This is a genomic window from Nocardioides mangrovicus, from assembly GCF_003674065.1.
Classification (GTDB): Bacteria; Actinomycetota; Actinomycetes; order Propionibacteriales; family Nocardioidaceae; genus Marmoricola; species Marmoricola mangrovicus.
The window spans coordinates 263,213-368,878 of the sequence record NZ_RDBE01000001.1; the positions used below are offsets into that span (position 1 = coordinate 263,213).

Sequence of the window (105,666 nt, forward strand, 5' to 3'; positions counted from 1 at the left end):
AAGATCGTGGACACCGTGACCCGGACCGGCGCGAAGGTCGCCGGGCCCGTGCCGCTGCCCACGGAGAAGAACGTCTACTGCGTGATCCGTTCGCCCCACAAGTACAAGGACAGCCGCGAGCACTTCGAGATGCGCACGCACAAGCGGCTGATCGACATCATCGACCCCACGCCGAAGACCGTCGACTCGCTCATGCGGCTCGACCTGCCGGCCGGTGTCGACATCGAGATCAAGCTCTGATCGCAGGAGTCCGAAGCTGATGAGCACCACATTCGAGCGCCCCGTCAAGGGCCTGCTGGGCACCAAGCTCGGCATGACCCAGGTCTGGGACGACAACGCCCGCATCGTGCCGGTCACGGTCGTCGCCGCGAGCACCAACGTCGTCACCCAGGTCCGCACGCCCGAGACCGACGGCTACAACGCCATCCAGGTCGGCTACGGCGAGATCGCCGGCTCCAAGGTGACGCGGCCGGAGTCCGGCCACTTCACCAAGGCCGGTGTCACCCCCCGCCGCCACCTGGCCGAGATCCGCACCGCCGACGCCGGCTCCTACAGCGTCGGCCAGGAGATCGCCCCGGACGTCTTCGCCGCGGGCGAGGAGGTCGACGTCACCGGCACCAGCAAGGGCAAGGGCTTCGCGGGCACGATGAAGCGCCACGGCTTCGCCGGCGTCAGCGCCTCCCACGGTGCGCACCGCAACCACCGCAAGCCCGGCTCCATCGGCGCCTGCGCCACGCCGGGCCGCGTCTTCAAGGGCATGCGGATGTCGGGCCGGATGGGCACCGACACCATCACCACCCAGAACGTCACCGTGCACGCGGTCGACCTCGAGAAGGGCGTGATCCTGCTCAAGGGCGCCGTCCCCGGCCCCAAGGGCGGTCTCGTCGTCATCCGCACCGCTGCGAAGAGCCAGGAGGTGTCCGCCTGATGGCGACCAACGTCAACGTCGATCTCCCCGCCGAGATCTTCGACGTCGAGACCAACCTCGCGCTGATCCACCAGGTCGTGGTGGCCCAGCAGGCCGCTGCTCGTCAGGGCACGCACGCCACCAAGACCCGCGGCGAGGTCCGCGGCGGTGGCAAGAAGCCCTACAAGCAGAAGGGCACCGGTCGCGCCCGCCAGGGCTCGACCCGCGCGCCGCAGTTCGCCGGCGGTGGCACCGTCCACGGTCCGCAGCCGCGCAGCTACGACCAGCGCACCCCGAAGAAGATGAAGGCCGCCGCCCTGCGCGGTGCCCTCTCCGACCGGGCCCGCGCCGGCCGCGTCCACGTCGTCGACGGTCTGGTCGAGGGCGACAAGCCGTCGACCCGCGGTGCCGTGCAGGCGCTCGCCACGATCTCCGGCAACCGTCGCCAGCTGGTCGTGCTCGAGCGTGAGGACGCGCTGACCTGGCTCTCGCTGCGCAACGTCGACGCGGTGCACATCCTGGCCGTCGACCAGCTCAACACCTACGACGTGCTGCTGGCCGACGACGTGGTCTTCACCCGCGGCGCCTACGACGCGTTCGTCGGTGGCACCGCCTCCTCGAGCGCACGGCCGGCGACGGTCGTCGAGGAGCCCGCCGCCGACGCCGTCAACGAGGCCAGCCCGGCCGTCGAGGACGACAAGCCGGCAGCGAAGAAGGCCCCCGCGAAGAAGGCAGCGGCCACGAAGGCGCCGGCCAAGAAGGCAGCGGCCAAGAAGACGGCTGCGAAGGCTGAGAAGGAGTCCGAGTGAGCACCCTGCACAAGGACCACCGCGACATCTTGATCGCGCCGGTCGTCTCCGAGAAGAGCTACGGCCTGCTCGACAACAACAAGTACACGTTCCTGGTGCGCCCGGACGCCAACAAGACCGAGATCAAGATCGCGGTCGAGAAGGTCTTCGACGTCAAGGTCACCGCGGTCAACACCGTCAACCGCCAGGGCAAGACCCGTCGCACCCGCAACGGCCTGGGTCGCCGCGCCAACACCAAGCGCGCGATCGTCAGCCTGGCCGAGGGCGACCGCATCGACATCTTCGGAGGCCCGGTCTCCTGACCGGGGTCTGAGAGGACATCATGGCTATCCGCAAGTACAAGCCGACCACGCCGGGCCGCCGCGGCTCGTCGGTGGCCGACTTCGCCGAGATCACCCGCACCACGCCGGAGAAGTCGCTGGTCCGCCCGCTGCCCAAGAAGGGCGGCCGCAACAACCAGGGTCGGATCACCACCCGCCACCAGGGTGGTGGCCACAAGCGTGCCTACCGCGTCGTCGACTTCCGTCGCTACGACAAGGACGGCGTGCCGGCCACGGTCAAGCACATCGAGTACGACCCGAACCGCACCGCGCGCATCGCGCTGCTGCACTACGCCGACGGCGAGAAGCGCTACATCATCGCTCCCGACGGCGTGCGGCAGGGGACGGCCATCGAGGCCGGCGCCAACGCCGACATCAAGCCCGGCAACAACCTGCCGCTGCGCAACATCCCGGTGGGCACCACGGTGCACTGCATCGAGCTGCGGCCCGGCGGCGGCGCCAAGATCGCCCGCTCGGCCGGCATCTCGGCCCAGCTGGTCGCCAAGGAGGGCTCGCGCGCACAGCTGCGGATGCCCTCGGGCGAGATGCGCTACGTCGACGTCCGCTGCCGCGCCACCATCGGCGAGGTCGGCAACGCCGAGCAGTCGAACATCAACTGGGGCAAGGCCGGCCGGATGCGCTGGAAGGGCAAGCGTCCGACCGTCCGCGGTGTCGTCATGAACCCGGTCGACCACCCGCACGGCGGTGGTGAGGGCAAGACCTCCGGTGGTCGCCACCCGGTGTCCCCGTGGGGCAAGCCCGAGGGCCGTACCCGCAAGCGCAAGAGCAGCGACGCGCTCATCGTGCGTCGTCGTCGTACCGGCAAGAAGCGTTAGGAAGCACTGACATGCCTCGCAGCCTGAAGAAGGGCCCGTTCGTCGACGACCACCTGGTCAAGAAGGTCGACGCGCAGAACGCGGCCGGCACGCACAACGTCATCAAGACCTGGTCGCGTCGGTCGATGATCGTGCCCGACATGATCGGCCACACCCTCGCGGTGCACGACGGCCGCAAGCACGTGCCGGTGTTCGTCACCGACTCGATGGTCGGTCACAAGCTGGGCGAGTTCGCGCCCACGCGCACCTACCGCGGCCACGTCAAGGACGACCGGAAGAGCCGCCGCCGCTGAGGCGGGGGCAAGAGGAGAACCACCACTCATGAGCGTTACCGAGCGTCAGCGCGTCAGCGCCCGTCGCGAGTCGCTGCTCGGCGAGGAGCCGGGTGCGTTCGCGTCCGCGCGCTTCGTGCGGATCACCCCGATGAAGGCACGCCGGGTCGTCGACCTGGTGCGCGGCCTCCCGGTCGACGACGCCCTCGCGCTGCTGCAGTTCGCACCGCAGTCCGCGTCGGAGACCGTGTACAAGGTCTTGGAGTCGGCGGTGGCCAACGCCACCACCACCGAGGACCTGGACCGCGGCACCCTGGTCGTGTCCAAGGCACTGGTCGACGAGGGCCCGACGATGAAGCGCTGGCGCCCCCGGGCCCAGGGCCGGGCCAGCCGGATCAACAAGCGCACCAGCCACATCACGCTGGTCGTGCAGCCGGCCGAGGCCAAGCCCGAGCCGAAGGCGGAGAAGGCACCGGCCAAGAAGACCGCCGCCAAGAAGGCGCCCGCCAAGAAGGCCGCCGCCAAGAAGACCACCCCCGCGAAGACGGAAGAGGACGCCTGATGGGTCAGAAGATCAACCCCAACGGCTTCCGGCTCGGCGTCTCCACCGACCACAAGAGCCGCTGGTACGCCGACAAGCTCTACAAGTCCTACGTGGGCGAGGACGTCGCCATCCGGCGGCTGCTGTCCAAGGGCATGGAGCGGGCCGGCATCGCCAAGGTCGAGATCGAGCGCACCCGCGACCGGGTCCGCGTCGACATCCACACCGCCCGCCCGGGCATCGTCATCGGCCGCCGCGGCGCCGAGGCCGACCGGATCCGCGGCGAGCTGGAGAAGCTCACCGGCAAGCAGGTGCAGCTGAACATCCTCGAGGTCAAGCAGCCCGAGGTCGACGCGCAGCTGGTCGCCCAAGGCGTCGCCGAGCAGCTCGCCGGCCGCGTGCAGTTCCGCCGCGCGATGAAGAAGGCCATGCAGACCTCGATGCGCTCGGGTGCCAAGGGCATCCGGATCCAGTGCTCGGGCCGTCTCAACGGTGCGGAGATGTCGCGCTCGGAGTTCTACCGCGAGGGCCGCGTCCCGCTGCACACGCTGCGCGCCGACATCGACTACGGCTTCTACGAGGCCAAGACCACCTTCGGCCGGATCGGCGTGAAGGTCTGGATCTACAAGGGCGAGGTCGCCGGCACGCGCGCGGAGCGCGAGGCCCAGGCCGCCGCCCGCGCCGGTGCGCCGGGTCGTCGTGGCCCGCGCGACGGCGCCCGTGAGGGTGGCCGTGGCGGCGAGCGTCCCAGCCGCGGCACCCGTCCCTCGCGCGCCGACCGCGGCGCCGAGGCCCCGGCGGCGACCTCTGGTGAGGCTCCCGCCGAGGCCAGCAGCACCGGATCGGAGGCCTGAGCCATGTTGATGCCCCGTCGTGTCAAGCACCGCAAGCAGCACCACCCCAAGCGGACCGGTGCGGCCAAGGGCGGCACCAAGCTCTCCTTTGGTGAGTACGGGATCCAGGCCGTCGAGGCGCACTACGTGACCAACCGGCAGATCGAGTCGGCGCGTATCGCGATGACCCGCCACATCAAGCGCGGCGGCAAGGTGTGGATCAACATCTACCCCGACCGCCCGCTGACCAAGAAGCCCGCCGAGACCCGCATGGGTTCGGGCAAGGGCTCCCCGGAGTGGTGGATCGCCAACGTCAAGCCCGGGCGCGTCATGTTCGAGCTGTCCGGCGTCACCGAGGACGTCGCCCGTGAGGCGATGCGCCGCGCGATCCACAAGCTGCCCATGAAGTGCCGCTTCATCTCCCGAGAGGACGGCGAGTTCTGATGCCGACCACCACCCAGGCCAACGAGCTCGACGAGCTCACCGCGGCCGACCTGGAGACCAAGCTGCGCGAGGCCAAGGAAGAGCTGTTCAACCTGCGCTTCCAGGCCGCCACCGGTCAGCTGGAGAGCCACGGCCGGCTGCGCACGGTCAAGAAGGACATCGCCCGGATCTACACCGTGGTGCGCGAGCGCGAGCTCGGCATCCGTACCGACCCGGGCGCGAGTGACGAGAAGGATGAGGCATGAGCGACGCCGCAGTTGAGCGCACTGCCCGCAAGGTCCGCGAGGGCCTCGTGGTCAGCGACAAGATGGACAAGACCGTGGTCGTCACCGTCGAGGACCGGGTCAAGCACGCGCTGTACGGCAAGGTCCTGCGGCGCAGCTCGAAGCTGAAGGCGCACGACGAGCAGAACCAGTGCGGCGTCGGCGACCGGGTGCTGCTGATGGAGACCCGCCCGCTCAGCGCGACCAAGCGCTGGCGCGTGGTGGAGATTCTGGAGAAGGCGAAGTGATCCAGCAGGAGTCGCGACTCAAGGTCGCCGACAACACCGGTGCCAAGGAGATCTTGTGCATCCGGGTGCTCGGCGGCTCCGGCCGGCGCTACGCCGGCATCGGCGACGTCATCGTCGCCACCGTCAAGGACGCCATCCCCGGCGGTGGCGTGAAGAAGGGCGACGTCGTCAAGGCCGTCGTCGTGCGCACCGTCAAGGAGCGCCGGCGTCCCGACGGTTCCTACATCCGCTTCGACGAGAACGCCGCGGTGATCCTCAAGAACGACGGCGAGCCGCGCGGCACCCGCATCTTCGGCCCCGTGGGGCGCGAGCTGCGCGAGCGTCGCTTCATGCGGATCATCTCGCTGGCCCCGGAGGTGCTCTGAGATGAGCGTGAACATCAAGAAGGGCGACACCGTCACGGTGATCGCCGGCAAGGACAAGGGCGCCGAGGGCAAGGTCATCGCGGTGCTGCGCGAGCAGCAGCGGGTGATCGTCGAGGGCGTCAACCGCGTCAAGAAGCACACCAAGTCCGTCGACCAGGGCGGTCGCGCCGGCAAGACCGGCGGCATCGTGACCACCGAGGCCCCGATCCACATCTCCAACGTGATGCTGACCTCGGGCAAGGGCACGACGCGGATCGGCTTCCGCCGTGACGAGGTCACCAAGACCCGCGCCGACGGCTCGACGTACACCGCGCACCGCAGCGTGCGGATCGCGCGCAAGACGGGTGACGAGATCTGATGACTGAGACCACTGTTGAGGAGACCACCGCGGCCCCGGCCGAGGAGAAGGTCACTCCGCGCCTGAAGACGCGCTACCGCGAGGAGATCGTCCCCGCGCTGCGCGAGCAGTTCGGCCACGCCAACGTGATGCAGGTCCCCGGCCTGGTCAAGATCGTGGTCAACATGGGGGTGGGCGAGGCCGCTCGCGACTCCAAGCTGATCGAGGGCGCGGTCAACGACCTCGCCGCGATCACCGGCCAGAAGCCGCAGGTCACCAAGGCCCGCAAGTCCATCGCCCAGTTCAAGCTGCGCGAGGGCATGCCCATCGGCGCCCACGTGACGCTGCGCGGCGACCGGATGTGGGAGTTCCTGGACCGCCTGCTCGCGCTCGCGCTGCCCCGGATCCGCGACTTCCGCGGTCTCTCCGACCGGCAGTTCGACGGTCGCGGGAACTACACCTTCGGTCTGACCGAGCAGGTCATGTTCCACGAGATCAACCAGGACCGGATCGACCGCTCGCGCGGCATGGACATCACGGTCGTCACCACGGCCACGAACGACGACGAGGGGCGGGCGCTGCTGCGGCAGCTCGGCTTCCCGTTCCAGAGCAACGAGAAGTAGGGCAGGAGCAGACATGGCGAAGACCGGACTGAAGGTCAAGGCCGCGCGCAAGCCGAAGTTCGCGGTGCGCGCGTACACCCGCTGCCAGCGCTGCGGCCGCCCCAAGGCGGTCTACCGCAAGTTCGGCCTGTGCCGGATCTGCCTGCGCGAGATGGCCCACCGCGGCGAGCTGCCCGGCGTCACCAAGAGCTCCTGGTAAGTCCAGGCGCCGATCCCACCCGTTGAAGGTCCCGCGACCGCGGGAAACCACTGCGAGAAAGAAGCAACCCACACCATGACGATGACCGACCCGATCGCAGACATGCTCACGCGTCTGCGCAACGCCAACCAGGCGTACCACGACGAGGTCGCGATGCCCTACAGCAAGCTGAAGAGCGGCGTCGCGGAGATCCTCCAGCAGGAGGGCTACATCACCTCCTGGAAGGTCGATGACAACACCGACGAGAAGGGTCAGCCGGCCGTCGGCAAGACCCTGACCGTGACGCTGAAGTACGGCCGCAACCGGGAGCGCTCGATCGCCGGCGTCCGCCGCATCAGCAAGCCCGGTCTGCGCGTGTACGCCAAGCACACCGGGCTCCCCAAGGTGCTCGGCGGCCTGGGCGTCGCGATCATCTCGACCAGCCAGGGCCTGCTGACGGACCGTCAGGCCAACTCCAAGGGCGTTGGCGGGGAAGTCCTCGCCTACGTCTGGTGACGAGAGCGAGAGGAGAACACCCATGTCCCGCATCGGCAAGCTTCCCGTCGCGGTGCCCTCGGGCGTCGACGTCGCGCTCGACGCCGCCACGGTGACCGTCAAGGGGCCCAAGGGCACCCTGTCGCACACCGTGGCCGAGCCGATCACCGTCGCCAAGGGCGACGACGGCGTGCTCGAGGTCAAGCGCCCCAACGACGAGCGGCTCTCCAAGTCGCTCCACGGCCTGACCCGCACCCTGATCAACAACATGGTCATCGGTGTCACCGACGGCTACACCAAGAAGCTGGAGATCCACGGCGTCGGCTACCGCGTCCTCGCGAAGGGCCCGACGCAGCTGGAGTTCCAGCTCGGCTACTCCCACCCGATCACCTTCAACGCCCCCGACGGCATCACCTTCGCGGTGGAGAACCCCACCCGGCTCTCCGTCTCGGGCATCGACAAGCAGCTGGTCGGCGAGGTGGCCGCCAACATCCGCAAGCTCCGTAAGCCCGAGCCCTACAAGGGCAAGGGCGTGCGTTACGAGGGCGAGCACGTCCGCCGCAAGGTCGGAAAGGCTGGTAAGTGACGATGGCGATCGCACTGCGTACCCCCAAGCACGCCAGCAGCCGGGCCTCGTCCCGGCTGCGCCGCCAGATCCGCGGCCGCAAGAAGGTCAGCGGCACCGCCGAGCGTCCGCGCCTGGTGGTCACCCGCTCGGCCAAGCACATCACCGTGCAGGTCGTCGACGACCTGGTCGGGCGCACGCTGGCCTCGGCCTCCTCGATGGAGGCCGACCTGCGCGGCGCGGACGGCGACAAGAGCGCCAAGGCGCGCAAGGTCGGCGAGCTGGTGGCCGAGCGGGCCAAGGCCGCCGGGGTCGAGGGCGTGGTCTTCGACCGCGCCGGCAACAAGTACCACGGTCGCGTCGCGGCCCTTGCCGAGGGCGCCCGCGAGGGCGGCCTGAGCTTCTGATGGACAACGTGAGCAGGGAAGAGGACATCTCATGAGCGGACCCCAGCGCGGGCGTGCCGGCGGCGATCGCCGCGGCGGACGTGACGGTGGTCGCGGCCAGCAGGGCGAGCGCAGCAACTACCTCGAGCGCGTCGTGGCGATCAACCGCGTCGCGAAGGTCGTCAAGGGCGGTCGTCGGTTCAGCTTCACCGCCCTGGTGATCGTCGGCGACGGCGACGGGATGGTCGGCGTCGGCTACGGCAAGGCCAAGGAGGTGCCGGCCGCCATCGCCAAGGGCGTGGAGGAGGCCAAGAAGCACTTCTTCAAGGTGCCGCGGGTGCAGGGCACGATCCCTCACCCCGTGCAGGGCGAGAAGGCCGCGGGCGTGGTGCTGCTGCGTCCGGCCTCTCCCGGTACCGGCGTCATCGCCGGCGGCCCGGTGCGTGCGGTGCTGGAGTGCGCGGGCATCCACGACGTGCTGAGCAAGTCGCTGGGGTCCTCGAACCAGATCAACATCGTCCACGCCACCGTCGAGGCGCTGCGCTCCCTGGAGGAGCCGGAGGCCGTGGCGGTCCGCCGTGGTCTGTCGGTCGAGGACGTCGCTCCGGCCGCGCTGCTGCGCGCTCGGGCGGAGAAGCCCGACGAGGCGCCTGCCGCCGCGGAGGTGTCCGCCTGATGGCCACTACCACCAAGCTGCGCGTGCAGCAGAAGCGGTCCTCGATCGGCTGCCTCGCCAACCAGCGCGCGACGCTGCGCTCGCTCGGCCTCAAGCGGATCGGCCACGTCGTCGAGAGGGACGACAGCCCTGAGGTCCGCGGCATGATCCACACGGTGCGCCACCTGGTGCACGTCACCGAGGTCGGCTGACCCCTACTTTCCATACTGAGGAACTCCACATGACGCTCAAGCTGCACCACCTGCGCCCGGCCCCCGGGTCGCGGACCGCGCGTACCCGCGTGGGCCGCGGTGAGGGCTCCAAGGGCAAGACGGCCGGCCGGGGCACCAAGGGCACCAAGGCCCGCTACCAGGTCTCCGCCGCCTTCGAGGGCGGGCAGATGCCGCTGCACATGCGGCTGCCCAAGCTCAAGGGCTTCAAGAACCCGTTCAAGGTCGACTACCAGGTCGTGAACCTGGACCGCATCGCCGTGCTCTTCCCCGAGGGCGGCACCATCGGCGTCGACGAGCTCGTGGCCCAGGGTGCGGTCCGCGAGGGCCGCCCGGTCAAGGTCCTCGGCCAGGGCGACCTGGGCGTGGCCGTGCAGGTCACCGCTCACCGGTTCTCGGAGTCGGCGAAGACCAAGATCGCTGCCGCGGGGGGCTCGACCACCGAGCTGTGAGGGCAACGTCAGGGCAACCTGTGCCCCTGTTAGCCTTCCCTTGAGCTCGAGATAGGAACCCCACGTTGCTGCGCGCCTTCGCGAACGCCTTCCGGACGCCGGACCTGCGCAAGAAGCTGCTGTTCGTGCTGCTCATCGTGGCGGTCTTCCGGCTCGGCGCGCAGGTGCCGGCCCCCGGCGTCAACGTCGCGAACGTGCAGGACTGCTTCCAGCAGAGCAAGGACTCGGGCATCTACAGCCTGATCAACCTGTTCTCCGGCGGCGCGCTGCTCCAGCTCACCATCTTCGCGCTCGGGATCATGCCGTACATCACGGCGAGCATTATCTTGCAGCTGCTGGTGGTGGTGATCCCGCGGCTGGAGGCGCTGAAGAAGGAAGGCCAGGCCGGCCAGACCAAGATCACCCAATACACCCGCTACGTGACGCTGGGGCTGGCGATCCTGCAGGCCACCGGCATCGTGGCGCTGGCGCGCTCCGGCAGCCTGCTCCAGGGCTGCAGCAAGCAGTTGGTCTACGACCAGGACATCTCCACCGCCGTGGTCATGGTCATCACGATGGTGGCCGGCACCGCGATCATCATGTGGCTGGGCGAGCTCATCACCGAGCGCGGCATCGGCAACGGCATGTCGATCCTGATCTTCACCCAGGTCGTCGCCACGTTCCCGGCCACGCTGTGGCAGCTGAAGATCGCCAAGGGGTGGTGGGTCTTCGGCGCGACCATCATCGTCGGCTTCGCGATCATCGCCGCGGTCATCTTCATCGAGCAGGCGCAACGCCGGATACCGGTGCAGTACGCCCGCCGGATGGTGGGCCGCAAGATGTTCGGCGGCTCCTCGACCTACATCCCGCTCAAGGTGAACCAGGCCGGCGTCATCCCGGTCATCTTCGCCTCCAGCCTGCTCTACCTGCCGGCCATGGCGGTGCAGTTCAACCAGAACTCCAGCGCCGGCTGGGTCGCCTGGCTCTCCTCGCACTTCGTGCGCGGCGACCACCCGATCTACATGGCCACCTACTTCCTGCTGATCATCTTCTTCACCTACTTCTACGTGGCGATCACCTTCAACCCCGAGGAGGTCGCCGACAACATGAAGCAGTACGGCGGCTTCATCCCGGGCATCCGGGCCGGTCGCCCCACGGAGGAGTACCTGAAGTACGTCCTCGAGCGCATCACGCTCCCCGGTGCGCTCTACCTGGGCCTGATCGCGCTGATCCCGCTCGTGGCGCTCTCGCTGGTCAACGCCAACTCCAACTTCCCCTTCGGCGGCACCTCGCTGCTCATCATGGTCGGCGTCGCGCTCGACACGGTGAAGCAGATCGAGAGCCAGCTTCAGCAGCGCAACTACGAGGGTTTCCTCAGATAGGTCCGGGTGAGCTCAGATGCGATTGATCTTCATGGGTCCCCCCGGTGCCGGCAAGGGCACGCAGGCCAAGCTGGTGGCTGACCGGTTCTCGATCCCCGCGATCTCGACCGGTGACATCTTCCGGGCCAACGTCTCCGAGGGCACCGAGCTGGGCCGCGAGGCCCAGCGCTACATGGACGCCGGGGAGTACGTGCCCGACGAGGTGACGAACCGGATGGTGCGTAACCGCATCGACGAGGAGGACGCCGTCAAGGGCTTCCTGCTCGATGGCTACCCGCGCACGCTGGCCCAGGTCGAGGAGCTCGACGGGATGATCGGCTTCACCGGTCACCAGCTCGACGCGGTGGTGGTGCTCACCGTGGAGAGCGAGGAGCTGGTCCAGCGGCTGCTCAAGCGCGCCCAGACCGACGGTCGCACCGACGACACCGAGGACGTCATCCGGCGTCGCCAGGAGCTCTACGTCGAGCAGACCGAGCCGCTGATCGAGGTCTACCGCGAGCGCGGCATCCTGCGGGAGGTCGACGGCGTGGGCGAGGTCGACGACGTCACCCAGCGGATCTCCGACGCGCTGGCGAGCGTCACCGAGAGCTAAGCCCGCCGTGCTGGGTCGCGGCGTCGAGGTCAAGACGCCCGAGCAGATCGAGGCGATGCGGGTCGCCGGCCTGCTGACCTGCCGCACGTTGGAGCTGCTGCGCGCCGCCGTCCGCCCCGGCGTGACGACGGCGGAGCTCGACGCGCTGGCCGAGGCCCACATCCGCGACCACGGCGGCGTGCCGTCGTTCCTGGGCTACGGCACTCCGCCCTTCCCGGGTTCCATCTGCGCCAGCGTCGACGACGTCGTCGTGCATGGCGTGCCGGGACCGCTGGCGCTGGCCGAGGGCGACGTCGTCTCCATCGACTGCGGCGCCATCGTCGACGGCTGGCACGGCGACGCCGCGATCACGGTGCCCGTCGGTGCGGTACCGGAGAAGGTGACCCGGATGATCGCCGTGGCCGAGGACGCGATGTGGGCCGGCATCGCCGCGGCCCACGTGGGCGGCCGGGTCAGCGACATCTCCCGCGCGGTCGAGGGGTGCGTACGCGCGGCGGGGGAGTACGGCATCCTGCGCCACTTCACCGGTCACGGCATCGGGACCGCGATGCACCAGGCCCCCGACGTCCCGAACTACGGCGGCTCGGTGCGGACCCGGCTGCGGCCGGGCCTGGCGCTCGCGGTGGAGCCGATGATCACGCTGGGCAGCTCGGAGTGGCTGGTCGACGACGACGAGTGGACCATCCGCACCGACGACGGCTCGTGGTCGGCCCACGTCGAGCACACCTTCGCGCTGACCGAGCGCGGTCTCTGGGTCCTGACGGCCGAGGACGGCGGCCGCACCCGGCTCGGGGCGGCGTACGGCGGGCCCAACGTCTAGACCTGCCCGCCGGCCGGGATCGCGACGGCGTCGCAGGTCGGGGACTTCCCACGACGAACTGTCACTTCCCACAGGTCCTGCGTCGTGGGAGGCGGCCGTTCACCATGCCACCATGGGGAACGAGTGACGGACGGGGCGCCGGAATCGTCAGCCCCGCCCCGGCGTTGACCCGACGTGAAGCTCTCGGTCCTCGACCTCGTGCCCGTCCGCAGCGGCCAGTCCAGCGGCGATGCCGTCCACGCCAGCCTGGACCTGGCCCGGACCGCCGACGATCTCGGCTACCACCGCTACTGGGTGGCCGAGCACCACAACATGCCGGCGGTCGCCGCCACCAACCCGCCGGTGCTGATCGCCATGATCGCCGGCGCCACCCGCCGGATCCGCGTCGGGTCGGGCGGGGTGATGCTGCCCAACCACGCCCCGTTCGTGGTGGCCGAGCAGTTCGGGCTGCTCGAGGCGGCCTACCCGGGCCGGATCGACCTCGGCATCGGCCGGGCGCCGGGCAGCGACCCGGTGACGAGCTACGTGCTGCGCCACGGCGGCGGTGGCGTCGAGGACGACGCGGTGGCGCGGTTTCCCCGCTACGTCGACGACATCATGACCATGCTCGAGCCCGACGGGGCCTCCCTGGAGCTCAACGGCCGCAGCTACCCGCTGCGGGCCACCCCGGCGGCCACCTCCACCCCGCCGCTCTGGTTGCTCGGCTCCTCGGACTACTCGGCCCGGCTCGCCGCGCAGAAGGGGCTTCCCTACGTCTTCGCCCACCACTTCTCCGGCAACGGCACCGCGGAGAGCCTCGCGCTCTACCGTGACGGCTTCCGCCCCTCCCAGTACGCCGCCGAGCCGACCACCCTGCTGACCGCCAACGTCGTCGTGGCCGAGACCGCCGAGGAGGCCGAGCGGCTGGCGCGGCCCCAGCTGCTGGCGATGCTCGCACTGCGCACGGGCGCCCCACTGACGCCGCAGCGCACGGTCGAGGAGGCCGCCGCGGTGCAGGTGCCGGCCGCCCACGAAGGGCTGCTCGAGGCGATGCGCAGCCGCTGGTACATCGGCTCGCCCGACACCGTGGCCCAGGGGCTGGGCCGGCTGGCCGCCGAGCACGGCGTCGAGGAGCTGATGGTGCATCCGGTCGCGGGAGCGGGCCTGGACACCCCGACGGATTCCTCCCCGGCGCGCGAGGAGTCGCTGCGGCTGCTGGCCAAGGCGATGGATTAGGGTTTTCCAGCGCCCTCGGCCTACACTGATGTGTCGGCCTGTGATGGCCGCGCTTCGTGGCGCCCGGTCCCGCCCTCGCCCGTCGGCTCAGTCGCTGAGCTCCGACCCGTGTGCGGTGGCGTGCGCCGCGCCGAGAAGATCACCCAGACGAAGATTGCGGAGGACATGCCGAAGAAAGAAGGCGTGATCGAGATGGAGGGCTCCGTGGTGGAGGCCCTTCCCAACGCCATGTTCCGTGTGGAGCTCTCCAACGGACACAAGGTGCTCGCCCACATCTCAGGCAAGATGCGCCAGCACTACATCCGGATCCTCCCCGAGGACCGCGTGGTGGTGGAGCTGTCCCCCTACGACCTCACCCGCGGTCGCATCGTCTACCGCTACAAGTAACGAAGGACGCCCCGCGCATGAAGGTCAACCCGAGCGTCAAGCCGATCTGCGACAAGTGCAAGGTCATCCGTCGCCACGGTCGCGTCATGGTCATCTGCGACAACCCGCGCCACAAGCAGCGTCAGGGCTGACGCCGGCGCGGAGCCGAGATCCGCGCAGCATCCGGCAAGACGAACGACACAACTGAATAACCCCACTGCGTGATCGCTGGCCGGGCTCGCCCGGTGACTCACCTCCGGAGCAGTGGCCGGGGACCGCACTCGGTGCGGAACGCGACACGCCACACACCGCTGTGCAACCGAAGGACACACATGGCACGCCTCGTCGGCGTCGACCTCCCGCGCGACAAGCGCATCGAGGTCGCGCTCACCTACATCTACGGCATCGGCCGTACCCGCGCCCACCAGGTCCTCGCGGCCACCGGCGTCGACCCCGACGCGCGCGTCCACGCGCTCAGCGAGGACGACCTGGTCAAGCTCCGCGACGAGATCGAGGCGAACTTCCGCATCGAGGGCGACCTGCGCCGCGAGACCCAGGCCGACATCCGTCGCAAGATCGAGATCGGCAGCTACCAGGGTCGCCGCCACCGCATGGGCCTCCCGGTCCGCGGTCAGCGCACCAAGACCAACGCCCGTACTCGCAAGGGTCCCAAGCGGACCGTCGCCGGCAAGAAGAAGGCCAAGTAACCCATGCCTCCCAAGACTCGTCAGGGCGCGGCCAAGAAGGTCCGCCGCAAGGAGAAGAAGAACGTCGCTGCGGGCGAGGCCCACATCAAGAGCACGTTCAACAACACGATCGTCACGATCACCGACCCCACCGGGGCGGTCGTCTCCTGGGCCTCGGCCGGCACCGTCGGCTTCAAGGGCTCGCGCAAGTCCACCCCGTTCGCCGCGCAGATGGCCGCCGAGGCCGCCGGTCGCCGGGCGATGGACCACGGCATGAAGAAGATCGACGTCTTCGTCAAGGGCCCCGGTTCGGGCCGCGAGACGGCGATCCGGTCGCTGGGTGCGATCGGCCTGGAGGTCGGCACCATCCAGGACGTGACGCCCACGCCGCACAACGGCTGCCGCCCGCCCAAGCGCCGTCGCGTCTGACGTCGACCAGAGACTTCCGAGGAGAACACCACCATGGCCCGTTACACCGGCCCCATGACCAAGAAGTCGCGCCGTCTGGGCGTCGACCTGGTCGGCGGCGACGCCGCCTTCGAGAAGCGCCCCTACGCGCCCGGCCAGCACGGTCGCGCGCGGATCAAGGAGAGCGAGTACCGCAACCAGCTGCAGGAGAAGCAGAAGGCCCGCTTCACCTACGGCGTGATGGAGAAGCAGTTCCACAACTACTACGACGAGGCCAGCCGTCGTCCCGGCAAGACCGGTGACAACCTGCTCCAGCTCCTGGAGTGCCGTCTGGACAACGTCGTGTACCGAGCCGGCTTCGCCCGCACCCGCCGCCACGCACGGCAGCTCGTGGTCCACGGCCACTTCCTGGTCAACGGCCACAAGGTCGACATCCCCAGCTACCAGGTCAGCGCCCACGACGTCATCGACGTCCGGGAGAAGTCGCTGGAGATGACCCCGTTCATCGTGGCGCGCGAGACCCACGGCGAGCGGCTCGTGCCGGCCTGGCTCGAGGCGCAGCCGAACCGGATGCGCGTCCTGGTCCACTCCGTGCCGGTCCGGGCCCAGATCGAGATCCCGGTCCAGGAGCAGCTGATCGTCGAGTACTACTCCAAGAAGTAGTCACCAGCAGTTGAGTTAACGCAGTACGCCAGGACGCGGCCGCAGGCGGCCTGGTGCCTTCCCACCACACGAAAAATGCAGTTCGAGCTCGTCATATAGCGGGTGGGCTCGGAAAGGAAACCAGCAGTGCTCATCGCTCAGCGTCCGACCCTGTCGGAAGAGACCGTCGACGAGTTCCGCTCCCGGTTCGTCATCGAGCCGCTCGAGCCGGGCTTCGGCTACACCCTGGGCAACTCGCTGCGTCGCACCCTGCTGTCCTCGATCCCTGGTGCCTCCGTCACCAGCATCAAGGTCGACACCGCGCTGCACGAGTTCTCCACGATCGAGGGCGTCAAGGAGGACGTCACCGAGATCATCCTCAACCTCAAGGGCCTCGTCGTCTCCTCCGAGCACGACGAGCCGGTCACCATGTACCTGCGCAAGCAGGGCGCCGGTGACGTCACCGCGGCCGACATCGCGCCGCCGGCCGGCGTCGAGGTGCACAACCCCGACCTGAAGATCGCCACCCTCAACGACAAGGGCAAGCTCGAGATGGAGCTCGTCGTCGAGCGGGGTCGCGGCTACGTCAGCGCCGTGCAGAACAAGGGCGCCGACAACGAGATCGGCCGGATGCCGGTGGACTCGATCTACTCGCCGGTCCTGAAGGTGACCTACAAGGTCGAGGCCACCCGTGTCGAGCAGCGCACCGACTTCGACAAGCTGGTCATCGACGTCGAGACCAAGCAGTCGATCCGCCCGCGCGACGCCATCGCCTCGGCCGGTAAGACCCTGGTCGAGCTGTTCGGGCTGGCCCGCGAGCTCAACGTCGAGGCCGAGGGCATCGACATCGGCCCGTCGCCGGTCGACGAGCAGCTGGCCGCCGACCTGGCGCTGCCGGTCGAGGACCTGCAGCTGACGGTCCGCTCCTACAACTGCCTCAAGCGCGAGGGCATCCACACGGTGGGCGAGCTGATCTCCCGCTCCGAGCAGGATCTGCTCGACATCCGCAACTTCGGCGCCAAGTCGATCGACGAGGTCAAGGCGAAGCTGCACGAGATGGGTCTCTCGCTCAAGGACAGCGCCCCGGGCTTCGACCCGTCGGCGCACCTGGCCGCCTACGACGACGACTACGACGAGGGCGACGGCGCCTCGCTCGAGGACGAGCAGTACTAGATCATCATCACTACCTCGGTACCTGACACGGCCGGGGAGGAACGAGAGTCACCATGCCTACTCCCAAGAAGGGTGCCCGCCTCGGCGGCAGCCCGTCGCACCAGCGGCTGATCGTCGCCAACCTGGCCACCGCGCTCTTCGAGCACGGTCGGATCACCACCACCGAGGCCAAGGCGCGTGTGCTGCGCCCGGTCGCGGAGAAGCTGATCACCAAGGCCAAGAAGGCCGAGCTCGGCAGCGTCGCGAGCATCCACCACCGTCGTGAGGTCCTCAGGACCATCCGCGACAAGTCGGTGGTGCACGCGCTGTTCACCGAGATCGCGCCGTCGTTCGCGGAGCGTCCGGGTGGCTACACCCGCATCACCAAGCTCGGCCCCCGCAAGGGCGACAACGCCCCCATGGCGGTCATCGAGCTGGTGACCGAGGCCTACGAGCCCAAGCCCGCCTCGGCGAAGCGCTCGACCCCGGCCCCGGCCGCCGCCCCGGTCGTGCAGGAGACCCCGGCTGAGGAGACCCCGGCTGAGGAGACCCCGGCTGAGGAGACCCCCGCCGAGGAGACCCCCGCCGAGGAGACTCCGGCCGAGGAGACCCCCGCCGAGGACTCCGCTGCCGAGGAGCCTGCTGTCGAGGAGTCCAAGGACAAGGCGTAGTAGCCAGCACCTGTCGAAGGGGCCCGTCACCGCGAGGTGGCGGGCCCCTTCGACGTCGGTGGCCGAGACGTCATACGTGCTGGCGCCCGGAGCGACCAGTTCGTATGACGTCCTGGGCCAGTTCGGCCAGGTACGCATGCACGAGCGGCACCACGGAGGCACCCTCGCCGGAGGCGGCGGCCACCCGCTTCATCGAGCCGCCGCGGACGTCGCCGGCGGCGTAGACGCCGGGGACGGTGGTCTCCAGGTTGGCCGGCGGCAGGCCTTCGGTCCACAGGTGCTGGGGGACGTCGCGGCCGGTGAGGACGAAGCCGTGCTCGTCGCGGCAGATCGGCTCGGGGATCCAGTCGCAGTGCGGCGAGGCGCCCAGCAGCAGGAAGAGACCGGCCGCCTCGTGGCGCGCGACGGTGCCGTCGGTGAGGTCGCGCACATCGATCCACTCCAGCGAGGCCTCGCCGCCGCCGTCGACGACCTCGGCGCAGGGCCGGATGGAGACGACCGGGTTGAAGGCGATCTCGCGGACCAGGTAGTCCGACATCGTCTCGGAGACCTCGGGGCGCCGGATCAGGATCGTCACCGAGCGGGCGAAGCGCGAGAGGTGCAGCGCGGCCTGACCGGCGGAGTTGCCGCCGCCGACCACGAACACGTCGCGGCCGTCCATGTCGCGGGCGGCACTGACGGCGGCGCCGTAGTGGACGCCGCGGCCGATGAGGTCGTCGACGGCGGGTACGCCGAGCCGCCGGTAGGCGACGCCGGAGGAGATGACCACCGAGCGGGCACGGACCTCGCCGCTCTCGGTGACCAGCCGGTGGGGCTCCCCGTCGGTGCCGGCGACCAGCGAGGTGACCGGCAGGCCGGTGAAGAAGCGCGTGCCGAACCGGATGGCCTGGCTGCGGGCGCGCTGGGCCAGCCGCATGCCGGAGATGCCGCGCGGGAAGCCGAGGTAGTTGCGGATCATCGAGCTGGTGCCGGCCTGCCCGCCGACGGCCTCGGCCTCGACGACGACGGTCGACAGGCCCTCGGAGGAGGCATAGACGGCGGCCGCCAGACCGGCCGGGCCGGCCCCGACGATGGCGACGTCGACGACCGTGTCGACGTCGACCTCGTCGGGTCGCCCGTAGATGCTGACCGCGACGTCGCGCACGGATGAGACCGGTTCGGGGACGCCGCGGGAGAACGCCCAGATGACCGGCAGCCGGCCCTGGTCATCGGGCGGCAGCTGGCCCAGCACGCGCCGGCCGACCTCGGAGTCGGGTGAGTAGACGCGGCTGGGCATGCCCATCCGGTCGAGGAAGTCGCGGATGGCGCCCACGACGGGATCGTGGGCGGTGGCGATGATCTTGGTCGACGGCACCTCTGGGTCGGGCACGGTGGAGCCCCAGTCGGAGAGCAGCTCGGTGAGCGCACCGTGGAACTCCTCGTCGCGGACCCCGCGTGGCATCAGCAGGTAGGCGTCGTACTTGCCCAGGGCCAACGCCGGGCGCAGCCCGTCGGCGTCCTCGCGGAACCGGGTGTAGTGGGCCGCGACGACGCGGCGGGCGGTGGGCACCAGGGTGCGCCACTCGTGGAAGGCCCAGAGGATCTCGGCGTCGGGCAGCGTCGACTCGGTGACGATGAGCGCCACCTGACGGCCCGCGTCGACCAGCTCACGGAGGCGCTCGTAGGACTCGGCCCCGCTCGTGGTGCAGACGACGTCGTACTCGCGCTCGTAGCGGGCGAGCTGCTCGCAGAGCACGTCGTCGTGCGCGGGGGCACAGATGAGGATGACCGGGGAGGGCACCTCACTATTCTTCACCGGGTGCGGTTGCGGATCGACCTCTCCTACGACGGCGCCGCCTTCCACGGCTGGGCGGCGCAGCCCGGGCTGCGCACCGTGCAGGGCGACCTGGAGGCGGCGCTCGACACCGTCCTGCGCACCACCGGCACCCAGCTAACCGTGGCCGGGCGCACCGACAGCGGGGTGCACGCACGCGGTCAGGTGGCGCACGTCGACGTCGATCAGCACGACGACCGGCTCGCCCGACGGCTCAACGGGGTGCTGGCCCACGACGTCCGCGTGAGGTCGGTGAGCGAGGCGCCCGAGGGGTTCGACGCCCGGTTCTCGGCGCTGTGGCGGCGCTACGCCTACCGGATCGCCGACACCGCCGAGGCGATGGACCCGCTGCGGCGCGGCGAGGTGGTGGCCTGGCCGCGGCTGCTCGACGTCGACGCGATGAACCGGGCGGCGGCGGCGCTGCTCGGCGAGCACGACTTCGCCGCGTTCTGCAAGCGTCGTGAGGGGGCCACCACCATCCGCACGCTGCTCGACCTGGCGTGGGAGCGCGACGCCTCGGGCGTGCTGGTGGGCACCGTGCGCGCCGACGCGTTCTGCCACAGCATGGTGCGGGCGCTGGTGGGCTGCCTGGCCGCCGTCGGGGAGGGGCGCCGCGACGCCGGCTGGGCGGGCGAGGTGCTGGCCGGGCAGCGACGCGACCCCGGCGTCACGGTCATGCCCGCCCACGGGCTGACGCTGGAGGAGGTCGGCTACCCGCCCGACGACGACCTGGCGGACCAGGCCTCCCGGGCCCGAGTGGTGCGCACGCTGGGATCCACCCCGTGACCGACCACTACTTCTCCGCCGACCCGAGCGTGCCGTTCGAGCGGTCGCCGGTGGCCGCCACGGTCTGGGGGCACGACCTCGAGCTCTCCTCCGGCAGCGGCGTGTTCGCCAACGGTCGGCTCGACGTCGGCACCGCGGTGCTGCTGCGCGAGACCGAGCCGCCCGGCCCCGGTCGCTACCTCGACCTGGGCTGCGGCTACGGCGTCATCGGGCTGGCGATCGCCGTGGCCCAGCCGAGTGCGGTGGTCGACGCGGTGGACGTCAACGAGCGTGCGCTGCTGCTGGCCAACGAGAATGCCGCCTCGCTCGACGTCGCCGACCGCTACACCGCGGCCACCTCGCTGCCGGAGACGACGTACGACGAGATCTGGTCCAACCCGCCGATCCGGATCGGCAAGCAGGCGCTGCACGAGCTGCTGCTCACCTGGCTGCCGCGGCTGGCGCCGGGCGGCCGTGCGGTGATGGTGGTGGGCAAGAACCTGGGGGCCGACTCGCTGGCGTCGTGGCTGGGCGAGCAGGGCTACCCGACCACGAAGCTGGCCAGCGCGAAGGGGTTCCGGGTGCTGGAGACGCGGGTGACCCCAGCCCGGATGACACAGTGACGTCCATGACCTGGACGCCGGCCGACGACCGCTACGACCACATGGAGTACCGCTTCACCGGGAGGAGCGGGTTGAAGCTGCCCGCGATGTCGCTGGGGCTGTGGCAGAACTTCGGCACCGACCGCCCCGAGGACACCCAGCGCGCCATCCTGCGGCGAGCGTTCGACCGGGGGGTCACCCACATCGACCTGGCCAACAACTACGGCCCGCCCTACGGGCGGGCCGAGGAGAACTTCGGCCGCTACCTGCGCGACGACTTCGCCGGCCTGCGCGACGAGCTGGTCATCTCGACCAAGGCCGGCTGGGACATGTGGCCCGGGCCGTACGGGCAGGGTGGCGGCTCGCGGAAGTACGTGCTGGCCTCGCTCGACCAGTCGCTGGCGCGGCTGGGCCTGGACTACGTCGACATCTTCTACAGCCACCGCTTCGACCCCGAGACGCCGGTGGCGGAGACGATGATGGCGCTCGACGCCGCCGTCCGCTCCGGGCGTGCGCTCTACGTCGGGATCTCCTCCTACTCGCCCACCAAGACCCGGGAGGCGGCCGAGATCGCGCGCGACCTCGGCACGCCGCTGCTGATCCATCAGCCCTCGTACTCGATGCTCAACCGCTGGATCGAGGAGCCGGGCCCCGACAACAGCCTCCTCGACGAGCTCGAGGCGCAGGGGATGGGCTGCATCGTGTTCACCGCGCTCGCCCAGGGCGTGCTCACCGACCGCTACCTCGACGGCGTCCCGGCCGACTCCCGTGCCGCGCGCGAGGGCAGCTCGATCGACCGGAGCCACCTCGACGAGCGGACGCTCGACCACGTGCGCCGGCTCAACCAGATCGCCGCCGACCGCGGCCAGCAGCTGGCCCAGCTCGCGCTGCAGTGGGCACTGCGCGACCCTCGGGTGACCTCGGCGGTCATCGGCGCCTCCAGCGTCGAGCAGCTCGACACCAACCTCGACGCCCTCGACGGCCCGCCGCTGACGGACGAGGAGCTGGCCCTGATCGACGCCGACGCGGTGGAGTCGGGCGTCAACCTGTGGGCCAAGCAGACCGCGGACTGAGCGGCCGCGATCGCCGGGCAGGTGCGCCAACCGCACCCGTGCGCACCTGGCGCGCCATCTCGGCCGGATTCGGCGCGCCCACGTCGCACGTGCGCAGCCGGCGCGAGGTCTAGCCCAGCACCTCGGCCTCGTCGCCGACCCGGATGACGGCGCCGGGGGAGTCGGGGACGAGGTTGACGCCGAAGAGCGTCTTGCTGCCGCGGCGGCGGATCCGGGCCAGTGTGGCGATCGGTTCGTGGCCGCGGGCGGCGGTCTCGGGGTCGATGGTGGTCAGCACGCAGCGGTCGCAGGGCTTGACCGAGCGGAAGGTGGCCTCGCCGATGCGGACCAGGTGCCAGTCGTCCTCCGCCCACGCCGGGGCGCCGCTCAGCACGACGTTGGGGCGGAACCGGGTCATCGTCATCGGCTCGTGCTGGCCCTGGTGCCTCTCGTGCACGGCGTCGTTGAGAGCGGCCAGCGACTCCTGCGTGGCGAGCAGCAGCGGGTAGCCGTCGGCGAAGGAGACGCGGTCGGTCGGCTCGGAGTAGTCGGGGTCGGTGGCCCGCCGGGTGGGGTCGTCGAGGTAGACGAGGTGGGCGTCGCGTCCCATCGCCTTCGACAGCCAGGCGTCGGCCTCGGCCCCGGCCGGTGCGGCGTCGAGGTCGCTGCTCCAGATGCCGACGCGCTGCAGCCGCTCGCCGGTCGGGCGGGCGACGGTGAGGTCGGGCAGGTCCGGCGCCCCGAGCACCAGCCCGGTCTCGGTGATGACCGGGCGGATCAGCACCATGGGGTTGCACTCGCGGGCGGTGATGACGTCGCCGTCGGCGTCGACGACCATCCAGCGGCGGTCGCCCCGCAGCCCCCACGGCTCGACCACGGCCTCGGCGATCGACTCGCCGCGACACGACTTCACCGGGTAGCGGCGGATGTCGGTCAGCTGCACCCCGTCAGGGTACGAGTCGCAGCGCCTGCAGCGGGCAGGCGTTGCGCGCGCGGTGGGCGTAGCGCTCGAGCTCGGCGGGCACCAGCGGGTCGCGCTCGCCGGAGCGGCTCTGCGGGTAGCCCCACTCGTCGGTGGCGAGCAGCTCGGGGAGCAGCTCGGCGCAGGCGCCGTGGCCGTCGCAGCGGGTCCAGTCGATGTGCACCCTCATGCCGCGTGACACCGGCCCGCCTGGTGCTCGGTGACGTGGCCGGCGAAGACCTGCATCGTGCTGGCCACGAAGCGGGCCGTGCCGTCGGGATGACCGCAGGCACCGCGGCCGATGACCAGCGCCTGCATGCGCTCGACGTCGGCGCTCAGGGTCGGGTCGGCCTCGCGCCGTGCCAGGCGGTCCAGCGCATGGGCCATGCGCGGCAGCCCGTTGAGGCACGGCCCGCACTGGCCGAGGCTCTCGCGGGCCAGGTAGGAGGCGATGTCGGCGCTGGCCCGCAGCGGGCAGTCGCGGCGGTCGAGCACGTGGACGATGCCGACGTCGAGCCGGTCGTCGGGACGGGTGCGCCAGGTGCCGTGGTAACCGCCGGCGAGCACCGCCCTCACTCGCATGGTGGCCACGCCGGCCGCCTCCAGCACCTCGCCCAGCGTCGAGCCCTCGGCCACCTCGTGGACGCCGGGCCTGGCCAGGACATCGGCGGAGCTGCCGCTCACCGAGACCAGCCGGGTGCCGGGCACGACGGCGTCGCCGTAGCGGGCGAGCAGGGCCAGCCGGGCCAGCGTCTCGGCATTGAGGACGAGCGTCGGGCGGCCGTCGAGCCCGTGCTGCCACACCGGGCGCCGCGGGTCGGAGGGGAGGCCCGGACGGCCGGCCAGCCGGTTGACCAGCGCCGACTCCTGGCCGGCGGCGAACCCGCCCTCGACGCGGCGTACCTCGACCGGGCGCTGGGCCGCTGCCACCTGGACGGCGGAGGGGTCGATGTGATGGCCGACCGCGAGCACGGTCCGCTTCACGCGGAGCGCACCGCCGAGGAGCTCCAGCCCGTCGAGCACGAGACCGGGTGAGGTCCGTAGCAGCAGGGCGTCCTTGCGTGAGAGTGGCTCGCCCTCCATCGCGTTGCCGACCACGACCGGTCGGGCGCGCGACGCCGCGACCGCCGCGAGCTTGCGCTCGGTGGGGAAGCCAGCGCCGCCGCGGCCGGTGAGACCCGAGCGGGCGGCGAGGTCGACGACCTCGTCGAGCGAGATCCGCGGCAGCGGGTCCGGTGGTGTGCCGCCCAGCAGTCGGGCGGTCGCCACGGGCGTGATGGTCATGTTCCGAGCCTCCGTTCGACGCGCACGCGGCCGCGCCCGACGAACGCCGGGGAGAGCCGCCAGCCGACCGCCAGGGCCACCGCGAGCACGCAGCCGGCGGCCAGGCCGATCATCCAGGCCGAGGTGTTGTCGGTGCCGTTGCCGACGGCGTGCGCGAGCGCCACCGGCCACATCAGGTAGGTGAGCAGGTGGACGGCGCGGAAGACCCGGGGGCCGACCCTGTCGCGCAGCAGGCTCACCACGGTGACCACGAGCAGCAGGTCGACCGCCAGCGTGCCGAGCCCCTGCCACAGCGGTCGGTAGTCGCCCAGGAACGGCACGACGGCGTCGACCACCGAGAGCTGGGCGTAGGGATCGAACATCAGCGAGCCCACGTGCACGGCGATGAGGCCGACGCCGGTCAGCGCCGCGGTGCGGTGCAGCTCGTTGAGGCCGAACCGGCCGACGCCCAATGCGTTGCGCCCGCCGCAGCCCATGATGCCGAGCACCATCGTCAGCGTGAAGCAGACCAGCGCGACGACGCCGGTTCCTCGGCCCAGCGCCCACAGTGCTTCATCCATGTCGGGCCTCATCCATCTCGGCCACGTCCCACTCGCACCCAGCCATGACTACGCCGCGACCTCGCGCGGGAACCCGTTGAGCGTGCGCACGGCGCCGGCCTCGTCGACCAGCCGTGTCGGCAGACCGAGACCCTCGAGCCACTCGACGGCGTCGTCGCCCTTGACGATGGCGGCGGTGGTCGCGGTGTTGGCGCGGGCGCAGTCCTCGGCCACGACGGTGACGGTGCGCCACGGGCCGCGGGTGGGCATGCCGGTGGCCGGGTCGAGCAGGTGGTGCAGCCGACGCTCGCCGGCGGTCCAGGTGCGGCGCATCGTGCTCGACGTCGCGATCGCGGCCCCCTCCGCGAGGCTGACCTGGTGCACCGAGTCGGTCGGCAGGTCCTGCACGGTGATCTGCCAGCCCCCGCGGGGGCCGGGGCCGGCGGTGGCGACGTCGCCGCCGAGCGAGACCAGCACTCCGCAGCCCAGCTGCTCCGCGACGGTCGCGGCGACGCGGTCGGCCGCGGCGGCCTTCGCGGTGGCGCCGAGGTCCAGCTGCACGTCGTCGGGACGGAAGACCCGGTGGCCGTCGAGCCGCAGGCTGCGCCAGCCCGCGGCGGGTCCCACGACGTCGCGCGGGTCGGCCTCGACCAGGCTCAGCGTCCGGCTGCGGACGGCCGCGATGTCGGCGTCGTAGCCCAGGCCGGTGATGGCCCGTCCCAGCGTCGGGTCCACGGCGCCGTCGGAGAGCCAGGCCGCGACGAGGGCCTCGCGCAGCAGCTCCGCCAGCATGGGGGAGACGTCGTTCCAGCCCGCGCGCAGCCGCATGAGCTCGGAGTCCGGGCGGAACCGGCTGCAGGCGGTCTCGACCTCGTGCAGCAGCTCACGGGCCAGCTGGACGGCCGGGGCGAGCGCGTCGACGTCTGTGGTGACCAGGCGGCACTCGCAGCTCCACAGGTCGAAGTCGTAGGTGGGCAGCACGGCTACGACCCGCTCGTGGTGGCCGCCGACGAGCTGTCGCTGCTGCCGGTGGTGACCAGGCTGCTGGTCTTGGTCGAGCTGCTCGATGAGCTCGAGGTGCCGTCCGACGTGGTGGTGGTCGGCGTGCCCGAGGAGGCCGTGCCCGTGCTGGAGGTCGTGGTCGCGGTGGCCGCGGTCTGCAGTCCCAGGGCGGTGGCGACGCCGAGTGAGGCGGCCACGGCGGTTCCCAAGAGGGCGCTGCGCAGCCGGCCGACGCGTCGGGTGCGGCGATCTCTATCGTGAACGGGGTCAGCGGAGGAGGTCATGGCCGTAAGGCTCCCGAGCGCCGCTGTGCCTTTCCTGTGGAGCGCCCGGGATTTCGGGATGCGTCGTCCGGTGCACCCGGCGCACAATCTCGGCATGGGTCACGTCGACGTCGCTGGGGTGCGCTACGAGCTCCCCGACGGCCGGGTGCTGCTCGACGACGTGTCGTTCCGGGTCGGCGAGGGTGCGAAGGTCGCGCTGGTCGGCGCCAACGGTGCCGGGAAGACGACGCTGCTGCGCATCGTCAGCGGCGAGCTGGTGCCGCACGCCGGTGCCGTGACCCGCAGCGGTGGGCTGGGCGAGATGCGGCAGCTGGTGACGCAGTCGGGTGCGCGGACGGTGGCCGAGCTGCTGCTCTCGGTGGCGCCGCCGCGCGTGCGCGCCGCCGCGGCGGAGGTCGACGCCTGCGAGCTGCTGCTCATGGACCGCGACGACGAGCCGACCCAGCTGCGCTACGCCACCGCGCTGGCCGAGTACGCCGACGCCGGCGGCTACGACCTCGAGGTCACCTGGGACGTGTGCTGCACCGCCGCGCTGGGCATCGGCTTCGACCGGGCCCGGCACCGCGACCTGGACACCCTCTCCGGCGGCGAGCAGAAGCGGCTGGTGCTGGAGTACCTGCTGGCCGGCCCCGACGAGGTGCTGCTGCTCGACGAGCCCGACAACTTCCTCGACGTGCCCGGCAAGCAGTGGCTCGAGCGGCGGATCACCGAGTCGGCGAAGACGATCTTGATGATCAGCCACGACCGCGAGCTGCTGGCCAACACCGCCACGCGGATCGTCACCGTGGAGCTGAGCGCGGCCGGCAACACGGTCTGGACCCACCCCGGCGGCTTCGCCTCCTACCACGACGCGCGGCGGGCACGGTTCGAGCGCTTCGAGGAGCTCGCCCGTCGCTGGGAGGAGGAGCACGCGAAGCTGAAGGCGCTCGTGCTGCGCTACAAGATCAAGGCCGAGTACAACGACGGCCTGGCCTCCCAGTACCGAGCGGCGCAGACCCGGCTGCGCAAGTTCGAGGAGGCCGGGCCGCCGCAGGCGATCCCCCGCGAGCAGCAGGTGACGATGCGGCTGACCGGTGGTCGTACCGGCAAGCGGGCGGTGGTGTGCGAGGGCGTGGAGCTGGTCGGCCTGATGCGCCCCTTCGACCTGGAGGTCTGGTACGGCGAACGGGTGGCGGTGCTGGGGTCCAACGGCTCGGGCAAGTCGCACTTCCTGCGGCTGCTGGCCGCCGGCGGCTCCGACCCCGACGTCGAGCACCGGCCGGTCTCCGAGCGCCCGGTGGAGCCGGTGCGCCACACCGGTACGGCCAAGCTGGGGGCTCGCGTCCGCCCGGGCTGGTTCGTCCAGACCCACGCTCACCCCGAGCTGGTCGGCCGCACGCTGCTGGAGATCCTGCACCGTGGCGACGGCCATCGCGCGGGCATGGGCCGCGAGCAGGCCGCCCGGGTGCTCGACCGCTACGAGCTCGCCCACGCCGCCGAGCAGCGGTTCGAGTCGCTCTCCGGCGGCCAGCAGGCCCGGTTCCAGATCCTGCTGCTGGAGCTGTCGGGTGCGACCCTGCTGCTGCTCGACGAGCCCACCGACAACCTCGACGTCGAGTCCGCCGAGGCGCTCGAGGCCGGCCTGCAGCAGTTCGATGGCACGGTGCTCGCCGTCACCCACGACCGGTGGTTCGCCCGGGGGTTCGACCGGTTCCTCGTCTACGGCGCCGACGGGTCGGTCTATGAGTCCGACGAGCCGGTGTGGGACGAGGGGCGGGTGGCGCGGGTCCGGTAGGGCCGGCGGCCGGCGGCCGGCGGGGGTTTTGCCGGGTGCCCGGCAAAACCCGGGGAATTCGGCTCGGATTTCGGTAGCGATGGGGGAGTTTCGGTCGGTCACCGTCCGGTTCGCCGGGATTGCGTGACGGGTGGCGCAGCTCGGCGGGCGGTGGGCCGGCGAGCGGCGGGGGTTTTGCCGGGTGCCCGGCAAAACCCCGAGATGGTGGCTCGGATTTCGGTACCAGCAGTGGAGTTTCCGTCACCCACCGCCCGGTTCGCCCCGGTTCACCGGTCCCGGCGCAGGCGGGGCAGGACGATGCCGAGCACCGCGGCCACGGCGATCACCACGACCAGGGCGATCGTGGTGTTGGGGATCAGCGAGTGGCCCACGACGCCGATCGCGGCGTACATGAGCGCCCACAGCAGGGCGGCGAGGGTGTCGGCGACGGCGAACTTCGCCAGGGGGTAGCCGCCGAGCGAGGCGGCCAGGAGCACCGGGATCCGGCCGGCGGGGATGAGGCGGGAGAGCAGCAGGGCGCGGACCTCGTTGGCCTCGATGCGCTGGCGCAGCCGGCGCAGGGTGCCCTCGGGGTCGTCGGCGTGGAGCCAGCCGACGCGCTGGGCCAGCGGGGCGCCGGCCACGCGGAGGACGGCGTAGGTGACCAGGTCGCCGAGGTAGGCGCCGGCGCCGCCGCAGGCCACGACGAGGGCGATCTCCCACGGGTGGTGGTTGCGCGCCAGCACGGCGGCCGCGCTGACGGCGGCCCCGGTGGGCACCACCGGCACCACCGAGCCGAAGGCGACGAGGCCGAGCAGCGTCAGCAGGTCCAGCGGTCCGATGCCCGGAGCGAGGTCCGGGGTCACACCAGCACCTGACGCTCGCCGAACAGCGGGGTCAGCGGGCGGGTGGCGACGCCGAGGTCGGCCACGGCGGCGTGGAAGCGGGTGGGCGGGGTGATGAAGAAGTGCCGGTGGTTGCGCGGGTGGACCCGGCGCAGCGCCATGGGCCAGAAGGTGCCGTAGTGCACCGCGAGGCTCCACGTGGCGCCCACCTCGGCCACCGCCGCCGCGGCCTGGGCGGGGTCGAGGTGCTCATCGCCCAGCGAGGGCCCCCAGCCGCCGATGGGCACGGCGGCGAGGTCGACGGCACCGACGCCGGTGAAGTCCAGCCGGCCGGTGTCGCCGGGGTACCAGAGGCTGCGGCCGGCGCGTTCGAGCCGGAAGCCGACCGCGGGCACCACCACGGGTGGCCGCGACACGTTCGAGCGGCGGCCGTCGTGGTGGGCGGGCAGCACCTGCACGCGGACGCCGGCCACCTCCACCTCCTCGCCCGGGGCCACCTCGAGGAGCGGTCGCCGGTCGAGGCCGCGCACCACGCGGGGTGCCCCGCGCGGCACCACCACCGGCACGTCGTCGTCGAACCGGTCCAGCGAGGGCAGGTGCAGGTGGTCGTGGTGCAGGTGCGAGACCAGCACCAGGTCGGCGCGGGCGGCCTCGGCCGGGGGAGCCGGTGGGCTGCGGCGCAGGTGGAACAGGTTGGTGGTGAGCAGCGGGTCGGTGGCCACCACGCGATCGCCCAGCTCCACCGACGTCGAGGAGTGGCCCCACCAGGTGACAGCCAGGCCGCTCATGCGCGCTCCAGCTCGAGCTCGGGGTCCGAGCGCAGCCCCAGCTGCCGCAGCCGGCCCACCAGCAGCCGGTGCACGCCCAACCCGTCGAGCGGGCCCTCGGGCACCTCCCAGTGGCCCGGGTGCACGAGCATGGCGTCGCTCTGCCAGCCGCCGAGGCCGCCGTGGGAGCCCACCAGCTCCTCGAACGCCGCCACCTCCCGCAGCGCGGGGTCCCAGCGGCCGAGCACGACGACGTCGCCCACGTGCCACTTCTCGTCCAGCGCCAGGAGATCGGCTGCCGCGTGCTTGCCGTACGCCGCCAGTGGATCGGCGCCCTCGACCTGCGACGTCTGCGGCCCGAGCGGGCCGCCGAGCAGCCGCCGCCCGCCCGCCCCCTCGACCACGAGCACGCCGTCGCCGCGACGGGTGACGACCAGGCCGACGTGCGCGAGCGCCAGCAGCCCGGGCAGCAGCCGAGGCGTGAGCGCCTCGACGTCCTCGCGCGCCAGCCGGCCCGGGACGTCGACCAGGTACAGGTGGGCGATGCTGCCCGAGGCCACCACGCGGACGCGGGTCACCTCGCGCGGGTCGGCCGGCGGGTCGGCGTCGGGCGACCCCGACTCGCGGCGTCGACCGGTGCGCGGGCCCAGCGGAGCGCGGCGTCCCTCGGCCTGCAGCAGGTTGACCGGCGCCAGCAGCTCGGCCGGCGCGCGGTGCTCCTCCTCGACGGTGGGGCAGTCGACCAGCTCGCGGACGGCCTCGGAGAGCGTGCGGCCCTCGCGTTGGGCGAAGGTGCTGCCCTGGGTCTGGCCGTGGTCGGAGACGACGACCAGCTCGTAGTCGCGGCCGACCTCCTCGGTGAGCTCGGCGAAGAACTGCACGACGCGGTCCATGCCCTCCAGGGTCCGCATCGACTCCGGCCGGGTGGGTCCGGCGTGGTGGGCGACCTCGTCGTAGTCGAGCAGGTCGACGTAGATCACCGGCACGCCGCGCGCCATCTGCTCGGCGACGATGGCGACGCTGAGGTCGCGCAGCACCACCGTCGTCAGCCCGCGCAGGAAGAGGAACGCGCCGGTGCGCGAGACCCGCGGCTCCACGTTGCGTCGCCGCTGCCGGCGCCCCTGGTGCCACTCGGTGACGATCTGCCCGGCCAGCAGCACCAGTGCGCGCAGGAACCCGGTGCGCGAGGTGACGAAGGCGGCCGCTCCGCGTTCCTTGAGCACGCGAGGGCGGCTCATCGTCAGCGCCTGCTCCGGGGCGTCGCCGGAGAACAGGTTGGCCACGCTGAACCCGCCGTCGGCCAGCAGACCGCGGCCGTCGGTGAAGTCGGCCTCGGCCTCGGCGGCGTCGCCCGCGCGGCTGCACTCCAGCAGCCGGCCGCGGTCCTTGTCCCACCAGCGGAAGGCCGGGATGGCGGTGGCCTGGCCGTGCAGCAGGACCGCTTGCCCCGCGGGCGTCGTCGAGGGCAGTCCGGTGTGCCAGTGCCGCAGCCGGTAGCCGTCGTCGCGGATCATCCGGGTGATCGCCGGGATGGCGCCGGCGGCCGAGGCCTGGCGCAGCAGCGGCTCGGCGACGCCGTCGAGCTGCACCACCAGCAGACCGGGGCCGCTGACGTCGTGCTGCCGCGCCACACGCACCGCCCGGCCGAGCACCTGGGCGAAGAAGACCTCCTCGGTGCTGGAGTCGACCACCCAGTTCAGGGCCGCGGCCACCAGCGAGACCAGCAGCGCCGCGAGCAGGGTCTCGGGCACGGCCAGCGGCTGGATCCCGGGCACGAGCGCCAGCGCGACGCCCAGCACCACCGACTGCGCCAGCAGGCCCACCACGAGCAGGCCGATGCTGCCCAGCAACACGGTGAGCAGCGTCAGGAACGGACGCACCACGGCGCCGACCGCGAGCACGGTGAGCACCAGCGTCGCGATCGTCTCGGCGCCGCCGTCGGGCACCTGCTCGCCCGGCAGGATCCAGAGCGTCGCGGCGAGCGCGGCGAAGGAGACCAGCAACGACCGCATCGCGTTGCCCAGCCAGCGCCAGCTGAACCGCCACGTGGCGAAGCGGCGCCCGGCCAGCACCAGGCGACGTGCCCATCCGCCCGTCCGCCACACGTGGTCGAGACTAGTGTCGTGCGCTTGGCTGACTTCGACCTGGTGATCTGGGACTGCGACGGGGTGCTGGTCGACTCCGAGATCCTCACGGTGGAGGTGGAGCAGCGGCTGCTGGCCGAGATCGGCTGGCCGATGACGCGCGAGGAGGTCATCGCCTCCTTCATGGGGCGCACGCTGGCCTCGGAGGTCGCGGAGATCGCCGAGCGACTCGGCGCGGACGCCGCGCACCGGTTCGAGACCGAGCTGGTGCCCACGCTGGAGGAGGTCTTCGAGCGCGAGCTCCGCCCGGTCGAGGGCGTGCCGGAGGTGCTCGCGGCGCTCGAGGAGGCCGGCGTGGCGTGCTGCGTCGCCTCCAGCGGCACGCCGACCGGCATCCGTCGCAAGCTCGCGCTCACCGGTCTCACCGAGCGCTTCGGCGACCGGATCTCCTCCGGCGTGGAGGTCGAGCACGGCAAGCCCGCCCCTGACCTCTTCCTGCTCGCCGCCACGCGCATGGGCGTCGACCCGCAGCGGTGCGTGGTGCTCGAGGACAGCGTCCACGGCGTCACCGGAGGTGTCGCGGCCGGCATGACGGTGCTCGGGTACGCCGGCGGCCTGGCGCCGGCGGCCGAGCTGCGAGCCGCCGGCGCGACGACCTTCGAGGCGATGCGCGATCTCACGGTGTAGGTGCAGCGCGGGGGCTGGCGGCCCGACCCTGGCGCGACGCTTGTGTCGTCTGTCACAGTCACGGCCATGACGCAGACCGCCGCGCAGCCGGTTGCCCACGACGCCCCGGAGCCGCGGTTCCTCGACGACCGCCTCGCCCACTGGGCCGCCACGACGCCCGACGCGGACGCGATCACCTACCTCGACCGCACCTGGACCTGGTCGCAGCTCGACGACCGGGTGCGGCGGCTGGCGGGGGCGCTCAGCGCCTGGGGGGTGGGGCGCGGAGACGTCGTCTCCTTCCTGGACAAGAACCACCCCGCCTGCGTGGAGCTGACGCTGGCCGCGGCCACCCTGGGCGCGGCCAACGCGATCGTGAACTTCCGGCTCGCCGGCGACGAGGTGGACCACGCGGTCAACGACGCGGGCGCCACGGTGCTGCTGGTGGGGGCCGAGCTGATGCCACTGGTGGAGCGCATCCGCGAACGGCTCACCACGGTGGAGCACGTCGTCGTGCTCACCCCCGACGGCGGGGAGGGCGACGAGTACGAGGCGCTGCTGGCGGCCGCCTCGCCGCGCCCACGCGGTGAGGACGTCGACCCCGAGGACGTCTGCCTGGTGATGTACTCCAGCGGCACCACCGGCCGCCCCAAGGGCGTGCAGCTGCGCCAGCGCAACCTGATCCGCCACACCGTGAACGCGCACGAGGGCTGGAGCTTCGACCCTGGCGACAAGAACCTGGTGGCGATGCCGCTCTTCCACGTCGGCGGCTCGTCCTACGTGCTGTTCGGCATCCACGACGGCGTGGCCAGCGTCATGACCCGCGACCCCGACGGTGCCTCGCTGGCCGCCGCGATCTTTCAGGGCGCGAACCGCACCTTCCTGGTGCCCGCGGTGCTCGCGCAGGTGCTGCAGTCCGGGCCCGAGGCGATCGCGGTCTTCGGGCGGCTCAAGACCTACACCTACGGCGCCGCGCCCATGCCGCTGCCGCTGCTGCGCGCGGCCATCGAGGCGTGGCCCGCGACCGACTTCATCCAGGTCTACGGGCTCACCGAGGTCTGCGGCGTCATCACCCACCTGATGCCGGCCGAGCACCGCGACCCCGAGCACCCCGAGCGGCTGGTCTCGGCGGGCAAGCCGATCGCGGAGGCGGAGCTGCGCGTGGTCGACCCGGCGACGCTGAGCGACGTCGGGGTCGACGAGCACGGCGAGCTGTGGTTCCGCACGCCGCAGCTGATGAAGGGGTTCCTCCACCGGCCGGAGGAGACCGCGGCGGTGATCACCGACGATGGCTGGTTCCGCACGGGCGACATGGGCCGCGTGGACGCCGACGGCTACGTCTACGTCGAGGACCGGCTCAAGGACATGATCATCACCGGGGGCGAGAACGTGTACTCCCCCGAGGTGGAGCGCGTGCTGGCCGAGCACCCGGCGGTCGCGGAGGTGGCCGTCATCGGCGTTCCCAACGACCGCTGGGGCGAGACGGTGAAGGCGGTCGTCTCGCTGCGGGCGGGCGCCGATGCGGGGGAGGAGGAGCTCATCGCCTACTGCCGTGAGCACCTGGCCCGCTTCAAGTGCCCGACGTCGGTCGACGTGCTCGAGGCGCTGCCGCGCAACCCCACCGGCAAGATCCTCAAGCGCGACCTGCGCCAGCCCTACTGGCAGGAGCGCGACCGGCGGGTGTGACCTGCAGGTTTTGGCTCGTCGCGGAGGGTTTTGGCACGATCCGGCCCATGGCGTACGACCCGACCCGGACCGGTCCGCGCTCCTACCTCCCGTGGTTCCTGGCCGGCACCGCGCTGGCCCTGGTGGCCCTGGTCTACGCCCTGCTGTCGCGCTACGGCTGGTTCGTGGTGGGCGCGGCCGTGCTGCTGCTGACCCTGGTGGGCGCGGTGGCCGGCATGGTGCTGCGCGACAGCCACGACCGGGTGGTCACCGCCGGTCACTCGCTGCGCGAGGCCGTGCGACGCCTGGCCCACGCCCTCTGGTACTAGCCCGCTAGAGGCCGACGCGGGTCCACGGCGACGTCCGGTCCCCGACCAGGGTCGCCACCGCCTGCGCCCGGATCCAGGGCACGCGGCCGACGGGTCCGGCCAGCAGGTCGCGCGGCGCCGCGAGGGCGTCGAGGTCGCTCTGGAAGGCCGGGACCATGGCGCGGGTCCACAGCCGGTACCAGCGCCAGTGCGCGGCGCGGCGGCGGGCGTAGGCGGCCAGCGCGCTGGCCAGCGGCTGGTCGCCGGTGAGCTCCTCGGCCAGCACCCAGGCGTCGGCCAGGGCCAGCGACGTCCCGGCTCCCAGCTGCGGGCTCATCGCGTGGGCGGCGTCGCCGACCAGCACCGCGGCAGCGCCCGCGGCGAGGCGGTACGGCGTGCTGACGGCGACGTCGCGGTACGTGGCCGGCAGCAGCGTCTCGACGTTCGCGAGCAGCGGTGAGTACCGCCCGGCGAAGCGGGCCGCCTCGGCGCGCCAACCCGCGGGGTCGCGGGCCGTCGCCGCAGCCGTGGGCACCGACCAGAACACCGAGGCCTGCCCGATGCCGGTGGGCAGCACGCCGAAGTAGCGGCGGGTGCCGTCGAAGCACTGGTGCAGCACGCTGCCGGCGACGCCCTCGGGGTCCTCGACCACGGCCCACAGGGCGCCGTAGCCGTACGCCCGGTCGCGCCGCGTGACGCCCAGGGCGGCCCGCACGACGCTGCGCGAGCCGTCGGCCCCGACCACCAGGTCGTAGGGACCCAGATCGCCGGCCCCGGTCTCCACCACCGCGCCGCCGGCGGCGGGCCGGACGCCGGTGACGGTGACTCCGGTGCGCACCCGCGCCGCGGAGCCGAGCAGCGCCCGGTGGAGCAGCGAGAACAGCGCGCCGCGGTTCACTCCGAGCGCTGGGGTGGCGCCGGGCAGGTCGGCGTAGCCGAAGTCCATCACCGTGCGGCCGGAGACGGTGACGCCCTCCACGCGGTCGACGGGCCGGGACACCGCTCGCAGGCCGTCGAGCAGGCCGAGCCGGTCGAGCACCTCCTGGCCCAGGTGCTGCAGCCAGATGCCCGCTCCGACCGGTCCGGGATCCGGCTCGCGCTCGAGCACCTCCACCTCGTGGCCGGCGTCGGCCAACAGCAGGGCCAGCGCGGGGCCGGCCGAGCCGAGCCCGACGACGGCGACCCTCATCCCAGCTCGCGCAGCCGGGGGAGCAGCTCGGTGCACGCCCGCTCGGTCCAGGCCACCGCGTCGTCGTGCGGCGGCGAGACCCAGACCTGCTCGACGCCGAGCGCCGCGTAGTCGGCCATGCGCGGCAGGAAGCCGCTGCCGAACGGGTCCTCGCCGGTGATGACCGTGCGCTGCACCTCGCCGGGGTCGCGCCCGACGTCGGCGCAGTGCCCGTCGAGCACCTCCAGCTTGTGCCGGACGGCGTCGGGGCCGAGGTCGAAGAGGTTGCAGGCGTCGGCGTACTGGGCGACCAGCCGCAGCGTCTTGCGCTCGCCGCTGCCACCGATCAGCACGCGAGGACCGCCGGGTCGTGCCGGGGCCGGGACGCACACCGTCTCGGCCAGCCGGTAGTGCTCGCCCTCGAAGGGTCCGTCGTCCTCGCTCCACATCTGACGGCAGATCCGCAGTGCCTCCTCCAGCCGCTCGAACCGCTCGGCGGTGGGCGGGAACGGCACCCCGAGACCCTGGTGCTCGCGCTCGTACCAGGCCGCGCCGATGCCGAGCACGGCCCGGCCGCCGGAGAGCACGTCGAGGGTGGTGACGACCTTGGCCAGCAGGCCGGGATGGCGGTAGGTGACGCCGGTGACCAGCAGTCCGAGCTCGATCCGCGAGGTGAGCGCGGCCAGGTAGCCCAGCGAGGTGTAGCCCTCGAGCATCGGCTCCGACGGGCCGCCGAGGTTCTCCATCTGGAACCAGTGGTCCATCATCGTCAGCGTCGTCACGCCACCCTCGTCGGCCACCTGCGCCACCGAGGCCAGCGTCTGCGCCAGCGGGGTGGGGTAGCTCAGGTCCGCGCAGTGGATCGCCAGCCTCATCGGGTCTCCTCGTCCTCGACGTACAGGGTCATCTTGCGCAGCAGCCGGTTGAGGGTGGCCAGCTCGCGTGCGGAGAGCACGCTGCCGACCTCGTCCTCGGCGCGGCCGCGCAGGTTCATCGCCCGGTTCCAGATGCGCATGCCCGCCCGGGTGATCTCGACGTCGACCCGGCGGCGGTCCTCGGTGCCCGGCACCCGCTTGAGCCAGCCCTTCTTCTCCAGCGAGTCCAGCCGCCCGGTCATCCCGGCGTTGGAGACGCCGGTCTCCTGGGCGAGCTCGCCCGGGGACGCGCGGCCCGGGGTCTCGCGGATCATCAGCCGGTGCAGGGTGTCGTACTCGAAGTCCTGCAGCCCGACCTCGGCCAGCGCCGCCTTCGTCGTCGCGCGCAGGTGGCGCACCAGCTGGTGCAGCCGGAACGTCATCGCCTCGATGCCGTCGTCGAAGTCGTCCTCGAGCACCCAGTGGTCGCGCCAGCGCTCCACGTGCAGGTCGGCGGCGTCCTTGGGCACGGCAGCAGCGTACCGGTGGTTAGTTGACGAATAGTTCGCTAGCGAACTACTTTCGGCCGGGTGAGCGACAGCCCGATCCGTCACCCGGCCTTCCGCCGGCTGGTGGCGGGTGCCTCGGTGAGCAGCCTGGGCAGCGGGGTCGCCCCGGTGGCGCTGGCCTTCGCGGTGCTCGACCTCGGCGGCGACGCCACGGACCTGGGCATCGTCGTCGGCCTCTACGCCCTGGCCGACGTAGCCGCCGTGGTGTTCGGCGGTGTCCTGGGCGACCGGTTGCCGCGCACCGTGATGATGGTGGGCTCCTCGGCCCTGGCCGCCGTCTCGCAGGGGGTCGCCGCCGCCTCGCTGATCGGCGGCTGGTCGAGCCTGCCGCTGCTGGCGGCGGTCGGCGTCGTCAACGGCGCCCTGGGGGCGCTCGGCAACCCCAGCTCCTCGGCCATCACGCCGCAGACCGTGCCGGCCGCCCTGCTCGCGCGCGCCATCGCCTGGCGGAGGATCGGGCAGAACCTGGGAGTCGTGGTGGGCGCGGGTCTGGCCGGGCTGCTGGTCGCCTGGGCCGGGAGCGGCTGGGCGCTCGCCCTCGACGCGGCCAGCTTCGCCTGGGCGGCCGCGTGCTTCGCGCGGATCCACGTGCCCGCGCTACCGGCCACGGTGCGCACCGGGCTGCTCGGCGAGGTCGCCGCCGGGTTCCGCGAGGTCATGCGGCACACCTGGCTGTGGGTGCTGATCGGCCAGGCCATGCTCTACCACCTGTTCTACGGCGGCGCCCAGGGCGTGCTCGGCCCGATCGTCGTCGGCCGCGAGCTGGGCCGGCCCGCCTGGGGCTACGCGCTCTCGGCGATGATGGTCGGCTTCGTCGTCGGTGGCCTGCTGTGCACCCGCTGGCGACCGGCCCGGCCCCTCTACGTCGGCACCTGGTTCCTCGGCCTCACCGCGGCGTTCCCGCTGGCCATGGCCTGGTCGGACCAGCTGCCGGTGGTGCTGGCCGGCGCCTTCGTGCACGGCTTCGGGCTCGAGGTCTTCAGCGTCGGCTGGGACCTCTCGATACAGGAGAACGTCGCCCCCGAGAAGCTGAGCCGGGTGTACTCCTTCGACATGATCGGCTCCTTCATCGCCCGACCGGTCGGTCTGGCGCTGACGGGCCCCGTGGCTGCGGGCGTCGGCTTCCACGCCTGGCTCGCGGTCGTCGGCCTGGTGCTGGCCGCCAGCGTGCTCGCGGCGGTGACGGTGCCCGACGTCCGCCGGCTTCAGCGTCGCGACAGCGAGCACGCCTACGCTTAGCGCTGTGGCGCGCCCGTTCGAGGACTTCGACTGGAACCTGCGTTCCTGCGGCCGGCACGGCCACGTGACGTACCGGCCCACCGAGGAGGCGCTGGCGCACCGGCTGACGGCCACCACCGAGGCGGGGGAGGCGTGGCGCTGCCTGCGCTGCGGCGACTTCGTCCTCGGCGCGCCCCACGGCTCGGGGCCGGCCGCCGACGCACCGCTGGTGCTGCGCGGACCGGCGCTGCGCGACGCCTTCATCTTGCGCCTGCTCGCCGTCGAGCGCTTCGTGCGCGGCCTGCTCCTGCTCGCGCTGGCCTACGGCATCTACCGCTTCAACGGCGCCCGCGACTCCCTGCAGCAGGTCTTCGACCGCTACCTGCCGGCCTTCCGCACGGCCGCCGACCGGGTCGGCATCGACCTGCAGAACACCGGCCCGGTGCGGTTGATCCAGCATGCGCTCGCGCTGCGCCACTCCACACTGATGCTGGTGGCGGCCGCGGTGCTCGCGTACGCGGCGCTGCAGCTCGGGGAGGGAACCGGGCTGTGGCTGATGAAACGGTGGGGGGAGTACCTGGCCGTCGTGGGCACGGGGATCTTCGTGCCGCTCGAGGTCTACGAGATCCTCGAGCGCGTCACCTGGCTGCGCGTGGCGGCGCTGCTGGTCAACGTCTTCGCCGTGGTCTACATCCTCTACACCAAGCGGCTCTTCGGCCTCCGCGGCGGCCGAGCGGCGTTCGAGGCCGAACGCCACTCGGCCTCGCTGCTGGAGGTCGAGTCGGCGGCGCTGGAACCTACTGGCCCCAGCGTTGCGATGCCGGGGTGAACTCCAGCCCGCGGTCGCCGGTGTAGATCTGCTTGGGCCGGGCGATCTTCTGGTCCTTGTCCTGGACCATCTCCAGCCACTGCGCCAGCCAGCCCGGCGTGCGCCCGATGGCGAACAGCACCGTGAACATCTCCGGCGGGAACTGGAAGGCCTCGTAGATCAGCCCGGAGTAGAAGTCGACGTTCGGGTACAGCTTGCGCTTGATGAAGTACTCGTCCTCGAGCGCGATCTTCTCCAGCTCCTGGGCGATCTCCAGCAGCGGGTTCACGCCGGTGACCTCGAAGACGTCGTCGCAGGCCTTCTTGATGATCTTCGCCCGCGGGTCGTAGTTCTTGTAGACCCGGTGGCCGAAGCCCATCAGCCGCTCGTTGCCGTCCTTCACGCCCTTGATGAAGTCGGGGATCTCCTCCTTCGACCCGATGCGGCGCAGCATGCGCAGCACGGCCTCGTTGGCGCCACCGTGCAGCGGGCCGTAGAGGGCGCCGATGCCGGCCGCGACCGCGGAGTACGGGTCGACCTGGGAGGAGCCGACGGAGCGGACCGCGTTGGTCGAGCAGTTCTGCTCGTGATCGGCGTGCAGGATGAGCAGCACGTCGAGGGCGTTGACCAGCCGCTCGTCGGGCTCGTACTTCTGCTCGCTCATCTTGAACAGCATCGAGAGGAAGTTGGCGGTGTAGGACAGGTCGTTGTCGGGGTAGACGTACGGCTTGCCCTGGCCGTGCCGGAACGCCCAGGCGCCCAGCGTCGGCATCTTCGCGATCATCCGCACGATCTGGATGTAGCGGTTGTCGGGGTCGGAGATGTTGGCCGACTCGGGGTAGAAGGTCGACAGCGCGCCGACAGAGGCCTCCAGCATGCCCATCGGGTGCCCGTCGTAGCGGAAGCCCTGCATGAAGCTCTTGACGTTCTCGTGCACGAACGTGTGGTAGGTGACGTCGTGCACCCACTGCTCGTACTCGGTCTTCGACGGCAGCGTCCCGTTGACGAGCAGGTAGGCCACCTCGAGGAAGCTGGACTGCTCCGCCAGCTGCTCGATCGGGTAGCCGCGGTACTCCAAGATCCCCTTCTCGCCGTCGATGTAGGTCACCGAGCTGCGACAGGAGGCGGTGTTGGTGAACCCCGGGTCGTAGGTGGCCAGACCGGGGGTGTCGTCGTCGGTCTTGATCTGACTGAGGTCACCGGCACGGATGGTGTTGTCGGTGATCGCGATCTCGTACTCCTGACCCGTACGGTTGTCGCGGACGGTCAGGGTGTCGCCGCTCGGCGCGTCGTTCACGAGGCATCTCCTTCTGGGAGGACTGCTCCCAACCTAATGCGCAGGGCGCAGGGGTGAACTGCCGGTCCGCGTTTTGACGCTCCCGCGGACCGGCCGGTACATTTGTCGGTCGCGTCCCCTGCCGCGCCGAGACTCCTCGCAGTGTCGGTGCAGACCCGGATGAGGTGAAGCCGGGCAGTGTTCGTCAGAGGCGCAGCTCCACCACCCGGGCGCAACTCCTGTGCCCGGGACCGACGAACGAGAAGGTCCGCTACGTGAGCACGTACTCACCCAAGCCCGGCGACATCCAGCGCCAGTGGCACGTCATCGACGCGAGCGACGTCGTCCTGGGCCGCCTCGCGGTCCAGGTCGCCAACCTGCTGCGCGGCAAGCACAAGCCGATGTTCGCCCCGCACGTCGACACCGGTGACTTCGTCATCGTCGTCAACGCCGCCAAGGTCGCGATCGCCGGTGACAAGAAGACCACCAAGAAGCTGTACCGGCACTCCGGCTACCCGGGTGGTCTGAGCTCGATCGCCGTCGGCGACCAGCTCGACAAGGACGCCCGCAAGGTCATCGAGCGGGCGGTCTGGGGCATGCTCCCCAAGAACCGCCTCGGTCGCCAGATGCTCAAGAAGCTCAAGGTCTACTCCGGCCCGGAGCACCCCCACCAGGCCCAGCAGGCACAGCCCTTCGAGATCACGCAGATCTCCCAGTAGACCCTGAAGCGAAGGCACACACATGACTGAGACCACCGAGTCCGAGGAGACCTTCACGGTCAACGAGGATGGCATCGCCTACTCCTCCGAGAGCGCGCCGAGCGCCGACGCTCCGGCCCGTCCCGCCACCATCGCCCCCGCCGCGGCCACCGGCCGCCGCAAGGAGGCCGTCGCCCGCGTCCGCCTGGTGCCCGGCACCGGCGAGTGGACGGTCAACGGCCGTGCGCTGGACTCCTACTTCCCGAACAAGCTGCACCAGCAGGTCGTCAACGAGCCCTTCGTGACCACCGACCTGGTCGGCCGCTTCGACGTCATCGCCCGCATCCACGGCGGCGGCATCACCGGTCAGGCCGGCGCGCTGCGCCTGGGCGTGGCGCGTGCGCTGAACGCGATCGACGTCGAGGCCAACCGCCCCTCGCTGAAGCGGGCCGGGCTCCTCACGCGCGACCCGCGCGTCATCGAGCGCAAGAAGGCCGGTCTGAAGAAGGCGCGCAAGGCTCCGCAGTTCTCCAAGCGGTAAGTGGCACGACTCTTCGGGACCGACGGGGTCCGGGGACTGGCGAACGGCGAGCTGACCGCCGAGCTGACCCTGGACCTCTCGGTCGCCGCGGCCCATGTGCTCGGCGAGGCCGGCGCGTTCGAGCACACCAGTGGATGGAACGGCCGGCCCTTCGCCGTCGTCGGCCGTGACACCCGGATCTCCGGGCAGTTCCTCGAGGCCGCGGTGGTGGCCGGGCTGGCCTCGGCCGGCGTCGACGTGCTGCTGCTCGGCGAGCTGCCCACCCCCGGCGTCGCCCACCTGACCGCGGCGCTCGGCGCCGACCTGGGCGTCATGCTCTCGGCCTCGCACAACCCGATGCCCGACAACGGGGTGAAGTTCTTCGCCCGCGGCGGGGTGAAGCTCGACGACACCCTCGAGGACGCCGTCGAGCAGCGCCTCGGCGAGCCCTGGCAGCGCCCCACCGGCGCGGCCGTGGGCCGGGTCAGCACGCACCCCACCGCCGTCGACGAGTACGCCGCCCACCTGGTCGGCACCCTCGACGCCCCGCTCGCCGGGTTGCGCGTCGTGCTCGACTGCGCCCAGGGCGCCGCGTCCGTCGTCGGCCCCCGGGCGCTGGCGAGCGCCGGCGCCGAGGTGATCGCGATCTGCGCCTCGCCCGACGGCCTCAACATCAACGACGGCTGCGGCTCGACCCACCTCGACGTGCTGCGCGCCGCCGTGATCGAGCACGGCGCCGACGCCGGGTTCGCCGTCGACGGCGACGCCGACCGCTGCCTGGCCGTGGACGCCGCCGGCGAGACGGTCGACGGCGACCAGCTGCTGGCGATCCTCGCGCTGGCGATGCGCGAGCAGCAGCAGCTGCGCGAGGACACCCTCGTCGTGACCGTCATGAGCAACCTCGGCCTGTTGACCGCGATGCGCGCGGCCGGCGTCACGGTGCGCACCACCGCGGTCGGCGACCGCTACGTGCTCGAGGCGATGCGGGCGGGCGGCTTCAACCTGGGCGGCGAGCAGTCCGGGCACGTGATCATGACCGACCACGCCACCACCGGCGACGGCCTGCTGGCCGCGCTGCACGTGCTGGAGCGGATGGCGCGCACCGGCTCCTCGCTGGCCGAGCTGGCCGGCGTGGTCACCCGGCTGCCGCAGGTGCTGGTCAACGTCCCCGGCGTCGACAAGGCCCGCGCCTCGCACGACCCGGAGGTCAGCGCGGCGGTCGCGCAGGCCGAGGCCGAGCTCGGTGAGCAGGGCCGGGTGCTGCTGCGCTCCTCCGGCACCGAGCCGCTGGTGCGGGTCATGGTCGAGGCCCCCACCGTCGAGCAGGCGCAGGACGTGGCCGACCGGTTGGCCGGGGTCGTGAAGGTGCGGCTGGGGTTGTAGGCCGGCGCGTCGCGGGGGTTTTGCCGGGCACCCGGCAAAACCCCCGGAAATTCGCTTCAGAAACGGTCGCGGAGACGAGTTCCGGTCAGTCGACGTCCGTTTCGAGCAGTTCCGCCAGCTCGGCGTGGCCGGCGTGGTCGGCCCAGCCCGCCGGGGTGGCGTCGAACCGCTCGTCACGCGCGGTCGTCGAGGCGCCGCGCTCGAGCAGCCAGCGGCACATCTCCTCATTGCCGCGTAGGGCCGCCTCGTGCAGGGCGGTGGTGCGCCAGCGGCCGGGGGTGCTGATGTCGTAGCCCAGCGCCACCAGGGCCTCGAGCGCTGCGACGCCGTGCAGCTCGGCGGCCAGCCGCATCGCGTCGGGGCGGCGGTCGGGGAGGCCGTCCACAGCCGGATGGCCGGGCTCCGCCGTGCCCGCGAGCGCGCGGCCGAGCGTCAGGTCGTCCTCGTCGAGGCCGGACGTGTCGGCGCCCGCGTCGGCGAGCAGGGCGGCACATTCGGTCTGGCCGCGGGTCACGGCCACCTCGTAGGCCGTCGCGTCACCCAGCACCGGGTGGTAGCCGCGGGTGTCGGGGGAGACGCCCGCGGCGAGCAGCAGACTCACCCGCTGCGCGAACCCCGCGGCGGCCGCCGAGCGCAGGTGCTCGCCCACCATCTGCGCCGGTGAGGGGTACGCCCGGCCGAGCCGGTCGCGCCACGGCGAGGGCCGCTCGTGCCCGGCGCCGTGGGAGAGCAGCGGCGGCAGGTGGCTGTCGTCGGGCTCGAAGGCGCGGTTGTAGAAGGCCTGGTTGTCGTTGGGGTCGGCTCCGGCGTCCAGCAGCATCGTGGCCAGCCACACCGCCTGCGGGTGCGGCGGCTCACCGCGCTCGCCGCCGCCCAGCACCCCGGTCAGGGCGGTGAACGGCGAGGGCATCCCCTGCCAGAGGAACCCGGCGTCCGGGTCGGCGCCGCGGTCGAGCAGCAGCCGCAGCGTGCCCACGGCGTCGGCCTGCGGCACGCGGGAGTAGCAGAGGTAGAGCAGCGGCACCCAGGCGTGCGGTCCGCCCTCGGCGCGCACCAGCGACGGGTCCGCGTCGAGCACTGCCGCCAGCTCGTCGGCGCGTCCCAGGGCGGCGAGCGTGTGCACGGTCGTCCGCGACGGCTCGGGCACCGGCTCGGCGAGCGGCTCGGTGTAGCTGAGCACCGCCGCGCGCAGGAACGCCTCGACGTCGTCGTCGGCGTCCGACGTCGGTGCCATCGGCCGGCTCAGCGCCTCGCGCTGCCGGACGTCGGCGACCAGGCGCGACCAGCCGGCGTAGCCGTGGGCGCGGGCGACGACGCGCTGGGCGCGGCTCAGGGTGACCGGACCCGCGCCGGGGTCGTACCGCTCGACCAGCGAGAGCGCTTGCGGGTCGCCGTCGTCGACGAGGCGGCGCAGCCGCTTGGCCCGCCGCTTGAGCCACTCCAGCGATGGGTGGTCCGGCAGCCGCCAGTGGGTGGGGTCGTGATCGGGCACGGTGGCCTCCTTCGCGTCAGGTCCCGATGTCCGCGTGCTCGGGGCGAAAGAGGGGTGTGCAGGGTGAGCTGGTGCTGCTCAGGTGGGCTGAGCCCTGTCCGCGGACCGGAGGCGACCTGTGCGCCGCGGCCAGCATAGCCTCGCCGACATGCAGATCAGCGAGGTCGATCCACGCGACGGGGAGCTGCTGCGGGCCTGGCACGACACCTACGCCACCGCCGCTTCCCACGAACGGCCGTACGCGGTGCCGTGGCAGTACGAGGAGATCCGCGCCGAGCTGCTCGAGCCCGGTCTTCGCCGCCGCTACTCGGTGCACGCCGGGGTCGTCGACGGCGAGATGGTCGCGGTCGGTGAGCTGTCGCTGCCCCAGCTGGACAACACCACCTCGGCCTCGCTCAACCTCGGCACGCGCCCCGGCCGCCGCCGCCACGGGTACGGCGCGGCGATGCTCGAGCACCTGGAGGCGCTCGCGGGCGCGGCCGGCCGCACGCTGCTCAACGCCGAGATCTCCTACCCCTATGACGCGTCGACCAGCGCCGACCTGGACTTCGCCACCCGCCGTGGGTACGTCGTGGGCATCGGCGACGTGATGCGCGTGCTCGACCTGCCCGCCGACGACGAGTCCCTCGACCGCCTGGCCGCGGAGGCGGCGCCGCACCACGAGGCCTACGAGCTGCGCAGCTACGAGGGCCCGCTGCCCGACGACGTCGTCGGGTCGTTCGCCGCGCTCAACGCCCTGCTGGAGGTCGAGGCGCCCACCGGCGAGCTGGAGAAGGAGGCGATGAGCCCCGACGTCGCGGCGCTGCGCGAGGAGGAGCGCGTCCGCACCGCGCAGGGCCGCAGCTGGACCACGACACTGGCGCTGCAGGGCGACGAGGTGGTCGCGCTGACCGTGATGGGCACCAGCGTGCACGAGCCGCACCGCTGCTACCAGTGGGGGACGCTGGTCTCCCGCGCCCACCGCGGGCACCGGCTGGGAGCGGCGGTGAAGGTGGCGAACCTGCGTGCCTTCGCCCGCGAGCACCCTGCGGCGCGGACCGTGTTCACCTGGAACGCGGAGGTGAACAGCCACATGGTCGGCATCAACGAGCAGTTGGGCTTCCGCCCCGTCGAGCGCCTCGCAGAGCTCCAGAAGCGGACCGGGGGACCCCGACCCGCGACCACACCGCCCGCTGCACCACCATCGTGAGGGTGCCCGCGAGCACCAGCCCGGCGACGTTGATGCCGAGCTGGACCACCGCGGACCCCACCTCCGACCACACGCCGGCGGCCAGGCACACCGCGGCGGTCCCGACGGCCGGAATGGTCGTGATCGAGATGAACACCCCCACCAGCGGTCCGGACTTGTTGGTCGTCAGCGACACGGTGCCCGCGACCCCGGCCAGGCAGGCGACGACGAAGGACCAGCCGTCGGGCTTGACGATGAAGTCGGTCAGCGCGCCCGTCGAGGCGTCGTGCCGGCTGAAGGCCCCGGCGGCGTAGGCCACGGCCCAGGCGGCGGTGGAGACCGCCACCGCCGCCCCGAAGCCGACGACGAGCGCGAGCACGGCCCGCGGCAGCAGCGCCGGACGCGGCCGGGCCAGGGCGAAGCAGATCGCCGCGATCGGGGAGAACTCCGGGCCCACCACCATCGCCCCCACGATCAAGATGGGCTGGTCGAGGATGCGGCCGGCGCCGGCGATGAGCGCGGCCAACGTCATGAACACCAAGAACACCCAGGTCACCCGCGACTCCGAGCGCAGCCGCTGCTCCACGGCGTCCCACACCACGCCGTCGTCGGGGGCGCCGGGCGCAGCACGCTCGGCGCGGTCGGCCTCGTCGCTGAGCACGGTGTCGAGCGGCAGCAGGGCGATCGACCCCTCCCGCTCCAGGCCGAGCTCCTTGAGCCGGCCCACCACCACGCTGGCGTTCTCGCGCGCGACGTCGGCGAGCACGAGGCAGCCCGCGGGCTTGCGGAACGCCTCGGGCACGACCGCGACGTTGGTGACGGTGTCGTCGTCGCACAGCAGGCCGACCACCTGGTCGGTCAGCGGTGTGGGGACGCGCAGCTCGAGGTGGAGCATCACAGCTTCCGCAGCCGCACGTAGCGCACCGAGTGGTCGGAGTCCTTGCGCAGCACCAGGGTCGCGCGCGAGCGGGTGGGCCGGATGTTCTCGCGCAGGTTGGGCCCGTTGATCGACGACCACAGCCGGGTCGCCTCCAGCACCGCCTCCTCGTCGCTGAGCCCGGCGTACTTGGCGAAGTAGGAGGCCGGGTCGCGGAACGCGGTCTCGCGCAGCCGCAGGAAGCGCTCGGTGTACCAGTGCTTGATGTCGCTCTCGGCGGCGTCGACGTACACCGAGAAGTCGAAGAAGTCGCTCACCGCCAGGCCCGAGCGGCCGTCGGCCTGCACCCGGGCGGGCTGCAGCACGTTGAGGCCCTCGACGATGACGACGTCGGGATGGCGTACGACCACCTGCTCGTCGGGCACGACGTCGTAGACCAGGTGGGAGTAGGTCGGCGCCGGCACCTCGTCCTTGCCGGACTTGATGTCGACGACGAACGAGAGCAGCGCCCTGCGGTCGTAGGACTCCGGGAAGCCCTTGCGGTGCAAGATGCCGCGACGCTCGAGCTCGGCGTTCGGCAGCAGGAACCCGTCGGTGGTGACCAGGGCGACCGAGGGGTGCTCGGGCCAGTGCGCCAGCATCTGCTGCAGCACGCGGGCGGTGGTGGACTTGCCCACCGCCACCGAGCCCGCCAGCCCGATCACGAACGGGGTCCTCGGCGGCTGCGGCCGGCGGAGGAACTCCTCCTGGGCACGGTGCAGCGCACCCCGGGCGCGCACGTGGAGGCTCAGGAGCCGCGACAGGGGCAGGTAGACCTGCTCGACCTCGTGGAGGTCCAGCTGGTCGCCGAGCCCGCGCACCTGCTCGATCTCCGGGGCCGAGAGCGGCGCGACGCCATGATCCCCGTCGGCCAGCGCGGCCCAGGCGGTCCGGTCGAGCTCGACGTACGGCGAGAGCTCGTGCGTCATGGCGACGATTGTGGCCTACGGGGCTCTCTACACTCGTGCCCATGTGCGGAATCGTCGGTTACGTCGGTCAACGGCAGGCTCGCGACGTCGTCGTCGAGGGCCTGCGGCGCATGGAGTACCGCGGCTACGACTCGGCCGGCATCGCGGTGGTCGCCGACGGCGCGATCGCCGCCGACAAGCGCGCGGGCAAGCTGGCCAACCTGGAGAAGGCCATCGGGGAGCAGCCGCTGCCGGCCTCGACCACGGGCATCGGCCACACCCGCTGGGCCACGCACGGCGGGCCCACCGACCGCAACGCCCACCCGCACCTGGGCCCGGCCGGCCGCGTGGCGCTGGTGCACAACGGCATCGTCGAGAACTTCGCGCGGCTGCGCGAGGAGCTGCTGGCCGAGGGCGTCGAGCAGCTCTCCGACACCGACACCGAGATCGCGGTCCAGCTGGTAGAGCGCGCCGTGGTGGCCGGCTCCGACCTGACCACGGCGATGCAGCAGGTGTGTCGTCGGCTCGAGGGCGCCTTCACGCTGGTGGCCGTCGACGCCGAGGACCCCGACCGCGTCGTGGCGGCGCGTCGTAACTCCCCGCTGGTGGTCGGCCTGGGGGAGGGAGAGAACTTCCTCGGTTCCGACGTCGCCGCGTTCATCGAGCACACCCGCGACGCGCTCGAGCTGGGCCAGGACCAGGTCGTCACCCTCACCCGCGACGAGGTCGTCGTCACCGACTTCGACGGCGGCGCGGCGCAGGGCACCGCCTACCACGTCGACTGGGACCTCTCCGCGGCCGAGAAGGACGGCTACGACTGGTTCATGCGCAAGGAGATCTTCGAACAGCCGCGAGCCGTGGCCGACTCGCTGCTGGGCCGCCACACCGACGCCGGTCGGCTGCAGCTGGACGAGCTGCGCCTCTCCGAGGAGGACCTGCGCGAGATCGACCGCATCATCATCATCGGCTGCGGCACCGCGGGCTACGCCGGCCTGGTGGCCAAGTACGCCATCGAGCACTGGACCCGCATCCCCTGCGAGGTCGAGCTCTCCCACGAGTTCCGCTACCGCGACCCGATCCTCACCCGCAACACCCTGGTCGTCGCGATCAGCCAGTCCGGCGAGACCGCCGACACCCTCATGGCCATCCGGCACGCCCGCGAGCAGCGGGCCAAGGTGCTGGCGATCTGCAACACCAACGGCTCCACCATCCCGCGCGAGTCCGACGCCGTCATCTACACCCACGCCGGTCCCGAGATCGGCGTCGCCTCCACCAAGGGCTTCTTGACCCAGATGGTGGCCTGCTACCTGCTCGGGCTCTACCTGGCGCAGGTGCGAGGCACGATGTACGGCGACGAGATCGCCGCCATCGTCACCGAGCTGGAGCGCGTGCCCGGCCACGTGCAGGCGGTGCTCGACGGCGCCGAGGAGGTCTACGCCCTCGCCCGCGAGCTCGAGGCCGCCCGGGCGGTGCTGTTCCTGGGCCGCCACGCCGGCTTCCCGGTGGCGCTGGAGGGGGCGCTCAAGCTCAAGGAGCTGGCCTACATCCACGCCGAGGGGTTCGCCGCCGGCGAGCTCAAGCACGGTCCGATCGCGCTCGTGGAGGACCGGCTGCCGGTGTTCTGCGTCATCCCCCCGCGAGGCCGCGACCAGCTCCACGACAAGATGGTCAGCGCCATCCAGGAGGTCCGCGCCCGCGGCGCGCGCACCCTGGTGCTCGCCGAGAACGGCGACGAGGACGTCGTGCCCTACGCCGACACGCTGCTGCGGCTGCCGCGGGTGCCGACCCTGCTGCAGCCGCTGGTCGCCGTGGTGCCGCTGCAGCTGTTCGCCTGCGAGCTGGCCACGCTGAAGGGCCACGACGTCGACCAGCCGCGCAACCTGGCCAAGTCCGTCACGGTCGAGTAGCGATGCCCGCATGATCGTGGGCGTCGGCATCGACGTCGTGGACGTCGAGCGCTTCGCGGAGTCGCTCGAGCGCACCCCGCGGCTCTCCGAGCGCCTCTTCACCCCGGCCGAGGCGGCACTGCCGCTGAACTCGCTGGCCGCACGGTTCGCCGCGAAGGAGGCGCTGGCCAAGTCGCTCGGCGCTCCCGGCAACCTGGAGTGGCACCACGCCGAGGTGGTCAAGGAGGTCTCCGGGCGCCCGCTGCTGGCGCTCTCGGGCACGGTGCTCGCCCGCGCCGACGAGCTCGGCGTCACCAGCGTCCACCTCTCGCTGTCGCACGACGCCGGCATCGCCAGTGCCGTGGTGGTGCTCGAGGGCTGAGGACCGCTCAGGAGCGGGTGGCGGCGAGCTCGTAGTCGATCTGGTAGCCACCGTGGTCGACGTCGTGCACGACCTGCACGAGCACGGCGACCCGGCCCGCGGCGCCGCGCAGGACGCTGCTCCCGGTGACCTGTGCCGGGTCGATGCCCAGCACGCCCGCCTGTGACCGGACGGCCGCGACCGCCTCGTCCGCGCTGTCGTAGTGGGCGAGCACCAGCAGGTACGCCGGCTCGGCACCCTGGACGCGGGGATGCGGACGGCCCACGGGCGCGGTGGTGGCGGTGACCTGGAAGGCGGGCGTGTGCAGCACACCCCCGGGCAGCCGGACGGTCGCGGGGACGGGCGCCTCCTGCGGTGCGTAGTACAGGGTGCGCGTGCGGCCACCGAGACCGACCGCCTGCCTGGGGTCGCTGCCGGTCAGGTCGAGGTCGACGCGCTGCACCGCCGCGCTCGGGTCGGAGGTGCCGCCGAAGGTGAGCGTCCCCTCACGCTTCGGCGGATGATCGCCGGCCGAGCACCCGGCCGCGACCAGCAAGCAGCACAGGACACCCGGGACCAGCCGCATCCGACGACCCTCGCACACGGGCCGGGATAATCGGGACGGTGAGACGCGCCCACACCGTGGACCAGGTCAGGTCGGCCGAGGCCGAGCTGATGGCGAGGCTGCCCGGAGGTGCGCTCATGCAGCGCGCGGCCGCCGGTCTGGCCGCGGCGGTCGCCGACCTGCTCGGCACGTCCTACGGCGCCCGGGTGCTGCTCCTGGTCGGCGGTGGCGACAACGGTGGCGACGCTCTCTACGCGGGCGTGCTGCTGGCGCGCCGAGGGGTGCCGGTCGAGGTGGTGCGGCTCTCCGAGCACGTGCACGAGGCCGGGCTGGCGGCGCTGCGCGCTGTCGGCGGCCGGGTGGTCGCCGTCGGTGAGGCCCACCGGCCCGACCTGGTCGTCGACGGCATCGTCGGCATCGGCGGGCGCCCGGGACTCAGCGAGCGGGCCGTCGAGGCGCTGGGGCTGTTCCCCGACGTGCCGGTGGTGGCGGTGGACACGCCCTCGGGCGTCGACGTCGACACCGGCCGGCTCGACGGCGCCCACGTGAGCGCGGCGGTGACGGTGACCTTCGGCACCCACAAGGTGGCGCACCTGGTGGACCCCGCCGCCGAGGCCTGCGGCGTGGTGCACCTGGTCGACATCGGGCTCGATCTCCCCGACGCCGCGGTCACCGCCCTGCAGGCCGACGACGTACGCCGGCTGCTGCGCGTGCCCGGCCCGTTCGACCACAAGTACACGCGCGGCGTGGTCGGTGTGCGCGCCGGCTCCGAGCGGTACCCCGGCGCTGCCGTGCTGTGCACCTCGGGTGCGGCCTGCGGCATGGCCGGCATGGTGCGCTACGTCGGCTCCGCCGCCGACGCCGTCCGCGCGCGGCACCCCGAGATCGTCGTCGGCGAGGGCCGGGTGCAGGCCTGGGTGGTCGGCTCCGGCGGGTCCGGCGACGCCGAGCAGGCGCTGGTCGAGAGCCTCGCCGACGGGGTCCCCGTGGTCGCCGACGCCGACGCGATCCAGCACGTGCGGCAGCACCGCAGCGACGACCTCGTGCTCACCCCGCACGCCGGTGAGCTGGCGCGGCTGCTCGACGTGGAGCGGACCGAGGTCGAGGCGAACCAGCTCGAGTACGCCAAGCGGGCCGCCGGCGAGCTGTGGTGCGTGGTGGCGCTCAAGGGCCGGCGGACGCTGGTGGTCGCGCCCGACGGCCGCGTGCGCTCCAACGGCACGGGTGTGCCGTGGCTGGGCACGGCCGGTGCGGGCGACGTGCTGGCGGGCCTCGTCGGTGCCCTCGTCGCGAGCGGCCTCGACGGCTTCGACGCCGCCTCGGCCGCGGTCTGGCTGCACGGGGCGGCCGCCGCCGAGGCCTCGGCCGGCGGCCCGATCGTCGCGAGTGACGTCGCCGCGGCCCTGCCCGGCGTGATCCGCGACCTGGTGAGCGATGGCTGAGATCCTCGTCGACCTCGACGCGGTGCGGCACAACGTCGCGCGGCTGCGCGAGGTGGTGGCCCCGGCGCAGCTGATGGTGGTGGTCAAGGCCGACGGCTACGGGCACGGGATGGTGGCCGTCGCCCGCGCCGCCCGGGAGGCCGGGGCCGACTGGCTGGCGGTGGCCACGCCCGACGAGGCGGTCGCGCTGCGGGGCGCGGGCGACGAGGGTCCGCTGCTGTGCTGGCTGGCCACGCCCGACCAGGACTACCGACCGGCCGTACGCTTCGGGGTCACGCTCACCGCCTACGACGTGGCGCAGCTCGGGCGGATCGTGGCCGCGGGCGCCACCGACGTGCAGCTGAAGGTCGACACCGGGCTCTCGCGCGGCGGCTCGACGCTCGCGTCGTGGGCGGGGCTGGTCTCCCAGGCGCGCGACCTGGCGGTGAGCGTCAGCGGGGTCTGGTCGCACCTGGCCTGCTCCGACGAGCCCGAGCACCCCGCCAACGACGCCCAGGAGCAGGCGTTCCGCGAGGCCCTGGCCACGGCCGAGGAGCTCGGCGTCGACCCCGGTCTGCGGCACCTGGCCAACTCCGCGGCCGCGCTGCTGCGCCCCGGCTCCCGGTTCGACGCCGTCCGGGTCGGCATCGCCACCTACGGCCTGACCCCCGCGCCGCAGGTGGCCAGCAGCGCCGACCTCGGGCTGCGGCCCGCGATGACGGTGCGCACCGAGCTGGCGCTGGTCAAGCCGATCGTGGCGGGTGCCGGCGTCTCCTACGGCCACACCTTCGTCGCCGACCGGCCGATGGAGGTCGCCGTGGTGCCGCTCGGCTACGGCGACGGCGTGCCCCGCCACGCCAGCAGCCGTGCCGAGGTGCTGGTGCGCGGATCGCGCTGCCCGGTGCTCGGCCGGGTCTGCATGGACCAGCTGGTCGTCGACGTCACCGGGCTCGGTGCGAGGGCCGGCGACGAGGTGGTGCTCTTCGGGCCGGGCGACGCCGGGGAACCCCTGGCTCAGGACTGGGCCGAGGCGTGCGGGACCATCTCCTACGAGATCGTCACGCGGATCGGCGGCACGCGCGTCGACCGCGCCTACCGAGGAGTGCGGTGAACACCTGGGCCAAGCGGGCTCTCGGCCTCGGCGCAGCCGGCCTCGCGGCAGCCTCCGCGGCCGTGGTGGTCGAGCGTCGGGTCGTCAAGGCGCGCCGGCTCGGCGCCGAGGCGGTCGAGGACTACAAGGCGCTGCGCTCGCCCGCGATCGAGGTCAAGGCCGGCGACGGGACCCTGCTGCACGCCGAGGTCGACGAGATCGCGCCGTACGCCAGCGGCGCGCGCCCGGACCCGCGCCGGCCCACCGTCGTCTTCGTGCACGGGTACGCGCTCAACCTCGACTGCTGGCACTTCCAGCGCAAGGCGATGCGCGGGCGTCACCGGATGGTGTTCTACGACCAGCGCTCCCACGGCCGGTCGGGCCGCTCGCCGCGCGAGCACGCCACCATCGAGCAGCTGGGCGACGACCTGGCCACCGTCATCGCCGAGCTCGTCCCCGACGGCGACGTCGTGCTGGTGGGTCACTCGATGGGCGGGATGAGCATCATGACGTTCGCCGAGCGTCACCCCGAGGTCTTCGCCGAGCGGGTGCGCGGCGTCGGGCTGATCGCCACCACGGCCGGCGGGCTGCGACCTCACCGGGCGCTGAGCCCGTTCATCCCCGACAAGCTGGGCGACATGGTCGCCCCGCGACTGGTGACCGCCCTGGCCAACGCCCCCGAGCTGGTGGACTCGGCCCGTGCCCGCGGCTCCAACATCGGCTTCCTGGTGGCCGACCGGTTCGCCTTCGGCCGGGAGGCCCCGGCCACGCAGGTCGAGTTCCTCGACGAGATGCTCGCCGGGACGCCCATCCAGGTGCTGGCCGAGTTCTTCCCGGGGTTCCGGACGCTGAACAAGTTCGACGTGCTCGGTACGTTCTCGACCGTGCCCACCACCATCATCTGCGGCACCAAGGACAAGCTGACCTCGCTGGGCCACAGCCGCAAGATGGCGGCCCGGATCGAGGGTGCCCGGCTGCTCGAGGTGCCTGACGCCGGCCACATGGTGATCTTCGAGGCGGCCGACCTGGTCAACACCGCCCTCGAGCAGCTGTTCACGGCGGCGTTGCGGCGATGAGGGTCGACCTCGTGGGCCCCGAGCGGGCAGCCGACGTGCTCGCCGTCATCCACGACGCCTTCGGCGACCGGCCGCCGCTCGACCCCCCGGCGACGGCCACCGACGAGACGTGGGAAAGCGTGCGCGACTCCCTCGCCGCGCACGGCGGTCTGCTCGGCGAGGTCGACGGCGAGCCCGTGGCGACCCTGCTCTTCGAGCCCGAGCCCGAGCAGTCGGCGCCTCGAGCCCCCCGCCTGCTCGGGCTACGACGCGTCGGCACCCTCAAGCAGGGTCGCGGCACCGGCGTCGCCCAGGCACTGGTCGCGGCGGCCGAGGAGGAGGCCGCCCGCCGCGGCTTCGCCGGCGTCCGCCTGATGGCCCGCGCCGAGCTGCCGGCCACCGTCCGGTTCTGGAACCGGCTCGGGTACGCCGAGGCCGGCCGGGAGGGTCCGCGGCTCTACCTCCGCAAGATGCTGCCGCTGCGCCTGGACCTGCCCACGGCCGACGACACCCGTGCGCTGGGCGGTCGGCTCGGCGGCGTGCTGCGCTCCGGCGACCTCGTCATCCTCACCGGCGACCTGGGCGCCGGGAAGACGACGCTCACCCAGGGGCTGGCCGACGCGCTCGGTGTCGCCGGGCACGTCACCTCGCCCACGTTCGTCATCTCCCGGGTGCACCGCGCCACCGCCGAGGGCCCCGACCTGGTGCACGTCGACGCCTACCGGCTGGGCTCCGGCGCCGAGCTCGACGACCTCGACCTGGACACCGACACCGACCGCGCCGTCACCGTCGTGGAGTGGGGCGAGGGGCTGGCCGAGGTGCTGGCCGACGACCGGCTCGAGGTGGCCCTCGCGCGCGACGAGGACGACGTGCGCCACGCCGTGGTGACGCCGGTCGGCCCACGCTGGTTCGACACCGACCTGCGAGCCCTGGAGGCCTGATGCTCCTCGCCTTCGACACCGCGACCGCACGCGTCACCGTCGCGCTCCACGACGGGGAGCAGGTCGTGGCCACCTTCACCGCCGACGAGCAGATGCGCCACGGCGAGATGCTCGCCCCCGGCATCGCCTCGGTGCTCGAGCAGGCCGGCGCCATCACCACCGACGTCACGGCGGTAGCGGTCGGTGTGGGGCCGGGGCCGTTCACCGGGCTGCGGGTCGGCCTGGTCACGGCGCGCACGATGTCGCTGGCGCTGGGCATCCCCGTCTACGGGGTCTGCACCCTCGACGTGCTCGCGGCCGAGGCGGTCGACGGCGGCCTCTCGGACTTCGTCGTCGCCTCCGACGCCCGCCGCAAGGAGGTCTACCTCGCGCGCTACGTCGACGGCGCGCGCCACGACGAGCCGGCGGTGCTCAGTCCCGCGACGGCGGCCACCGACGAGCCGGTGGTGGGCCGGGGGGCGGTGCTCTACCCCGAGGCGTTCCCCGACGCGCGGCGACCGGAGCTGCCAAGCGCGGCCGTCCTGTGCGATCTGGTGGTGGCCGAGCGCTACCCGCTGGTCGACCCCGAGCCGATGTACCTGCGCCGCCCCGACGCCGCGCCGCGATGAGCATCCGGGCCGCCGGCCCCGACGACGTCGACCGGCTGCTGGCGCTCGAGGAGGACGCGTTCGGCCGCGAGGCGTGGTCGCATCGGCTGGTGCGCGAGGCGCTGCCGTACGCGCTGGTCGGCGACGGCCCCGACCTCGGCTGGGCGGTGCTCAGCGTCGCCGGCGAGGTCGCCGACCTGCAGCGCATCGCCGCCGGGGTGCGCCGCACCGGCACCGGCACCCGGCTGCTGGCCGCCGCGCTGGGATCGGCCCGCGACGCCGGCGCCGAGCGGGTGCTGCTGGAGGTCCGCGAGGACAACGAGGCCGGCCGCGCGTTCTACGCCGCGGCCGGCTTCGTGGAGATCGACCGGCGGCGGGGGTACTACCGCGACGGGGTCGATGCGCTGGTGCTGGAGCTGGTGCTCGCCGCTGGTTGAGGAGGCGCGCTGGCGCCGTCTCGAGACCGAGGCCCCTACGGCTCGCTCAGCTCCGCTGGTCTTCCGGCTCGTGCCCCTGGTTCAGACCAACCCGCTGTTGCTCGGGCTGCTTCTACCGGTCTGCGCCGTGGTGGTCTCGCCGAGACGTCGCATCCTGTCGGGGGAAGACGGCGCTTCGCGCGGCGCTCTCCGCCAGGATCCGACGTCTCGGCTCCTCTGCTCTTCGCTCGCTGGGCTCGCTTCAGAGCAGTGTCACGGCAGGTAGTACGTCGGGTTCGGCAGCTTGACGGTGCGCTTGCTGAACCCGCCCTTGAGGTCGCTGAACTGGTCGCCGATGTTGTCGACGATCGTGTAGCCCTGCCGCTGCACGTGGTGCCGGCGGCTGGACTTGTAGGCCACCGTGGAGCCCTTGAACCCGGCCGGCTTGGTGTAGTAGTTCGCGGCCGTGAAGCCCGTGTAGCCGACCTTGGCCAGGTTGGCCAGGCTGGCGGCCTTCTGCGAGGCGCTGCGACCGGTGATGCCGATGACGGTGCAACCGGCCTGCTGGGCGGCGTTGGCCAGCGAGACCATGCCCGGCACGGCGGCGAACTTCTGGCCCTGCACCCACTGGTCCTGCAGCGCGGGGTCGAAGACGAACTTCATCAGCCCGACCTCGAGGTCGTAGGTCCACAGCGTGGTGTCGTCGGTGTCGAGCACCAGGGCCGGCTTGGTGTGCCGGCGCACGCCCACGGCGCAGGCGCGCTGCAGGTAGGCGGTCTCGCGCTTCTCGATGCGCTGCAGCTGGGTCAGGTAGGGCGACGCGGAGGTGTTGGCGGTGCCGGTGCCGGTGTCGCCGTAGTAGGCCTTGACGGTGGCCTTCACCGAGTCGATGTTGGGGATGCCCTCGCCGTCGGGCTTCGCGCCGCTGGCGCCGCCGGGCTTCATCGTGAACCGGTTGCGCGGGGCCAGCTTCGGCTGCACCACGCCGGGCAGGTTGGTGCTCGGCAGGTAGTACGTCGGGTTCGGCAGCTTCACGTAGCGCCGGGCGTAGCCGCCCTGCAGGTCCGACCACTGGTCGCCGAAGTTGGCGACGACCGGGTAGCCCAGGTCGTTCTGGATGTGGCGCCGGGTGAGGGCCTTGAACTCCACGGTGGAGCACTTCGAGGTCGCGCACTGGATGTAGGACGGCTGCTGCGAGGAGCCGGTGCCGGTCCACTTGGTGAAGAACCGGTCGGCGGTGAAGCCGCGGTAGCCGACCTTGGCCAGGTTGGCCAGGGTGGCGGCCTTCTGGTCGTCGTTGCGGCCGGTGACGCCGAAGATCGTGTAGCCCCAGCGCTGGGCGTGGTTGACCAGTCGCACCATGCCGGGCGTGGCCGGGAAGCGCTGCTCCTGCACGTAGGTGTTCTGCAGCACGGTGTCGAAGTTGAAGTGCATGGCGTGCACTTCCATGTCGTAGGTCATCAGCGTGGTGTCGTCGGTGTCGAAGACCAGCGCCTTCTTCTGCCCGGCCTTCGGCTTGTGCGCCTTGAGCCAGGTCAGCCACTTCTTCTCGATGCGGCTCATCTGGGTGATGTAGGGGGAGTGCCGCTTGTTGGCGATGCCGTTGCCGCGGTCGCCGTAGTAGCGGGCGATGGTGGCCTTGACCGAGTCGACGTTGGGGATCCCCTCGCCGTCGGACCGGGCGCCGGACGAGCCGTCGGGCAGCATCCGGAAGTGCGTGCGTGGTGTCAGGCCGCCGCGGTGGGTGGCGTGGTCGCCGGCGGCGTGCGCCGCGGGGGCCGTGGTGAGAACGAGGGCCGTGAGAGTGGCGGCAACCGAGGCACGCCGTACCGAGATGGGCATCCGCGCAACATACTCGCGTGGTCGGACATGTCACCATCGTCGGCGTGTCAGACGTACCCCTGGTGCTCGGGATCGAGACCTCCTGCGACGAGACCGGTGTCGGGATCGTCCGCGGCCACGAGCTGCTCGCCGACGCTGTCGCCTCGTCCGTGGAGGAGCACGCCCGGTTCGGCGGCGTGGTGCCCGAGGTCGCCTCACGCGCCCACCTCGAGGCGATGGTGCCGACGCTGGAGCGGGCCTGCGAGACCGCGGGGGTGACGCTGGGCGACGTCGACGCGATCGCCGTGACCTCCGGCCCGGGGCTGGCCGGCGCGCTGCTGGTCGGCGTCGCCGCGGCCAAGGCGCTGGCGCTCTCGCTGGGCAAGCCGCTCTACGGCGTGAACCACCTCGCCTCCCACGTCGCCGTCGACCAGCTCGAGCACGGCGCGCTGCCCGAGCCCTGCCTGGCCATGCTGGTCTCGGGGGGACACTCCTCGCTGCTGCGCGTGTCCGACGTGACCGGCGACCACGACGGCATCGTGCCGCTGGGCGCCACGATCGACGACGCCGCCGGCGAGGCCTTCGACAAGGTGGCCCGGCTGCTCGGGCTGCCGTTCCCCGGCGGCCCGCACATCGACCGCGCCGCCCGCGAGGGCAGCGTCACCATCGACTTCCCGCGTGGCCTCACCTCGCGCCGCGACCTCGAGCGGCACCGCTTCGACTTCTCCTTCTCGGGCCTGAAGACCGCCGTCGCCCGGTGGGTCGAGGCGCGCGAGCGCGCCGGCGAGCCGGTGCCGGTGGCCGACGTCGCCGCGTCGTTCCAGGAGGCGGTCTGCGACGTGCTGGTGCGCAAGGCGGTCGACGCCGCGGTCACCGAGGGCGTCGAGGACATCCTGGTCGGCGGCGGCGTGGCCGCGAACTCGCGGCTGCGCGTGCTCACCGAGGAGCGGGCCGCGCAGCACGGCATCCGGGTCCGGGTCCCTCGGCCGGGACTGTGCACCGACAACGGCGCGATGGTGGCCGCGCTCGGGGTCGAGATGGTCGCTCGCGGCCGGACGCCCTCGGCGTTGAATCTGCCGGCCGACTCCTCCCAGCCGGTCACCGAGGTGCTCGTCTGAGGGGCGCCGTGGGTGGTGGGGTGGTCTCGACGCGCCCGCTCGCCGGGGCTCGCGGAGCTGCTCGACTACCGGTGGTCGAGGAGGTCGCCCGCGACCGTCTCGAAACCCCGTGACGTCCGCGCCGACGGTGACGACCCGCGGGCTACGGCGTCTTCTGGAGGATGTAGACGTGCTCCTCGGAGCTCGTCACCGCCGTTGCGCGGGCCAGGCTGCCGTCGACGCCGAACCGGACCAGGGCCTGGCGCTGGCCGCGTGAGTCGACGACGATCGCCAGCACGTGTGCTGCGTCCTCCCACCGCGGGGCGTAGATGCGGGTGTGGCGGGGCAGCTGCAGCGTCCGGACGACGCCGCCGGTGCGGGCGTCGAGCAGGGCAAGCGTGCGCGGCGCGCTGCCGTCGGCGAGGCCCAGGGCATAGCGGCCGTCGCTGCTGAAGCCGGTGACCAGCAACCGCGACCGCCAGAGCACGCGGTCGGTCGCACTGCTCACCACGGCGTAGTCGCCGCGAGCGGTCTGCCCGGCCACCAGAGCGCCGGCCTCGGACGTGGCGTTGGGTGAGACCAGGGCCGGCAGCCTGCGGACACGGTCGCCCCCGTCGACCACGCGGCCGCGGCCACGACCGGCGACGGCCACGCCGCCGTCGGGCAGGAACCCGACGACGCCCGTGACGTCGGGCACCGCCCGCCGGGTGACCTGCATGCCGCCGTCGGCGAAGCCGCGTGCGATGTCCACGTGCCCGCCGTCGTCGACCCAGGCGGCCCGGCGGCCGTCGGTCGAGACCGCGGGGGGCGCACCGGGGGTGTAGCGAGCTTCGGGCGTGCCGTCGCCGGCGTAGCGGGTGAGAGCGCTCAGGTCACTGCTCGCCACCAGGAACCCGCCCGCGAACGTCGTCCAGCTCTCGTAGGCCTTCTTGCCCGGCACCGGGCGCGTGGTGCCGTCGGCCAGGTGCAGCCGCAGCCCGTAGCCGTAGCCGATCGCGGGGCGATCGCCCTGGGCCAGGTCGGTCAGCGAGCCGAGCTCGACGACCCGGGGCGCCTGGGTGGGCGTGGGGGCCGCCGGTTGGGGAGCGTGGTGCCCGCGGCCCAGCTCGCTGCCCACCCCGACCGTGGCCGCCACGGCGACCACCACGGCCACGCCCGCGATGAGGCTGGTGGCCGCGGCGCGACGCCGCCCGCGCACCTGCGCCGCGCGCCTCTGGACCGTGGCCGGCGACGCCTCGTGCAGCGGCGCGACGTCGGCGCGGTGCTGCAGGGTGCGCTCGATCAGCGTGTCCATGACTCCTCCTGGGTCCAGGTGCCGGCGGTGGCGAGCTCGCCGCGCAGCGTCGCCAGCGCTCGGCTGCACTGCGACTTCACGGTGCCCTCGGAGACACCGAGCACCCGGGCCACCTCGGCCACCGAGAGCTGCTCGTAGAACCGCAGCACCACCACGGCCCGCTGCTTGCGGCCCAGGACCGACAGCCGCTCCCACAGCGCCTCCTCGGCGCCGTCGTAGTGCCGGTCCTCCCCGGCCTGCTCGGGCGGGCTGTCGGTGACCACCTCCCGGTGCCGCCGGGCGCGTCGCCACAGCGAGACGTGCTCGTTGACCAGCACGCGCCGGGCGTAGCCGCCCAGGTCGTCGCGGTCGTGCAGGCGGTGCCAGGCCAGGTAGATCTTGGCCAGCGCGGTCTGGGTGAGGTCCTCGGCGGTGTGGGGGTCGCCGCACAGCAGGTACGCGGTGCGCAGCAGCCGTGGCTGGGCCCCCTGCATCCAGGCGGCGAACGCCGTCTCGCGCGCCGTGTCCCGATCCACGTCCATACCCTCACCCACGCGAGGGGCGGCCGCCTGGTTGCATCCCCTAGGTTCAAGGTGAGACGTCGACGAAGGAGATGGGATGCAGCAGGTCCGCGCAGTGGTGGCCAAGGCCAAGGGCGAGCCGGTCACGATCGAGACCATCAACATCCCCGACCCGGGGCCGGGCGAGGCGGTGGTGCAGGTGCAGGCCTGCGGCGTCTGCCACACCGACCTGCACTATCGCGAGGGCGGCATCAACGACGAGTTCCCGTTCCTGCTCGGTCACGAGGCGGCCGGGGTCGTGGAGTCGGTGGGGGAGGGCGTCACCGAGGTCGCGCCCGGCGACTTCGTGATCCTCAACTGGCGCGCCGTGTGCGGTGACTGCCGGGCCTGCGACCGCGGCGAGCCCTGGTACTGCTTCGCCACCCACAACGCCACGCAGAAGATGACGCTCGAGGACGGCACCGAGCTCTCCCCGGCGCTGGGCATCGGCGCGTTCGCGGAGAAGACGCTGGTGGCGGCCGGGCAGTGCACCAAGGTCGACCCCTCGGCCCGCCCCGCCGCCGTGGGCCTGCTCGGCTGCGGTGTGATGGCCGGGCTGGGCGCGGCCATCAACACCGGCAACGTCGGCCGTGGCAAGAGCGTCGCGGTCATCGGCTGCGGTGGCGTGGGCGCCGCCGCCATCGCGGGCTCCGCTCTCGCCGGGGCGTCGAAGGTGATCGCCGTCGACGTCGACGACCGCAAGCTCGAGGGCGCCACCAAGCTCGGCGCCACCCACACGGTCAACAGCAAGGAGAAGGACGCCGTCGAGGCCATCCAGGCGCTCACCGACGGCAACGGCGCCGACGTCGTCATCGACGCCGTCGGGCGCCCGGAGACCTGGAAGCAGGCCTTCTACGCCCGCGACCTGGCCGGCACCGTCGTCCTGGTCGGCGTGCCCACCCCCGACATGAAGATCCCCGAGATCCCGCTCATCGACGTCTTCGGCCGCGGCGGCGCGCTGAAGTCCAGCTGGTACGGCGACTGCCTGCCCAGCCGGGACTTCCCGATGCTGGTCGACCTCTACACCCAGGGCCGGCTCGACCTCGACGCGTTCGTCACCGAGGAGATCGGTCTCGACGACGTGGAGGCCGCCTTCGACAAGATGCACTCGGGCGACGTCCTGCGGAGCGTGGTCCTGTTCTGATGGCCGGCATCGACCACGGCACCTCGTCGGGCACGTTCTCCCTCGACGGGCAGACCTTCGAGGTCGAGAACAACATCTGGGTGGTCGGCGACGACACCTCCTGCGTGGTGATCGACGCCCCGCACAGCGTCGACGACGTGCTGGCCGTCGTCGGTGACCGCACGGTGAGCGCCATCGTGTGCACCCACGCCCATGACGACCACGTGCGGATCGCGCCCGACCTGCGCGAGGCCACCGGCGCACCGATCCTGCTGCACCCCGACGACCGCCCGGTCTGGGAGCTCACCCACCCCGGCCTGACCTGGGACGACGACCTCGCCGACGGCCAGGAGATCGCGGCCGGCGACACGGTGCTGCGGGTGATCCACACGCCGGGCCACGCCCCCGGCGCGGTCTGCCTGTACGCCGCCGAGCTGGGCTGCGTCTTCTCCGGCGACACCCTCTTCCAGGGCGGACCCGGTGCGACGGGCCGCTCCTTCAGCGACGAGGAGCTGATCAAGGCCTCGATCCGCTCGCGCCTGTTCGAGCTGCCCGACGAGACCGTCGTCCACACCGGCCACGGCGACGACACCACGATCGGAGCCGAGCGGGCGAACCTCGGGTGATCGCCCGGCCCGTGTTCGTGGCCGTGTGCGGGGCGAGCCTGTTCGTGCTGTTCCTGCCCGGCTCCGACGTGCCCACGAACGTGCCGGTGAGCGACAAGGTCGTCCACGCCGGGCTGTTCTTCCTGCTCGCGCTCACCGGTCGCTGGGCCGGGCTGAGCACGGCGACGCTGGCCGTGGAGCTGGTCCTCTACGCCGCCGCCTCGGAGGTGCTGCAGAGCGTGCTGCCGATCCACCGCGACGGCGACGTCCGCGACGCGCTGGCCGACGTCGCGGGCCTCGCGATGGGCCTGGTCGTGGCCCGTCTGGTCCGGCGGCGCGCCCTAGGCTGAGCGCATGCGTGTCTTGCTCGGGACAGGTGTGCTGCTGGGGGCCGTGCTGACGGCGGGGTGCAGTGCGCACGCCGCCACGTCGGGGAGCCACAGCTCGGCGTCGACCCCCTCGTCGTCCACGTCCACGTCGTCATCCGCCTCGCCCACCACGGCCGCCACGGGCGTGGCCGCGGGGTCGGTGCGGCGCGACGACGCCCAGCAGGGCGCCGCCTTCACCACGCCGTCGGGCAACATCACCTGCTGGCTGGAGCGCGCGAAGACCGACGACGGCGACCCGGAGGCCGGCTGCTCGATCGACGCCCGGTCCTGGTCGGCGCCGCCGTCGGACTGCCAGCTCGCCTACGGCGGCCTCATCGCCGTCACGGGCGACGAGGCGGCGCGCTTCCTCTGCATCGGCGACATCCCGTCGTGCTTCGTGCCCACCCTGGACCAGCCCAACGCCTGCCACGGACCCAGCGGGCTGTGGTGGCACCGCACCGGCGACCCCACCCGGGGCACGGGCCAGTCGGCCGTGGCCGTGCTGTCCTACGGCACCTCCGTGCGCATCGGCCCGGTGGAGTGCACCAGCGCGTCGTCCGGGGTGAGCTGCGAGAACCACGACACCGGCCGGGGGTTTACGCTGAGCCGGGAGCGCTACACGCTCACGCCGGCGACCTGACCCGCTGTCGGCGCAGGTCGACCACCCCGACCGCGATCGTGGCCGCGACGAAGAGCAGCGCGGCCACGACGGCGGCGCCGAGGGCGCCGGCGTACGCGTCCGGGCCGCTGCCGTGCAGGTAGCCGAAGAAGGTGGCGCCGATGACGGCCTGGCCCACTGCGAGGCCGATGCGCTGCGCCGTCTGCAGCACCCCGCCGGCGGTGCTGCCCACGACCGGGTCGACCTCCATGAGCGTGAGCGCCTGGTTCGGGGTGATGATGCCGCCGTTGCCGATGCCCATCACGAACAGCGGACCGGCCAGCAGCAGCGTCGCGTGCGAGGTCGGCGCGGTGTGGGCCACCAGGGCCAGCGCGATCGCCCCCACGGCGAAGGTGACGGCGGCGGCCACGATGAGCGGCCGGCCGATCCGGGTGATGAAGCGACCTGCCGTCGGCGCGGCCACCGCGCTGCCGATCGCGAACGCGGTCACCCCCAGGGCCGACTGCAGCGCCGAGTAGCCCAGCCCCCGCTGGAAGTAGAGCGCCATCACCAGCGGCAGCCCCGACTGGGCCGGGAAGTACAGCAGCGCCACCACGACCCCGGCCGTGTAGGAGGGCTGGCGGAACAGGCGCAGGTCGACCAGCGGGTCCTTCCGCTCGCGCGTGAGCCGCCGCTCGCGTCGCAGGAAGGTCAGCAGCAGCACCACGGCCGGCACCAGCAGCACCAGGGTCACCGGACCGAGGGCGTCGAGCTCGACGGCACCGAAGAGCACGCAGAACGTGGCCGCGCCGAGCGTGAGCGCGCCGATGACGTCGAGCCGGTGCCTCATCGCGGTGTCGGTGCGCGGCAGCAGCCGGTGGGCCATGGCCATCACCAGCAGGCCCACCGGCACGTTGACGAAGAACACCAGCCGCCAGCCCAGCTCCGGGCCGCCCAGCGCGATGAGGGCGCCGCCGACGAGCGGCCCGAGCGCGGTGGCGACGCCGACGTTGGTGCCCAGCACGCCGAAGGCCCGGCCCCGCTCGGGCCCGGCGAACATCTGCTGCACCAGGCCGGAGACCTGCGGGTTGATCAGCCCCCCGGCGATGCCCTGCAGCACGCGGGCCGTGATGAGGATGCGGGCGTCGGGAGCCAGCCCCGACAGGGCGCTGGTGACCACGAAGCTGCCGATGCCCACCTGGAACATCAGCCGTCGGCCGTGGTCGTCGCCCAGCCGGCCGGCCAGCACCGGCACCAGCCCGAAGGCCAGCGTGTAGCCGCTGACCACCCACTGCAGCTCCGAGGGGCCGGCGCCGGTGGCGTCGGCGATCGAGGGCAGCGCGACGTTGGTGACGCTGACGTCGAGCAGGGTCATGAACAGGGCGCCGCAGCACACCACGAGGGCGAGCCAGCGCTCCCGCGCGCTCAGAGCGGTTCCACGAGCAGGGCCGTCCCCTTCCCGGCGATGCGGGTGAGCACCACCGTCGCGGGCACGTCGCCGGTCAGCGCCAGCCGCCGGCGCAGCTCCTCCGGCACCACCGACACGCCGCGCTTCTTGATCGTCAGCGGTCCGACGCCGCGCCCGGCCAGCGCCGCGCGCAGCTGCTTCTCGCGGTAGGGCAGCGTCTCGAGCACCCGGTAGCCGCGGGCGAAGGGCGTGCGGAAGGCGCCGTCGGCGGTGACGTAGGCGATGTGCTCGTCGACCAGGCCGCCCTCGACGCCGGCGGCCACGGCGGTGACCAGCCCCGCGCGGATCACGGCGCCGTCGGGCTCGTAGAGGAAGGTGCCGAGGTCGCGCACCTGCGCGCCGGGGTCGTCCTCCTCGGTGAGGGTGGCCAGGCCGCCGTCACCGAGCACGGTCGCGCGGCGACGGCAGGTGGCCAGCGGGCCGGCCCACAGCGCGGCCTCCTTCACCTCGCCGTGGTCGCTGACCCACTCCGCCTCGACGTCCTCGGGCACGAGGTCGTGCGGGATGCCCGGGGCGGTCTTCACGCACGCTGCGCGCGCCAGCAGCCCGGTGACGAAGGACCACGGCGGGGTCCACACGTCGGGGTCGAAGCTGCGGCCGCTGGTCGTGCGGCGCGCCGGGTCGGCGAACACCACGGCGAAGGGGGCCAGGTCCAGGGCTGTGGCGTCGGCCTGCTGCACGGCCCCGGGCAGGCCGAGCGCGTCGAGGTTGGCGCGGGCGACCGCGACGCGCAGCGGGTCGAGGTCCACTCCGGCGGCCGTGAGGCCGGCGCGGGCGAAGGCCAGCAGGTCGCCGCCGATCCCGCAGCCGAGGTCGGCGACCGACGTCGGGTCCGCCGCGGCCATCCGCCCAGCCCGGTGCGCGGCCACGGGAGCGCGCGTGGCCTGCTCCAGGCCGTCGGGGGTGAAGTACATGCGGGCCGCGTCCTTACCGAACTTGGCCACCGCCCGCTCTCGCAGGTCGACCTGGCCCAGCGCCGCCGCCACCTCGGCCGGACCGGCCTCGCGCCGCAGTCGCTCCCCGACCCGCAGCGGCGGGTCGCCGTCGGCGACCATCGCGGCCGCCCGCTCGAGCAGCCGACCGCCCTCGGCGCTCAGCAGCCAGGCGAAGGCGTCGAGGTCCACAGGGTCAGTCTGGTCGCCGACCCGTCTGGCACTCGGTTGGGGCGAGTGCTAGTTTCGGTGTTGGCACTCTCTCGGTGAGGGTGCCAGCCGCCCGGCCGGCGGCGTGCGACCCCCGCGACGGCGCACGGCGTGCCGGCCCCGGCGGCTCGCACCATCCCACAGGTCCACACTCGCTGAAGAAGAAAGAGGTCGACATCGTGTCGGTCAACATCAAGCCGCTCGAGGACCGGATCGTCGTGAAGACCCTCGACGCCGAGCAGACCACCGCCTCCGGGCTGGTCATCCCCGACACCGCCAAGGAGAAGCCCCAGGAGGGCGAGGTCCTGGCCATCGGTCCGGGTCGCATCGACGACAACGGCAACCGCGTGCCGCTCGACGTCAACGTCGGCGACAAGGTCATCTACTCCAAGTACGGCGGCACCGAGGTCAAGTTCTCCGGCGAGGAGTACCTGATCCTCTCGGCCCGCGACGTCCTCGCGGTCGTCAATTCCTGATCCCCGGAGGTCGTGTGCTCACGTGGTCGCTCTGACGACCACCTGAGCACACGACCTCGTTTCGTTCGTTAAGGAGAAGCAATGCCGAAGATCCTGGAGTTCGACGAGCACGCCCGCCGCGCGCTCGAGCGCGGTGTCGACGCGCTGGCGAACACCGTCAAGGTGACGCTGGGCCCCAAGGGCCGCTACGTCGTCCTGGACAAGAAGTGGGGCGCGCCCACCATCACCAACGACGGCGTGACCGTCGCGCGCGAGGTCGAGCTGGACGACCCCTTCGAGAACCTCGGGGCCCAGCTGACCAAGGAGGTCGCCACCAAGACCAACGACGTCGCCGGTGACGGCACCACCACCGCCACCGTGCTGGCCCAGGCGATGGTCCACGAGGGCCTGCGCGCCGTGGCCGCCGGGGCGAACCCGATGGGCCTCAAGCGGGGCATGGACCTGGCCACCGACGCCGTCAACGACGCGCTGTCGAAGGCCGCCCGCGAGGTCGACTCCAAGGAGGACATGGCCGCCGTCGCGACCGTGTCGAGCCGCGACGAGACCATCGGCGCGCTGCTGGCCGACGCCTTCGACAAGGTCGGCAAGGACGGCGTGATCACCGTCGAGGAGTCCAACACCATGGGCACCGAGCTGGAGTTCACCGAGGGCATGCAGTTCGACAAGGGCTACCTCTCGCCGTACTTCGTCACCGACCAGGAGTCGATGGAGGCCGTCCTGGACGACCCCTACATCCTGCTGCACCAGGGGAAGATCTCCTCGGTGGCCGAGCTGCTGCCGCTGCTGGAGAAGGTCATCGCGGCCGGCAAGGCGCTGTTCATCTTGGCCGAGGACGTCGAGGGCGAGGCGCTCTCGACCCTGGTCGTGAACAAGATCCGCGGCACGTTCAACGCCGTCGCGGTCAAGAGCCCGGCCTTCGGCGACCGCCGCAAGGCGATGATGCAGGACATCGCGGTGCTCACCGGTGCGCAGGTCGTCGCCCCCGAGATCGGGCTCAAGCTCGACCAGGTCGGCCTCGACGTGCTCGGCACCGCCCGGCGGGTCACGGTGTCCAAGGACGCCACGACCATCGTCGAGGGCGGCGGCGACAAGGCCGAGGTCGACGGGCGCGTCTCGCAGATCAAGGCCGAGATCGAGAGCACCGACTCCGACTGGGACCGCGAGAAGCTGCAGGAGCGGCTGGCCAAGCTGGCCGGCGGCGTCTGCGTCGTCAAGGTCGGCGCCGCCACCGAGGTGGAGCTGAAGGAGAAGAAGCACCGCATCGAGGACGCCGTCTCGGCCACCCGCGCGGCCATCGAGGAGGGCATCGTCGCCGGCGGCGGCTCGGCCCTCGTCCACGCCGTGTCCGTGCTCGACGGCGACCTCGGCCTCTCCGGCGACGAGGCCACCGGCGCGCGCATCGTGCGCAAGGCCGCCGACGAGCCGCTGCGCTGGATCGCCGAGAACGGCGGCCAGCCGGGCTACGTCGTGGTCAGCAAGGTCCGCGACCTCGGCGTCGGCGGTGGCTACAACGCCGCCACCGAGGAGTACGGCGACCTCGTCCCGCAGGGCGTGCTGGACCCGGTCAAGGTCACCAAGTCGGCGCTGACCAACGCCACCTCGATCGCGGGCATGCTGCTCACGACCGAGACGCTGGTCGTCGACAAGCCCGAGGAGGAAGAGGCTCCCGCGGCCGGCCACGGCCACGGCCACGGTCACTGAGGACTGAGCTCACCAACGGCCCCTCCGCCCTCGGGCAGAGGGGCCGTTGTCGTTCCCGGAGGTGTGAAGACCAGCAGGCAGTCGCTGAGCGAGCCCCGCGAGCGAAGCGACAGGAGCCGAGGCGTCGGGTCTCGATGTCTCTGCTCTCCGCGCGAAGCGCGCGTGCCATAGATGTCGAGATGCGACGCCTCGGCGAGACAACAGCGGCCGGCGAGAACGGCACCGCGGCGCGGTAGGAGCGGGTTGGTCTGAAACGCCGGGCACGACCTTCCGTCTCCGGAGTTCGTCCTACCGGCCCCTCAAGACCCCCATGAGCCTCAGATCCCCCCGCATGACCCCCGAGCTCACCGCCGGGTCCGCCTCCATCACCGCGCGGGCGGCGGCCTCGTCGTCGGCGGTGAACACGCAGATGCCGGTGTTCTCCGGGCCGAAGGTCGGGCCCGAGAGCAGCAGCGTGCCCGCCTCGAGCAGCTCGGCCTGGTACTGGGCGTGCCGACCGAACACCTCGCGCTCGGACTCGCTCAAGGTGGCGATGAAGTTCTCGCGGGGCGGATGCAGGAGGTAGACCCACTCGGCCATGCCCGGAACCCTATGTGTTCTCCGGGTCGCAACGCAGGCGACGCGGCCGTGCAACACATCACCGGCAGTGTGGCCGCATGGTGACCTACGACCTCTCCCGGGACGTCGTCACCGCCCGCGAGGGCGAGGACGTCGTCGGCTCCGCCACCCTCGACCCCGACGGCACGGTCACGGTGGTCGTCTCGGCAGACCATCGCGGCCGGGGCGTCGGCAGCGAGCTCTTCCTCGCCACCGCGCGGCTGGCGCGGTCGCTGGGGCGCCAGGACGTCGTCCTGGCCGCCCCGGCCGAGGACCGCGGCACGATGGCGATGCTGGCCTCGCTCGGGCTGCGCGGCCTGGCCCGGCTCGACGGCGACGTGCTGCGTGTGCGCGTCTCGGTCAGCGGGGTCCGACCGGTGGACCCGGGGACCCAATTGCCCGCCTAGACTCACCTCATGGTGGCCGAGGTTCCTGACGTCTTCGCTCCGCTGGGTCTGACCTACGACGACGTGCTGCTGCTGCCGGGGGAGTCGAACCTCTCGCCCAGCGAGATCGACACCAGCTCCCGGCTGACGCGCGAGATCACGCTCAAGGTGCCGCTGGTCAGCGCGGCGATGGACACCGTCACCGAGTCGCGCATGGCCATCGCGATGGCCCGGCAGGGCGGCATCGGCGTGCTGCACCGCAACCTGTCCACCGAGGACCAGGCCTACCAGGTGGACCTGGTCAAGCGGACCCAGACCGGCATGATCTCCAACCCGGTCACCATCGGTCCCGACGCGACGCTGGAGGAGCTCGACACCATCTGCGGGGAGTACCGGGTCTCCGGGCTCCCGGTGGTCGGCGTCGACCAGCAGCTGCTGGGCATCATCACCAACCGCGACCTGCGCTTCACCCCGGTCGCGGAGTGGGCCAGCACCAAGGTCGACGAGGTGATGACGCCGATGCCGCTGGTCACCGCCCCGGTCGGCATCTCCCGCGAAGACGCCACCACCCTGCTGCGCCGTCACAAGCGCGAGCGGCTGCCCATCGTCGACGAGCAGGGCCGGCTGGCCGGGCTCATCACGGTGAAGGACTTCGTGAAGTCCGAGCAGTTCCCCAAGGCCTCCAACGACCCCCACGGCCGGCTGCTGGTGGGCGCGGCCATCGGCTACTTCGGCGACGCCTGGGAGCGTGCGGCCACCCTGGTCGAGGCCGGGGCCGACGTGCTCGTGGCCGACACCGCGCACGGCCACGTGCGGATGCTGCTCGACATGGTGCAGCGCCTCAAGTCCGACCCGGCCACCCGCCACGTGCAGGTCATCGGCGGCAACGTCGCCACCCGTGCCGGCGCCCAGGCCTTCGTCGACGCGGGTGCCGACGCCGTCAAGGTCGGTGTAGGTCCCGGCGCCATCTGCACCACGCGCGTGGTCACCGGCGTCGGCGTCCCGCAGATCACCGCCGTCCACGAGGCGGCGCAGGCCTGCCGCCCGGCCGGGGTGCCCGTGATCGCCGACGGCGGGCTGAAGTACTCCGGCGACATCGCCAAGGCGCTGGTGGCCGGCGCCGACACGGTCATGCTCGGCTCGCTGCTGGCCGGTTGCGAGGAGAGCCCCGGCGACCTGATCTTCGTCAACGGCAAGCAGTACAAGTCCTACCGCGGCATGGGATCGCTCGGCGCTCTGTCGAGCCGGGGCAAGAAGTCCTACTCCAAGGACCGCTACTTCCAGGCCGAGGTCACCAGCGACGACCAGCTCGTGCCGGAGGGCATCGAGGGCCAGGTGGCCTACCGCGGCCCGCTCTCGGCCGTCGCCCACCAGCTGGTGGGCGGGCTGAACCAGTCGATGTTCTACGTCGGCGCCCGCACGGTGCCCGAGCTGCAGGAGCGGGGCCGCTTCGTGCGGATCACCTCGGCCAGCCTGCAGGAGTCGCACCCCCACGACGTGCAGATGACCGTCGAGGCGCCGAACTACACCGGCCGGTGAGGATCCGGCCCTTCGCGGAGTCCGACTGGCCGGCCTTCGAGCCGGTCTTCGCCGAGGTCGTCGCGGCGGGGGAGACCTACGCGATTCCCGAGGGCGAGGACCCGCGAGGGTTCTGGACCGGTGAGCACGTGGTCGTGGCGGAGTCCGACGATGGCACGCTGCTGGGCAGCGCGAAGACGGGCCCGAACCGGCCGGCGCAGGGATCGCACGTGGGCACGGCGTCGTTCATGGTGGGCTCGCACGCCCGCGGCAGCGGCGTGGGCCGCGCGCTGGCGGTCTACGTCGTCGACTGGCACCGCCGCGCGGGCTACCGCGGCATCCAGTTCAACGCCGTCGTGGAGACCAACACCGCGGCCGTTCACCTGTGGCGGACGGTGGGGTTCGAGATCATCGGTACGGTGCCCGGCGCCTTCCAGCGGCCGAGCGGTGAGTACGTCGGGCTGCACGTGATGTACCTCGACCTGACAGACTCCTCGGCGTGAACGACCTGGAGATCGGCGCCGCCAAGCGGGGCCGTCGTGCCTACGCCTTCGACGACATCGCCATCGTGCCGAGCCGCCGCACGCGCGACCCCGAGGAGGTCTCGATCGCCTGGCAGATCGACGCCTACCGGTTCGAGCTGCCGATCGTGGCCGCGCCGATGGACTCGGTGATGTCGCCAGCCACCGCCATCGCCCTGGGGCGTCACGGCGGGCTGGGCGTGCTCGACCTCGAGGGGCTGTGGACCCGCTACGACGACCCGACCGACCTGCTGGCCGAGGTGGCCTCGCTGGGCGGCGACGCCGCGGTGCGCCGGATGCAGGAGATCTACGCCGAGCCGGTCAAGCCCGATCTGATCACCGAGCGGGTGCGCCAGGTGCGCGACGCCGGGGTCACCGTGGCCGGCTCGCTCTCCCCCCAGCGGACCAAGGAGTTCGCCAAGACGGTGGTGGACGCCGGCGTCGACATGTTCGTCATCCGCGGGACGACCGTCTCGGCCGAGCACGTCTCCAGCCAGGCCGAGCCGCTCAACCTCAAGGAGTTCATCTACGAGCTCGACGTACCGGTGATCGTCGGCGGCTGCGCCACCCACCAGGCGGCGCTGCACCTGATGCGCACCGGCGCGGCCGGCGTTCTGGTCGGCTTCGGCGGCGGTGCGGCGCACACCACCCGCACGGTGCTCGGCATCGCGGTGCCGATGGCCAGCGCCGTGGCCGACGTCGCCGCGGCTCGCCGCGACTACCTCGACGAGTCCGGTGGCCGCTACGTCCACGTCATCGCCGACGGCTCGATCGGCCGCAGCGGCGACCTCGCCAAGGCGATCGCCTGCGGCGCCGACGCGGTGATGGTGGGCTCGCCGTTCGCGCGCGCCGTCGACGCCCCGGGGCAGGGGTTCCACTGGGGCAGCGAGGCGGTGCACGGCGAGCTGCCGCGCGGCGAGCGGGTCGCGATGGAGCAGGTGGGCACGCTGGAGGAGATCCTCTTCGGCCCTTCCCGCGTGGCCGACGGCACCATGAACCTGGTGGGCGCGCTGCGCCGTTCGATGGCCACCACGGGCTACACCGAGCTCAAGGAGTTCCAGCGAGTCGAGGTCGTCGTCCAGTAGGCCCGGTAGGCTTGATGGGGTGCCTGGGAAGCGTCGGGCCCTGCCTGGCGGGGTGCAGCTGCCGAAGCTGCTGCTGGTGCTCGCGGTCTGCCTCATCCTGGCCGCCGGCGCCTTCGTGACCCGGGCGCTGCTACCCGGTGGCGACGCCACCAGCACCTCGGCTCCGGCGTCGACCACCTCGCCCAGTGCCTCCACCGGCGCCTCGAGCAGCGCGTCGAGCAGCGCGTCGGGGAGCGCCTCGGCCAGCTCGTCGGCCGCGCCCAGCGCCTCGGCCGGTATCGACGCCGCTGCCCTGGGGCAGCAGCAGGCGGTGACGAAGCTGGCCAAGCTCGCCCAGAAGTACAGCAACCAGAAGCGCACCGAGAAGCCGACGGTCGACTTCACCTTCGGCCAGTTCAACATCCAGGGCGCCATCCACCGCGGCAACGTCGGGCACCGGATGGCACTGGCCGTCTCGCTGCTGCGCAAGTACCACGTCGAGGTGGGCGCGCTGCAGGAGTTCGAGTCCGGGCAGCGGGCGATCTTCGACAGCATGGCCGGCGGCACCTACGCGCGCTACCCGTCCGGCGGGAAGTCGCTGGACGCCGAGAACTCGGTGATCTGGGATAAGAGCCGCTTCCAGCTGCTGCAGGGCCAGACCCGGCCCTACCCCTACTTCCACGGCGCCATCCGCAACATGCCGCGAGTGCTGCTGCGCGACAAGTTGACCGGCGTCTCGTTCTGGGTCACGAGCTACCACAACCCCGCGAACGTCTTCGGCAACGCCGCCGGCTTCCGCGCCACGGCCGTCTCCCGGCAGATCTCCGACAACAACGCGCTGCGCCAGTCGGTGCAGGCGCCGATCATCGTCTCCGGCGACATGAACGACCGGGCCATCTACTTCTGCCGGATGGGCGGCGGCACCGGCATGCACTCCGCCGACGGGTCGAGCTACTCCGGCAACTGCCAGCTCTCGGGGTCACTGTGGATCGACTGGGTCCTCGGCACCCCCGACGTCTCCTTCTCCGGCTACCTGCGCGATCGCGGCTCGGCGGCCAGGGGCGCCTCGGACCACCCCATCGTCATCACCCAGGTGCAGGTCACCGGCCGCCCGGGCGAGGGCCAGTGCGTCGCCGGCTCCGACGGCTCGGTGCCGCAGACCTGCGCCTACCCCACCGGCCTCGAGTCACCCCCGGCCGACGCGACGCCGTAAGTGCGCCGACTGCGCACGTGCGAACGTGGCGCGGCCGTATCCGGCGATCAGGCGTGCCGACGTCGCACGTGTGCAGTTGGCGCACCACCTGACCGGCCGGCTTCCTGCGCCTACTGGCCCGTCCGCCCGTCGATGCACTCGCGCAGCAGGTCGGCGTGGCCGACGTGACGGGCGTACTCCTCGACCATGTGCACCAGCACGTCGCGGACCTGGATCTGCTCGCCGCGCCACTCGACGTAGGCGTCCATGTCGCTCAGCCCTTCGCTCACCCGCTCGGTGTTGGCCACCTCGGCGCGCCAGTACTCCCAGGCCTCGGCCACGACGGCGTCGTCGGCGACCGCGCCGTTGAAGTCGGCGTCGCGGTCGGCCTCGGTGCGGTAGCGGCGGGCGGTGTCCTCCCCGGCGAGGCACTGGCGGAACCAGCTCACCTCGACGTCGGCCAGATGCCGCAGCAACCCGAGCAGCGAAAGGGTCGAGGGCGGCACCGAGCGCCGGGCCAGCTGCTCTGCGTCGAGCCCGTCGAGCTTCATCTCGAAGGTGAGCCGGTAGTTGCGCAGGTAGTCCAGGAGGCAGCCGCGCTCGTCGGTCGTGGGCTCCCCGCCCCGGGGGTCGTCCGACGGGTCCACCCACATGTCGTTCATGCCCGGCATGCTCTCAGGCCGGCGCCGTCGAAGAGTCGGGTGCCCGGCCGCGGCGAACGCTGTCGGCGGGGCCTCGTACGCTGGGGGGAGTGGACATCTCCGGGCTCGCGCGCGCCGTCCTCGCGCACCCCACCCTGGCGCAGGCCGTCGCCGAGGCCGGCAGCGTCCGCACCCTCGACCTCACCGGACCGGCGGCCCTGCGGCCCTTCGTCGTCAAGGGTCTGGTCGACGCCGGGCGCACCGTGCTCGTCGTCGCGGCGACCGCGCGCGACGCCGAGGACATGGTCGAGGTGCTCGGCGACGTCCTCGACCCGCGGCGGGTGGCCTACTACCCAGCCTGGGAGACGCTGCCCCACGAGCGGCTGAGCCCGCGCAGCGACACGGTCGGCCAGCGGCTGGCCGTGCTGCGCCGGCTGCGGCACCCGGGCACGGAGGCCGACAACGGGCCGATCGACGTCGTCGTCGCCCCGGTGCGCTCGGTGCTGCAGCCGCAGGTGCCGGGCCTGGCCGACCTGGAGCCGGTGGAGCTGCGGCTGGGCCAGGAGGCCGAGCTCGACGACGTGGTCGCGCGGCTGGCCGCGGCGGCCTACAGCCGGGTCGACCTGGTCGAGCGGCGCGGCGAGTTCGCGGTGCGCGGCGGCATCGTCGACGTCTTCCCGCCCACCGAGGAGCACCCGCTGCGGGTGGAGTTCTTCGGCGACGAGGTCGACGAGATCCGCACGTTCGCCGTCGCCGACCAGCGCACGATGGAGAAGGCGCCGCACCTCTGGGCACCCCCCTGCCGCGAGCTGCTGCTCACCGACGAGGTCCGCCGTCGCGCGGCCGCGCTCGGCCAGGCGCACCCGCAGCTGCGCGACCTGACCGACAAGATGGCCGAGGGCATCGCGGTCGAGGGCATGGAGTCGCTCGCGCCGGTGCTCGTCGACGGCATGGAGCTGCTGGTCGACCTGCTCCCCGAGACCAGCACGACGCTGCTGCTCGACCCCGAGCGGGTCCGCACGCGCGCCCACGACCTGGTGGCCACCAGCGAGGAGTTCCTCGGTGCGAGCTGGGCCGCCGCGGCCGGCGGCGGCACGGCTCCGATCGACCTGGGGGCGGCCTCGCTGCGCGAGCTGAGCGACGTCCGCGACGACGTGCTCGAGCGCGGCCAGGCCTGGTGGAGCGTCACGCCGTTCGGGCTGGCGGGCGAGAGCGAGTGGGTGCCCGCGGAGGAGTACCGCGGCGACGTCGACCGGGCCATCACCGACATCCGGGCCTGGCTGGCCGGCGGCACCCGCGTCGTGCTGCTCAGCGAGGGTCACGGCCCGGCCCAGCGCATGGTCGAGGTGCTCGGCGACCACGACGTGCCCGCGCGCTTCGTCGACGTCCTCGACACCGAGCCCGTCGCCGACGTCGTCACCGTCACCTGCGCGGCCCTGCCGCACGGCCTGGTCGACCCGGTCACCCGGCTGGCCGTGCTCACCCGCGAGGACGTGCTCGGCGAGCGCGCCACCACGCGCGACATGCGCAAGATGCCGACGCGGCGCAAGAAGCAGATCGACCCGCTCGAGCTCAAGGCCGGCGACTACGTGGTGCACGAGCAGCACGGGGTCGGCCGGTTCGTCCAGATGCGGCAGCGCGAGTTCCAGGGCGCGGTGCGCGAGTACCTGGTGCTCGAGTACGGCCCCAGCAAGCGGGGCGGCCCGAACGACATGCTCTTCGTGCCGGCCGACACCTTGGAGCAGGTCACCCGCTACGTCGGTGGCGAGCAGCCCTCGCTCGACCGGCTCGGCGGCGGTGACTGGGCCAAGCGCAAGGGCCGCGCGCGCAAGGCGGTCCGCGAGATCGCGGCGGAGCTGATCAAGCTGTACGCCGCCCGCCAGGCCACCCAGGGCCACGCCTTCGGCCCCGACAGCCCCTGGCAGCGCGAGCTCGAGGACGCCTTCCCCTTCCACGAAACCCCCGACCAGCTCACCACGGTCGACGAGGTCAAGCGCGACATGGAGCGCACCGTGCCGATGGACCGGCTGGTGTGCGGCGACGTCGGCTACGGCAAGACCGAGATCGCGGTCCGCGCAGTGTTCAAGGCGGTGCAGGACGGCAAGCAGGTGGCCGTCCTGGTGCCCACCACGCTGCTGGTCCAGCAGCACCTGGCCACCTTCGTCGAGCGGTTCTCCGGGTTCCCGGTGGAGGTGCGCGCGCTCAGCCGGTTCCAGACCGACGCCGAGGCGAAGGCCGTGGCCGAGGGGCTGGCCGACGGCAGCGTCGACGTCGTCATCGGCACCCACCGGCTGCTCAACCCCGACATCCGGCTCAAGGACCTCGGCCTGATCGTCGTCGACGAGGAGCAGCGCTTCGGCGTCGAGCACAAGGAGCAGATGAAGCGGCTGCGCACCAGCGTCGACGTGCTCTCGATGAGCGCGACGCCGATCCCGCGCACGCTGGAGATGTCGATCACCGGCATCCGTGAGATGTCGACGATCACCACGCCGCCCGAGGAGCGGCACCCGGTGCTCACCTACGTCGGCGCCTACGAGGACAAGCAGGTGGCGGCCGCGGTGCGTCGCGAGCTGCTGCGCGACGGCCAGGTGTTCTTCATCCACAACCGGGTCAACTCCATCGAGAAGGCGGCCCAGCGCATCACCGAGCTGGTGCCGGAGGCGCGGGTCGCGACCGCGCACGGGCAGATGGGGGAGCACCAGCTCGAGCAGGTGATGCTCGACTTCTGGGAGAAGCGGTTCGACGTGCTGGTGTGCACCACCATCGTCGAGTCCGGGCTGGACGTCTCCAACGCCAACACGATGATCATCGAGCGCTCCGACACCCTCGGCCTCTCCCAGCTGCACCAGCTGCGGGGCCGGGTCGGCCGCAGCCGCGAGCGGGCGTACGCCTACTTCCTCTACCCCGCGGAGAAGCCGCTCACCGAGACCGCGCACGACCGGTTGGCCACGCTGGCCCAGCACTCCGACCTCGGCGGCGGCATGGCCATCGCGATGAAGGACCTGGAGATCCGCGGCGCCGGCAACCTGCTCGGCGGCGAGCAGTCGGGCCACATCGCCGACGTCGGCTTCGACCTCTACGTGCGCCTCGTGGGGGAGGCGGTCGCGGAGTTCCGGCAGGACGGCAGCGAGCCGGAGACGCTGGAGGAGGTCCGCATCGAGATGCCGGTCGACGCGCACCTGCCGCACGGCTACATCGGCTCCGAGCGGCTGCGGCTGGAGATGTACAAGCGGCTCTCGGAGGTGCGCAGCGACGACGACGTCGCCGTGCTGCGCGAGGAGCTGGTCGACCGCTACGGCGAGCCGCCCGACGAGGTGGTGCGGCTGCTGGCCGTCGCCTCGTTCCGTGCCAGGTCCCGCAAGGCCGGGCTGACCGAGGTGCAGGCGGCCGGCAAGTTCGTGCGGTTCCATCCCGTGGAGCTGCCCGAGTCGGCCTCGGTACGGCTGCAGCGGATGTACCCGAAGAGCGTGGTCAAGACCACGCTGCGTACGATCTTGGTGCCGCGTCCGGCCGCGATGCGCGACGAGCTGCTGCTGGCCTGGGCGCGGCAGGTGGTCGACGCCGTGGTGGATCCCGCAGGCGCGCCGGCGACCCAGCAGGCATGACCGGCAGGCACGAGGAGTGATCAGGTGAGGCACCCGAAGCGGATGCGCGGGGCGAAGCTGGTGGCGGCCGCAGCGGCCCTGCTGGCCCTGGCCGGGTGCGGGCACGCCCCGGGCTCGGCGTTCTCGGTCGGCGACCACGCGGTGAGCCGCAGCAGCGTCGACCAGATCGTCAACGCCGCCTGCGGTGTGCAGCAGCAGACCAAGAGCGCCCGCGCGACACAGGTCTGGGCATTCGTGAACGCGATGCTCACCGCCACGGTGCAGAACGACTACGGCGACCACGTCGGCGCCAGCTACAGCCGCTCGACCCTGCAGAGCGAGCTGAGCCAGTACCAGGGCTCGGTCGACGCGCTGCCCGCCAAGGACCGGGCGGCGGTGACCAGCTTCCTGCGCGAGCAGATCCGCGGCTCGCTCATCGTGCAGAGCGTCGGCACCCAGGTGCTGGCCGACAAGGGCGTCAGCAAGCCCACCACGGCCGAGGTCACCAACGCCGGCGACGCCGCCGCCCAGAAGTGGGCGCGCCAGCAGGGCATCACGATCGACCCCCGCTACAACGCCAAGGACTACGAGGCCGGCGCGGGTGACAGCTCGATCTCCACCCCGGTCTCCTCCTACGCCAAGGCGGCCCAGAAGGGGTCGACCAAGAGCTCGTATCTCTCCCAGCTGCCCAGCACCCAGCTCTGCGGCTGACCGAGCCGGCGTGAGCGACTCCTCCGCGCTGCTCGACCTCGTCGAGGTCATGGCGCGGTTGCGGGCGCAGTGCCCGTGGAAGCAGCAGCAGACCCACCGCTCGCTGGCGCGCTACCTGCTCGAGGAGACCCACGAGACGCTGGAGGCGATCGAGTCCGGCGACGCCGAGCATCTGCGTGAGGAGCTCGGCGACCTCCTCCTGCAGGTGTACTTCCACGCCGCGATCGCGGCCGAGGCCGGCGAGTACGACATCGAGGACGTCGCCGCCGACCTGCGGGCCAAGCTGATCCGGCGCAACCCGCACGTGTTCGGCGACGCTGCGGGCGAGCAGCGCTCGGTGCACGAGGTCAACGAGGCCTGGGAGCACATCAAGCGGGCCGAGAAGCAGCGCGAGCACCCCACCGACGGGCTGCCCGGGTCACTGCCGGCGCTGCTGTGGGCCGACAAGGTGATCGACCGGATGGGTCGCGACGGCCGCCCGGTGGCCGCCGACCCCGCCTCGACCGAGCTCGGCGAGCGACTGCTCGCGCTGGCCGTCGAGGCGCACGCCGCCGGCGTCGACGCCGAGCAGGCGCTGCGCGACGCCGTCCGCCACCGGTTGGCCGACTGACCCACCTGGACCGGTACCTACCCACCGGAGCTCCGTGTGGGGAGTGACGGTTCACCACGGCACCGTGGGGAACCGTCAACGGCCCGCGCCCCGCACCGACTCCACCAATAGCCGCAAAACCCCCACAGCGGACGCGTGGATCGGTCACAGTAGCGGTCGTGTCCGGACGCCTGCTGCTCGCGCTGTCCAGCCTCGTGCTGGTCGGCGCCTGCGGCATCCCGGGGGCGGTGAGCACCGCCGACCGGCCCGACATCTCCGCGGCTCCGCCGTCGATGCAGACCTCGCCGTCGGCGCACCCCGTGGTCAAGCACCCGCGGGCCGCGAAGAAGAAGCGGGCCGCGAAGCACGGCTGGGAGCGGATGCACGACGCGTCCGGCGTCGGCTTCGCCATGCCGAGCCGACACCAGGGCGTCCAGAACGGCCTCGCCACCACGTACGAGGACCTGAGCAGCCCGATCACCTACCGCGTCGACGTGTTCCACCACGCCTCGGCGAGCCAGGCCGCCCTCGACGCGAGCTCGATGAGGGCCGGGATGACCGCGCTCCTCACCAGTGCCGGGTTCCCGAACCCGAGCATCACCAGCACCGGCAGCGGCAGCACCCGCGACTTCACCGTGAACGTGGTCGGCACCGGCATCCAGGCGGACCTGCTGCGCTACGAGCGGATCCGCACCTACCTGCGCGGCACCACGATGACGATGGTCTGGACCTATGGCGTCGGCAAGGACGGAGCGCCGCTGCGGCACCGCGTCGACGCCGCCCAGGCCAGGCTGCTCGGCACGGTGCGCTGGGGCTGAGCCCGCGAGCCGGTACGCCGATCCGGACCGGGGCGTGACTAGGCTGGGGCCGCCTTCCCAGGCGTCCATGCTGTCCCCTGCACCAGGAGCAACCCGGTGGCCCTGATCGACGAAGTCCACGCTCGCGAGATCCTCGACTCCCGCGGCAACCCCACCGTCGAGGTCGAGGTGTTCCTCGACGACGGAGCGCAGGGTCGTGCCGCGGTGCCCAGCGGCGCGTCGACCGGTCAGTTCGAGGCGGTGGAGCTGCGCGACGGCGGCGACCGCTACCTGGGCAAGGGCACGCTGCAGGCCGTGCGGGGCGTGGTCGACCAGATCGCCTCCGCCATCGAGGACGAGGACGCCGCCGACCAGCGCGCGATCGACCAGGTGATGATCGACCTCGACGGCACCCCCAATAAGGCCGAGCTCGGCGCCAACGCGATCCTCGGCGTCTCGCTCGCCGTGGCCCACGCGGCCGCCGGGAGTGCCGACCTGCCGCTGTACAAGTACGTCGGCGGACCGAACGCGCACCTGCTGCCGGTGCCGATGATGAACATCCTCAACGGCGGCGCCCACGCCGACTCCAACGTCGACGTGCAGGAGTTCATGATCGCGCCGATCGGCGCACCCACGTTCGCCGAGGCGCTGCGCTACGGCGCGGAGACCTACCACGCGCTGAAGTCGGTGCTGAAGAAGAAGGGCCTGTCCACGGGCCTGGGCGACGAGGGCGGCTTCGCGCCGAACCTGGAGTCCAACCGTGCGGCCCTCGACCTCATCGCCGAGGCCGTCGAGGCGGCGGGGCTGAGCCTGGGCAGCGACATCGCGCTGGCGATGGACGTCGCGGCCTCGGAGTTCGCCGACGGCGGCAGCTACACCTTCGAGGGCTCGGCGAAGACGTCGGCCGAGATGACCGCCTACTACGCCGACCTGGTCGCCAGCTACCCGATCGTCAGCATCGAGGACCCGCTCGACGAGGAGGACTGGGAGGGCTGGAAGACCATCACCGACGAGCTCGGCAGCCGGGTGCAGATCGTCGGCGACGACCTCTTCGTCACCAACGTCGAGCGGCTCCAGCGCGGCGTCGACGGTGGCCAGGCCAACGCGCTGCTGGTGAAGGTCAACCAGATCGGCTCGCTCACCGAGACCCTCGACGCCGTCGAGCTGGCCCACCGCAACGGTTTCCGCTGCATGATGAGCCACCGCTCGGGCGAGACCGAGGACGTCACCATCGCCGACCTGGCCGTGGCCACCAACTGCGGTCAGATCAAGACCGGCGCCCCCGCCCGCTCCGACCGCGTGGCCAAGTACAACCAGCTGCTCCGCATCGAGGAGGAGCTCGGCGACGCCGCCCGCTACGCCGGTGCCGCCGCGTTCCCGAGGTTCGCGAAGTAGCGCGTGGCCGCATCGTCGCGACGTCCGCCGTCCCCGGGGTCCAGCCGACCCCGGCGCTCGACGGCTGCCTCGGCGCGGCCGCGGACCACGGCTCGCACGCCACAGCCGAAGGCAGCCACGGCCACCGAGCGAGTGCGCTCACGGTTCACCGGCCGGATGGCGATCCTCATGGTGGTGCTCGCCGTGCTGGTCGTCTCCTACGCCTCGAGCATGCGGGCCTACCTGGAGCAGCGTCACCACATCGCCTCGCTGAAGGCCGAGATCGTCTCCTCCCAGAGCGACATCGACCGGCTGCGCACCGAGAAGAAGCGGTGGAAGGACCCGGCCTACGTCGAGACCCAGGCCAAGCTGCGCTTCGGCTGGGTGATGCCGGGCGACACGGCCTACCAGGTGATCGGCAAGGACGGGAAGCCACTAGAGGACTCCGACCGGCTGGCCGACGCCGACACGGTGGTGCGCACGACCCCGAAGCCGTGGTGGTCCAAGGAGTACGACTCGCTGCAGCAGGCCGACCATCCGCCGGCCGCGACGCCCACCCCGGCCACCACGATCAGACCGCAGTCGAAGTGAACGACCTGGACGTGGTGGCGGCTCAGCTCGGGCGAGCGCCGCGTGGCGTCCACGAGATCGCCCATCGGTGCCCCTGCGGCAACCCCGACGTCGTCGCCACCGAGCCGCGGTTGCCCGACGGCACGCCGTTCCCGACCGTGTTCTACCTGACCTGCCCGCGGGCCGCCGGCCGGATCGGCACGCTGGAGGCCTCGGGTCTGATGCGCGAGATGACCGACCGGCTGGCCGAGGACCCCGACCTCGCCGCGGCGTACGCCGCCGCTCACCGGGCCTACCTCGACGCCCGCGAGGCCATCGCCGAGGTGGCCGAGATCGACGGGATCTCGGCCGGCGGCATGCCCGACCGGGTCAAGTGCCTCCACGTGCTCGCCGCTCAGTCGCTCGCCCAGGGTCGTGGGACCAACCCGCTGGGCGACGAGGTGCTCGACGCGGTCGGCGCGTGGTGGGACAAGGGGCCCTGTGCATGAGGCGGGGTACATGAGAGTGGCGGCCGTCGACTGCGGCACCAACACCATCAAGCTGCTGGTCGCCGACCTCGACGCCGACTCGGGTCGCGAGCAGGAGCTGGTCCGTGAGATGCGGATGGTGCGGCTGGGCCAGGGCGTCGACCGCACCGGCCGGCTCTCCGAGGCGGCGCTGGAGCGGGTGTTCGGTGCCGTGGACGAGTACGCCGAGATGGTGTCGCGCCACGACGTCGAGGCCATCCGGTTCTGCGCCACCTCGGCCGTGCGCGACGCCGAGAACGCCGCCGACTTCACCGCCGGCGTCGAGGAGCGGCTCGGCGTGCGGCCCGAGGTCGTCACCGGTGAGGAGGAGGCGCGGCTCTCCTACGCCGGCGCCACGCGCACGTTGCAGGCCGGGCTCGAGCCGCCCTTCCTGGTGCTCGACATCGGCGGTGGCTCCACCGAGCTGATCCTCGGGGACGACGACGGCACGGTGCGCGAGGCGCAGTCGCTCGACATCGGCTCGGTACGGCTCACCGAACGCCATCTGGTCACCGACCCGCCCACGCCCGAGGAGCTCGCGGCGGCCACGGCCGACGTCGACGCAGCCCTCGATGCCTGCCGCGTCGACCCCGACGCCGCCGAGGCCGTCATCGGCGTGGCCGGCACCGTCACCACCACCGCCGCGGCGGTGCTCGGCCTGACCGCCTACGACCGCACGGTGCTCAACCACGCGGTGGTCGGTGTCTCCGCGGTCGAGGGGACGGTCAACCGGCTGCTGTCGATGACGGTGGAGGAGCGCAAGGCGCTGCCGTTCATGCACCCCGGGCGCGCCGACGTCATCGGCGCCGGGGCGTTGATCCTGCAACGGGTGCTGAGCCGCACCCACGTCCGCTCGATGCTGGTCTCCGAGGCCGACATCCTCGACGGGATAGCGTGGTCGCTGGTGGGAGGAGTCTCGGGTGGCTGAGGACGACACGGGCCGGCCGGTGGACGGCGGCGTCACGGGCAGCGGCACGGGCCGCCCGGCCGTGGCCTACAACGAGCTCGAGGAGCGACCCGCTCCCGAGCACCCCGACAAGCCGTCCGGGCCCACGAAGCTGGAGGGCGTCGCGATCCGGCAGGCGCTCTCGCGCACGCTCGCGGAGTTCTCGGCCGACAACTGCACCGGCCTGGCCGCCGGCCTCACCTACTACGCGGTTTTCGCGATCTTCCCCGCGCTGATCGCGCTGCTCTCGCTGCTCGGCGTCGTCGGCCAGGCCGACAGCTCGATCAAGGCCGTGCTCGACGTGATGCGGCCGTTGGTCAGCGACGGGTTCCTGACCAACCAGGTGCGTCCGTTCGTGGAGAACCTGGCCACCGCCCAGGGCGCCGGCATCGGTCTGGTCGTCGGCATCGTGCTGGCGCTGCTCTCGGCCTCCGGCTACGTCGCCGGGTTCCGGCAGGCGATGAACACCATCCTCGAGGTCGAGGAGGGTCGTCCGATCTGGATCCTGCGCCCGCTGCAGTTCCTGGTCACCCTCGTCGCGGTGGTGCTGATCGCGGGGGCGCTGGTGATCCTGGTCGTCAGCGGCTCGGTCGCCGACTCGATCGGCAGCAAGATCGGCGTCGGTGACCAGACCGTGCTGGTCTGGAACATCGCCAAGTGGCCGGTGCTGCTCGTCATCGTCGTGCTCGTCGTGGCGCTGCTCTACTACGCCACCCCGAACGTCAAGCAGCCACACATCCGCTGGGTGTCGGTGGGCGCGTTCGTCGCCATCGTGATCTGGCTCGTCGCCTCGGTCGGGTTCGCCTTCTACGTCGCCAACTTCGGCAGCTACAACAAGACCTACGGCTCGCTGGCCTTCGTGATCGTGGCGCTGCTGTGGATCTGGATCACCAACGTCGCGCTGCTCTTCGGCGCCGAGCTCGACTCCGAGCTCGAGCGCGTCAGGGAGCTCCAGGCCGGCATCGCGGCCGAGGACCAGCTGCAGCTCCCGCTGCGTGACGACCGCCAGATCAAGAAGGCCGAGGCCAAGCACGAGTTGCTCCTCGAGCGGGCCCGCGACCTGCGCCGCGCCCGCTGACCCTGCCGCTCGCCACCGGGGACGCCTCAGCCGAAGTACAGCCCCCGGTGCAGCCGGCACCCCGGGTTGAACCCCGCCCCGCAGCGGGGGCAGCTGTTGTCGCACGACAGGTACTCGGCGATGGTGAGCCGCTCGTGGCACACCCCGCACAGCGCGGCCGTCTCGTCCTCCGACCCGGGTGGCCAGGTCACCGCCGGGTGGTCGGCAGCCTCGTCGTGGCAGGTCCGACAGGGGTAGTACGGCGTGCAGCAGGCCAGCCGGATCGCGACGACGTCGAGCACTGAACCCCAGTGCACGCAACGCGTCTGCGCGTCGAGCAGCCGCCCGCGCACGGTCACGTCGTCGGTCACGGGAGGCGAGACTAGCCCCGGGGCGCGCGTCGGGTGGTCCCGTGCCCTAGGCGTCGGGCTGGTCGAAGACGTAGTAAGCGTTCGACTCGGGTCCCCGGACCCCGGCGACCCGACCGCCCGGAATGGCGTACGGCGGCGAGATCAGGTCGACGCCGGGATGGCTCGCCAGCCACTCCGCGAGGTCGTCGACGAGGTACATCGGTCCCGGTGGCTGCTCGGTCAGCGACAGCATGACCTGGCCGACCCGGCCGGGCATCCAGAACGAGACCGTGTCGTCCCCCTCCCGCCAAGCCTCGTCGAAGCCCAGCTGGTCGCGGTAGTAGGCGGTCGCGGCCGCCAGGTCGGTGACGGGAGCGTAGTAGAACGTCAGTCTCATGATGGCTCCATAACGTGGTTACGGAATACGTAGGAGAGCTACGATAGCCTCGTGGAGGGATGGGTGCCAGTGCCGGGGACCACCTCGGGTCGACTGGTCCAATCGGCTCTGGACCTCTTCGGCCGCGACCGGTACGAGGACGTGTCGGTCCAGGCGATCGCCCGTCACGCCGAGGTGACCACGGGTTCGCTGTACCACCACTTCGCCAGCAAGGCCGGGCTCTACTCCCTGGTCCGTCGTGACGTGGAGCGACGGGTCGCGGATCGGCTCGAGGGAGCTGCTGCCCTCCAGGGCGGCGGTCCTCGCCGCGAGCTCTCCGCGATCGTGCTGGTCGGATTCGACTACGTCGTCAGAGCAGGGCTGACCAGGCTGCTGGCCCAGGAGTGGCCCACGGAGGCCCGATCGCCGGACGGCGACCAGCTGGTCGCCGTCATCGCCGAGGTGGTCGCCAGCCCGGAGCTGGGTCTCCTCGTGGGCGCGGCCTGGCGCGAGTCGCTGCGAATGACCGCGGAGAACCCCGTCGCCGAGGCGCGCGAGGCCCTCAGGACGCTGCTCGGCACGAGCCTCGTGCCACGGCCGGCCGGCACCCGGTAGGGCCTGTCCACGTCGATGAGAGGGTGAGCTGTGATCCGCGAGCGGGCAGTGCTGTGAACCTGGGCCGGGAGATCCAGGGCCGCATCTACCAGGCCGGGGTGTTCGGCCGGCGTCCGGCGGTGCCCACCGAGCCGGTCGCGCTCGAGGTCGCCGCCCACCGGGCGATGTCGCCGCAGGCGTGGAGCTACGTGGCCGGCGGCGCGGGGCAGCAGCGCACCGTGGCGGCCAACGTCGCGGCGTTCGCACGCCGGCGCATCGTGCCCCGCATGTTCGTCGACGTCGCCGAGCGCGACCTCGGTGTCGACCTGGGCCGCATCGCCGGCGGTCGCCGCTGGCCCGTGCCGCTGGCGCTGGCCCCGATCGGGGTGCTGGAGATGGCGCACCCCCAGGCCGAGCACGCGGTGGCCCGCGCCGCCGCCGCCACCGGCGTCCCGATGGTGCTCTCGACGCAGGCGTCGGTGCCGATGGAGCAGGTGGTGCCCTCGCTGGGCTCGACGCCGCGCTGGTTCCAGCTGTACTGGAGCCGCGACGAGGACGTCGTGGCCTCGTTCCTCACCCGGGCCGAGGCGATCGGCGCCGAGGCGATCGTGGTCACGCTCGACACCCACCTGCTGGGCTGGCGCACCCACGACCTCGACCTGGCCTACCTGCCGTTCGCGCGGGCCGAGGGCATCGCGCAGTACACCTCCGACCCGGTCTTCCGGCGGCTGGTGGACAAGCGGCCGCCCTCGTCCGAGCCCACGCCGCGCCCGACGCTGGCCGCCGTGCGGGCGCTGGTGTCGATGGCCCGGCACTACCCGGGCCCGCTGCTGGCCAACCTGCGCTCGTCCCGCCCGCGCGCCGCGGTGGAGACGTTCCTCGACGTCTTCTCCCGCTCCGACCTCACCTGGGACGACCTCGCCCGGCTGCGCGAGATGACCTCGCTGCCGATCCTGGTCAAGGGCCTGCAGCACCGCGACGACGCCCGGCTCGCTCTGGAGCACGGCGTCGACGGGATCGTCGTGTCCAATCACGGCGGCCGGCAGGTCGACAACGCCGTGGCCTCCCTCGACGCGCTGCCCGGCATCGCCGAGGAGGTGGCCGGCCGCGTGCCGGTGCTCTTCGACTCCGGCGTCCGCAGCGGCGCCGACGTCGCCGTGGCCCTCGCCCTGGGCGCCGACGCCGTCCTGATCGGCCGCCCCTACGTCTACGGCCTCGCGCTCGCCGGCGAGGCCGGCGTCCGCACGGTGCTGGAGAGCATCATCGCCGAGCTCGACCTGACGCTGGCGCTCAGCGGCGTCGCCCGCGTCCAGGACCTCACCGCCGACCTCCTCGACGGGTGAGCCGGAGCTGGCGGGCGAGACTAGTCTGCGCACGGCCCCGGTATCCCAACGGCAGAGGAAGAGGTCTTAAAAACCTCCCAGTGTGGGTTCGACCCCCACCCGGGGCACCAGACGACCGTGAACCGAGTCACCGGCTCTCGTCGGTCCGCCAGCTCGCGACGGTGTGCTGAGGGTCTGGCGACACCGCCTCAGCAGGGTGGGTCCCTGATGAGGCGGTGCGGCCCTCAGCGGATCTGCGCGCCGAGCGAGACGTCCCATCCGGCGCCGTTGCGTGCCAGGCCCATGAGGAGGATGGCGGCCCACTCCAGGACGTAGGTCATCTCCAGGCCTCCGGTGTCCAGGGGGCGCAGGTCGAGGCTCCGGGCGAAGGCTGCGAACTGCGCCCGAGCGCCCTCGTCGTGGCCGGCGAAGAGGACGTCGAGGGGTGTCGCCTGGGCCAGGACGTCTCGGAACGTGGTGTTGAAGGCCTTGAGGACGTGCGCGCTCGGGGGTGCTGCCGCCGCGATCTGCTGGGTCACCGAGTGCCCTTCGGTGGTGACGACGCCGGTGCCGTCGTCGTTGAACGGGTTGGTGATGTCCACCAGGGTCTTCCCGGCCAGCGCGTCGCCGTGATCGCGCACTGCCTCGACCGCCCCTTGGTGGAGGACGGCGAGGAAGACGAGGTCGCCGTTCGGCTCGGCGCCGTAGGTGCCGACATGTGCGCCGTCGCCGATGGTCTCGACGGCGGCCCGCGCCTTGGTCCGGTCGCGGCCGATGATCTCGACGGTGTGGCCGTATCGGGCCGCCCGGATGCCGATGGCGGTGGCCATGTTCCCGGTGCCGATGATGCTGATGGTGGTCATGGGTGTCTCTCTCGTGTGCGGCGGGTGGGTGGTCGAGGGCGCTCACGGCGAGGCTCGCGCCCTGGTAGTCGGCGTAGCGGAGGGGTGCCTCGACTTATTCCGGAGGCGACCCTCGACTTCCGGGTACGATCAGGAAGTGAGCGCGGGCGACGGCGAGCGGGGACAGCGGCCCCTGCGACGTGATGCGCGCGAGCACAGGGCGAGGCTGGTGGCAGCTGCGCAGCGCGAGTTCGCGGCCCGCGGCGTCGATGCCTCGTTGGAGAGGGTGGCGCGCGAGGCGAAGGTGTCCACCGGCACCCTGTACCGCCACTTCCCCACGCGACTGGACCTGCTGATGGCGGCTTTCCGGCCCCGGATCGAGGAGTTCGGAGCCCAGGCCGCGCAAGCGTTGTCGACGGCCGATCCGTGGAAGGCGTTCGTGTCCTACCTGGAGAACCTGTTCGCCACCCAGGCCGGAGATCGCGGCTTCAACGACTTCTTGTCCCGTCGATTCACCGACAGCGCCGAGACCGAACGCATCCACGACCAGATGTGCGACCAGATCGCCGAAGTCCTCGAGCGGGCGCAGAACGCCGGCGCCGCTCGCGCCGACATCACCCGAGCCGACATCGTCAACCTCATCTGGTCCGTCGGCCCGGTCATGGACGCCACGCGCGACACCGCGCCACAGGCGTGGCGCCGCTACCTCCACCTCATGCTCGACGCCTACCGGGCGGAGCGGTCACACCGGCTCGCCGAACCCCCCATGACCGACCAGCAGCTCTACGACGCGATGGTCGCCCTCAATGACAGGACGTGACGACTCCTCGACGCGCCCGGCCCGGTCTCGTCGTCGAGTGAGGTGGGCCGTCGGGCCCGTCAGTAGTCGGCGACGATGTGACGCTTGTCGCCGGGGTTCGCCGGGTCGTAGTGCACGAGCACCTGCTGCCCCTGCGCCGGCGGCGAGTAGGTCGTGCGGTGGTCCACCCAGTATCGCGTGTCCCCGGCGCTGTCGACGAACCTGACGACGATGCGCCACCGCGGCACGTTGTTGACCGACTCGGACGTCGAGACCTCGGTGATGAGTCCCGCGACGGCTGCCCCGTGGGCGCGAACGTCGTCGCGGCGCGCCCGGGCCCGCCGCTTGAGCCAGACCGTCGACGCTCCCACGGCCAGCACGAGCACTCCGGCGATCGCGATGCCCAGGCCGCCGGCCGCGGATCCACCACCGATGCGGTATCCCAGCCCTGCCACCACCAGGTCGGCGCCCACCAGCCCGACCAGCAGCGGGCCCAGCACCGAGGAGGTGCGCCAGCGATAGGGCAGCACGAAGCCGCTCAGCACCAGCAGCAGGATCGAGAGGAACTGGCCCACGAAGAGCGCGACCACGTGTGTGCCGCCCTGCGGCCCGTCACCGTCGGCGCCACCCCATCCCCAGCCGGCGACGCCCGCAGCGACGAGCGCCAGCAGGCATGCGAGGGCGGCCGCCCCTACTCGAGGACCCGTCGGCGCCGACGGATCACGTAGGGACACGAGGCCAAGTCTGGCAAACGGTTCGTCGCCGCGAGGCGGATCGCACGTTCATCCTCGCGCCACGCGCAGCGCCGGGATCCGGCCCAGGCAGCCGGCGCGTGGTCGACGTCGCGGGTCGGTCAGGAACCGGCGTACGACACGGGCGCCGCAGGTGGTGGCGTCCAGTGCGACCAGGTGGACGTTGTTCGCGGCCACGTACGCCTGCGCAGCGGGGCCGATCTGCGCGGCCACGTGGGCGCCGCCGACGGCCGGGGTGAGGGAGTCGAGCTCGCCGTTGAGCACCAGCACGGGCACGCCGGTGGCGTCCATGCTGGCGCCGTCGGGCACCGGCGGGTCGGCTGCGTGGGTAGGCGTCGGCCAGTCCAGGCAGGCCGTGTAGGTCTCGGTGTAGGGCAGCATGCGCAGCCACTCGCGCGTCGTGAACGGCGCGAAGGTGTCGGCCGGCAGGGCGGCGATCGAGGCATCGAGCTGCTGCCGTCGCTGCGCCGGTGCGGCTCCCATGTCGAACAGCTGCGGGTAGTCGCTGCACGCCACGGCGAAGTAGAGGCCGTCGGAGTAGTACGACGCGGGCGTGCGCACGTAGTCGCTGTAGTCCTCGGCGATGTCGCGGGCGTAGAGCCGGCGCAACGCTCGCAGGTCGCCGTGGCGGAGGTACGCACGCAGCGCCGGGTCGAGGTGCTCGTAGGGGTACGTGTCGTAGCCGGCGTCGTTGACGATGTTGACCAGGGCCGTCACGTCGCGGCCGTCGTGGTGGCGCCGCAGCCGTCGCACCGTGCGGCCCAGGCGCCGCCAGGTGGAGCCGTGGCAGTGCGCCGCGCGGCGGCACACGATGTCGAAGGCGCGATGCGCCGTGGTGGGGGTGGTGCGGTACCACGGGTCGAGGTCGCGCGCCTCGTAGGCCGAGTCGAGCACCACCGAGCGCAGCCGACCCGGATAGCGGGAGAGGAACGACTGCGCGACGTAGGTGCCGTAGGAGTCGCCGTACAGGTCGACCGTGCCAAGGCCTAGCGCGTCGAGCACCCGGGCGAGGTCGCGGGCGGTGTTCGCGGTGGTGAAGAGGTCCGAGGCGTGCACGTAGCTGCCATCGGCCCGACGGAAGGTGTGGTCCAGCTGCTGGCCGCAGGCGGCCACCCGGGACGGGATCCGTGGCGAGGGCACGCGCAGCCACTGCAGGCTGCGGCAGTCCAGCGGCGTCGAGCGGCCGGTGCCGCGGGCGTCGACCACGAGCAGGTTGCGGTGTCGGCGCAGCCCGCCGAGCATCGCGGCGTAGTCGGCCGCCGTGCCGGTCGAGGGGTAGCCGGGACCGCCCTCCTCCGCCACGACGGTGCCGGTGGGGCGGCCGCGTGCGGGCAGCCAGCCGAAGCCGATCCGGATCGTCCCTGCCGAGGCGTCGGTGTAGTCCAGCGGCACGTGTAAGGACCCGCACCAGGCGGCCACGCCGAGCCGGCACCGGTGCAGCGCGAGCGAGCCGACGCGGCGCGGGGTGACCGCGTGCACCACCGACGTCGTCGCCGAGACCAGCAGCACGGTGACGAGTCCGACCAGCAGGCGACGACGCATGGCGGCGATGATCCGCTTGCGCGGTGGTCGCGGCAAGAGCCATTCTCTACTAACCTAGGTGACTAACCAGACCAAGGGAGCGGAGAAGCCGATGACCGACGCCGCCGAGGTGCAGGACCGGGCGGACCGCGCGGCGAGCGCGCTCGCCCTGCTGTTCGCCAGGCGTCCCGAGCTACGGGGGATCCACGCACCGGCCGACCTGGCCGAGGACGCGCTGCGCTGGTGCGCGTGAGCGCGATCAGCGTCGACGAGCGCCGGCTGGCGCTGCCCACCCGCATCAGGGGCCCGGTGGTCGTGCGCTTCGACGGCCGCTACGTGTGGTCGTTCGTCCCCGACCGCGACGGTGCGCGCTGCGCCACCGGGCGCACGCCGGCCTGGCACGTGCCGTGGCCCGCTCCGCTCTCGCCGCTCCTCGACGGCACCGCCACCGTGCGGCTGGAGGGCCGCGGCAACGGCCTCGTGCACTTCGAGGAACCGGTCGCCTTCCGCAACAACCCGCGGGTCCTCACGCTCGAGGACGGCCGCGGCGCGCGGCTCTCGGTCGACCGCGCGGGTCACCTCACCCGGGTCTTCGGGGCCACCGACGGCGGCGACCGGGCCGCCGTCGTCGCCGGCACCGCGCGGGCCCTGGCCGACCTGCGCGAGCGGGTCGGCATCGATGCCCATCTCAGCTACGGCGCGCTGCTCGGGGCGGTGCGCGAGGGCCGGATGATCGACCACGACTCCGACACCGATCTGGCCTACCTGAGCCGCCACACGCACCCGGCCGACGTCGTCCGTGAGTCCTACCGCATCGAGCGCGAGCTGCGGGCGCTCGGCTGGAAGGTGGTGCGGATGTCGGGCGCCGACCTCAAGCTGTTCCTCCCGCTCGACGACGGCCGCTCGGTGCACGTCGACGTCTTCGCCGCCTTCCACGTCGGCGAGACGTTCTTCCAGCTCGGCGGCCGCAGCGGCCGGCTCCCCGCATCGGCACTCACGCCCGCCTCGACCGTCGTCCTCGAAGGCGTCGAGCTCGCGGCGCCCGCCGATCCCGCGCAGGTGCTGGCCTTCCTCTACGGCGCCGGCTGGCGCGTGCCCGACCCCTCCTTCCAGCCCGACGACCCGCCGGACGGGGTGCGGCGGCTCGACGGCTGGCTGAGGGGTGCACGCACCGACGTCGTGGAGTGGAACGAGCTGTTCCGCGACCGCCGCCGCGAGCTGCCGCGCGGTGGCTCCGGGTTCGCCAGGTGGGTGGACTCCCGGTCGCCGGCGGGCTCCGAGGTGGTCGACCTCGGCTCCGGCAACGGTCGCGACGCGGTGTTCCTCACCCGCCGCGGCCACCGCGTCCGCGCCTACGACTACTCCGGCGCCGCGATCCGGCAGACCCGTCGGCGGCTGCGTCGGCTGGGCGACGCCGGGGCCGAGGTCGGCGTGCTGCCGCTCAACGACCTGCGCGCCACCCTGCTCGCGGCTGCCGAGCTGGCGCGCATCGAGCGGCCGCCGACGATCTACGCCCGGCAGCTGCTGGGCTGCCTCGACGCCGAGGCGCGCGACAACCTGTGGCTCCTGTGCGCCACCGCGCTGCGACGCGGCGGCACGGTGGTCGCGGAGTTCCTCGCGTCCGGACCCGACGCCGAGCCGGCCGACGCCACCGGCCTGGTGCGTCGGCTCGACCCGGCGGTGGTCGCCGCCGAGGTCGAGCGTCACGGCGGTCGGGTGGACCAGATCGACGTCGGTCCCGGCGAGGGCTTCCTCGACGAGCCCGACCCGTACGTCGCGCGCCTCGAGGCGCGCTGGCTCACCACCACTCAGCACTGGCCCACCACGTCGCAGAAGGAACCGATCACCATGACCGCTCCCACCCGCCGCCGGCTCACCGGCCTGCCCACCTGGCTGCGCGAGCTGGCCCGCTCGGTCGAGGAGAACCGGCGCCTCAACCGTCGCGTGGCCGAGCTGACCGACGTCGTGGCCGAGCTGCTGGTGCCGCTCGCCGACCGCGACGAGGCCCGGGCTCGCGAGCTGCTCCAGCGCTACCGGGAGTCGACCCTGGCGCCCTGAGCGGCCGCGGCCACCTTGTCCCGCGGGCCGGCGACGAACACGTACTCGGTGTTGCGCAGCCGTCCGGTCTCACCCACACGCTCACCGGCCGGGTTGAAGACGCCGATCTGCGCGCCGACGTAGCGCCGGGCGTCGAAGGCGAGCACCTCGACCGCCTCGTGGCCGGCCCCGCGCAGCCAGCCGGTGATCTGCTCGGCGCTCACCCACGCCTCGTCGTTGTAGGAGACGACGACCACCTCGGCCCGCACCCGCCCGAGCAGCGAGGCGAGTGCCGCCGGCATCTCGCGCTTGCGGTTGAAGACGCTCCTGCCCACCTCCTCGCGGGCGTCGACCCGCTTGCAGGCGATGCCGTAGTGGGCCGGTGAGTCCCAGCGCACGAGGGTCTCCCAGACGTGGTAGTTCGTGAAGTAGCGGTGCTGGTTGTAGGGCGGGTCGAGGTAGGCCAGGTCGACCGCCGGGAGCGTGTCGGCGACCTGCGAGGCGTCGGCCAGCAACGCCGTGCCGGTGCCGGGCAGCAGCTCGGGCCGGCGCAGCTTCAGATCGCGGAACGAGCGAGGCGCCCACTGCTTGAGATAGGCCATCTGCAGGCCCGTGGTCGAGTCCACCCGGTCCGCGGCCAGCAGCAGGCTGGTCAGCAAGATGGCGTGGAGGGGCGTGCCGGCGTGGTCCTCGATCGCGTCGCGGATCGCGTCGATGCGTGCGCCGTTGGGGGGCTGGAAGTACCGCGAGCGCCGGCAGAAGGTCTCGGTGACGTAGCCGGGACGTCCGGGCAGCGCGGCCAGGCGGGCGAGGGCGTCGTCGAGGGCGGCAGGATCGACGAGGCACGCGTCGGTGGCGACGTAGCAGTCGGCCAGCACCTTGCTGTAGGTCGCGCAGTCCACCGCGGTGACCTGCAGCCCGGTCCGCTTGAGCTCCTGGGCGACGCGGGTGGTGCCGGTGAACAGGTCGAGGGCGGTGCGCGCGCCCACCGCCCGCGCGATCGCGCCCAGAACCGGTACCAATCGGCGTTTGGAGCCGAGATACTTGAGCACGATCCATGACGGTAGGCGGGGGAGCGGTCGCGGGAACACCGCCTCGCCGTGGATCGTTCCCACAGCACAAGGAGGCTCACATGCAGAGCAACAACCCCGTCTTCCGTCGCGCCGAAGGATTCAACGGCAAGGCCTACGACGGCTACGGCGACCCGTCCACGTGGAGCACCGGCGCCGGCCAGACCACCGTCGCCACCCCCACCAGCCCCTACACCCACCAGTCCGACCAGGGCCGGATGACGGTCGACTCGGTCGTGCAGAAGACCGGGCTGACGCTCGGTGTCGTGCTCGTCGCCGCCGTGATCACCTGGATCGTCACCGGCAACGTGGTCAGCCAGGACGCCTTCGGCGAGGACTACGTCAACTCCTCGCTGGCCGGCGGCCTCTACGCCGCGATCCTCGTCGGTGCGCTCGGCGGGTTCGTGCTCTCGCTGGTGAACTCGTTCAAGCGCGTGGTGAGCCCCGCGCTCGTCATCGCCTATGCCGCGTGCGAGGGCCTGTTCATCGGCGGCATCAGCAAGCTCTACCAGCTGCAGTTCGGCCCGGGCGTCGTCACCGGCGCCGTGGTCGGCACGGTGGCCGCGTTCGCGGGCACGCTGGCGGCCTACAAGTTCTTCAACATCAAGGTCACCGACAAGTTCCGCCGCGCGGTCACCGCCGCGATGTTCGGCTTCGTGGGCCTGGTGGTGCTCGACATGGTGCTCGGCTTCTTCGGCTCCGCGATCGGCTTCAACGGCTTCGGCACGCTGGGCCTGATCATGAGCGTCGTCGGCCTGGTCATCGCCATCTTCATGCTGATGCTCGACTTCGACTTCGTCGAGCGCGGTGTCGCCGCCGGCCTGCCCGAGCGGGAGTCCTGGCGCGCGGCGTTCGGCCTGACCGTCACCCTGATCTGGATCTACATCCAGCTGCTCCGGCTGCTGGCGATCCTCTCGCGGCGGTAAGCAGCCCGATCACCGGCCCAGCAGCCCTCCACGTGAGGGCTGCTGGGCTTCTTCGCGTCGTGAGTGGGTGGGGTTGCGCGGGGGGTCCGATCGCCAAAGTCGTGCACTTGCGAAGTTGTGGCTGCGACATGTCGGACTTGCGCCCCGCGTTCCTTCGCAAGTGTGGAGTTGGCGCACCTCAGAAGTAGCTGCCCGCCTCCAAGTCGGCGATCAACCCCGCCCGGCTCGGCTCCCAACCCAGCCGCTCGCGAGTGAGGTCGCTGGAGGCCGGGATGTCGGCGGCGAAGAAGGCGCCCAGCCAGCCGAAGTGCTCGGCAGGTCGCGGCTCCACCGGCAGCCCGAGACCCTCGCCGATGGCGGTGGCGATGTCGCGCGCCGCCACTCCCTCCTCGGCGATCGCGTGCACGATCGGCATGGTCGGGTCCTCGACCGCACGCCGGACGAGCTCGCCGGCGTCGAGGCGATGGACGGCGGGCCAGCGGTTGGCGCCGTCGCCGACGTAGGCCGAGACTCCGCTCTCGCGCGCGATCTCGACCAGCCGGGCAGTGAAGCCGTGGTCGCCCGCGCCGTGCACCGTCGGGGCGAACCGGGCCACCACGGGGTGCAGCCCACGGTCGGCGAGGGAGAGGGCGAGGTCGGCGTTGGCCAGCCGCGGGTGGCCCGATGGCTCGGGCCGGTCCTCCTCGGTGCCGGGGCGGCCCGTGGCCAGGCCGAGGGTTCCCGAGGCGATGAGCAGTGTGCCGCCCTCGGGCAGCGCCTCGCCGACGGCGGCGATGACGCCCCGGTCGAGCTCGGCGGCCTCGGCCATCTGGCTGAAGTCGTGGTGGTAGGCGAGATGGACGACCGCGTCGACGCCTGCCGCGGTCTCGCGCAGCCCGTCGGGTTGGTCGATGCTGCCGCGCAGAACCTCGGCGCCCAGCTCGGCCACGTGCTCGGCCGAGGCGTCAGAGCGGGCCAGCCCGACGACGTCGTGCCCGGCCGCGACCAGCTCGGCGACGGCGGCCGACCCGATCCAGCCCGATGCTCCGGTGACGAAGACCTTCATGGTTCCTCCTGATGTCATGGTGTGACATCACTGTACCTCGCCATGTCACGCTGTGTCATCACTACGATGGGGTGATGGGTCGCTGGGAGCCGGACGCCGCCGAACGGCTGCGCCTGGCCGCGCGCGACCTGTTCGTGGAGCAGGGGTTCGAGGAGACGACGGTCGCCCAGATCGCCGAGCGGGCGGGGCTGACGCCGCGGACCTTCTTCCGGTACTACCCCGACAAGCGCGAGGTGCTCTTCGCCGGATCGGATCAGCTGGAGGAGGCGATGGCCGCCGCGGCCCGCGCAACCGCTCCCGAGGCGACGGCGTGGGACGCCGTGGCGGCGGCGCTGACCGCCGGTGCCACCATGATCGGCGGCAGCCGAGCCTGGTCGCGTCAGCGCCAGGACATGCTGCTCGACCATGCCGACCTGCAGGGCCGCGAGCTGACGAAGCTGGCCAGGCTGGCGACCATCCTCGCGGGAGTCCTGCGCGAGCGCGGCGTGGCCGACGTCGAGGCCGAGCTGGTGGCCGAGGCGGCCCTCACGGTCTTCCGGCTGGGGTTCGCCGCGTGGCTCGAGGAGCCGGGCGACCGGACGCTGGCCGAGGTCATCGGCGAGCGGCTGGACCTGCTCCGTCGGCTGTGACCGGGTCGGGCTCGCGGGAGTCGGGAGCCTCGGCGGTGGTGTGGTGGCGACGCCGGCGCATGAAGGTGACCCAGCGCCCGCCGACGCCGTGGGCCCTGCCGGCGACGTCGGTGCCGTCGAGCTCGGCGCCCGGCGTGCGCGCCGCGCGCGCCGCGGCCTTCGCGACCGGCATGACGCCCTCGCCGCGCCGGGCGACCGGGTAGTCCTCGTCGTCGGGGGCCAGCCCGAGGGAGGCGAGCACGGAGGGGATCAGTACCGCTGCCAGCGAGGCGTAGCCGGTGGCGGAGGGGTGGAAGCGGTCGGGGCCGAAGTAGAGGCCCGGCTCGGCCGCGAAGTCCGGCCCGAGGATCGAGGCCAGCGACACGGTGCGCCCGCCACTCTCGACCGTGACGATGGTCTGCGCGGCCGCGATCCGGCGCGACCAGGTGCGGGCCAGCAACTTCAGCGGCTGCGGGATCGGCCGGACGGTCCCCAGGTCGGGACAGGTGCCGACGACCACCTCGACGCGGGCCTCGCGCAGCATCCGCACCGCCTCGGCCAGCTGGCGCACCGAGGCCGAGGGCAGCACGCCGTGGGTGACGTCGTTGGCGCCGATGAGCACCACCGCGACGTCGGGGCGCGTCGGCAGCGCGCGACCCACCTGCCCGGCCAGCTCGCTGGAGCGCGCGCCCACCCGGCACAGCGTGCGGAGGAAGACCCGCCGCCCGGACTGCTGGGAGAGGCCCGAGGCCAGCACGGCGCCGGGCGTCTCCTCGACGCGCTGCACGCCGTAGCCGGCGGCGCTGGAGTCGCCCAGCAGCACCATGCGGATCGCCGGCCCGGGCCGGTCGCGGCCGTACCAGCCGGTGGCGTCGGGCACGCGGCCCTGGGTGTGGCCGATGAGGTGGCGCGCGATGCGGGCCTCGGCGGCGATGACGCCGAAGATCGAGGCGCCGATGACCGAGAGCCCACCGCCCCCGTACGCCGCCGCGGCGGCGAGCTTGCGCGCTGCACCGGCCCGACCCATATGCACCATCGTAAGAACCGTCGATAGCGTGGCCGTATGCAGTACGCGGAGAGCCTGCTCGACGTCATCGGCAACACCCCCTTGGTGCGCCTGAACCGCACCGCCGACGGCGCCGCGCCGCTGGTGCTGGCCAAGGTCGAGTACCTCAACCCGGGCGGCTCGGTGAAGGACCGCATCGCGGTGCGGATGATCGACGCCGCCGAGCGCTCCGGTGAGCTCCAGCCGGGCGGCACCATCGTCGAGCCAACCTCCGGCAACACCGGTGTCGGGCTGGCGCTGGTGGCCCAGCAGCGCGGCTACCGGTGCGTGTTCGTCTGCCCGGACAAGGTCAGCGAGGACAAGCGCAACGTGCTGCGTGCCTACGGGGCCGAGGTCGTCGTCTGCCCCACCGCGGTGGCCCCCGAGCACCCGGACTCCTACTACAACGTCTCCGACCGGCTCTCGAAGCAGCCGGGCGCCTGGAAGCCCAACCAGTACGCCAACCCGAACAACCCGCTCTCGCACTACGAGCAGACCGGTCCGGAGATCTGGCGGCAGACCGAGGGGCGGATCACCCACTTCGTGGCCGGCGTCGGCACCGGCGGCACCATCAGCGGCACGGGGCGCTACCTGAAGGAGCAGAACGATCAGGTCCAGGTGATCGGCGCCGACCCGGCGGGCTCGGTGTACTCCGGCGGCAGCGGCCGTCCATACCTGGTCGAGGGGGTCGGCGAGGACTTCTGGCCCGAGACGTACGACCGCACCGTCGCCGACCGGATCATCGAGGTCTCCGACGCTGACTCCTTCGCCTTCACTCGCCGCCTCGCCCGCGAGGACGGCCTGCTGGTGGGCGGGTCCTCGGGCATGGCGGCCTTCGCGGCGGTGCAGCTCGCGCACGAGCTCGACGACCCTGAGGCGGTGATCGTCGTCCTGCTGCCCGACTCCGGGCGCGGCTACCTGACCAAGGTGTTCAACGACGACTGGCTGGCCTCCTACGGCTTCCGCCCCGGCGGCGCGCAGCCGCAGCAGACCATCGGCGAGGTGCTGCGCGCGAAGAAGGGCGACATCCCCGCCCTGGTGCACACCCACCCGAACGAGACCATCGCCGAGGCCGTGCACATCCTGCAGGAGTACGGCGTCTCGCAGATGCCCGTCGTCCGCGCCGAGCCGCCGGTGATGGCCGCGGAGGTGGCCGGCTCGGTCTCCGAGCGCGACCTGCTCGACGCCCTGTTCACCGGCCAGGCCCGGCTGGCCGACACCATCGAGCAGCACATGGGCGACCCGCTGCCGACCGTCGGCGCCGGCGTCCCCGTCGGCGAGGCCGTCGGCCGCCTCGAGCAGGCCGACGCGCTCCTGGTCCAAGACGACGGCCGCCCCGTCGGCGTCCTCACCCGGCAGGACCTGCTGGCGTTCCTGGCCCAGGCCTGAGCCCCGAATTCGGACGGGTACCTACCGAAACTCTTCTCGTCGACCGAATCTGGAGCGAATTTCTCGGGGTTTGCCGGGCACCCGGCAAAACCCCCGCCGACCGACCAGCCACCCCACCCTGACCCGAACAGGCCATTTCCACCCCGGACCGCACTCTCGGCATGACCAGGGCCCTGTCCGGAACGTACGATTTATCCGAGACCGGACCTGCTTGGAGGCCTGGGGGCCGAACCCTCAGTTTTTCTCCCTCACGGGTGTTCGGCCTCTCGGGAGAGGGACGGTTCAGGTGGTGGGGGGAAACCCACGTCTCCCCATCACCAACCGTTCCGCCGGCTCGGCTCGGTCCTCCTCGTGCAGCAGTGCGGCGAGCGTCTCCACCCCGTCGACCAGCCGCGGCCCGGGCCGGGCGAACAGGCCGTTCGCGTCGACGGCGTGCACCGGCACGCCGGGCACCTCGCCGCTCGCCTCGACATCGCGGGCGAGCGCCGTCGCGCCAGCCATGTCGTAGCCGCACGGCGCGCAGACGATGAGGTCGGGTCGCGAGGCGCGGACGTCGTCCCAGCCGATGCGGTACGACTTCTCGCCGGCTCGGCCCAGCACCGGCTCGCCGCCGGCCAGCGACACCATCTCGGGTACCCAGTGCCCCGGCGCGAACGGCGGGTCGGTCCACTCCAGCAGTGCCACGCGCGGCCGCGGCCGGTCGGCCACCCGTGCGCCCACCGCCTCGAGTCGTGCCTGCAGCGACGTCACCAGCGCGTGAGCCTCATCTGACCGGCCGGTGGCGCGGCCGATGACGTGGACCGACTCGAGCACCTCGGCCAGCGTGTGCGGGTCGATGGTCAGCACCTCGGCCGTGCAGCCCAGGTGGGCGAGCGCGTCGTCGACGACGCTGACGTCCACGGCGCACACCGCGCACAGGTCCTGGGTCACCACCAGGTCGGCGTCGAGGCCCGCCAGGGCGTCCTCGTCGAGGTGGTAGAGGTCCTCGCCGCGACTCATCGCACCGCTCACCCACGCGTCGATCCCGGCCGCAGTGAGGCCCTCGGGCATGGCGCTGGTGGACACCACCGGACGCTGCCGCGCGGCCTCGGGGACGTCGCACTCGAAGGTGACGCCGACGACGTCCTCACCGGCCCCGAGGGCGAACAGGATCTCGGTGGTCGAGGGGAGTAACGAGACCACGCGCACTCGCAAAGTCTCGCACCGTGTGTTTGGGTGGGGGACCGCTCGCCCAGCGCTCGGAGGCTGACAGCACGTGTGGGACTTCATCGTCGATCGCCGATCACAGCTGCTCATCAACGCGTTCAACCACGTCTACCTCGTGCTCCTCGCCGTCGTCTTCGCCACGATCATCGCCGTGGCGCTGGCGGTCCTGGTGACGCGCATGCCGCGCCTGGAGCCGCTGGCCAACGCGGTCAGCGCCATCGGGCTGACAATCCCGTCGTTCGCCCTGATCGGGCTGCTGCTGCCGGCCACGGGGCTGGGTGACACCACCGCGCTGGTCGCGGTCACCTTCTACGCGACGCTGCCGATCCTGCGCAACGCCATCGTCGGGCTGCAAGGCGTCGACGCCAACCTGATGGAGTCCGCGCGCGGCATGGGGCTGAGCGAACCGGCCGCCCTGCTGCGGGTCCGACTGCCGCTGGCCTGGCCGGTGATCCTGGCCGGCATCCGGGTCTCGGTGCAGATGTCGATGGGCATCGCGGCCATCGCCGCCTACGTGCTCGGTCCGGGCCTGGGGGTCTGGATCTACACCGGCCTGACCCAGATCGGCGGCAAGAACGCCGTCAACTACGCCCTCACGGCCACGATTGCGATCGTCGTGCTGGCCCTCCTGCTCGACCTGCTGCTGATCCTCCTCGGCCGGGTCACCACCTCGAAGGGAATCCGGGTCTGATGACCGCAACCGAAGCCGCGCCCAGCTCCGCCACCGGGGAGGTCAGCGGCGCCGAGATCCGGCTCGAGGACGTCACCAAGGTCTATCCGGGCCAGAAGGCGCCCGCCGTCGACGGCATCAGCCTGACCATCCCGGCCGGCGAGATCGCGATGTTCGTCGGACCCTCGGGCTGCGGCAAGACCACGACGCTGAAGATGATCAACCGGCTCATCGAGCCCTCCTCGGGCACGATCGTCATCGGCGACCAGGACGTGCGCAAGCGCGGCGTCGACGAGCTGCGGCGCACCATCGGCTACGTCATCCAGGGCGGCTCGCTGTTCCCGCACATGACGGTGGCCAAGAACATCGCGATCGTGCCGAAGCTGCTCGGCTGGGACGACGACCGCATCGTCAAGCGCGTCGACGAGCTGCTCGACCTGGTCAGCCTCGACCCGTCGCGCTACCGCGACCGCTACCCGCGCGAGCTCTCCGGCGGCCAGCAGCAGCGCGTCGGCGTCGCCCGGGGGCTGGCCGCCGACCCGCCGGTGATCCTCATGGACGAGCCGTTCGGCGCCGTCGACCCGATCACCCGGCAGCGGCTGCAGGACGAGCTGCTCTCCATCCAGCGCGAGCTGCGCAAGACCATCGTCTGCGTCACCCACGACATCGACGAGGCGATCAAGATGGGCGATCGGATCCTGATCCTGCAGGAGCAGGCGCACATCGCCCAGTACGACACCCCCGACGTCATCCTCGGCAGCCCCGCCAACGAGTTCGTCGCGGACTTCGTGGGCGCGGGCTCCTCGCTCAAGCAGCTGAGCCTGGCCCGCATCTCCGAGGTGGAGCTGCGCTCGGCGACGACCGCCCGGATCGGCGAGCGCACCGCGGAGGTCGCGCAGCGCGCGCAGGCCAATGGCGACCTCGCCGTCGTGGTCCTCGACGACCGCGACCGACCACGCGGCTGGCCGTGGTTGCGGCAGCTGAAGGGCGAGACGATCGTCGAGCCCACCGAGGACCTGGTGAACCTCGACAGCCGGGCCACCCTCAACGACGCGCTCGACACGATGCTCAGCAACGGGCACGGCGGCGCCGTCGTCACCGGCGACCGCGACGCCTACCTCGGCGTGGTGGACTTCGTCGCGGTCACCGACCACATGCGCGACATGCAGGCGCGGGCCAACCAGAGCGCGGCGGAGGCCGGCAGCGAGACCGGCGGCACCCGGATCGCGCGCAGCGACGACGAGATCGACCACGGCACCGACCTGGCCGGCACTGATGGCTGAGACCCGACCGAGCAAGCGGGTCGCCGCGAAGCGCAGCGGGCTCGGCGCCGGTGCGGCGATCGAGCTGCTCGGCATCCCCATCATCGTGCTGGTCGGCTTCGCGGCCTACGCCTGGTGGCACAGCGTCGCCGACCTCGACTTCGTGGAGAAGAGCTCGCTGGCCTGGGGCGACGTGTGGCTGCAGATCTGGCAGCACGTCCGGTTGACGCTGGTCGCCTCGGCGATCGTCGTCGCGGTCGCCGTGCCGCTCGGCATCCTGCTGACCCGGCCCCGCACGAAGTTCCTCGCCCCCGGCGTGGTCGGCGTGGCGAACGGGGGCCAGGCGGCCCCGGCGATCGGCCTCCTGGTCCTGTTGTTCCTGTGGCTCAACGGCGATCTGTCGGGCTTCTGGACCGCGATCTTGGCCCTCGCCCTCTACGGGATCCTGCCGGTGCTGCGCAACACCATCACCGGACTGCAGGGCGTCGACCCGACGTTGGTCGAGGCCGGTCGCGGCATCGGCCTCTCAGGTCGGGCTGTGCTGTTCCGCATCGAGCTCCCGCTCGCGATCCCGGTGATCATGGCCGGCATCCGCACCGCCCTCATCCTCGTCGTCGGCACCGCCTCGTTGGCCTCGTTCATCAACGCCGGCGGTTTGGGCGGCGTGCTGACCGCGGGCATCACCCTCTACCGCTACCCGGTGATGGTCGCCGGCGCCGTCCTGGTCGCGCTGCTGGCGTTGCTGGTGGAGTGGGTGGGTCGCGTGCTCGAGCTGATCGCCCGACCGAAGGGCATCTGATGATGCGCGCGCTCCGGCTGGCCGTCGTGGCCGCCCTCGTGGCGATCAGCACGTCGGCCTGCTTCGGGCTGGGCACCGCCGGCGGCTACGTGCCCACCGGGAAGCTCTCTGGCGCGGTGGCCGACGTGAAGAGCCTCGAGGGGGTGAACCTCTCGGTGGGCTCGAAGAACTTCTCCGAGAACATCCTGCTCGGCAAGATGGCCATCATCCTGCTCCAGTCCGACGGGGCGAAGGTCAAGGACCTCACCAACATCCCGGGCAGCGCCTCCGCCCGCCAAGCTATGCTCGACGACCAGATCGACGGCATGTGGGAGTACACCGGCACCGGCTGGATCACCTATCTCGGCCACGAGAAGCCGATCCCCGACGAGGAGAAGCAGTACACCGCCGTCCGCGACGAGGACCGCAAGAAGAACGGCCTGGACTGGCTGCAGCCGGCGCCGATGAACAACACCTACGGCTTCGCGGTCACCGCCGCGACGGCCAAGAAGTTCAACATCACCAAGCTCTCCCAGCTCAAGGACGTGCCACAGAACGAGCGCACCTTCTGCGTGGAGTCCGAGCTGATCAACCGTCCTGACGGGCTCAAGGGGATGCTGCAGACCTACGGCGTCCCGCTCGGCTCGGGCGTGCCGCGCAGCAACCTGAAGACCTACCAGACCGGCGCGATCTACGACGCCACCGCCAAGGGCTCGTGCAACTTCGGCGAGGTGTTCACCACCGACGGCCGCATCGTCGCCCTCCACCTGAAGGTGCTCGAGGACGACAAGTCGTTCTTCCCCAAGTACAACGTGTCGTTCGTGGTGCAGAACGCGATCTTGAAGAAGTACCCGCAGATCGAGAAGCTGTTCGCTCCGGTGAGCAAGAAGCTGACCAACCAGGTGCTGCTCAAGCTCAACGCGAAGATCGACGTCGACGGCGACGAGCCGGCCGAGGTCGCCTACGAGTGGCTCAAGCAGAACGGGTTCGTGAAGGACCAGTGACGGAACGTCTCGACCCTCCGCTCCAGGGCAACGAGCGCGAGGTGCTGATGGGCTACCTGGACTATCAGCGTGCGACCCTGTGGCAGAAGGTGAGCGGCCTCGACGGCACCCAGCTGGCGAGGGTGCTGCCACCCTCGGACATGACGCTGGGCGGGATGCTCAAGCACTGCGCCCTCAACGAGGACTACTGGTTCTGCCACCGGGCGGCGGGCGGTCCCGAGGGCGAGCCGTGGGACTCGGTGGACTGGGACGCCGACCGCGACTGGGACTGGCACTCGGCCGCGCAGGACTCACCCGAGGAGCTGCTCGGGCTCTGGCACGCCGCCGTCGAGCGGGCCCGCGCTGCCGTCGCCGACATCGACCTGGCGACGCCGGCCGTCATCGGGCGCCGCGACGGGGAGCGCCCCAGCCTGCGCTGGATCGTGGTCCACATGGTCGAGGAGTACGCCCGCCACAACGGCCACGCCGACCTGATCCGCGAGTCGATCGACGGTGTCACGGGGGAGTAACAAACCCCGCGGAACAACCGTGAACTGACACGCGGGACGAACGCGGACAAAGTCTCCCAGTTGCCGGTATAGACGTGCGGTACTGGCGTTTTCGGTGGTACCTATGGGCCTGACCGACGGGGGCCGGCCGAGCACAGGAGGGTGCATGCGGGACCCCGTCGCGCGCGCATCGTCGCGCTCATCTGCTCCGGCCCGATCGCGTCGGCCACGTTCATGTGGTGTCCGCACCGTTCCCGGCGCGAAGTGCCACATGCCGCACGCCCGTACAGCCAGAGGTCGTGCGGTGTCCGATCCATGCGGACCCGCGAGGGAGGTGGCATCGATGAAGGAGCTCATGAAGGAGCTGATGAAGGAGTTCATGAAGGAGTGACCTCCTCATGCCTCCGCACGGAGCCGGCCGGGGTACCCCCGTTCCCGGCCGGCTCCGTCTCCACTTCCTGGGGGGACACAGGCACCACCGCCGGTCGCACGCTGGGTCCCGTTCCGCGTCTCGGGCACGTACGCAAGGACCCCTGGCATGACTGTGCGACTGAACCCCTACTTGAGCTTTCGCGGCACTGCTCGAGAGGCGATGACCTTCTACCAGTCCGTCTTCGGCGGTGAGCTCACGCTGACGAGCTTCGCCGAGTCCGGCGCCCTCCAGGTGCCCGCGGAGGAGGCCGAGTGGGTGATGCACGGCCAGATCCGGCTCGACGACGTGCTGACCCTGATGGGTGCCGATGCCCCGACCGTCGCCGGTTCCGCGGCGGTCGGCGAGCAGCCCGACCCCGGTGGGTTCTCGGTCTGCCTCAACGGCGACGACGAGCCGCTGCTGCGCCTGTGGTGGGAGGGCCTGCGGCTCGGGGCGCAGATCCAGGAGGAGCTGAGCCAGGCGCCCTGGGGCGACTGGTTCGGCATGCTCGTCGACCGCTTCGGTGTGCACTGGATGGTCAACATCACGACCTCGTGACGGCGCCGGTCACGACAGCACGACTCACGACACGGTGACGGTGCGCTCGGCGGCCCCGCGCATCGCGCGCATCGCCGCGGCGAGCTGGTCGACGCTCCATCCGGTCTCGGTCGGCACCAGCTCGCCCACGGCGTCGCCGGTGGACCAGGCGCAGGTCGCTGCTTCGCCACGCGAGGTGCTCATGCAGATCCCGGCGGCGTCGCTGCCGGCCGCGACCTCCTCGACGTCGTAGCCCGCGGCCCGGGCGCTGCGGGTGAAGGCGTCGATGAACTCGCCCGGGTCGCCGGCGGTGTCGATGGCGGCGCCGACGAAGACCACCGGGCCCGTCGGTCGCCCCGTGGCCGCGGTGTCGGCGACGTAGGCCCCGCCCACGACGCCGGCCAGCTGCTGGCCGAACCGATCGCGGAAGCCCTGCTGGGCGGTGCTGATCCGGCTGCTCAGGTCGGCGGTCGGGGTGGCGTCGCGGCTGAGCGCGCCGGCGTGGTCGGGCAGGTGCAGCGATCTGGAGCTGTGCTGCCCCGCGTGGACGGCGAGCGCCCCCAGCGTCGCTGCGATGACCAGCAGCGCGAGCCCGCACAGCGCGATCGGCAGCATCAGCGCGCGCTGGGCACGCGTGTCGTCGCCCGCGGCCGCGACCCAGCGCTCGTAGGACTGCCGCTGGCGCGGCAGGCGTACGACCGGTGCGGCGCGCTCCCCGGCAACGCGCGTCGTCTCCAGCATGCGGATGACCCCCCATGAATCGTGGTCGTCATCCTGCCCAGTCCCACGGACAGTGCCAACGTCACGTGGGGTACTTGTCCGGAAAACCCGGAAGGTCTGGCCGTTTGGTCTGAAACGGACATTGCGGGCGTAGGTCGACAGCCGACCCACTCAGCCCCACCGGATCGGTCACAGCCGGTCGGTGAGCCGCGGCCGCGTCGAGCTCGGGGTCGGCTCCGGGGTCGGCTCCGGGGTCGGCTCCGGGG

Annotated in this window: 123 protein-coding genes and 1 tRNA gene (1 of these 124 running past the window's edge); 90 read left to right on the forward strand and 34 right to left on the reverse strand. The window is 72.1% G+C overall.

What is annotated here, in order from left to right; all coding sequences use genetic code 11:
* The 32 genes from rpsJ to rplQ form a co-directional block, all read left to right on the forward strand.
* Positions 1–240 carry the 3' portion of a 30S ribosomal protein S10 gene (gene rpsJ / locus D9V37_RS01265; RefSeq protein WP_008360994.1) on the forward strand. It extends 69 nt beyond the left edge of the window, so only the last 240 of its 309 coding nucleotides appear in the window; its start codon lies beyond the left edge, outside the window; its stop codon occupies positions 238–240.
* A gap of 19 nt (positions 241–259) precedes the next feature.
* Entirely contained in the window at positions 260–928 is a 669-nt protein-coding gene (gene rplC / locus D9V37_RS01270) for a 50S ribosomal protein L3 (RefSeq protein WP_121804311.1), read from the forward strand.
* Positions 928–1,716 carry a 50S ribosomal protein L4 gene (gene rplD, locus D9V37_RS01275; protein ID WP_121804312.1) on the forward strand — a complete coding sequence of 263 codons (789 nt, stop codon included), beginning with the start codon at positions 928–930 and terminating at the stop codon, positions 1,714–1,716. The genes rplC and rplD overlap by 1 nt, the downstream gene beginning before the upstream one ends.
* Positions 1,713–2,018, forward strand: a complete 306-nt coding sequence (gene rplW / locus D9V37_RS01280; RefSeq protein ID WP_121804313.1) for a 50S ribosomal protein L23 — start codon at positions 1,713–1,715, stop codon at positions 2,016–2,018. Before rplD ends, rplW begins: the two co-directional genes overlap by 4 nt.
* A 20-nt stretch (positions 2,019–2,038) precedes the next feature.
* Positions 2,039–2,872, forward strand: coding sequence for a 50S ribosomal protein L2 (gene rplB / locus D9V37_RS01285; RefSeq protein ID WP_121804314.1), 834 nt, complete (start codon positions 2,039–2,041; stop codon positions 2,870–2,872).
* Between the two features lie 11 nt (positions 2,873–2,883).
* Positions 2,884–3,165 carry a 30S ribosomal protein S19 gene (gene rpsS, locus D9V37_RS01290; RefSeq protein ID WP_121804315.1) on the forward strand — a complete coding sequence of 94 codons (282 nt, stop codon included), beginning with the start codon at positions 2,884–2,886 and terminating at the stop codon, positions 3,163–3,165.
* A gap of 28 nt (positions 3,166–3,193) precedes the next feature.
* On the forward strand, positions 3,194–3,706 hold the full coding sequence (rplV, locus tag D9V37_RS01295) for a 50S ribosomal protein L22 (protein ID WP_121804316.1): 513 nt from the start codon (positions 3,194–3,196) through the stop codon (positions 3,704–3,706).
* Positions 3,706–4,539: a 30S ribosomal protein S3 gene (rpsC, locus tag D9V37_RS01300; RefSeq protein WP_121804317.1), complete on the forward strand. Its 834-nt coding sequence runs from the start codon at positions 3,706–3,708 to the stop codon at positions 4,537–4,539. Before rplV ends, rpsC begins: the two co-directional genes overlap by 1 nt.
* Before the next feature lie 3 nt (positions 4,540–4,542).
* The gene (gene rplP / locus D9V37_RS01305) at positions 4,543–4,962 is read left to right on the forward strand and encodes a 50S ribosomal protein L16 (protein WP_121804318.1); all 420 of its coding nucleotides are present in this window, start codon (positions 4,543–4,545) and stop codon (positions 4,960–4,962) included.
* Positions 4,962–5,207, forward strand: a complete 246-nt coding sequence (gene rpmC, locus D9V37_RS01310) for a 50S ribosomal protein L29 (protein WP_121804319.1) — start codon at positions 4,962–4,964, stop codon at positions 5,205–5,207. Before rplP ends, rpmC begins: the two co-directional genes overlap by 1 nt.
* A complete protein-coding gene (rpsQ, locus tag D9V37_RS01315; protein ID WP_121804320.1) occupies positions 5,204–5,473 on the forward strand; it encodes a 30S ribosomal protein S17 in 270 nt (89 codons plus the stop codon). The genes rpmC and rpsQ overlap by 4 nt, the downstream gene beginning before the upstream one ends.
* Positions 5,470–5,838, forward strand: a complete 369-nt coding sequence (gene rplN, locus D9V37_RS01320) for a 50S ribosomal protein L14 (protein WP_121804321.1) — start codon at positions 5,470–5,472, stop codon at positions 5,836–5,838. The genes rpsQ and rplN overlap by 4 nt, the downstream gene beginning before the upstream one ends.
* Position 5,839: 1 nt before the next feature.
* On the forward strand, positions 5,840–6,196 hold the full coding sequence (gene rplX / locus D9V37_RS01325) for a 50S ribosomal protein L24 (RefSeq protein WP_121804322.1): 357 nt from the start codon (positions 5,840–5,842) through the stop codon (positions 6,194–6,196).
* Positions 6,196–6,798, forward strand: coding sequence for a 50S ribosomal protein L5 (gene rplE, locus D9V37_RS01330; RefSeq protein ID WP_121804323.1), 603 nt, complete (start codon positions 6,196–6,198; stop codon positions 6,796–6,798). The genes rplX and rplE overlap by 1 nt, the downstream gene beginning before the upstream one ends.
* 13 nt (positions 6,799–6,811) lie before the next feature.
* Positions 6,812–6,997 carry a type Z 30S ribosomal protein S14 gene (locus tag D9V37_RS01335; RefSeq protein WP_121804324.1) on the forward strand — a complete coding sequence of 62 codons (186 nt, stop codon included), beginning with the start codon at positions 6,812–6,814 and terminating at the stop codon, positions 6,995–6,997.
* Positions 6,998–7,072: 75 nt separating this feature from the next.
* Complete coding sequence (gene rpsH, locus D9V37_RS01340; RefSeq protein WP_121804325.1) at positions 7,073–7,492, forward strand: 30S ribosomal protein S8; 420 nt, start codon at positions 7,073–7,075, stop codon at positions 7,490–7,492.
* Between the two features lie 22 nt (positions 7,493–7,514).
* Positions 7,515–8,057, forward strand: coding sequence for a 50S ribosomal protein L6 (rplF, locus tag D9V37_RS01345; RefSeq protein ID WP_121804326.1), 543 nt, complete (start codon positions 7,515–7,517; stop codon positions 8,055–8,057).
* A gap of 2 nt (positions 8,058–8,059) precedes the next feature.
* Positions 8,060–8,443, forward strand: coding sequence for a 50S ribosomal protein L18 (rplR, locus tag D9V37_RS01350; protein ID WP_121804327.1), 384 nt, complete (start codon positions 8,060–8,062; stop codon positions 8,441–8,443).
* A 31-nt stretch (positions 8,444–8,474) separates the two neighbouring features.
* Positions 8,475–9,098 carry a 30S ribosomal protein S5 gene (rpsE, locus tag D9V37_RS01355; RefSeq protein ID WP_121804328.1) on the forward strand — a complete coding sequence of 208 codons (624 nt, stop codon included), beginning with the start codon at positions 8,475–8,477 and terminating at the stop codon, positions 9,096–9,098.
* Entirely contained in the window at positions 9,098–9,289 is a 192-nt protein-coding gene (gene rpmD / locus D9V37_RS01360) for a 50S ribosomal protein L30 (RefSeq protein ID WP_121804329.1), read from the forward strand. The genes rpsE and rpmD overlap by 1 nt, the downstream gene beginning before the upstream one ends.
* A 29-nt stretch (positions 9,290–9,318) precedes the next feature.
* Positions 9,319–9,759, forward strand: coding sequence for a 50S ribosomal protein L15 (gene rplO / locus D9V37_RS01365; RefSeq protein ID WP_121804330.1), 441 nt, complete (start codon positions 9,319–9,321; stop codon positions 9,757–9,759).
* 65 nt (positions 9,760–9,824) lie between these two features.
* Positions 9,825–11,120 carry a preprotein translocase subunit SecY gene (gene secY / locus D9V37_RS01370; protein WP_121804331.1) on the forward strand — a complete coding sequence of 432 codons (1,296 nt, stop codon included), beginning with the start codon at positions 9,825–9,827 and terminating at the stop codon, positions 11,118–11,120.
* Between the two features lie 16 nt (positions 11,121–11,136).
* Positions 11,137–11,712, forward strand: coding sequence for an adenylate kinase (locus tag D9V37_RS01375; RefSeq protein ID WP_121804332.1), 576 nt, complete (start codon positions 11,137–11,139; stop codon positions 11,710–11,712).
* Positions 11,713–11,719: 7 nt separating this feature from the next.
* Positions 11,720–12,532 (forward strand): type I methionyl aminopeptidase, encoded by an 813-nt coding sequence (gene map / locus D9V37_RS01380; protein WP_121804333.1) that lies wholly within the window; start codon positions 11,720–11,722, stop codon positions 12,530–12,532.
* Between the two features lie 174 nt (positions 12,533–12,706).
* A complete protein-coding gene (locus tag D9V37_RS01385; protein ID WP_121804334.1) occupies positions 12,707–13,747 on the forward strand; it encodes an LLM class flavin-dependent oxidoreductase in 1,041 nt (346 codons plus the stop codon).
* Positions 13,748–13,912: 165 nt separating this feature from the next.
* On the forward strand, positions 13,913–14,134 hold the full coding sequence (infA, locus tag D9V37_RS01390) for a translation initiation factor IF-1 (protein ID WP_056536352.1): 222 nt from the start codon (positions 13,913–13,915) through the stop codon (positions 14,132–14,134).
* Between the two features lie 17 nt (positions 14,135–14,151).
* A complete protein-coding gene (gene rpmJ, locus D9V37_RS01395; RefSeq protein WP_028656369.1) occupies positions 14,152–14,265 on the forward strand; it encodes a 50S ribosomal protein L36 in 114 nt (37 codons plus the stop codon).
* Between the two features lie 180 nt (positions 14,266–14,445).
* Positions 14,446–14,820, forward strand: coding sequence for a 30S ribosomal protein S13 (rpsM, locus tag D9V37_RS01400; protein WP_121804335.1), 375 nt, complete (start codon positions 14,446–14,448; stop codon positions 14,818–14,820).
* A gap of 3 nt (positions 14,821–14,823) precedes the next feature.
* Positions 14,824–15,228, forward strand: a complete 405-nt coding sequence (gene rpsK / locus D9V37_RS01405) for a 30S ribosomal protein S11 (RefSeq protein WP_121804336.1) — start codon at positions 14,824–14,826, stop codon at positions 15,226–15,228.
* Between the two features lie 33 nt (positions 15,229–15,261).
* Positions 15,262–15,870, forward strand: a complete 609-nt coding sequence (rpsD, locus tag D9V37_RS01410; RefSeq protein WP_121804337.1) for a 30S ribosomal protein S4 — start codon at positions 15,262–15,264, stop codon at positions 15,868–15,870.
* 126 nt (positions 15,871–15,996) lie between these two features.
* Positions 15,997–17,022: a DNA-directed RNA polymerase subunit alpha gene (locus tag D9V37_RS01415; protein ID WP_121804338.1), complete on the forward strand. Its 1,026-nt coding sequence runs from the start codon at positions 15,997–15,999 to the stop codon at positions 17,020–17,022.
* 53 nt (positions 17,023–17,075) lie between these two features.
* Entirely contained in the window at positions 17,076–17,672 is a 597-nt protein-coding gene (rplQ, locus tag D9V37_RS01420) for a 50S ribosomal protein L17 (protein ID WP_121804339.1), read from the forward strand.
* A 70-nt stretch (positions 17,673–17,742) separates the two neighbouring features.
* Here the strand turns inward: rplQ and D9V37_RS01425 are convergent, their stop codons facing one another.
* Positions 17,743–19,452: an FAD-dependent oxidoreductase gene (locus D9V37_RS01425; RefSeq protein ID WP_121804340.1), complete on the reverse strand. Its 1,710-nt coding sequence runs from the start codon at positions 19,450–19,452 to the stop codon at positions 17,743–17,745.
* A gap of 18 nt (positions 19,453–19,470) precedes the next feature.
* On the opposite strand from D9V37_RS01425, the gene truA reads away from it, so the two are divergent.
* From truA to mgrA, 3 genes are read left to right on the forward strand one after another with little or no spacing between them, the layout of a single operon-like run.
* Entirely contained in the window at positions 19,471–20,271 is an 801-nt protein-coding gene (gene truA, locus D9V37_RS01430) for a tRNA pseudouridine(38-40) synthase TruA (RefSeq protein ID WP_121804341.1), read from the forward strand.
* On the forward strand, positions 20,268–20,873 hold the full coding sequence (locus tag D9V37_RS01435; protein ID WP_121804342.1) for a class I SAM-dependent methyltransferase: 606 nt from the start codon (positions 20,268–20,270) through the stop codon (positions 20,871–20,873). The genes truA and D9V37_RS01435 overlap by 4 nt, the downstream gene beginning before the upstream one ends.
* Before the next feature lie 5 nt (positions 20,874–20,878).
* Complete coding sequence (mgrA, locus tag D9V37_RS01440; protein ID WP_121804901.1) at positions 20,879–21,925, forward strand: L-glyceraldehyde 3-phosphate reductase; 1,047 nt, start codon at positions 20,879–20,881, stop codon at positions 21,923–21,925.
* 109 nt (positions 21,926–22,034) lie between these two features.
* Here mgrA and D9V37_RS01445 read toward each other — a convergent pair whose 3' ends face one another.
* From D9V37_RS01445 to D9V37_RS01465, 5 genes are read right to left on the reverse strand one after another with little or no spacing between them, the layout of a single operon-like run.
* Positions 22,035–22,847: an MOSC domain-containing protein gene (locus tag D9V37_RS01445; protein ID WP_121804343.1), complete on the reverse strand. Its 813-nt coding sequence runs from the start codon at positions 22,845–22,847 to the stop codon at positions 22,035–22,037.
* Positions 22,848–22,851: 4 nt separating this feature from the next.
* Positions 22,852–23,055: a ferredoxin gene (locus tag D9V37_RS01450; RefSeq protein WP_121804344.1), complete on the reverse strand. Its 204-nt coding sequence runs from the start codon at positions 23,053–23,055 to the stop codon at positions 22,852–22,854.
* Positions 23,052–24,149, reverse strand: a complete 1,098-nt coding sequence (locus D9V37_RS01455; protein WP_121804345.1) for an NADH-ubiquinone oxidoreductase-F iron-sulfur binding region domain-containing protein — start codon at positions 24,147–24,149, stop codon at positions 23,052–23,054. The genes D9V37_RS01450 and D9V37_RS01455 overlap by 4 nt, the downstream gene beginning before the upstream one ends.
* Positions 24,146–24,709 carry a ferric reductase-like transmembrane domain-containing protein gene (locus D9V37_RS01460; RefSeq protein WP_121804346.1) on the reverse strand — a complete coding sequence of 188 codons (564 nt, stop codon included), beginning with the start codon at positions 24,707–24,709 and terminating at the stop codon, positions 24,146–24,148. Before D9V37_RS01460 ends, D9V37_RS01455 begins: the two co-directional genes overlap by 4 nt.
* A 48-nt stretch (positions 24,710–24,757) precedes the next feature.
* Entirely contained in the window at positions 24,758–25,669 is a 912-nt protein-coding gene (locus D9V37_RS01465; protein WP_121804347.1) for an FAD:protein FMN transferase, read from the reverse strand.
* A 15-nt stretch (positions 25,670–25,684) separates the two neighbouring features.
* Between D9V37_RS01465 and D9V37_RS01470 the strand changes: the two genes are divergently transcribed.
* Both D9V37_RS01470 and D9V37_RS01475 read left to right on the forward strand, forming a co-directional pair.
* Positions 25,685–25,951 carry a hypothetical protein gene (locus D9V37_RS01470; protein WP_121804348.1) on the forward strand — a complete coding sequence of 89 codons (267 nt, stop codon included), beginning with the start codon at positions 25,685–25,687 and terminating at the stop codon, positions 25,949–25,951.
* Positions 25,952–26,068: 117 nt separating this feature from the next.
* Complete coding sequence (locus D9V37_RS01475; RefSeq protein ID WP_121804349.1) at positions 26,069–27,748, forward strand: ABC-F family ATP-binding cassette domain-containing protein; 1,680 nt, start codon at positions 26,069–26,071, stop codon at positions 27,746–27,748.
* A 266-nt stretch (positions 27,749–28,014) separates the two neighbouring features.
* Here the strand turns inward: D9V37_RS01475 and D9V37_RS01480 are convergent, their stop codons facing one another.
* From D9V37_RS01480 to D9V37_RS01490, 3 genes are read right to left on the reverse strand one after another with little or no spacing between them, the layout of a single operon-like run.
* Positions 28,015–28,593, reverse strand: a complete 579-nt coding sequence (locus D9V37_RS01480; RefSeq protein ID WP_158604342.1) for a DedA family protein — start codon at positions 28,591–28,593, stop codon at positions 28,015–28,017.
* Positions 28,590–29,360 (reverse strand): MBL fold metallo-hydrolase, encoded by a 771-nt coding sequence (locus tag D9V37_RS01485; RefSeq protein WP_121804351.1) that lies wholly within the window; start codon positions 29,358–29,360, stop codon positions 28,590–28,592. Before D9V37_RS01485 ends, D9V37_RS01480 begins: the two co-directional genes overlap by 4 nt.
* On the reverse strand, positions 29,357–31,444 hold the full coding sequence (locus D9V37_RS01490) for a phage holin family protein (protein WP_147455832.1): 2,088 nt from the start codon (positions 31,442–31,444) through the stop codon (positions 29,357–29,359). The genes D9V37_RS01485 and D9V37_RS01490 overlap by 4 nt, the downstream gene beginning before the upstream one ends.
* Before the next feature lie 24 nt (positions 31,445–31,468).
* On the opposite strand from D9V37_RS01490, the gene D9V37_RS01495 reads away from it, so the two are divergent.
* From D9V37_RS01495 to D9V37_RS01505, 3 genes are all read left to right on the forward strand, one after another.
* Positions 31,469–32,110 carry an HAD family hydrolase gene (locus tag D9V37_RS01495; protein ID WP_121804902.1) on the forward strand — a complete coding sequence of 214 codons (642 nt, stop codon included), beginning with the start codon at positions 31,469–31,471 and terminating at the stop codon, positions 32,108–32,110.
* 66 nt (positions 32,111–32,176) lie between these two features.
* The gene (locus tag D9V37_RS01500) at positions 32,177–33,775 is read left to right on the forward strand and encodes a long-chain-fatty-acid--CoA ligase (RefSeq protein WP_121804353.1); all 1,599 of its coding nucleotides are present in this window, start codon (positions 32,177–32,179) and stop codon (positions 33,773–33,775) included.
* Positions 33,776–33,822: 47 nt separating this feature from the next.
* Complete coding sequence (locus D9V37_RS01505) at positions 33,823–34,083, forward strand: hypothetical protein (protein WP_121804354.1); 261 nt, start codon at positions 33,823–33,825, stop codon at positions 34,081–34,083.
* Positions 34,084–34,087: 4 nt separating this feature from the next.
* On the opposite strand, the gene D9V37_RS01510 is transcribed toward D9V37_RS01505, so the two are convergent.
* The 3 genes from D9V37_RS01510 to D9V37_RS01520 are packed head-to-tail and all read right to left on the reverse strand — an operon-like array spanning position 34,088 to position 36,614.
* Entirely contained in the window at positions 34,088–35,251 is a 1,164-nt protein-coding gene (locus D9V37_RS01510; protein WP_121804355.1) for an FAD-dependent oxidoreductase, read from the reverse strand.
* The gene (locus D9V37_RS01515; RefSeq protein ID WP_121804356.1) at positions 35,248–36,105 is read right to left on the reverse strand and encodes an LLM class F420-dependent oxidoreductase; all 858 of its coding nucleotides are present in this window, start codon (positions 36,103–36,105) and stop codon (positions 35,248–35,250) included. The genes D9V37_RS01510 and D9V37_RS01515 overlap by 4 nt, the downstream gene beginning before the upstream one ends.
* Entirely contained in the window at positions 36,102–36,614 is a 513-nt protein-coding gene (locus D9V37_RS01520) for a MarR family winged helix-turn-helix transcriptional regulator (RefSeq protein ID WP_232524676.1), read from the reverse strand. Before D9V37_RS01520 ends, D9V37_RS01515 begins: the two co-directional genes overlap by 4 nt.
* Before the next feature lie 60 nt (positions 36,615–36,674).
* On the opposite strand from D9V37_RS01520, the gene D9V37_RS01525 reads away from it, so the two are divergent.
* Both D9V37_RS01525 and D9V37_RS01530 read left to right on the forward strand, forming a co-directional pair.
* A complete protein-coding gene (locus D9V37_RS01525) occupies positions 36,675–37,892 on the forward strand; it encodes an MFS transporter (RefSeq protein ID WP_121804357.1) in 1,218 nt (405 codons plus the stop codon).
* Positions 37,893–37,896: 4 nt separating this feature from the next.
* Positions 37,897–38,700, forward strand: coding sequence for a DUF2127 domain-containing protein (locus D9V37_RS01530; protein ID WP_121804358.1), 804 nt, complete (start codon positions 37,897–37,899; stop codon positions 38,698–38,700).
* Here the strand turns inward: D9V37_RS01530 and D9V37_RS01535 are convergent.
* Complete coding sequence (locus D9V37_RS01535) at positions 38,669–39,976, reverse strand: citrate synthase (RefSeq protein WP_121804359.1); 1,308 nt, start codon at positions 39,974–39,976, stop codon at positions 38,669–38,671. The two genes, D9V37_RS01530 and D9V37_RS01535, sit on opposite strands and share 32 nt — an antisense overlap.
* A 254-nt stretch (positions 39,977–40,230) precedes the next feature.
* On the opposite strand from D9V37_RS01535, the gene rplM reads away from it, so the two are divergent.
* From rplM to glmM, 3 genes are read left to right on the forward strand one after another with little or no spacing between them, the layout of a single operon-like run.
* Positions 40,231–40,674 carry a 50S ribosomal protein L13 gene (gene rplM / locus D9V37_RS01540; RefSeq protein ID WP_121804360.1) on the forward strand — a complete coding sequence of 148 codons (444 nt, stop codon included), beginning with the start codon at positions 40,231–40,233 and terminating at the stop codon, positions 40,672–40,674.
* A 22-nt stretch (positions 40,675–40,696) separates the two neighbouring features.
* Positions 40,697–41,194, forward strand: a complete 498-nt coding sequence (gene rpsI, locus D9V37_RS01545) for a 30S ribosomal protein S9 (RefSeq protein WP_121804361.1) — start codon at positions 40,697–40,699, stop codon at positions 41,192–41,194.
* Positions 41,195–42,556 carry a phosphoglucosamine mutase gene (gene glmM / locus D9V37_RS01550; RefSeq protein ID WP_121804362.1) on the forward strand — a complete coding sequence of 454 codons (1,362 nt, stop codon included), beginning with the start codon at positions 41,195–41,197 and terminating at the stop codon, positions 42,554–42,556. It abuts the gene before it with no gap.
* A gap of 85 nt (positions 42,557–42,641) precedes the next feature.
* Here glmM and D9V37_RS01555 read toward each other — a convergent pair whose 3' ends face one another.
* The gene (locus D9V37_RS01555; protein WP_121804363.1) at positions 42,642–44,048 is read right to left on the reverse strand and encodes an ankyrin repeat domain-containing protein; all 1,407 of its coding nucleotides are present in this window, start codon (positions 44,046–44,048) and stop codon (positions 42,642–42,644) included.
* 148 nt (positions 44,049–44,196) lie between these two features.
* Between D9V37_RS01555 and D9V37_RS01560 the strand changes: the two genes are divergently transcribed.
* Entirely contained in the window at positions 44,197–45,237 is a 1,041-nt protein-coding gene (locus D9V37_RS01560; RefSeq protein ID WP_121804364.1) for a GNAT family N-acetyltransferase, read from the forward strand.
* Here D9V37_RS01560 and D9V37_RS01565 read toward each other — a convergent pair.
* Together D9V37_RS01565 and coaA are read right to left on the reverse strand one after the other, a co-directional pair.
* On the reverse strand, positions 45,131–46,111 hold the full coding sequence (locus D9V37_RS01565) for a DUF389 domain-containing protein (protein ID WP_121804904.1): 981 nt from the start codon (positions 46,109–46,111) through the stop codon (positions 45,131–45,133). The two genes, D9V37_RS01560 and D9V37_RS01565, sit on opposite strands and share 107 nt — an antisense overlap.
* The gene (coaA, locus tag D9V37_RS01570; RefSeq protein WP_121804365.1) at positions 46,111–47,061 is read right to left on the reverse strand and encodes a type I pantothenate kinase; all 951 of its coding nucleotides are present in this window, start codon (positions 47,059–47,061) and stop codon (positions 46,111–46,113) included. Before coaA ends, D9V37_RS01565 begins: the two co-directional genes overlap by 1 nt.
* 41 nt (positions 47,062–47,102) lie before the next feature.
* Between coaA and glmS the strand changes: the two genes are divergently transcribed.
* On the forward strand, positions 47,103–48,947 hold the full coding sequence (glmS, locus tag D9V37_RS01575) for a glutamine--fructose-6-phosphate transaminase (isomerizing) (protein WP_121804366.1): 1,845 nt from the start codon (positions 47,103–47,105) through the stop codon (positions 48,945–48,947).
* A gap of 10 nt (positions 48,948–48,957) precedes the next feature.
* Positions 48,958–49,308, forward strand: coding sequence for a holo-ACP synthase (locus D9V37_RS01580; protein WP_121804367.1), 351 nt, complete (start codon positions 48,958–48,960; stop codon positions 49,306–49,308).
* A 7-nt stretch (positions 49,309–49,315) separates the two neighbouring features.
* Here D9V37_RS01580 and D9V37_RS01585 read toward each other — a convergent pair whose 3' ends face one another.
* On the reverse strand, positions 49,316–49,873 hold the full coding sequence (locus D9V37_RS01585; RefSeq protein WP_121804368.1) for a hypothetical protein: 558 nt from the start codon (positions 49,871–49,873) through the stop codon (positions 49,316–49,318).
* 38 nt (positions 49,874–49,911) lie between these two features.
* Here D9V37_RS01585 and D9V37_RS01590 point away from each other — a divergent pair, with 38 nt between their 5' ends.
* The 6 genes from D9V37_RS01590 to D9V37_RS01615 are packed head-to-tail and all read left to right on the forward strand — an operon-like array spanning position 49,912 to position 55,383.
* Positions 49,912–51,294: an NAD(P)H-hydrate dehydratase gene (locus tag D9V37_RS01590; protein ID WP_121804369.1), complete on the forward strand. Its 1,383-nt coding sequence runs from the start codon at positions 49,912–49,914 to the stop codon at positions 51,292–51,294.
* Positions 51,287–52,384 carry an alanine racemase gene (alr, locus tag D9V37_RS01595; RefSeq protein ID WP_121804370.1) on the forward strand — a complete coding sequence of 366 codons (1,098 nt, stop codon included), beginning with the start codon at positions 51,287–51,289 and terminating at the stop codon, positions 52,382–52,384. The genes D9V37_RS01590 and alr overlap by 8 nt, the downstream gene beginning before the upstream one ends.
* On the forward strand, positions 52,381–53,439 hold the full coding sequence (locus D9V37_RS01600; RefSeq protein WP_121804371.1) for an alpha/beta fold hydrolase: 1,059 nt from the start codon (positions 52,381–52,383) through the stop codon (positions 53,437–53,439). Before alr ends, D9V37_RS01600 begins: the two co-directional genes overlap by 4 nt.
* Positions 53,436–54,359, forward strand: a complete 924-nt coding sequence (gene tsaE, locus D9V37_RS01605; protein WP_121804372.1) for a tRNA (adenosine(37)-N6)-threonylcarbamoyltransferase complex ATPase subunit type 1 TsaE — start codon at positions 53,436–53,438, stop codon at positions 54,357–54,359. The genes D9V37_RS01600 and tsaE overlap by 4 nt, the downstream gene beginning before the upstream one ends.
* Complete coding sequence (gene tsaB, locus D9V37_RS01610; protein ID WP_198412313.1) at positions 54,359–54,967, forward strand: tRNA (adenosine(37)-N6)-threonylcarbamoyltransferase complex dimerization subunit type 1 TsaB; 609 nt, start codon at positions 54,359–54,361, stop codon at positions 54,965–54,967. The genes tsaE and tsaB overlap by 1 nt, the downstream gene beginning before the upstream one ends.
* Entirely contained in the window at positions 54,964–55,383 is a 420-nt protein-coding gene (locus tag D9V37_RS01615; RefSeq protein ID WP_121804373.1) for a GNAT family N-acetyltransferase, read from the forward strand. Before tsaB ends, D9V37_RS01615 begins: the two co-directional genes overlap by 4 nt.
* 252 nt (positions 55,384–55,635) lie before the next feature.
* Here the strand turns inward: D9V37_RS01615 and D9V37_RS01620 are convergent, their stop codons facing one another.
* Positions 55,636–57,204 carry an HAD family acid phosphatase gene (locus D9V37_RS01620; RefSeq protein WP_121804374.1) on the reverse strand — a complete coding sequence of 523 codons (1,569 nt, stop codon included), beginning with the start codon at positions 57,202–57,204 and terminating at the stop codon, positions 55,636–55,638.
* 44 nt (positions 57,205–57,248) lie between these two features.
* Here D9V37_RS01620 and tsaD point away from each other — a divergent pair, with 44 nt between their 5' ends.
* Complete coding sequence (tsaD, locus tag D9V37_RS01625) at positions 57,249–58,301, forward strand: tRNA (adenosine(37)-N6)-threonylcarbamoyltransferase complex transferase subunit TsaD (RefSeq protein WP_121804906.1); 1,053 nt, start codon at positions 57,249–57,251, stop codon at positions 58,299–58,301.
* Positions 58,302–58,443: 142 nt separating this feature from the next.
* Here the strand turns inward: tsaD and D9V37_RS01630 are convergent, their stop codons facing one another.
* Positions 58,444–59,574 (reverse strand): hypothetical protein, encoded by a 1,131-nt coding sequence (locus tag D9V37_RS01630; protein ID WP_121804375.1) that lies wholly within the window; start codon positions 59,572–59,574, stop codon positions 58,444–58,446.
* Entirely contained in the window at positions 59,562–60,089 is a 528-nt protein-coding gene (locus D9V37_RS01635) for a SigE family RNA polymerase sigma factor (RefSeq protein WP_232524677.1), read from the reverse strand. The genes D9V37_RS01630 and D9V37_RS01635 overlap by 13 nt, the downstream gene beginning before the upstream one ends.
* 82 nt (positions 60,090–60,171) lie before the next feature.
* On the opposite strand from D9V37_RS01635, the gene D9V37_RS01640 reads away from it, so the two are divergent.
* The 4 genes from D9V37_RS01640 to D9V37_RS01655 are packed head-to-tail and all read left to right on the forward strand — an operon-like array spanning position 60,172 to position 62,849.
* Positions 60,172–61,257, forward strand: a complete 1,086-nt coding sequence (locus D9V37_RS01640; RefSeq protein ID WP_121804377.1) for an S-(hydroxymethyl)mycothiol dehydrogenase — start codon at positions 60,172–60,174, stop codon at positions 61,255–61,257.
* On the forward strand, positions 61,257–61,862 hold the full coding sequence (locus tag D9V37_RS01645; RefSeq protein ID WP_121804378.1) for an MBL fold metallo-hydrolase: 606 nt from the start codon (positions 61,257–61,259) through the stop codon (positions 61,860–61,862). The genes D9V37_RS01640 and D9V37_RS01645 overlap by 1 nt, the downstream gene beginning before the upstream one ends.
* A complete protein-coding gene (locus tag D9V37_RS01650; protein ID WP_121804379.1) occupies positions 61,859–62,191 on the forward strand; it encodes a VanZ family protein in 333 nt (110 codons plus the stop codon). The genes D9V37_RS01645 and D9V37_RS01650 overlap by 4 nt, the downstream gene beginning before the upstream one ends.
* A gap of 4 nt (positions 62,192–62,195) precedes the next feature.
* Positions 62,196–62,849, forward strand: coding sequence for a hypothetical protein (locus tag D9V37_RS01655; protein WP_147455833.1), 654 nt, complete (start codon positions 62,196–62,198; stop codon positions 62,847–62,849).
* Here D9V37_RS01655 and D9V37_RS01660 read toward each other — a convergent pair.
* A complete protein-coding gene (locus D9V37_RS01660; RefSeq protein ID WP_121804381.1) occupies positions 62,833–64,182 on the reverse strand; it encodes an MFS transporter in 1,350 nt (449 codons plus the stop codon). The genes D9V37_RS01655 and D9V37_RS01660 overlap by 17 nt on opposite strands.
* Positions 64,183–64,232: 50 nt before the next feature.
* Positions 64,233–65,399 carry a class I SAM-dependent methyltransferase gene (locus tag D9V37_RS01665; RefSeq protein ID WP_121804382.1) on the reverse strand — a complete coding sequence of 389 codons (1,167 nt, stop codon included), beginning with the start codon at positions 65,397–65,399 and terminating at the stop codon, positions 64,233–64,235.
* A gap of 197 nt (positions 65,400–65,596) precedes the next feature.
* Here D9V37_RS01665 and groES point away from each other — a divergent pair, with 197 nt between their 5' ends.
* Together groES and groL are read left to right on the forward strand one after the other, a co-directional pair.
* Positions 65,597–65,893, forward strand: a complete 297-nt coding sequence (groES, locus tag D9V37_RS01670; protein ID WP_121804383.1) for a co-chaperone GroES — start codon at positions 65,597–65,599, stop codon at positions 65,891–65,893.
* An 81-nt stretch (positions 65,894–65,974) separates the two neighbouring features.
* Positions 65,975–67,594, forward strand: a complete 1,620-nt coding sequence (gene groL / locus D9V37_RS01675) for a chaperonin GroEL (RefSeq protein WP_121804384.1) — start codon at positions 65,975–65,977, stop codon at positions 67,592–67,594.
* Between the two features lie 288 nt (positions 67,595–67,882).
* Here the strand turns inward: groL and D9V37_RS01680 are convergent, their stop codons facing one another.
* Positions 67,883–68,173 (reverse strand): YciI family protein, encoded by a 291-nt coding sequence (locus tag D9V37_RS01680; RefSeq protein ID WP_121804385.1) that lies wholly within the window; start codon positions 68,171–68,173, stop codon positions 67,883–67,885.
* A gap of 77 nt (positions 68,174–68,250) precedes the next feature.
* Between D9V37_RS01680 and D9V37_RS01685 the strand changes: the two genes are divergently transcribed.
* From D9V37_RS01685 to D9V37_RS01705, 5 genes are read left to right on the forward strand one after another with little or no spacing between them, the layout of a single operon-like run.
* Positions 68,251–68,598 carry a GNAT family N-acetyltransferase gene (locus tag D9V37_RS01685; RefSeq protein WP_121804386.1) on the forward strand — a complete coding sequence of 116 codons (348 nt, stop codon included), beginning with the start codon at positions 68,251–68,253 and terminating at the stop codon, positions 68,596–68,598.
* 9 nt (positions 68,599–68,607) lie between these two features.
* Positions 68,608–70,116: an IMP dehydrogenase gene (gene guaB, locus D9V37_RS01690; RefSeq protein ID WP_121804387.1), complete on the forward strand. Its 1,509-nt coding sequence runs from the start codon at positions 68,608–68,610 to the stop codon at positions 70,114–70,116.
* Entirely contained in the window at positions 70,113–70,598 is a 486-nt protein-coding gene (locus tag D9V37_RS01695) for a GNAT family N-acetyltransferase (RefSeq protein WP_121804388.1), read from the forward strand. Before guaB ends, D9V37_RS01695 begins: the two co-directional genes overlap by 4 nt.
* On the forward strand, positions 70,595–71,701 hold the full coding sequence (locus D9V37_RS01700; RefSeq protein ID WP_121804389.1) for a GuaB3 family IMP dehydrogenase-related protein: 1,107 nt from the start codon (positions 70,595–70,597) through the stop codon (positions 71,699–71,701). The genes D9V37_RS01695 and D9V37_RS01700 overlap by 4 nt, the downstream gene beginning before the upstream one ends.
* Positions 71,702–71,720: 19 nt before the next feature.
* Positions 71,721–72,893, forward strand: coding sequence for an endonuclease/exonuclease/phosphatase family protein (locus tag D9V37_RS01705; protein WP_147455834.1), 1,173 nt, complete (start codon positions 71,721–71,723; stop codon positions 72,891–72,893).
* A 110-nt stretch (positions 72,894–73,003) separates the two neighbouring features.
* Here D9V37_RS01705 and D9V37_RS01710 read toward each other — a convergent pair whose 3' ends face one another.
* Complete coding sequence (locus D9V37_RS01710; protein WP_198412314.1) at positions 73,004–73,534, reverse strand: DinB family protein; 531 nt, start codon at positions 73,532–73,534, stop codon at positions 73,004–73,006.
* Positions 73,535–73,623: 89 nt separating this feature from the next.
* Here D9V37_RS01710 and mfd point away from each other — a divergent pair, with 89 nt between their 5' ends.
* The 9 genes from mfd (at position 73,624) to D9V37_RS01755 (ending at position 83,668) form a co-directional block, all read left to right on the forward strand.
* Entirely contained in the window at positions 73,624–77,118 is a 3,495-nt protein-coding gene (gene mfd / locus D9V37_RS01715; protein ID WP_121804391.1) for a transcription-repair coupling factor, read from the forward strand.
* Between the two features lie 24 nt (positions 77,119–77,142).
* On the forward strand, positions 77,143–77,808 hold the full coding sequence (locus D9V37_RS01720) for a hypothetical protein (RefSeq protein ID WP_147455835.1): 666 nt from the start codon (positions 77,143–77,145) through the stop codon (positions 77,806–77,808).
* Positions 77,809–77,818: 10 nt separating this feature from the next.
* Entirely contained in the window at positions 77,819–78,418 is a 600-nt protein-coding gene (locus D9V37_RS01725; protein WP_232524678.1) for a MazG family protein, read from the forward strand.
* Between the two features lie 158 nt (positions 78,419–78,576).
* On the forward strand, positions 78,577–79,215 hold the full coding sequence (locus D9V37_RS01730) for a hypothetical protein (RefSeq protein WP_121804393.1): 639 nt from the start codon (positions 78,577–78,579) through the stop codon (positions 79,213–79,215).
* A gap of 96 nt (positions 79,216–79,311) precedes the next feature.
* Positions 79,312–80,589: a phosphopyruvate hydratase gene (gene eno / locus D9V37_RS01735; RefSeq protein ID WP_121804394.1), complete on the forward strand. Its 1,278-nt coding sequence runs from the start codon at positions 79,312–79,314 to the stop codon at positions 80,587–80,589.
* Positions 80,590–80,745: 156 nt separating this feature from the next.
* Positions 80,746–81,159: an FtsB family cell division protein gene (locus tag D9V37_RS01740; RefSeq protein ID WP_147455836.1), complete on the forward strand. Its 414-nt coding sequence runs from the start codon at positions 80,746–80,748 to the stop codon at positions 81,157–81,159.
* Positions 81,156–81,626, forward strand: a complete 471-nt coding sequence (locus D9V37_RS01745) for a DUF501 domain-containing protein (RefSeq protein WP_121804396.1) — start codon at positions 81,156–81,158, stop codon at positions 81,624–81,626. Before D9V37_RS01740 ends, D9V37_RS01745 begins: the two co-directional genes overlap by 4 nt.
* Positions 81,627–81,636: 10 nt before the next feature.
* Positions 81,637–82,572: a Ppx/GppA phosphatase family protein gene (locus tag D9V37_RS01750; RefSeq protein WP_121804397.1), complete on the forward strand. Its 936-nt coding sequence runs from the start codon at positions 81,637–81,639 to the stop codon at positions 82,570–82,572.
* Positions 82,565–83,668, forward strand: a complete 1,104-nt coding sequence (locus tag D9V37_RS01755; protein WP_232524679.1) for a YihY/virulence factor BrkB family protein — start codon at positions 82,565–82,567, stop codon at positions 83,666–83,668. Before D9V37_RS01750 ends, D9V37_RS01755 begins: the two co-directional genes overlap by 8 nt.
* 26 nt (positions 83,669–83,694) lie before the next feature.
* Here the strand turns inward: D9V37_RS01755 and D9V37_RS01760 are convergent, their stop codons facing one another.
* Together D9V37_RS01760 and D9V37_RS01765 are read right to left on the reverse strand one after the other, a co-directional pair.
* Positions 83,695–84,018 (reverse strand): CHY zinc finger protein, encoded by a 324-nt coding sequence (locus D9V37_RS01760; protein WP_198412315.1) that lies wholly within the window; start codon positions 84,016–84,018, stop codon positions 83,695–83,697.
* 46 nt (positions 84,019–84,064) lie between these two features.
* On the reverse strand, positions 84,065–84,394 hold the full coding sequence (locus tag D9V37_RS01765; RefSeq protein WP_121804398.1) for a VOC family protein: 330 nt from the start codon (positions 84,392–84,394) through the stop codon (positions 84,065–84,067).
* Between the two features lie 69 nt (positions 84,395–84,463).
* On the opposite strand from D9V37_RS01765, the gene D9V37_RS01770 reads away from it, so the two are divergent.
* The 3 genes from D9V37_RS01770 (at position 84,464) to D9V37_RS01780 (ending at position 86,420) form a co-directional block, all read left to right on the forward strand.
* The gene (locus D9V37_RS01770) at positions 84,464–84,988 is read left to right on the forward strand and encodes a TetR/AcrR family transcriptional regulator (RefSeq protein ID WP_269778362.1); all 525 of its coding nucleotides are present in this window, start codon (positions 84,464–84,466) and stop codon (positions 84,986–84,988) included.
* Positions 84,989–85,041: 53 nt separating this feature from the next.
* Positions 85,042–86,310, forward strand: a complete 1,269-nt coding sequence (locus tag D9V37_RS01775; protein WP_121804400.1) for an alpha-hydroxy-acid oxidizing protein — start codon at positions 85,042–85,044, stop codon at positions 86,308–86,310.
* A gap of 34 nt (positions 86,311–86,344) precedes the next feature.
* Positions 86,345–86,420: transfer RNA gene (locus D9V37_RS01780), tRNA-Leu, on the forward strand.
* Between the two features lie 114 nt (positions 86,421–86,534).
* Here D9V37_RS01780 and D9V37_RS01785 read toward each other — a convergent pair.
* Complete coding sequence (locus D9V37_RS01785) at positions 86,535–87,152, reverse strand: NADPH-dependent F420 reductase (RefSeq protein WP_121804401.1); 618 nt, start codon at positions 87,150–87,152, stop codon at positions 86,535–86,537.
* Positions 87,153–87,288: 136 nt separating this feature from the next.
* Here D9V37_RS01785 and D9V37_RS01790 point away from each other — a divergent pair, with 136 nt between their 5' ends.
* Complete coding sequence (locus D9V37_RS01790; RefSeq protein ID WP_121804911.1) at positions 87,289–87,951, forward strand: TetR/AcrR family transcriptional regulator; 663 nt, start codon at positions 87,289–87,291, stop codon at positions 87,949–87,951.
* A gap of 59 nt (positions 87,952–88,010) precedes the next feature.
* Here D9V37_RS01790 and D9V37_RS01795 read toward each other — a convergent pair whose 3' ends face one another.
* Entirely contained in the window at positions 88,011–88,664 is a 654-nt protein-coding gene (locus D9V37_RS01795) for a DUF3592 domain-containing protein (RefSeq protein ID WP_147455837.1), read from the reverse strand.
* A gap of 48 nt (positions 88,665–88,712) precedes the next feature.
* Positions 88,713–90,260 (reverse strand): alpha/beta hydrolase, encoded by a 1,548-nt coding sequence (locus D9V37_RS01800; protein WP_158604343.1) that lies wholly within the window; start codon positions 90,258–90,260, stop codon positions 88,713–88,715.
* Positions 90,261–90,282: 22 nt separating this feature from the next.
* On the opposite strand from D9V37_RS01800, the gene D9V37_RS20135 reads away from it, so the two are divergent.
* Both D9V37_RS20135 and D9V37_RS01805 read left to right on the forward strand, forming a co-directional pair.
* On the forward strand, positions 90,283–90,456 hold the full coding sequence (locus D9V37_RS20135) for a hypothetical protein (RefSeq protein ID WP_158604344.1): 174 nt from the start codon (positions 90,283–90,285) through the stop codon (positions 90,454–90,456).
* Positions 90,453–92,261 (forward strand): DUF6752 domain-containing protein, encoded by a 1,809-nt coding sequence (locus tag D9V37_RS01805; protein ID WP_147455838.1) that lies wholly within the window; start codon positions 90,453–90,455, stop codon positions 92,259–92,261. The genes D9V37_RS20135 and D9V37_RS01805 overlap by 4 nt, the downstream gene beginning before the upstream one ends.
* On the opposite strand, the gene D9V37_RS01810 is transcribed toward D9V37_RS01805, so the two are convergent.
* On the reverse strand, positions 92,234–93,292 hold the full coding sequence (locus D9V37_RS01810) for a DNA adenine methylase (RefSeq protein ID WP_121804405.1): 1,059 nt from the start codon (positions 93,290–93,292) through the stop codon (positions 92,234–92,236). The two genes, D9V37_RS01805 and D9V37_RS01810, sit on opposite strands and share 28 nt — an antisense overlap.
* 80 nt (positions 93,293–93,372) lie before the next feature.
* Between D9V37_RS01810 and D9V37_RS01815 the strand changes: the two genes are divergently transcribed.
* A complete protein-coding gene (locus tag D9V37_RS01815) occupies positions 93,373–94,236 on the forward strand; it encodes a Bax inhibitor-1/YccA family protein (protein WP_121804406.1) in 864 nt (287 codons plus the stop codon).
* 178 nt (positions 94,237–94,414) lie between these two features.
* On the opposite strand, the gene D9V37_RS01820 is transcribed toward D9V37_RS01815, so the two are convergent.
* Positions 94,415–95,281: an SDR family oxidoreductase gene (locus D9V37_RS01820; protein ID WP_121804407.1), complete on the reverse strand. Its 867-nt coding sequence runs from the start codon at positions 95,279–95,281 to the stop codon at positions 94,415–94,417.
* Positions 95,282–95,355: 74 nt separating this feature from the next.
* Here D9V37_RS01820 and D9V37_RS01825 point away from each other — a divergent pair, with 74 nt between their 5' ends.
* The gene (locus tag D9V37_RS01825) at positions 95,356–95,910 is read left to right on the forward strand and encodes a TetR family transcriptional regulator (protein ID WP_121804408.1); all 555 of its coding nucleotides are present in this window, start codon (positions 95,356–95,358) and stop codon (positions 95,908–95,910) included.
* Here the strand turns inward: D9V37_RS01825 and D9V37_RS01830 are convergent.
* On the reverse strand, positions 95,873–96,916 hold the full coding sequence (locus tag D9V37_RS01830; protein WP_121804409.1) for an SGNH/GDSL hydrolase family protein: 1,044 nt from the start codon (positions 96,914–96,916) through the stop codon (positions 95,873–95,875). The two genes, D9V37_RS01825 and D9V37_RS01830, sit on opposite strands and share 38 nt — an antisense overlap.
* Before the next feature lie 36 nt (positions 96,917–96,952).
* On the opposite strand from D9V37_RS01830, the gene D9V37_RS01835 reads away from it, so the two are divergent.
* The gene (locus D9V37_RS01835) at positions 96,953–98,323 is read left to right on the forward strand and encodes a cystathionine beta-synthase (protein WP_121804410.1); all 1,371 of its coding nucleotides are present in this window, start codon (positions 96,953–96,955) and stop codon (positions 98,321–98,323) included.
* A 282-nt stretch (positions 98,324–98,605) separates the two neighbouring features.
* Here the strand turns inward: D9V37_RS01835 and D9V37_RS01840 are convergent, their stop codons facing one another.
* Positions 98,606–99,505: a cobalamin-binding protein gene (locus D9V37_RS01840; RefSeq protein WP_232524681.1), complete on the reverse strand. Its 900-nt coding sequence runs from the start codon at positions 99,503–99,505 to the stop codon at positions 98,606–98,608.
* Positions 99,506–99,578: 73 nt separating this feature from the next.
* On the opposite strand from D9V37_RS01840, the gene D9V37_RS01845 reads away from it, so the two are divergent.
* The 6 genes from D9V37_RS01845 to D9V37_RS01870 all read left to right on the forward strand — a co-directional run bounded on the left by D9V37_RS01845 (position 99,579) and on the right by D9V37_RS01870 (position 104,701).
* Positions 99,579–100,220 (forward strand): ABC transporter permease, encoded by a 642-nt coding sequence (locus tag D9V37_RS01845; RefSeq protein WP_121804412.1) that lies wholly within the window; start codon positions 99,579–99,581, stop codon positions 100,218–100,220.
* Entirely contained in the window at positions 100,220–101,482 is a 1,263-nt protein-coding gene (locus D9V37_RS20835; protein WP_121804413.1) for an ABC transporter ATP-binding protein, read from the forward strand. Before D9V37_RS01845 ends, D9V37_RS20835 begins: the two co-directional genes overlap by 1 nt.
* On the forward strand, positions 101,475–102,260 hold the full coding sequence (locus D9V37_RS01855; RefSeq protein ID WP_121804414.1) for an ABC transporter permease: 786 nt from the start codon (positions 101,475–101,477) through the stop codon (positions 102,258–102,260). Before D9V37_RS20835 ends, D9V37_RS01855 begins: the two co-directional genes overlap by 8 nt.
* Positions 102,260–103,243, forward strand: coding sequence for a glycine betaine ABC transporter substrate-binding protein (locus tag D9V37_RS01860; protein WP_232524682.1), 984 nt, complete (start codon positions 102,260–102,262; stop codon positions 103,241–103,243). The genes D9V37_RS01855 and D9V37_RS01860 overlap by 1 nt, the downstream gene beginning before the upstream one ends.
* A complete protein-coding gene (locus D9V37_RS01865) occupies positions 103,240–103,752 on the forward strand; it encodes a DinB family protein (RefSeq protein ID WP_232524683.1) in 513 nt (170 codons plus the stop codon). The genes D9V37_RS01860 and D9V37_RS01865 overlap by 4 nt, the downstream gene beginning before the upstream one ends.
* 517 nt (positions 103,753–104,269) lie before the next feature.
* A complete protein-coding gene (locus D9V37_RS01870; protein WP_121804415.1) occupies positions 104,270–104,701 on the forward strand; it encodes a VOC family protein in 432 nt (143 codons plus the stop codon).
* A 24-nt stretch (positions 104,702–104,725) separates the two neighbouring features.
* On the opposite strand, the gene D9V37_RS01875 is transcribed toward D9V37_RS01870, so the two are convergent.
* Complete coding sequence (locus D9V37_RS01875) at positions 104,726–105,421, reverse strand: hypothetical protein (protein ID WP_121804416.1); 696 nt, start codon at positions 105,419–105,421, stop codon at positions 104,726–104,728.
* Between the last annotated feature and the right edge of the window lie 245 nt (positions 105,422–105,666).

Excerpts from the sequence above, each read along its gene's own strand:
- D9V37_RS01835 (WP_121804410.1), top strand. The coding sequence starts at position 96,953 with ATGCAGTACGCGGAGAGCCTGCTCGACGTCATCGGCAACACCCCCTTG.
- infA (WP_056536352.1), top strand. The coding sequence starts at position 13,913 with ATGCCGAAGAAAGAAGGCGTGATCGAGATGGAGGGCTCCGTGGTGGAG.
- D9V37_RS01450 (WP_121804344.1), bottom strand. The coding sequence starts at position 23,055 with ATGAGGGTGCACATCGACTGGACCCGCTGCGACGGCCACGGCGCCTGC.
- rpsC (WP_121804317.1), top strand. The coding sequence starts at position 3,706 with ATGGGTCAGAAGATCAACCCCAACGGCTTCCGGCTCGGCGTCTCCACC.
- D9V37_RS01830 (WP_121804409.1), bottom strand. The coding sequence starts at position 96,916 with ATGGGTCGGGCCGGTGCAGCGCGCAAGCTCGCCGCCGCGGCGGCGTAC.
- D9V37_RS01785 (WP_121804401.1), bottom strand. The coding sequence starts at position 87,152 with ATGACCACCATCAGCATCATCGGCACCGGGAACATGGCCACCGCCATC.
- D9V37_RS01655 (WP_147455833.1), top strand. The coding sequence starts at position 62,196 with ATGCGTGTCTTGCTCGGGACAGGTGTGCTGCTGGGGGCCGTGCTGACG.
- rplV (WP_121804316.1), top strand. The coding sequence starts at position 3,194 with ATGAGCGTTACCGAGCGTCAGCGCGTCAGCGCCCGTCGCGAGTCGCTG.
- D9V37_RS01335 (WP_121804324.1), top strand. The coding sequence starts at position 6,812 with ATGGCGAAGACCGGACTGAAGGTCAAGGCCGCGCGCAAGCCGAAGTTC.
- D9V37_RS01580 (WP_121804367.1), top strand. The coding sequence starts at position 48,958 with ATGATCGTGGGCGTCGGCATCGACGTCGTGGACGTCGAGCGCTTCGCG.
- tsaB (WP_198412313.1), top strand. The coding sequence starts at position 54,359 with ATGCTCCTCGCCTTCGACACCGCGACCGCACGCGTCACCGTCGCGCTC.
- D9V37_RS01475 (WP_121804349.1), top strand. The coding sequence starts at position 26,069 with ATGGGTCACGTCGACGTCGCTGGGGTGCGCTACGAGCTCCCCGACGGC.
- D9V37_RS01710 (WP_198412314.1), bottom strand. The coding sequence starts at position 73,534 with ATGAACGACATGTGGGTGGACCCGTCGGACGACCCCCGGGGCGGGGAG.
- rpmC (WP_121804319.1), top strand. The coding sequence starts at position 4,962 with ATGCCGACCACCACCCAGGCCAACGAGCTCGACGAGCTCACCGCGGCC.
- D9V37_RS01460 (WP_121804346.1), bottom strand. The coding sequence starts at position 24,709 with ATGGATGAAGCACTGTGGGCGCTGGGCCGAGGAACCGGCGTCGTCGCG.
- D9V37_RS01615 (WP_121804373.1), top strand. The coding sequence starts at position 54,964 with ATGAGCATCCGGGCCGCCGGCCCCGACGACGTCGACCGGCTGCTGGCG.
- rplB (WP_121804314.1), top strand. The coding sequence starts at position 2,039 with ATGGCTATCCGCAAGTACAAGCCGACCACGCCGGGCCGCCGCGGCTCG.
- rplD (WP_121804312.1), top strand. The coding sequence starts at position 928 with ATGGCGACCAACGTCAACGTCGATCTCCCCGCCGAGATCTTCGACGTC.
- D9V37_RS01485 (WP_121804351.1), bottom strand. The coding sequence starts at position 29,360 with ATGAGCGGCCTGGCTGTCACCTGGTGGGGCCACTCCTCGACGTCGGTG.
- rplP (WP_121804318.1), top strand. The coding sequence starts at position 4,543 with ATGTTGATGCCCCGTCGTGTCAAGCACCGCAAGCAGCACCACCCCAAG.
- groL (WP_121804384.1), top strand. The coding sequence starts at position 65,975 with ATGCCGAAGATCCTGGAGTTCGACGAGCACGCCCGCCGCGCGCTCGAG.
- alr (WP_121804370.1), top strand. The coding sequence starts at position 51,287 with ATGGCTGAGATCCTCGTCGACCTCGACGCGGTGCGGCACAACGTCGCG.
- rplF (WP_121804326.1), top strand. The coding sequence starts at position 7,515 with ATGTCCCGCATCGGCAAGCTTCCCGTCGCGGTGCCCTCGGGCGTCGAC.
- D9V37_RS01620 (WP_121804374.1), bottom strand. The coding sequence starts at position 57,204 with ATGCCCATCTCGGTACGGCGTGCCTCGGTTGCCGCCACTCTCACGGCC.
- rplR (WP_121804327.1), top strand. The coding sequence starts at position 8,060 with ATGGCGATCGCACTGCGTACCCCCAAGCACGCCAGCAGCCGGGCCTCG.
- D9V37_RS01455 (WP_121804345.1), bottom strand. The coding sequence starts at position 24,149 with ATGACCATCACGCCCGTGGCGACCGCCCGACTGCTGGGCGGCACACCA.
- D9V37_RS01685 (WP_121804386.1), top strand. The coding sequence starts at position 68,251 with ATGGTGACCTACGACCTCTCCCGGGACGTCGTCACCGCCCGCGAGGGC.
- D9V37_RS01870 (WP_121804415.1), top strand. The coding sequence starts at position 104,270 with ATGACTGTGCGACTGAACCCCTACTTGAGCTTTCGCGGCACTGCTCGA.
- rpsD (WP_121804337.1), top strand. The coding sequence starts at position 15,262 with ATGGCCCGTTACACCGGCCCCATGACCAAGAAGTCGCGCCGTCTGGGC.
- rplE (WP_121804323.1), top strand. The coding sequence starts at position 6,196 with ATGACTGAGACCACTGTTGAGGAGACCACCGCGGCCCCGGCCGAGGAG.
- D9V37_RS01585 (WP_121804368.1), bottom strand. The coding sequence starts at position 49,873 with ATGCGGCTGGTCCCGGGTGTCCTGTGCTGCTTGCTGGTCGCGGCCGGG.
- rpsK (WP_121804336.1), top strand. The coding sequence starts at position 14,824 with ATGCCTCCCAAGACTCGTCAGGGCGCGGCCAAGAAGGTCCGCCGCAAG.
- D9V37_RS01765 (WP_121804398.1), bottom strand. The coding sequence starts at position 84,394 with ATGAGACTGACGTTCTACTACGCTCCCGTCACCGACCTGGCGGCCGCG.
- coaA (WP_121804365.1), bottom strand. The coding sequence starts at position 47,061 with ATGACGCACGAGCTCTCGCCGTACGTCGAGCTCGACCGGACCGCCTGG.
- rplQ (WP_121804339.1), top strand. The coding sequence starts at position 17,076 with ATGCCTACTCCCAAGAAGGGTGCCCGCCTCGGCGGCAGCCCGTCGCAC.
- D9V37_RS01820 (WP_121804407.1), bottom strand. The coding sequence starts at position 95,281 with ATGAAGGTCTTCGTCACCGGAGCATCGGGCTGGATCGGGTCGGCCGCC.
- guaB (WP_121804387.1), top strand. The coding sequence starts at position 68,608 with ATGGTGGCCGAGGTTCCTGACGTCTTCGCTCCGCTGGGTCTGACCTAC.
- D9V37_RS01375 (WP_121804332.1), top strand. The coding sequence starts at position 11,137 with ATGCGATTGATCTTCATGGGTCCCCCCGGTGCCGGCAAGGGCACGCAG.
- rpsM (WP_121804335.1), top strand. The coding sequence starts at position 14,446 with ATGGCACGCCTCGTCGGCGTCGACCTCCCGCGCGACAAGCGCATCGAG.
- rplX (WP_121804322.1), top strand. The coding sequence starts at position 5,840 with ATGAGCGTGAACATCAAGAAGGGCGACACCGTCACGGTGATCGCCGGC.
- D9V37_RS01680 (WP_121804385.1), bottom strand. The coding sequence starts at position 68,173 with ATGGCCGAGTGGGTCTACCTCCTGCATCCGCCCCGCGAGAACTTCATC.
- D9V37_RS01515 (WP_121804356.1), bottom strand. The coding sequence starts at position 36,105 with ATGAGGCTGGCGATCCACTGCGCGGACCTGAGCTACCCCACCCCGCTG.
- glmS (WP_121804366.1), top strand. The coding sequence starts at position 47,103 with ATGTGCGGAATCGTCGGTTACGTCGGTCAACGGCAGGCTCGCGACGTC.
- D9V37_RS01855 (WP_121804414.1), top strand. The coding sequence starts at position 101,475 with ATGGCTGAGACCCGACCGAGCAAGCGGGTCGCCGCGAAGCGCAGCGGG.
- D9V37_RS01500 (WP_121804353.1), top strand. The coding sequence starts at position 32,177 with ATGACGCAGACCGCCGCGCAGCCGGTTGCCCACGACGCCCCGGAGCCG.
- D9V37_RS01565 (WP_121804904.1), bottom strand. The coding sequence starts at position 46,111 with ATGCTCCACCTCGAGCTGCGCGTCCCCACACCGCTGACCGACCAGGTG.
- D9V37_RS01505 (WP_121804354.1), top strand. The coding sequence starts at position 33,823 with ATGGCGTACGACCCGACCCGGACCGGTCCGCGCTCCTACCTCCCGTGG.
- D9V37_RS01510 (WP_121804355.1), bottom strand. The coding sequence starts at position 35,251 with ATGAGGGTCGCCGTCGTCGGGCTCGGCTCGGCCGGCCCCGCGCTGGCC.
- mgrA (WP_121804901.1), top strand. The coding sequence starts at position 20,879 with ATGACCTGGACGCCGGCCGACGACCGCTACGACCACATGGAGTACCGC.
- rpsI (WP_121804361.1), top strand. The coding sequence starts at position 40,697 with ATGACTGAGACCACCGAGTCCGAGGAGACCTTCACGGTCAACGAGGAT.
- rpmD (WP_121804329.1), top strand. The coding sequence starts at position 9,098 with ATGGCCACTACCACCAAGCTGCGCGTGCAGCAGAAGCGGTCCTCGATC.
- D9V37_RS01640 (WP_121804377.1), top strand. The coding sequence starts at position 60,172 with ATGCAGCAGGTCCGCGCAGTGGTGGCCAAGGCCAAGGGCGAGCCGGTC.
- D9V37_RS01875 (WP_121804416.1), bottom strand. The coding sequence starts at position 105,421 with ATGCTGGAGACGACGCGCGTTGCCGGGGAGCGCGCCGCACCGGTCGTA.
- D9V37_RS01860 (WP_232524682.1), top strand. The coding sequence starts at position 102,260 with ATGATGCGCGCGCTCCGGCTGGCCGTCGTGGCCGCCCTCGTGGCGATC.
- D9V37_RS01825 (WP_121804408.1), top strand. The coding sequence starts at position 95,356 with ATGGGTCGCTGGGAGCCGGACGCCGCCGAACGGCTGCGCCTGGCCGCG.
- rplC (WP_121804311.1), top strand. The coding sequence starts at position 260 with ATGAGCACCACATTCGAGCGCCCCGTCAAGGGCCTGCTGGGCACCAAG.
- rpmJ (WP_028656369.1), top strand. The coding sequence starts at position 14,152 with ATGAAGGTCAACCCGAGCGTCAAGCCGATCTGCGACAAGTGCAAGGTC.
- tsaE (WP_121804372.1), top strand. The coding sequence starts at position 53,436 with ATGAGGGTCGACCTCGTGGGCCCCGAGCGGGCAGCCGACGTGCTCGCC.
- rpsS (WP_121804315.1), top strand. The coding sequence starts at position 2,884 with ATGCCTCGCAGCCTGAAGAAGGGCCCGTTCGTCGACGACCACCTGGTC.
- D9V37_RS01815 (WP_121804406.1), top strand. The coding sequence starts at position 93,373 with ATGCAGAGCAACAACCCCGTCTTCCGTCGCGCCGAAGGATTCAACGGC.
- rpsE (WP_121804328.1), top strand. The coding sequence starts at position 8,475 with ATGAGCGGACCCCAGCGCGGGCGTGCCGGCGGCGATCGCCGCGGCGGA.
- D9V37_RS01630 (WP_121804375.1), bottom strand. The coding sequence starts at position 59,574 with ATGGACACGCTGATCGAGCGCACCCTGCAGCACCGCGCCGACGTCGCG.
- D9V37_RS01740 (WP_147455836.1), top strand. The coding sequence starts at position 80,746 with ATGGCGATCCTCATGGTGGTGCTCGCCGTGCTGGTCGTCTCCTACGCC.
- D9V37_RS20835 (WP_121804413.1), top strand. The coding sequence starts at position 100,220 with ATGACCGCAACCGAAGCCGCGCCCAGCTCCGCCACCGGGGAGGTCAGC.
- D9V37_RS01560 (WP_121804364.1), top strand. The coding sequence starts at position 44,197 with ATGCAGATCAGCGAGGTCGATCCACGCGACGGGGAGCTGCTGCGGGCC.
- D9V37_RS01645 (WP_121804378.1), top strand. The coding sequence starts at position 61,257 with ATGGCCGGCATCGACCACGGCACCTCGTCGGGCACGTTCTCCCTCGAC.
- D9V37_RS01750 (WP_121804397.1), top strand. The coding sequence starts at position 81,637 with ATGAGAGTGGCGGCCGTCGACTGCGGCACCAACACCATCAAGCTGCTG.
- rpsQ (WP_121804320.1), top strand. The coding sequence starts at position 5,204 with ATGAGCGACGCCGCAGTTGAGCGCACTGCCCGCAAGGTCCGCGAGGGC.
- rpsH (WP_121804325.1), top strand. The coding sequence starts at position 7,073 with ATGACGATGACCGACCCGATCGCAGACATGCTCACGCGTCTGCGCAAC.
- D9V37_RS01660 (WP_121804381.1), bottom strand. The coding sequence starts at position 64,182 with ATGACCCTGCTCGACGTCAGCGTCACCAACGTCGCGCTGCCCTCGATC.
- rplO (WP_121804330.1), top strand. The coding sequence starts at position 9,319 with ATGACGCTCAAGCTGCACCACCTGCGCCCGGCCCCCGGGTCGCGGACC.